The sequence below is a fragment of the Bradyrhizobium japonicum USDA 6 genome, assembly GCF_000284375.1.
GTDB lineage: Bacteria > Pseudomonadota > Alphaproteobacteria > Rhizobiales > Xanthobacteraceae > Bradyrhizobium > Bradyrhizobium japonicum.
The window spans coordinates 509,496-621,199 of the sequence record NC_017249.1; the positions used below are offsets into that span (position 1 = coordinate 509,496).

General features: G+C 65.2%; 108 protein-coding genes, 3 tRNA genes and 1 riboswitch (1 of these 112 only partly in view). Of the genes, 56 read left to right on the forward strand and 55 right to left on the reverse strand.

The genetic code is table 11. From position 1 onward, the window contains the following. The 5 genes from BJ6T_RS02345 to BJ6T_RS43040 form a co-directional block, all read left to right on the forward strand. Nucleotides 1–317, forward strand: the final stretch of a protein-coding gene (locus BJ6T_RS02345) for an ABC transporter ATP-binding protein/permease (RefSeq protein WP_014490685.1). Its footprint begins 1,642 nt before the window's first position; only the last 317 of its 1,959 coding nucleotides appear in the window; its start codon lies beyond the left edge, outside the window; the stop codon is at nt 315–317. A 202-nt stretch (nt 318–519) separates the two neighbouring features. Continuing rightward, a complete protein-coding gene (locus BJ6T_RS02350; RefSeq protein WP_014490686.1) occupies nt 520–1,344 on the forward strand; it encodes an FkbM family methyltransferase in 825 nt (274 codons plus the stop codon). Between the two features lie 24 nt (nt 1,345–1,368). Continuing rightward, complete coding sequence (locus tag BJ6T_RS02355; RefSeq protein ID WP_014490687.1) at nt 1,369–1,755, forward strand: VOC family protein; 387 nt, start codon at nt 1,369–1,371, stop codon at nt 1,753–1,755. A gap of 84 nt (nt 1,756–1,839) precedes the next feature. Further along, a complete protein-coding gene (locus BJ6T_RS02360; RefSeq protein WP_028169681.1) occupies nt 1,840–2,082 on the forward strand; it encodes a hypothetical protein in 243 nt (80 codons plus the stop codon). A 186-nt stretch (nt 2,083–2,268) separates the two neighbouring features. Then, entirely contained in the window at nt 2,269–4,431 is a 2,163-nt protein-coding gene (locus BJ6T_RS43040) for an OmpA family protein (RefSeq protein WP_080593824.1), read from the forward strand. A gap of 54 nt (nt 4,432–4,485) precedes the next feature. On the opposite strand, the gene BJ6T_RS02375 is transcribed toward BJ6T_RS43040, so the two are convergent. The 8 genes from BJ6T_RS02375 to BJ6T_RS02410 all read right to left on the reverse strand — a co-directional run bounded on the left by BJ6T_RS02375 (nt 4,486) and on the right by BJ6T_RS02410 (nt 13,340). Continuing rightward, complete coding sequence (locus tag BJ6T_RS02375) at nt 4,486–5,442, reverse strand: homocysteine S-methyltransferase family protein (RefSeq protein WP_014490691.1); 957 nt, start codon at nt 5,440–5,442, stop codon at nt 4,486–4,488. Between the two features lie 104 nt (nt 5,443–5,546). Beyond that, nucleotides 5,547–7,304: an alkaline phosphatase gene (locus BJ6T_RS02380; protein ID WP_014490692.1), complete on the reverse strand. Its 1,758-nt coding sequence runs from the start codon at nt 7,302–7,304 to the stop codon at nt 5,547–5,549. A 104-nt stretch (nt 7,305–7,408) separates the two neighbouring features. Further along, nucleotides 7,409–8,746 carry an argininosuccinate synthase gene (argG, locus tag BJ6T_RS02385; protein WP_014490693.1) on the reverse strand — a complete coding sequence of 446 codons (1,338 nt, stop codon included), beginning with the start codon at nt 8,744–8,746 and terminating at the stop codon, nt 7,409–7,411. A gap of 95 nt (nt 8,747–8,841) precedes the next feature. Further along, the gene (locus BJ6T_RS02390) at nt 8,842–9,618 is read right to left on the reverse strand and encodes a phosphatase PAP2 family protein (RefSeq protein ID WP_014490694.1); all 777 of its coding nucleotides are present in this window, start codon (nt 9,616–9,618) and stop codon (nt 8,842–8,844) included. Between the two features lie 54 nt (nt 9,619–9,672). After that, entirely contained in the window at nt 9,673–10,167 is a 495-nt protein-coding gene (locus tag BJ6T_RS02395; RefSeq protein WP_014490695.1) for a hypothetical protein, read from the reverse strand. 169 nt (nt 10,168–10,336) lie between these two features. Beyond that, on the reverse strand, nt 10,337–11,539 hold the full coding sequence (gene rlmN, locus BJ6T_RS02400; protein WP_014490696.1) for a dual-specificity RNA methyltransferase RlmN: 1,203 nt from the start codon (nt 11,537–11,539) through the stop codon (nt 10,337–10,339). Nucleotides 11,540–11,747: 208 nt separating this feature from the next. Then, nucleotides 11,748–12,395: an invasion associated locus B family protein gene (locus BJ6T_RS02405; RefSeq protein WP_028169684.1), complete on the reverse strand. Its 648-nt coding sequence runs from the start codon at nt 12,393–12,395 to the stop codon at nt 11,748–11,750. Between the two features lie 105 nt (nt 12,396–12,500). Further along, entirely contained in the window at nt 12,501–13,340 is an 840-nt protein-coding gene (locus BJ6T_RS02410) for an SDR family oxidoreductase (protein WP_014490698.1), read from the reverse strand. A gap of 274 nt (nt 13,341–13,614) precedes the next feature. On the opposite strand from BJ6T_RS02410, the gene BJ6T_RS02415 reads away from it, so the two are divergent. The 3 genes from BJ6T_RS02415 (at nt 13,615) to BJ6T_RS02425 (ending at nt 17,010) form a co-directional block, all read left to right on the forward strand. Then, nucleotides 13,615–14,589: an NADPH:quinone oxidoreductase family protein gene (locus tag BJ6T_RS02415; RefSeq protein WP_014490699.1), complete on the forward strand. Its 975-nt coding sequence runs from the start codon at nt 13,615–13,617 to the stop codon at nt 14,587–14,589. Between the two features lie 393 nt (nt 14,590–14,982). Then, a complete protein-coding gene (locus BJ6T_RS02420) occupies nt 14,983–15,831 on the forward strand; it encodes a hypothetical protein (protein WP_014490700.1) in 849 nt (282 codons plus the stop codon). An 18-nt stretch (nt 15,832–15,849) separates the two neighbouring features. Then, nucleotides 15,850–17,010: a TAXI family TRAP transporter solute-binding subunit gene (locus BJ6T_RS02425; RefSeq protein ID WP_014490701.1), complete on the forward strand. Its 1,161-nt coding sequence runs from the start codon at nt 15,850–15,852 to the stop codon at nt 17,008–17,010. A gap of 250 nt (nt 17,011–17,260) precedes the next feature. Here the strand turns inward: BJ6T_RS02425 and BJ6T_RS02430 are convergent, their stop codons facing one another. Both BJ6T_RS02430 and BJ6T_RS02435 read right to left on the reverse strand, forming a co-directional pair. Further along, entirely contained in the window at nt 17,261–17,644 is a 384-nt protein-coding gene (locus BJ6T_RS02430) for a YkvA family protein (RefSeq protein WP_014490702.1), read from the reverse strand. A gap of 91 nt (nt 17,645–17,735) precedes the next feature. Next, nucleotides 17,736–18,038, reverse strand: a complete 303-nt coding sequence (locus BJ6T_RS02435) for a 4a-hydroxytetrahydrobiopterin dehydratase (protein ID WP_028158617.1) — start codon at nt 18,036–18,038, stop codon at nt 17,736–17,738. Between the two features lie 142 nt (nt 18,039–18,180). Between BJ6T_RS02435 and BJ6T_RS02440 the strand changes: the two genes are divergently transcribed. Next, nucleotides 18,181–19,626, forward strand: coding sequence for a TAXI family TRAP transporter solute-binding subunit (locus BJ6T_RS02440; protein ID WP_028169685.1), 1,446 nt, complete (start codon nt 18,181–18,183; stop codon nt 19,624–19,626). Between the two features lie 187 nt (nt 19,627–19,813). Then, nucleotides 19,814–21,355: an alkaline phosphatase D family protein gene (locus tag BJ6T_RS02445; RefSeq protein WP_028169686.1), complete on the forward strand. Its 1,542-nt coding sequence runs from the start codon at nt 19,814–19,816 to the stop codon at nt 21,353–21,355. A 24-nt stretch (nt 21,356–21,379) separates the two neighbouring features. Here BJ6T_RS02445 and BJ6T_RS02450 read toward each other — a convergent pair whose 3' ends face one another. Then, nucleotides 21,380–21,763, reverse strand: a complete 384-nt coding sequence (locus tag BJ6T_RS02450) for a response regulator (protein ID WP_028169687.1) — start codon at nt 21,761–21,763, stop codon at nt 21,380–21,382. 187 nt (nt 21,764–21,950) lie between these two features. Between BJ6T_RS02450 and BJ6T_RS02455 the strand changes: the two genes are divergently transcribed. From BJ6T_RS02455 to BJ6T_RS02465, 3 genes are all read left to right on the forward strand, one after another. Continuing rightward, nucleotides 21,951–22,727 carry a Crp/Fnr family transcriptional regulator gene (locus tag BJ6T_RS02455; RefSeq protein ID WP_014490707.1) on the forward strand — a complete coding sequence of 259 codons (777 nt, stop codon included), beginning with the start codon at nt 21,951–21,953 and terminating at the stop codon, nt 22,725–22,727. A gap of 290 nt (nt 22,728–23,017) precedes the next feature. Continuing rightward, on the forward strand, nt 23,018–24,844 hold the full coding sequence (gene typA, locus BJ6T_RS02460; RefSeq protein ID WP_014490708.1) for a translational GTPase TypA: 1,827 nt from the start codon (nt 23,018–23,020) through the stop codon (nt 24,842–24,844). Between the two features lie 181 nt (nt 24,845–25,025). Then, nucleotides 25,026–26,270 carry a flavin monoamine oxidase family protein gene (locus tag BJ6T_RS02465; RefSeq protein ID WP_014490709.1) on the forward strand — a complete coding sequence of 415 codons (1,245 nt, stop codon included), beginning with the start codon at nt 25,026–25,028 and terminating at the stop codon, nt 26,268–26,270. 104 nt (nt 26,271–26,374) lie between these two features. On the opposite strand, the gene BJ6T_RS02470 is transcribed toward BJ6T_RS02465, so the two are convergent. Genes BJ6T_RS02470 through BJ6T_RS02485 form a run of 4 tightly spaced genes read right to left on the reverse strand, consistent with a single transcriptional unit; the run spans nt 26,375 to nt 29,534 of the window. Further along, nucleotides 26,375–26,782: a thiol-disulfide oxidoreductase DCC family protein gene (locus BJ6T_RS02470; RefSeq protein ID WP_014490710.1), complete on the reverse strand. Its 408-nt coding sequence runs from the start codon at nt 26,780–26,782 to the stop codon at nt 26,375–26,377. 60 nt (nt 26,783–26,842) lie between these two features. Further along, nucleotides 26,843–28,162 carry an SDR family oxidoreductase gene (locus tag BJ6T_RS02475; RefSeq protein ID WP_014490711.1) on the reverse strand — a complete coding sequence of 440 codons (1,320 nt, stop codon included), beginning with the start codon at nt 28,160–28,162 and terminating at the stop codon, nt 26,843–26,845. A gap of 8 nt (nt 28,163–28,170) precedes the next feature. Beyond that, on the reverse strand, nt 28,171–28,638 hold the full coding sequence (locus BJ6T_RS02480; protein WP_014490712.1) for a DUF2269 family protein: 468 nt from the start codon (nt 28,636–28,638) through the stop codon (nt 28,171–28,173). Continuing rightward, complete coding sequence (locus BJ6T_RS02485) at nt 28,635–29,534, reverse strand: alpha/beta hydrolase family protein (protein WP_014490713.1); 900 nt, start codon at nt 29,532–29,534, stop codon at nt 28,635–28,637. The genes BJ6T_RS02480 and BJ6T_RS02485 overlap by 4 nt, the downstream gene beginning before the upstream one ends. Before the next feature lie 261 nt (nt 29,535–29,795). On the opposite strand from BJ6T_RS02485, the gene BJ6T_RS02490 reads away from it, so the two are divergent. Both BJ6T_RS02490 and ppa read left to right on the forward strand, forming a co-directional pair. Beyond that, the gene (locus tag BJ6T_RS02490) at nt 29,796–30,305 is read left to right on the forward strand and encodes a GNAT family N-acetyltransferase (RefSeq protein ID WP_014490714.1); all 510 of its coding nucleotides are present in this window, start codon (nt 29,796–29,798) and stop codon (nt 30,303–30,305) included. Nucleotides 30,306–30,483: 178 nt separating this feature from the next. After that, nucleotides 30,484–31,020, forward strand: a complete 537-nt coding sequence (gene ppa / locus BJ6T_RS02495; RefSeq protein WP_014490715.1) for an inorganic diphosphatase — start codon at nt 30,484–30,486, stop codon at nt 31,018–31,020. Between the two features lie 145 nt (nt 31,021–31,165). On the opposite strand, the gene BJ6T_RS02500 is transcribed toward ppa, so the two are convergent. The 3 genes from BJ6T_RS02500 to BJ6T_RS02510 are packed head-to-tail and all read right to left on the reverse strand — an operon-like array spanning nt 31,166 to nt 32,726. Continuing rightward, nucleotides 31,166–32,050 (reverse strand): bifunctional methylenetetrahydrofolate dehydrogenase/methenyltetrahydrofolate cyclohydrolase, encoded by an 885-nt coding sequence (locus BJ6T_RS02500; protein WP_014490716.1) that lies wholly within the window; start codon nt 32,048–32,050, stop codon nt 31,166–31,168. A gap of 1 nt (nt 32,051) precedes the next feature. Further along, entirely contained in the window at nt 32,052–32,420 is a 369-nt protein-coding gene (locus BJ6T_RS02505; protein ID WP_014490717.1) for a DUF167 domain-containing protein, read from the reverse strand. 15 nt (nt 32,421–32,435) lie between these two features. Continuing rightward, nucleotides 32,436–32,726 carry a YggT family protein gene (locus BJ6T_RS02510; RefSeq protein ID WP_008539240.1) on the reverse strand — a complete coding sequence of 97 codons (291 nt, stop codon included), beginning with the start codon at nt 32,724–32,726 and terminating at the stop codon, nt 32,436–32,438. A gap of 189 nt (nt 32,727–32,915) precedes the next feature. On the opposite strand from BJ6T_RS02510, the gene BJ6T_RS02515 reads away from it, so the two are divergent. Then, a tRNA-Ala gene (locus BJ6T_RS02515) sits at nt 32,916–32,991 on the forward strand. 113 nt (nt 32,992–33,104) lie between these two features. Here the strand turns inward: BJ6T_RS02515 and BJ6T_RS02520 are convergent. The 7 genes from BJ6T_RS02520 to BJ6T_RS02550 form a co-directional block, all read right to left on the reverse strand. After that, nucleotides 33,105–33,917: an enoyl-CoA hydratase gene (locus tag BJ6T_RS02520; protein ID WP_014490718.1), complete on the reverse strand. Its 813-nt coding sequence runs from the start codon at nt 33,915–33,917 to the stop codon at nt 33,105–33,107. A gap of 126 nt (nt 33,918–34,043) precedes the next feature. Then, nucleotides 34,044–34,838, reverse strand: coding sequence for a glutamine amidotransferase (locus tag BJ6T_RS02525; protein WP_028169688.1), 795 nt, complete (start codon nt 34,836–34,838; stop codon nt 34,044–34,046). A 191-nt stretch (nt 34,839–35,029) separates the two neighbouring features. After that, complete coding sequence (locus BJ6T_RS02530; protein WP_014490720.1) at nt 35,030–35,809, reverse strand: SDR family NAD(P)-dependent oxidoreductase; 780 nt, start codon at nt 35,807–35,809, stop codon at nt 35,030–35,032. 187 nt (nt 35,810–35,996) lie between these two features. Continuing rightward, nucleotides 35,997–36,527, reverse strand: coding sequence for a tellurite resistance TerB family protein (locus BJ6T_RS02535; protein WP_014490721.1), 531 nt, complete (start codon nt 36,525–36,527; stop codon nt 35,997–35,999). Nucleotides 36,528–36,836: 309 nt separating this feature from the next. Beyond that, nucleotides 36,837–38,246 carry an adenylate/guanylate cyclase domain-containing protein gene (locus tag BJ6T_RS02540; protein WP_014490722.1) on the reverse strand — a complete coding sequence of 470 codons (1,410 nt, stop codon included), beginning with the start codon at nt 38,244–38,246 and terminating at the stop codon, nt 36,837–36,839. 51 nt (nt 38,247–38,297) lie between these two features. Next, nucleotides 38,298–39,665 (reverse strand): cytochrome P450, encoded by a 1,368-nt coding sequence (locus BJ6T_RS02545; protein WP_014490723.1) that lies wholly within the window; start codon nt 39,663–39,665, stop codon nt 38,298–38,300. A gap of 34 nt (nt 39,666–39,699) precedes the next feature. Further along, nucleotides 39,700–41,070: a hypothetical protein gene (locus BJ6T_RS02550; protein WP_028169690.1), complete on the reverse strand. Its 1,371-nt coding sequence runs from the start codon at nt 41,068–41,070 to the stop codon at nt 39,700–39,702. A gap of 136 nt (nt 41,071–41,206) precedes the next feature. Between BJ6T_RS02550 and BJ6T_RS02555 the strand changes: the two genes are divergently transcribed. Then, on the forward strand, nt 41,207–42,895 hold the full coding sequence (locus BJ6T_RS02555) for an MFS transporter (protein WP_014490725.1): 1,689 nt from the start codon (nt 41,207–41,209) through the stop codon (nt 42,893–42,895). A gap of 100 nt (nt 42,896–42,995) precedes the next feature. On the opposite strand, the gene BJ6T_RS02560 is transcribed toward BJ6T_RS02555, so the two are convergent. Beyond that, entirely contained in the window at nt 42,996–43,211 is a 216-nt protein-coding gene (locus tag BJ6T_RS02560; protein WP_014490726.1) for a hypothetical protein, read from the reverse strand. A 162-nt stretch (nt 43,212–43,373) separates the two neighbouring features. Beyond that, nucleotides 43,374–43,697 carry a hypothetical protein gene (locus BJ6T_RS02565; protein ID WP_014490727.1) on the reverse strand — a complete coding sequence of 108 codons (324 nt, stop codon included), beginning with the start codon at nt 43,695–43,697 and terminating at the stop codon, nt 43,374–43,376. Nucleotides 43,698–43,951: 254 nt separating this feature from the next. Here BJ6T_RS02565 and BJ6T_RS02570 point away from each other — a divergent pair, with 254 nt between their 5' ends. Then, nucleotides 43,952–45,013, forward strand: coding sequence for a polysaccharide deacetylase family protein (locus BJ6T_RS02570; RefSeq protein WP_014490728.1), 1,062 nt, complete (start codon nt 43,952–43,954; stop codon nt 45,011–45,013). A 73-nt stretch (nt 45,014–45,086) separates the two neighbouring features. Here the strand turns inward: BJ6T_RS02570 and BJ6T_RS02575 are convergent, their stop codons facing one another. The 5 genes from BJ6T_RS02575 to BJ6T_RS02595 form a co-directional block, all read right to left on the reverse strand. Beyond that, the gene (locus BJ6T_RS02575; protein ID WP_014490729.1) at nt 45,087–45,461 is read right to left on the reverse strand and encodes a hypothetical protein; all 375 of its coding nucleotides are present in this window, start codon (nt 45,459–45,461) and stop codon (nt 45,087–45,089) included. A gap of 150 nt (nt 45,462–45,611) precedes the next feature. Continuing rightward, nucleotides 45,612–45,687 (reverse strand) — tRNA-Thr (locus BJ6T_RS02580). Between the two features lie 100 nt (nt 45,688–45,787). Further along, nucleotides 45,788–47,563 carry a heme biosynthesis protein HemY gene (locus BJ6T_RS02585; RefSeq protein WP_014490730.1) on the reverse strand — a complete coding sequence of 592 codons (1,776 nt, stop codon included), beginning with the start codon at nt 47,561–47,563 and terminating at the stop codon, nt 45,788–45,790. A 37-nt stretch (nt 47,564–47,600) separates the two neighbouring features. Continuing rightward, the gene (locus tag BJ6T_RS02590; protein ID WP_014490731.1) at nt 47,601–48,869 is read right to left on the reverse strand and encodes a hypothetical protein; all 1,269 of its coding nucleotides are present in this window, start codon (nt 48,867–48,869) and stop codon (nt 47,601–47,603) included. Nucleotides 48,870–48,934: 65 nt separating this feature from the next. After that, entirely contained in the window at nt 48,935–49,696 is a 762-nt protein-coding gene (locus BJ6T_RS02595) for a uroporphyrinogen-III synthase (RefSeq protein WP_014490732.1), read from the reverse strand. A 151-nt stretch (nt 49,697–49,847) separates the two neighbouring features. Between BJ6T_RS02595 and tsaD the strand changes: the two genes are divergently transcribed. From tsaD to BJ6T_RS02610, 3 genes are read left to right on the forward strand one after another with little or no spacing between them, the layout of a single operon-like run. Then, complete coding sequence (tsaD, locus tag BJ6T_RS02600; RefSeq protein WP_014490733.1) at nt 49,848–50,921, forward strand: tRNA (adenosine(37)-N6)-threonylcarbamoyltransferase complex transferase subunit TsaD; 1,074 nt, start codon at nt 49,848–49,850, stop codon at nt 50,919–50,921. A 2-nt stretch (nt 50,922–50,923) separates the two neighbouring features. Next, nucleotides 50,924–51,904 (forward strand): NAD(P)H-dependent glycerol-3-phosphate dehydrogenase, encoded by a 981-nt coding sequence (locus BJ6T_RS02605; protein WP_014490734.1) that lies wholly within the window; start codon nt 50,924–50,926, stop codon nt 51,902–51,904. 2 nt (nt 51,905–51,906) lie between these two features. Next, nucleotides 51,907–52,329: an EVE domain-containing protein gene (locus tag BJ6T_RS02610; RefSeq protein WP_014490735.1), complete on the forward strand. Its 423-nt coding sequence runs from the start codon at nt 51,907–51,909 to the stop codon at nt 52,327–52,329. Nucleotides 52,330–52,426: 97 nt separating this feature from the next. Here the strand turns inward: BJ6T_RS02610 and BJ6T_RS02615 are convergent, their stop codons facing one another. After that, complete coding sequence (locus tag BJ6T_RS02615) at nt 52,427–53,500, reverse strand: adenylate/guanylate cyclase domain-containing protein (RefSeq protein ID WP_014490736.1); 1,074 nt, start codon at nt 53,498–53,500, stop codon at nt 52,427–52,429. Nucleotides 53,501–53,602: 102 nt separating this feature from the next. On the opposite strand from BJ6T_RS02615, the gene BJ6T_RS02620 reads away from it, so the two are divergent. Further along, nucleotides 53,603–54,058 carry an SRPBCC family protein gene (locus tag BJ6T_RS02620; protein ID WP_014490737.1) on the forward strand — a complete coding sequence of 152 codons (456 nt, stop codon included), beginning with the start codon at nt 53,603–53,605 and terminating at the stop codon, nt 54,056–54,058. A 14-nt stretch (nt 54,059–54,072) separates the two neighbouring features. On the opposite strand, the gene BJ6T_RS02625 is transcribed toward BJ6T_RS02620, so the two are convergent. Further along, a complete protein-coding gene (locus tag BJ6T_RS02625) occupies nt 54,073–55,242 on the reverse strand; it encodes a DNA topoisomerase IB (protein ID WP_028169691.1) in 1,170 nt (389 codons plus the stop codon). A gap of 421 nt (nt 55,243–55,663) precedes the next feature. Here BJ6T_RS02625 and acs point away from each other — a divergent pair, with 421 nt between their 5' ends. Both acs and BJ6T_RS02635 read left to right on the forward strand, forming a co-directional pair. Next, on the forward strand, nt 55,664–57,610 hold the full coding sequence (gene acs / locus BJ6T_RS02630) for an acetate--CoA ligase (protein ID WP_014490739.1): 1,947 nt from the start codon (nt 55,664–55,666) through the stop codon (nt 57,608–57,610). Nucleotides 57,611–58,005: 395 nt separating this feature from the next. Further along, nucleotides 58,006–58,521 (forward strand): L,D-transpeptidase, encoded by a 516-nt coding sequence (locus BJ6T_RS02635; RefSeq protein WP_014490740.1) that lies wholly within the window; start codon nt 58,006–58,008, stop codon nt 58,519–58,521. A gap of 50 nt (nt 58,522–58,571) precedes the next feature. On the opposite strand, the gene BJ6T_RS02640 is transcribed toward BJ6T_RS02635, so the two are convergent. Together BJ6T_RS02640 and BJ6T_RS02645 are read right to left on the reverse strand one after the other, a co-directional pair. Then, the gene (locus BJ6T_RS02640) at nt 58,572–59,159 is read right to left on the reverse strand and encodes a thermonuclease family protein (protein WP_014490741.1); all 588 of its coding nucleotides are present in this window, start codon (nt 59,157–59,159) and stop codon (nt 58,572–58,574) included. Nucleotides 59,160–59,215: 56 nt separating this feature from the next. Further along, on the reverse strand, nt 59,216–59,413 hold the full coding sequence (locus BJ6T_RS02645; RefSeq protein ID WP_014490742.1) for a DUF1674 domain-containing protein: 198 nt from the start codon (nt 59,411–59,413) through the stop codon (nt 59,216–59,218). A gap of 188 nt (nt 59,414–59,601) precedes the next feature. Here BJ6T_RS02645 and BJ6T_RS02650 point away from each other — a divergent pair, with 188 nt between their 5' ends. From BJ6T_RS02650 to purH, 3 genes are all read left to right on the forward strand, one after another. Then, nucleotides 59,602–60,948 carry an RsmB/NOP family class I SAM-dependent RNA methyltransferase gene (locus BJ6T_RS02650; RefSeq protein ID WP_028169692.1) on the forward strand — a complete coding sequence of 449 codons (1,347 nt, stop codon included), beginning with the start codon at nt 59,602–59,604 and terminating at the stop codon, nt 60,946–60,948. Between the two features lie 155 nt (nt 60,949–61,103). Further along, complete coding sequence (locus BJ6T_RS02655) at nt 61,104–62,822, forward strand: heparinase II/III family protein (RefSeq protein WP_014490744.1); 1,719 nt, start codon at nt 61,104–61,106, stop codon at nt 62,820–62,822. Between the two features lie 59 nt (nt 62,823–62,881). Continuing rightward, nucleotides 62,882–62,963, forward strand: a riboswitch (ZMP/ZTP riboswitch). A gap of 25 nt (nt 62,964–62,988) precedes the next feature. Continuing rightward, nucleotides 62,989–64,581, forward strand: coding sequence for a bifunctional phosphoribosylaminoimidazolecarboxamide formyltransferase/IMP cyclohydrolase (purH, locus tag BJ6T_RS02660; protein WP_014490745.1), 1,593 nt, complete (start codon nt 62,989–62,991; stop codon nt 64,579–64,581). Nucleotides 64,582–64,737: 156 nt separating this feature from the next. On the opposite strand, the gene BJ6T_RS02665 is transcribed toward purH, so the two are convergent. Next, complete coding sequence (locus BJ6T_RS02665; RefSeq protein WP_014490746.1) at nt 64,738–66,123, reverse strand: MFS transporter; 1,386 nt, start codon at nt 66,121–66,123, stop codon at nt 64,738–64,740. A gap of 102 nt (nt 66,124–66,225) precedes the next feature. Between BJ6T_RS02665 and ggt the strand changes: the two genes are divergently transcribed. Next, nucleotides 66,226–67,974 (forward strand): gamma-glutamyltransferase, encoded by a 1,749-nt coding sequence (gene ggt / locus BJ6T_RS02670; protein ID WP_014490747.1) that lies wholly within the window; start codon nt 66,226–66,228, stop codon nt 67,972–67,974. A gap of 97 nt (nt 67,975–68,071) precedes the next feature. Then, the gene (locus BJ6T_RS02675) at nt 68,072–69,367 is read left to right on the forward strand and encodes an MFS transporter (protein WP_014490748.1); all 1,296 of its coding nucleotides are present in this window, start codon (nt 68,072–68,074) and stop codon (nt 69,365–69,367) included. 113 nt (nt 69,368–69,480) lie between these two features. Here BJ6T_RS02675 and BJ6T_RS02680 read toward each other — a convergent pair whose 3' ends face one another. Further along, entirely contained in the window at nt 69,481–70,146 is a 666-nt protein-coding gene (locus tag BJ6T_RS02680) for a glutathione S-transferase family protein (protein WP_014490749.1), read from the reverse strand. A gap of 165 nt (nt 70,147–70,311) precedes the next feature. Here BJ6T_RS02680 and BJ6T_RS02685 point away from each other — a divergent pair, with 165 nt between their 5' ends. From BJ6T_RS02685 to panE, 4 genes are all read left to right on the forward strand, one after another. Continuing rightward, the gene (locus BJ6T_RS02685) at nt 70,312–70,893 is read left to right on the forward strand and encodes a DUF2239 family protein (RefSeq protein WP_014490750.1); all 582 of its coding nucleotides are present in this window, start codon (nt 70,312–70,314) and stop codon (nt 70,891–70,893) included. An 89-nt stretch (nt 70,894–70,982) separates the two neighbouring features. Then, entirely contained in the window at nt 70,983–72,332 is a 1,350-nt protein-coding gene (locus BJ6T_RS02690; protein WP_014490751.1) for an MATE family efflux transporter, read from the forward strand. Between the two features lie 107 nt (nt 72,333–72,439). Then, on the forward strand, nt 72,440–73,048 hold the full coding sequence (locus BJ6T_RS02695) for a 2-hydroxychromene-2-carboxylate isomerase (protein WP_014490752.1): 609 nt from the start codon (nt 72,440–72,442) through the stop codon (nt 73,046–73,048). A gap of 113 nt (nt 73,049–73,161) precedes the next feature. After that, nucleotides 73,162–74,085: a 2-dehydropantoate 2-reductase gene (panE, locus tag BJ6T_RS02700; protein WP_014490753.1), complete on the forward strand. Its 924-nt coding sequence runs from the start codon at nt 73,162–73,164 to the stop codon at nt 74,083–74,085. A gap of 78 nt (nt 74,086–74,163) precedes the next feature. Here the strand turns inward: panE and BJ6T_RS02705 are convergent, their stop codons facing one another. From BJ6T_RS02705 to BJ6T_RS02720, 4 genes are all read right to left on the reverse strand, one after another. Further along, nucleotides 74,164–74,757, reverse strand: a complete 594-nt coding sequence (locus BJ6T_RS02705) for a c-type cytochrome (RefSeq protein WP_014490754.1) — start codon at nt 74,755–74,757, stop codon at nt 74,164–74,166. A 202-nt stretch (nt 74,758–74,959) separates the two neighbouring features. Beyond that, on the reverse strand, nt 74,960–76,240 hold the full coding sequence (locus tag BJ6T_RS02710; RefSeq protein ID WP_014490755.1) for a PQQ-dependent sugar dehydrogenase: 1,281 nt from the start codon (nt 76,238–76,240) through the stop codon (nt 74,960–74,962). Nucleotides 76,241–76,619: 379 nt separating this feature from the next. Further along, on the reverse strand, nt 76,620–77,600 hold the full coding sequence (locus BJ6T_RS02715) for an NAD-dependent epimerase/dehydratase family protein (protein WP_028169695.1): 981 nt from the start codon (nt 77,598–77,600) through the stop codon (nt 76,620–76,622). Between the two features lie 76 nt (nt 77,601–77,676). Continuing rightward, nucleotides 77,677–77,751 (reverse strand) — tRNA-Gly (locus tag BJ6T_RS02720). A 275-nt stretch (nt 77,752–78,026) separates the two neighbouring features. Here BJ6T_RS02720 and trxA point away from each other — a divergent pair. Further along, nucleotides 78,027–78,950 carry a thioredoxin gene (trxA, locus tag BJ6T_RS02725; protein WP_014490757.1) on the forward strand — a complete coding sequence of 308 codons (924 nt, stop codon included), beginning with the start codon at nt 78,027–78,029 and terminating at the stop codon, nt 78,948–78,950. Nucleotides 78,951–79,033: 83 nt separating this feature from the next. Then, nucleotides 79,034–79,711, forward strand: coding sequence for an LON peptidase substrate-binding domain-containing protein (locus BJ6T_RS02730; protein WP_014490758.1), 678 nt, complete (start codon nt 79,034–79,036; stop codon nt 79,709–79,711). Between the two features lie 2 nt (nt 79,712–79,713). Here BJ6T_RS02730 and BJ6T_RS02735 read toward each other — a convergent pair whose 3' ends face one another. From BJ6T_RS02735 to BJ6T_RS02760, 6 genes are all read right to left on the reverse strand, one after another. Next, entirely contained in the window at nt 79,714–80,307 is a 594-nt protein-coding gene (locus tag BJ6T_RS02735; RefSeq protein WP_014490759.1) for a cytochrome b/b6 domain-containing protein, read from the reverse strand. 32 nt (nt 80,308–80,339) lie between these two features. Further along, on the reverse strand, nt 80,340–80,618 hold the full coding sequence (locus BJ6T_RS02740) for a PepSY domain-containing protein (RefSeq protein WP_014490760.1): 279 nt from the start codon (nt 80,616–80,618) through the stop codon (nt 80,340–80,342). Between the two features lie 194 nt (nt 80,619–80,812). Beyond that, complete coding sequence (locus BJ6T_RS02745; RefSeq protein ID WP_014490761.1) at nt 80,813–81,625, reverse strand: SDR family oxidoreductase; 813 nt, start codon at nt 81,623–81,625, stop codon at nt 80,813–80,815. 3 nt (nt 81,626–81,628) lie between these two features. Next, nucleotides 81,629–82,072 carry a PaaI family thioesterase gene (locus BJ6T_RS02750; RefSeq protein ID WP_014490762.1) on the reverse strand — a complete coding sequence of 148 codons (444 nt, stop codon included), beginning with the start codon at nt 82,070–82,072 and terminating at the stop codon, nt 81,629–81,631. Continuing rightward, nucleotides 82,069–82,872 carry a crotonase/enoyl-CoA hydratase family protein gene (locus BJ6T_RS02755; protein WP_014490763.1) on the reverse strand — a complete coding sequence of 268 codons (804 nt, stop codon included), beginning with the start codon at nt 82,870–82,872 and terminating at the stop codon, nt 82,069–82,071. Before BJ6T_RS02755 ends, BJ6T_RS02750 begins: the two co-directional genes overlap by 4 nt. A 41-nt stretch (nt 82,873–82,913) precedes the next feature. Continuing rightward, nucleotides 82,914–83,264 carry a hypothetical protein gene (locus BJ6T_RS02760; RefSeq protein ID WP_014490764.1) on the reverse strand — a complete coding sequence of 117 codons (351 nt, stop codon included), beginning with the start codon at nt 83,262–83,264 and terminating at the stop codon, nt 82,914–82,916. Between the two features lie 104 nt (nt 83,265–83,368). On the opposite strand from BJ6T_RS02760, the gene BJ6T_RS02765 reads away from it, so the two are divergent. Both BJ6T_RS02765 and BJ6T_RS02770 read left to right on the forward strand, forming a co-directional pair. Next, nucleotides 83,369–83,899 (forward strand): TetR/AcrR family transcriptional regulator, encoded by a 531-nt coding sequence (locus BJ6T_RS02765; protein WP_028169696.1) that lies wholly within the window; start codon nt 83,369–83,371, stop codon nt 83,897–83,899. Nucleotides 83,900–83,960: 61 nt separating this feature from the next. Further along, entirely contained in the window at nt 83,961–84,158 is a 198-nt protein-coding gene (locus BJ6T_RS02770; RefSeq protein ID WP_011083431.1) for a Trm112 family protein, read from the forward strand. 112 nt (nt 84,159–84,270) lie between these two features. Here BJ6T_RS02770 and BJ6T_RS02775 read toward each other — a convergent pair whose 3' ends face one another. Next, entirely contained in the window at nt 84,271–85,491 is a 1,221-nt protein-coding gene (locus BJ6T_RS02775) for a ubiquinone biosynthesis hydroxylase (protein WP_014490766.1), read from the reverse strand. Nucleotides 85,492–85,622: 131 nt separating this feature from the next. Between BJ6T_RS02775 and tesB the strand changes: the two genes are divergently transcribed. Further along, nucleotides 85,623–86,486, forward strand: coding sequence for an acyl-CoA thioesterase II (tesB, locus tag BJ6T_RS02780; protein WP_014490767.1), 864 nt, complete (start codon nt 85,623–85,625; stop codon nt 86,484–86,486). Nucleotides 86,487–86,523: 37 nt separating this feature from the next. Here tesB and BJ6T_RS02785 read toward each other — a convergent pair whose 3' ends face one another. Next, nucleotides 86,524–87,432, reverse strand: coding sequence for a DUF4339 domain-containing protein (locus BJ6T_RS02785; protein WP_014490768.1), 909 nt, complete (start codon nt 87,430–87,432; stop codon nt 86,524–86,526). Nucleotides 87,433–87,684: 252 nt separating this feature from the next. Between BJ6T_RS02785 and BJ6T_RS02790 the strand changes: the two genes are divergently transcribed. From BJ6T_RS02790 to xth, 12 genes are all read left to right on the forward strand, one after another. Further along, nucleotides 87,685–88,023, forward strand: coding sequence for a P-II family nitrogen regulator (locus BJ6T_RS02790; protein ID WP_008142802.1), 339 nt, complete (start codon nt 87,685–87,687; stop codon nt 88,021–88,023). Between the two features lie 71 nt (nt 88,024–88,094). Beyond that, nucleotides 88,095–89,396, forward strand: coding sequence for an ammonium transporter (locus tag BJ6T_RS02795; protein ID WP_028169697.1), 1,302 nt, complete (start codon nt 88,095–88,097; stop codon nt 89,394–89,396). 42 nt (nt 89,397–89,438) lie between these two features. After that, complete coding sequence (locus BJ6T_RS02800) at nt 89,439–89,753, forward strand: ArsR/SmtB family transcription factor (RefSeq protein WP_014490770.1); 315 nt, start codon at nt 89,439–89,441, stop codon at nt 89,751–89,753. Between the two features lie 12 nt (nt 89,754–89,765). After that, complete coding sequence (locus BJ6T_RS02805) at nt 89,766–90,119, forward strand: SRPBCC family protein (protein ID WP_014490771.1); 354 nt, start codon at nt 89,766–89,768, stop codon at nt 90,117–90,119. Nucleotides 90,120–90,160: 41 nt separating this feature from the next. Continuing rightward, nucleotides 90,161–90,763: an ATP-dependent Clp protease proteolytic subunit gene (locus BJ6T_RS02810; RefSeq protein ID WP_014490772.1), complete on the forward strand. Its 603-nt coding sequence runs from the start codon at nt 90,161–90,163 to the stop codon at nt 90,761–90,763. A gap of 446 nt (nt 90,764–91,209) precedes the next feature. Next, complete coding sequence (locus tag BJ6T_RS02815) at nt 91,210–91,548, forward strand: P-II family nitrogen regulator (protein WP_008142813.1); 339 nt, start codon at nt 91,210–91,212, stop codon at nt 91,546–91,548. A gap of 37 nt (nt 91,549–91,585) precedes the next feature. Continuing rightward, complete coding sequence (locus BJ6T_RS02820) at nt 91,586–93,034, forward strand: ammonium transporter (protein ID WP_014490773.1); 1,449 nt, start codon at nt 91,586–91,588, stop codon at nt 93,032–93,034. 215 nt (nt 93,035–93,249) lie between these two features. Beyond that, entirely contained in the window at nt 93,250–93,654 is a 405-nt protein-coding gene (locus BJ6T_RS02825; RefSeq protein ID WP_014490774.1) for a GFA family protein, read from the forward strand. Nucleotides 93,655–93,953: 299 nt separating this feature from the next. Next, a complete protein-coding gene (locus BJ6T_RS02830; protein WP_014490775.1) occupies nt 93,954–95,168 on the forward strand; it encodes an aminotransferase class I/II-fold pyridoxal phosphate-dependent enzyme in 1,215 nt (404 codons plus the stop codon). A 9-nt stretch (nt 95,169–95,177) separates the two neighbouring features. Next, nucleotides 95,178–97,661: a DNA translocase FtsK gene (locus tag BJ6T_RS02835; RefSeq protein ID WP_014490776.1), complete on the forward strand. Its 2,484-nt coding sequence runs from the start codon at nt 95,178–95,180 to the stop codon at nt 97,659–97,661. A gap of 151 nt (nt 97,662–97,812) precedes the next feature. Beyond that, entirely contained in the window at nt 97,813–98,565 is a 753-nt protein-coding gene (locus tag BJ6T_RS02840; RefSeq protein ID WP_028169698.1) for an outer membrane lipoprotein carrier protein LolA, read from the forward strand. Nucleotides 98,566–98,759: 194 nt separating this feature from the next. Further along, nucleotides 98,760–99,575: an exodeoxyribonuclease III gene (gene xth / locus BJ6T_RS02845; RefSeq protein ID WP_014490778.1), complete on the forward strand. Its 816-nt coding sequence runs from the start codon at nt 98,760–98,762 to the stop codon at nt 99,573–99,575. Nucleotides 99,576–99,602: 27 nt separating this feature from the next. Here xth and BJ6T_RS02850 read toward each other — a convergent pair whose 3' ends face one another. Continuing rightward, on the reverse strand, nt 99,603–100,046 hold the full coding sequence (locus BJ6T_RS02850; RefSeq protein ID WP_028158686.1) for a cyclic nucleotide-binding domain-containing protein: 444 nt from the start codon (nt 100,044–100,046) through the stop codon (nt 99,603–99,605). Nucleotides 100,047–100,105: 59 nt separating this feature from the next. Further along, entirely contained in the window at nt 100,106–100,792 is a 687-nt protein-coding gene (locus BJ6T_RS02855; RefSeq protein ID WP_007598630.1) for a response regulator transcription factor, read from the reverse strand. Between the two features lie 204 nt (nt 100,793–100,996). Here BJ6T_RS02855 and BJ6T_RS02860 point away from each other — a divergent pair, with 204 nt between their 5' ends. Then, nucleotides 100,997–101,566 carry a L,D-transpeptidase family protein gene (locus BJ6T_RS02860; protein ID WP_039228798.1) on the forward strand — a complete coding sequence of 190 codons (570 nt, stop codon included), beginning with the start codon at nt 100,997–100,999 and terminating at the stop codon, nt 101,564–101,566. Between the two features lie 6 nt (nt 101,567–101,572). After that, complete coding sequence (locus BJ6T_RS02865; protein ID WP_014490781.1) at nt 101,573–102,358, forward strand: 2-keto-4-pentenoate hydratase; 786 nt, start codon at nt 101,573–101,575, stop codon at nt 102,356–102,358. 91 nt (nt 102,359–102,449) lie between these two features. Here BJ6T_RS02865 and BJ6T_RS02870 read toward each other — a convergent pair whose 3' ends face one another. Beyond that, nucleotides 102,450–103,139 (reverse strand): YggS family pyridoxal phosphate-dependent enzyme, encoded by a 690-nt coding sequence (locus tag BJ6T_RS02870; RefSeq protein ID WP_014490782.1) that lies wholly within the window; start codon nt 103,137–103,139, stop codon nt 102,450–102,452. A 109-nt stretch (nt 103,140–103,248) separates the two neighbouring features. On the opposite strand from BJ6T_RS02870, the gene BJ6T_RS02875 reads away from it, so the two are divergent. Next, a complete protein-coding gene (locus BJ6T_RS02875) occupies nt 103,249–104,952 on the forward strand; it encodes a diguanylate cyclase domain-containing protein (RefSeq protein WP_014490783.1) in 1,704 nt (567 codons plus the stop codon). On the opposite strand, the gene BJ6T_RS02880 is transcribed toward BJ6T_RS02875, so the two are convergent. After that, nucleotides 104,949–105,995 (reverse strand): GGDEF domain-containing protein, encoded by a 1,047-nt coding sequence (locus BJ6T_RS02880; protein WP_014490784.1) that lies wholly within the window; start codon nt 105,993–105,995, stop codon nt 104,949–104,951. The genes BJ6T_RS02875 and BJ6T_RS02880 overlap by 4 nt on opposite strands. 192 nt (nt 105,996–106,187) lie before the next feature. Between BJ6T_RS02880 and leuS the strand changes: the two genes are divergently transcribed. From leuS to holA, 3 genes are all read left to right on the forward strand, one after another. Continuing rightward, entirely contained in the window at nt 106,188–108,812 is a 2,625-nt protein-coding gene (gene leuS / locus BJ6T_RS02885; protein WP_014490785.1) for a leucine--tRNA ligase, read from the forward strand. Then, nucleotides 108,799–109,350 carry an LPS assembly lipoprotein LptE gene (lptE, locus tag BJ6T_RS02890; protein WP_014490786.1) on the forward strand — a complete coding sequence of 184 codons (552 nt, stop codon included), beginning with the start codon at nt 108,799–108,801 and terminating at the stop codon, nt 109,348–109,350. The genes leuS and lptE overlap by 14 nt, the downstream gene beginning before the upstream one ends. 109 nt (nt 109,351–109,459) lie before the next feature. Continuing rightward, on the forward strand, nt 109,460–110,488 hold the full coding sequence (holA, locus tag BJ6T_RS02895; protein WP_014490787.1) for a DNA polymerase III subunit delta: 1,029 nt from the start codon (nt 109,460–109,462) through the stop codon (nt 110,486–110,488). A 326-nt stretch (nt 110,489–110,814) separates the two neighbouring features. Here holA and BJ6T_RS02900 read toward each other — a convergent pair whose 3' ends face one another. Next, nucleotides 110,815–111,702 (reverse strand): ParB/RepB/Spo0J family partition protein, encoded by an 888-nt coding sequence (locus tag BJ6T_RS02900; RefSeq protein WP_014490788.1) that lies wholly within the window; start codon nt 111,700–111,702, stop codon nt 110,815–110,817. Between the last annotated feature and the right edge of the window lie 2 nt (nt 111,703–111,704).

Genomic DNA, 111,704 nt, shown 5'->3' on the forward strand with positions numbered 1-111,704 from the left:
AGCGCCTCGCCTTCGCGCGGCTGCTGCTGCACAACCCCGACATCGTCGTGCTCGATGAAGCGACATCCGCGCTCGACGAGAAGAGCCAGGACAAGATGATGCAGATGGTCACCGACGAGCTGCCGAAGGCGACCATCGTCAGCGTCGCGCACCGCGTCGAGCTGGAAGCCTTCCACAGCCGCAAGATCGTGCTGGAACGCCGCAAGAGCGGCGCCAAGCTGGTCAGTGATATCGACCTGATCCCGCGCAAGGGCAAGCGCAAGCTGCTCGGGCGATTCCTGAGGCAGCGCAAGGCCGCGCCGAAAAAGGCGGCGTGATGATCTGTCGTCCCGGGGCGCGCAAAGCGCGAACCCGGGACCCATACCCACAGGAAGCAGTTTGACGAAGACTCGGAGTTGGCGTCTTGCGTTACACTCCTCGCTATGGGTATGGGTCCCCGCCTTCGCAGGGACGACACCGAAATTGTAGCTCGCTGCAAAACCGGCTATGCATGCGCCGCCTGCAACGAGGACCGCCTGCTTGACGCCCGACAACGCCCCTTCATCCGCGCCGTTCGGCGCGTTTGCGCCGAATGCGGCTCAGGCTGCGATCATCCGCCTTGCGCAACAGTCGGGGCTGAAACGTGGCGCGTTCCGGCCGTGGATGTCACGGCTGGTCAATCTGCTCGGCGGCGGCCCGCTCGACGTGCAATATCAGGGCGCCTCGTTCCGCTTCTATCACCAGGGCAGCGCGACCGAGCGCGGCGCGCTGTTCAATCCCGACTACAATCTCGACGAGCTCGACTTCCTGCGCCGGCACACGCCCGCAGGCGGCACGTTCGTCGATGTCGGCGCCAATGTCGGGACCTTTGCCCTGGTGATGGCGCAGCAGGTCGGCACCAATGGCAAGGTGGTCGCGATCGAACCGCATCCGATGACGTTTGGACGGCTCTCGTTCAACCACGCCGCGTCGAAGACGACGCAGGTGCGCCTGGTGCAGGCTGCCGCGGGTGACAGCGACGGCGAGCTGATGATCGAGAGCGGCGGCGGTAATCTCGGCGCCACCCACGTCGTCACCGGCACCGCCAGCGCGGAGGCCATCAAGGTGCCGTCGCTGCGGCTGACACGCATTCTGGACGAGGCCGGCGTCGGCCAAGTCGATTCGCTCAAGATCGACGTCGAGGGCTTCGAGGACCGCGTGCTGATCGGCTTCTTCCGCGACGCGCCGCAATCGCTGTGGCCGCGCGCGGTGGTCATCGAGCATCTGTCACAAAACGAATGGCAGCAGGATTGTATCGCGGACATGGTGGCGCGCGGCTTTGCGATCGCGCGCAAGACACGGAGCAATACGTTCCTGTCGCGCTGACAGGGACCAACAACGGAGGTTGCGATGATCGACCATTTGGGTTTCTCCGTTTCCGACTATGAGCGCGCGAAAGCGTTCTATACCAAAGCGCTTGCGCCACTCGATTACAGCCTGATCATGGAGGTCACGGCGGAGCAGACCGGTCACGCTCCGGCCGCAGGGTTCGGCGCCAACGGCAAGCCGGACCTCTGGTTCGGGGCCGAAGGCGCGATGAACAAGCCGGTGCACATCGCGCTTCTCGCCAAGGACCGCGCCACGGTCGATGCCTTCTACAAGGCAGCGATTGCCGCCGGCGGGCGCGACAATGGCGCGCCCGGTATCCGCCCGCATTATCATGCGAACTATTATGGCGCGTTCGTGCTCGACCCTGACGGACACAACATCGAAGCCGTCTGCCACGCGCCGGAATAGCGCGCGTTCAGGCACGACACGACAAGGAACATCGGCGCGGCATCATCGTTGTCATTCTCTAGACAACCGAACTCGATGATGCCGATGCCGATCGACCCGCCCGAGATTCCGCCGGCAACACCGGGCACCCCCACCGAGCCGCCGCCAGGAATTCCGCCGGGCAATCCGCAGCCTGAAATCACGCCGCCGGTGCGCGAACCCGGCGAATCACCGCGGCCCGATGAATTGCCGGGCCACGTGCCAGAAGAGATTCCATCGCGCGGACCGAACGGACCGCTCACGCCGAATCCCGCGACGGATGCAAGTTCGCTGCGCGATCACATATGAGGCGAAGCATCACATGTGAGGCAATTGCAACCAGCGTCTGAATGCGCAATGAACGTCACCATAGTGAGGTGATTTGCGTGCAGAAATAAATCGGGCCGCGACCTCTTCGCCCGCCACATTCCGGCCTAACGCGTAGCTGTTCATCCCGACACTTCGTCAAAGAACCTTCCGGGGAAGTTCACTATCATGACCAACCTTCGTTTCGTGCTGCTTGCAACGACGGCTCTGACCGCGATGCAATTCGCAAGCTCCGCATCGCATGCGCAGAGCGCGCCGCCGCTCGTGGTCGCGCAGGCGCAGACACAACCACCAGAGACCGACAAATCGAAGCAGCCTCCGAAGGAAGCGCCGAAGGGACCGCCGCCCGGCGCACGTCCTGCCGCGCCACCTCCGCCTGCCGCAGCACCGCCCGCAGCTCCTGCGCGCCCGACGGCGCCGCCGCCCGCGGCTGCACCTCCGCATCCTCCCGCGCCGCCGCCGCCGGCTGCCGCGCCATCGCGCCCGACACCACCACCGCCTCCTCCGCCTGCGGCACGTCCGGCACCTCCGCCCCCGCCGCCGCCCCCACCGCCGGCAGCTCCCAAGCAGCCGTCGCCGCCTCCGGCTGCGGCACCTCAGCAGCATGCGCCTGCGCCAACTCCGCCGCCCCCGGCCGCGCAGCAGCACACGCCGACGTCGCCTCCCGCCGCAGCTCCGCCTGCCGCGCGTCCCGCTCCGACTCCGCCGGCAGCAGCAACGCCGCCCGCAGCAGCACCCGCACGTCCGGTGCCGGCACCTGCGGCTACGCCGTCGCCTTCACCGGCCGCGCCTGCGGCCCGCCCTGGCGCGGCTGCACCGACCGCCACGCCTGCACCGGCGACAACACCTGCGCCGACGGCAACGCCGGCACCGGGCGTCACGCCCGGCGCACCGCCGGCCGGTCGCCCGGGTGCACCGCCGCCCGGCGGACGTCCTGGCACGCCTCCGGCTGCAGGATCCCCCTCGCCGGCTCCCGGTGCCACGCCCGCTCCAACGGCCACGCCGGCCCCTGGTGGCGCTACGCCGCCGCCCGGCCGTCCCGGCGCAGGACCGACGCCCGCCCCCGGCACAGCTCCGGCGGCGACGCCGACCCCTGGTCAACAGGGTGGAACACCTCCCGCTGGCGCGCCCGCAGCCGGAACTCCGGCTGCGCCGCCCCAGGCCGGCGGCCTCCCGCCCCGGCCAGCGGCTCCCGCCGGCGCCGCGGCACCGACTGTCGTTCCCGGCTCTGCGGCCGCAGCGCCGCCGCCCGACAGGGCGCAATATAGACCGCCGACGGTTACGCCTGCCTTCCAGGCAAGGCCGACGGTCGTCGCACCGCTGCCACCTCCGCCGCGCCCGCCGCAGCGTGACCTGACACCGCTCGCGATCGGTGCGGGCGTGGTGGCCGGCGCCGTGATCGGAGCCACCATTGCCGACCTGCACAACCAGCGACGCGAGGCCATCGAAGGCGGCCGCACCGTCTACACCGAACCGGATCGCATCATCATCCGCGATCCGGGCGGGCAGGCCTATGTCCGCGGCAACGACCTCTATCGCTTCCGCTATGGCGCCCGCGACATCCGCACCGACACCATCGGCGGCGAAACCCGCACGGTCGTGATCCGTCCTGATGGCAGCGAGGTCATCACCGTGGTCGGTCCCGACGGTTCGTTGCTGCGGCGAATCCGCAGGGACCCCGGCGGGCGCGAGATCATCATCATCGACAACAGCTATCGCGATCCGCGGTCGGTCGGCGGCTTCTATGTCGACGTGCCGCCGCCGGTGGTCAACATGCCCTACGATCGCTACATCGTCGACGCTCAGGAGGCGTCGCCGGACGTGATCTACCAGACCATGGAGGCACCGCCGGTGCAGCGGATCGATCGGCGTTACACGCTCGACGAGATCCGCTACAGCCCCAATGTTCGCATGCAGATGCCGAGCATCGACGTCAACACGATCACCTTCGAGACGGGCTCGTGGACCATCCCGCCGGACCAGGCGGCCCGGCTGCAGGGGATCGCCGACGGTCTCAACCGTGCGATCCAGCGCAACCCGCGCGCGGTGTTCCTGATCGAGGGACACACCGACGCGGTCGGCAACGAGGTCGACAATCTGTCATTGTCGGACCGCCGTGCGCAGTCCGCGGCCGAATTGCTGACCCAGCAGTTCGGGGTGCCCGCGGAGAACCTGACCTCGCAGGGCTATGGCGAGCAGTATCTGAAGGAGCAGACGCAAGGACCTAGCCTGATCAACCGGCGCGTCACCGTCCGCAACATCACGCCGCTGCTCAACGGTGGCCAGGCCTCGCTGCCGCCGCCCCCGCCCGGCACCGCGCCGCCGCGCTGAGGCGAAGCACACATGCAAAATGGCCGGGAGCAATCCCGGCCATTTTTGTTTGGATCAGGCGCCCGCTGCCTGAGGCGGCACGCAGGCAGCGCAGATGGCTGCGGCATGCCTGTGATCAGTGCCGCAGCAGCCGCCGAGCAGTTGCATGCGCGGGAATGCCCGCCTGAGCGCCACATAACGGCGGCCGAGATCGGCGGGATCGCCGCTGTCGAGCACCTCGGACTCATCGAGCTCGGCATGACTCTTGGCCGACGCATTGGCCCTGACGCCATGAATGCGTTCGACCCATGGCTCGCCGGCTTGGAGGGCACTCTCGAAATGGGTCGGATGAGCGCAGTTGATCAGGAAATATTCGCAAGCACGTTCCGTTACATGATCGACGGTTTCGATCGCCTCCCGCAGGGTCTCTCCCCTGACCAGGCAACCGTCAGTTTCGACCGTGAAGGAGATGGCAACCGGGATCGCGTGCATCTTTGCAGCACGCACCACGCCGATGGCTTCATTGACGCTGTTCAGCGTGAACGCGGTGACCATGTCGGCACCGGCCTCGGCGAAGGAGGCGATCTGGGACGAATGATAGTCCATCGCCTCCGTCGCATCCATGTTGCCGGCCTTGTAGCCGTCGCCTCGGGGACCGATCGCACCGTTGATCACACAGGGCAGGCCGGAGGTCTCCCATGGGCCGCGCAATTCCTCGAGAAAACGAATTGCCCGCATGTTGACGGCCGTGAGCGCATCCATGTCGTAGCCGAGCTTGGCACCCCAATCAGGATTGGCGCGCCACGTCGGGCCGTCGAGCACGAAGCCGAGCCCATGCTGACGCGCGATGGCAAGATAGGCCTCGTAATACTGCTTCAGATGCGAGCGGCCGGCCTCGCTGTCGAGCAACACGAACGCAGCGAAGTGAGGAAGTTCCAGACCTTTGTGAAAGATCAGGGTGGTCTCCATGCCGCCGTCGGTCAGGAAGATGCCGCCGTGGCGCTGAGGCAGATTGTCCCTGTACTTCGCCATTGGTCGCTCCGTCGCTGCGAGGCCCCACTCATTCGGTCGTTTCAACCTCCTTCCGGTCTCATGCGAGATGGTGCCGCATAATGTCGCGCGGCACGCGACGGCTCCTACTGCGCTGCGGCGAGCCCAAGCGCATCGACCATCACGCGAAACACCTCGGTGTTGTCCATCGAGCCGTGCACGCGCTCGCTGCCCGGCCCGGTCGCCGTCAGGATGACGTCTTCGCCCGAATGCACGCTGGCGCCGATCATCGCCGACAGGTTGCCCGGGCGCAGTACCGCGCCGGGGACGTCCTTGTATTTGTCGTTGGCCTTGAAGGTCCCGTCGTCACCGGCCTTGACGGTCGGCTCGTTGGGATTGTCGAGCTTCGGCCGGAACGTCTCGTAGTGATCCGGCAGGCTCGCCGAGAAGATGGCGAGCCGGCGGCTCACGTCGACGCGCGACGGATAGCCCTCCGCATCCGGCGCCGGATAATTGGGAAATCCGGCCTGCTCGTAGACGCCGACGCGCTCGCGCAGCGGCACGTTGGGTGTGGTGCCCATGTCGTCATTCACCGTGCCGACAAGGCTGTTGGGATGATTGTGGTCCGCCAAGACCAGGATGAGGGTGTCGTCGCCGCGCGCCCGTGCCCATTCGCGCGTCTGGCGCACCGCATTGTCGAGCATGATCGTGTCGTAGACCGCCCGCTCCATGTCGAGCAGGTGCGCATATTTGTCGATCAGTCCGGATTCGACCATCAGGAAGAAGCCGGTCTCGTTCTTCGAGAGGATGTTCAGCGCCGCCTGCACCTGCTCGGTCAAATCAGGCTGCTCGGGAAATTTCTTCACGCCGCCGCCCTTGAGGAATTTGCGGTCGAGCACGCCGTCCATGTTGCCGGTCGCGAACAGGCCGAGCAGCTTGCTTGTCTCCGGCTTTGCGGCGGAAGCGCCGAGTTCGCTTGCAGTCATCGCGACCTGATAGCCTGCGTCGCGGAACTTCGCGAAGTAGTCGGCTTCGTCCTTGCGTTTGGAGCCGGCCGCGGACTTCGGCAGAAAATTCGCACTGCCGCCGCCCATCAGCACATCCGGCTTCGCCACGAAGAACTGTTCGACGATCTCGTCATAGGCGGCGCGCCGGCGGGTGTGCGCAACCATGGCGGCCGGCGTCGCGTCTTCGATCTCGGTGTTGGTGACGACACCGATCGCCATGCCGTGCCGCCGCCTGGCAAGACTCGTGATGGTCTCGACGCGAGGATCGTCGAACGGGCTTGCGGTGCGGTCCGCATAGACGCCCAGGGCGTTGACGGCGCTCTTGTGACCGGTCGCATAGGCGCTGGCCGAGTTCGCGGAGTCCGTGATGATCGAGTCCGAGCCGGCGGTCGCCACCAGCGCCATATGGGGCATGTCGTCGATCGCGAGCTTGCCGCGGCTCTTGCCTTCCGCAATCCCCTTGGACAGGATTCGCGCCGCGACCCGATGCGCCGGCGACATGCCGTCGCCGATGAACAGGATGACATTCTTCGCCTTGCGCGGACCCGTGTCGTAAACTGTCCATGCGACGCTGCGCTGCTGCGTGCCTTCGCTCACATCCACGGTGACGGTGCCGGGCTTGGTCAGCGTGACGTCGCGCAGAATCAGCGCCGACTGGTCCTTGCCGTCCTCGCGATCGATGAAGGTCCCGCCACGTCCGAACGCGGCAGCATAGTCCGCGCCGTTCACGGTCACCTTCAGCCTGGCCGGATCGACCGGCCCGGGAAACTCGACCTTGAAGTCGAACCGGGCGCCGGCCAGGATCTCGGCACGATCGATCGGATAGATCGTCTGCGCCGACAGCGACGTTGTCCAACAGAGGACGATGAGTGAGGCGAGTGCCGACCCCTTGACCATGCGCGATGCTCCGCAATCCCGTTTCCGACGGAAACGGGTAGCGTAGCGATCGAGAATGACACCGTCATTAAATCGCGCGTCGCCCGGTCGGGCGGCAAAAGGCCTCAGCCCTTGTCGCTCTCGAGCTTGAAGATCTGCGAGCCTTCGCTGCCCGACAACAGACCGGTCTTCGAGTAGAGACCGAGCTTGGTGCGCGTGTCGGCGATGTCGAGATTGCGCATGGTGAGCTGGCCGATACGGTCGGCCGGCGTGAATGCGGCGTCTTCCACCTTCTCCATGCTGAGCCGTTCCGGCGCATAGGTCAGGTTCGGGCTCTCGGTGTTGAGGATCGAATAGTCGTTGCCGCGGCGCAGCTCCAGCGTCACCTCGCCGGTGACGGCGCGCGCGACCCAGCGCTGCGCGGTCTCGCGCAGCATCAGGGCCTGCGAATCGAACCAGCGCCCCTGATACAGCAGGCGTCCCAAGCGCATGCCGCTGATGCGGTACTGCTCGATGGTGTCCTCGTTGTGGATGCCGGTGACGAGGCGCTCATAGGCGATATGCAAGAGCGCCATGCCCGGCGCTTCATAAATGCCGCGGCTCTTGGCTTCGATGATGCGGTTCTCGATCTGGTCGCTCATGCCGAGGCCGTGGCGGCCGCCGATCGCATTGGCTTCGAGGAACAGCGTGACGGGATCGCTGAAGGTCTGGCCGTTCAGCGCGACCGGCTGGCCTTCCTCGAAACGCACCACGACCTTCTCGGCCTTGACGTTGCAGTCGTCACGCCAGAACGGCACGCCCATGATCGGGTTGACGATCTTGATGCCGCTGTCGAGGCTTTCGAGATCCTTCGCCTCGTGCGTGGCGCCGAGCAGGTTGCTGTCGGTCGAATACGCCTTCTCCGCACTCATCTTGTAGGCAAAGCCCTGCGCGGTCATGAACGCCGACATCTCGGCGCGGCCGCCGAGCTCGTCGATGAATTGCTGGTCGAGCCAGGGCTTGTAGATGCGCAAGGATGGATTGGTCAGCAGGCCGTAGCGGTAGAAGCGCTCGATGTCGTTGCCCTTGAAGGTCGAGCCGTCGCCCCAGATGTTGACGCCGTCCTCCTTCATCGCCGCGACCAGCATGGTGCCGGTGACGGCGCGCCCGAGCGGCGTGGTGTTGAAATAGGTGATGCCGCCGGTCGAGATGTGGAAGGCGCCGGACTGGATCGCGGCGATGCCTTCGTGAACGAGCTGCGTGCGGCAATCGACCAGCACGGCCTTCTCGGCGCCGAACGCTTCGGCCTTGCGCGGGATCTCGTTGTAGTCGGCTTCATCGGGCTGGCCGAGATTGGCCGTGTAGGCGTAGCAGCGCGCGCCCTTCTGCTTCATCCAGAGCAGCGCCGCGCTGGTATCGAGACCGCCCGAAAACGCGATGCCGACTTTCTCACCCTTGGGCAGGCTTTTCAGGATCGTGGTCATAGGGCTTCCAATCGGGTCTCAAAGGGGCTGATGAACGGTGCGAACTTGACCGCGCGAATATCAAATTTCGCTGGGGTCGGCACGCATTTAATGGCTCAAACCGAGGGCTCAGGGCCCGTCTTGCGGCCGAACAGGCGCTGGCGGAGCCGGTAGGCGGGCATGTTCAGCCGGGTCAGGGCGGCATCGACCGCCTCGTCCGAGAACCGGGTCCGCGGCCAGCGGTAAATCAGCGCGTAGGCGAACCAGATCACGACGAAGGTGACGAGGCCGGCGATCGAGACATCGGTGAAGAAGTGGCCGCCGAAGGCCATCCGTAGCCCGCTGGTGACCGCGCCGAAGATGACCGCGCCGGCGTAAGCGAGCGGCCGCCATGCCGGCGGCGCCAGCGCAGCCGGCGCCAGCGTCCAGAATGCGGTCGCACCCTCGCCCGAGAAGAACGAGCAGTTGCGCGCGCAGTCGCCGCGCGGATCCCACCACGGCACGAATTGCTGGTCGCCGGCGAACTGCGTCACCACCACCGGCCGCGGCCGGCCCCAATAGGTCTTGAAGGTGAGATTGGTGAGAATGCCGGCGGACAGGATGATGGTGACCAGCAGGAAAACGATCGCGCGCCCCGACACCATCAAGGGACGGTCGGGCCGGATCATCTTGACCACGAGCGCGACCAGCGGCGGCAGCACGAAGGCCCAGGCGACCCACATCGCGGCGTCACGCGCGAAGCCCGCCCATTCGTTCAGCTTGAGTGGAAACGTCTTCGTCTCGGGGTCGAAGAACAGGGCGGCGAGCTTGAGATCGAGCTCGGGATAGAGGCCGAAAACGACGCCGATCACGAGCCACAGCGCCAGGGCAATGAAGAGTCCAGTCCGGTTCATGGCGCGCGGTTTAGCGGAGTGGGGCCGGGATGAAAACCCCGGAATCGGCGCGACCTATCGCGCATCCGGCCTCGAATTCGACGGCAGCGGCGGAGGCGGTTTGCGCGAGGGCGGCGGAATACGCCAGGCGCCGGCATTGCGGCCAGCGATCAGCCAGTAGACCACGCCGGCGACGATCCCCGCACCGGTCATGATCTCCAGATGCCGTCGCACGATGCCTTCGAACTGCAAGGTGTCGGAGTGGAAGGGAACGAGGCCGAGATAGCAGGCGAGCCCGACGAGACCGCCGCCGGCGGCGTAAGCCAGCGCGCTGCGGATATAGAGCGCTTCGGTGATCGCGACGATCACCGCCGCCGGAACCAGTGCAAAGCCCGAGACGAAGATGAAGCCGAAGCCGAGCAGGATATCGATCGCGCCCTGATCGACGGGACCGGCGCCGAGATCGGCGAATTCCGGAAACAGCAGCGCGACGGCAACGATCATCCCGCCGACGAAGCAGGCGGCGAGAAAGCCGATGAAGATGACGATGAGGCGGCCGATCAGGGACATGCCAAAAATGCCAACTCAGCCGTCATTGCGAGGAGCCACCCGGTCCCGCATTCGGCGGGCCGGATGACAGACTCCGCGACGAAGCAATCCAGACCGTCTCCGCGGAGGGAATCTGGATTGCTTCGCTGCGCTCGCAATGACGGGGATGCGAGAGCGCGGGCACGCATCCTCAATCCGTCATCGCCATGGCGCGCAGCGCCTGGCGCTCGCGGGCCGAGAGCTTTTCGGTCTCCGACTTGAGCTGGCCGCAGGCGGCGAGGATGTCGCGACCGCGCGGGGTGCGCACCGGCGAGGAATAGCCGGCATTGAAAATGTATTCGGAGAATTTCTCGATCTGGTCCCAGTCCGAGCATTCATAGGCGGTGCCGGGCCAGGGATTGAACGGGATCAGGTTGATCTTAGCGTGAATGCCCTTGAGCAGCTTCACCAGCAGCTTCGCATCGTCGAGCGAATCGTTGACGCCCTTGAGCATCACATATTCGAAAGTGATGCGACGGGCATTCGAGGCGCCGGGATAGTCGCGGCAGGCCTGGAGCAGCTCCTTGATCGGATATTTGCGATTGAGCGGCACCAGCTCGTTGCGCAGTTCGTCGCGCACCGCGTGCAGCGAGATCGCGAGCATGACGCCGATCTCCTCGCCGGCGCGCACGATGTTCGGCACCACGCCCGAGGTCGACAGCGTGATGCGGCGGCGGGAGATGCCGATGCCTTCGTTGTCGCCGACGATCAGCAGCGCGTCGCGCACCGCGTCGAAATTGTAGAGCGGCTCGCCCATGCCCATCATCACGATGTTGGTGACGCGGCGCGTGCCGTCCTCGCGATCGGCCCAGTCATTGAGGCGGTCGCGCGCGACCATCACCTGTCCGACGATCTCGCCGGCGGTGAGATTGCGCACCAGCCGTTGCGTGCCGGTGTGACAGAAGGAGCAGTTCAGCGTGCAGCCGACCTGGGAGGAGACGCAAAGCGTGCCGCGATCGGTCTCGGGGATGTAGACGCACTCGACTTCATGGGCGCGCTCGACATTGTCGCCGCTCGGCAGCCGCAGCAGCCATTTGCGGGTGCCGTCGTTGGAGATCTGCTCGGCCACGACTTCGGGACGGTCGACCGTAAAATGCTGCGCGAGCTCGGCGCGAATGCCCTTCGAGATCGACGTCATATCGTCGAAGCTTTGGGCGCCGCGGAAATAGAGCCAGTGCCACAGCTGCTGCACGCGCATCTTGCGCTGCGCGGGCGCAACGCCGATCTTGCCGAGGCGGTCGGCAAGCTCGCTGCGCGACAGGCCGATCAGCGAGGGCCTGGCCGGCGGCACATAGGTTTCGAGCGGAGTCTTCTCCACCAGTATTGCGTTGTGCGGCTCGGTCGTCGGTTGCATTGGTTGCCTGATATCTCTCGTCATGCCCGGGCTTGTCCCGGGCATCCACGTTCTGTTCCACCCGTTGCTAGCGCGTGGACGGCCGGGACATCTGGCGCTTCGCGCTTTAGCCCGGCCATGACGGCTACACCTTTGGGATACCCTTATATAGCAACCGGAACCGCCGATTGCGACCGTGATACCGCCCTCAGGCTTAACGCCGGCAGTCCTACCGCCTGCAATCCTGGGCGATCCGGTCGAGCGCCTGGGCGAGGCCCTTCAGCGAAAACGTATCGGTCGTCTCCGTTCCCTTGGCCGAGATACCCTTGACCACGAGATCGGCGGATTTGCGCATGGCCTCGACCATCCGCTCTTCCTCGGCCGCGTTCTTGATCCAGAGGCCGTCACCCTGCGTGTACATCGCGAACGCGGCGCCGCCGACCTCGACCGAGGATTCCGAGCCCGGCTTCAGCGCATAGCCGATCATGACCGAGACTTCGTTGTTCACCCTTTCCGCCGGCCGGGTCGAAACGAAGGCATAGGCGGGATCGCGCGGACGGTTCGGCGGGTTGGTCTTCGACGACGACGGCTTCGCCAGCGCGAAGCAGACCTTCTTGCCGTTGGGGGTAGCCGAATAGGCGCCCCAGGTGCCGAACTGGCCGATCAGGGTCGGCTCCGCGCCGCCCGCAACCGCGGCGGCGGGAGCCACCGACTTGCTCTCTGGCTTTGCTGCTGGCTTTGCAGCCGGATTGGCCGCCGGCGCGGCCGCCTTTGGTGCGGCTTTGGGCGCCGGTTGCGCCGTCTGCGCCCGCGCGGAATCGGTGATTCCCACGGCCGTAACGCCCGTCATCAAGGCTAAAATCAGCACCCGCCACATGCTGGAGTGGTTCCCTCAATATTGTGACTGGAAGATGGCCCGGCCGCGCTTTGTCCCCCGGCAGGGATAACCGGGAAAGTCCAATTTGGGAAGGCAGTTAGCGGCTCAGCCTTTAGATCGCGCAGCGCGCTGCTCGGCCCATTGCGCGTCGGTCCAGCGCAACAAATCCTCGGCGCCGGAACTGCGCAAATGCGCGCCACCGTCGATCACGACCATCTCGCCATTGATGTAACCGGCACGGTCCGAGACCAGGAAGCTGGCGAGGTCGGCAAGCTCACTGTGCTCGCCGGTGCGCCCCATCGGGTTGCGGGCGGTCCAGCCTTCATCGCGGCCCTCGGGACGGAGCTGTCCCGAGGCGCCCGCGGTCGGGAACGGGCCCGGGGCGATCGCGACGGTGCGGATGCCCTTCGGGCCCCACTCGACCGCGAGACTCCTGGTCATCGCCAGCACTGCCGACTTCGCCATCGCCGAGGGAACCGTGAAGGCGCGGCCGGTGATGGTCGAGGTCGAGAGGATCGAGAGCACGACGCCGCGATGCTTGCCGTCGATCCAGCGCTTGCCGGCGGCGAGCGTGCAATACATCGCACCATGCAGCGTCGGCGCGAGGATCGCGTCCGCAGCGCGAAACGACAGATGCTCGCTCTGCGCGATGAAGGTTGCGGCAGCGTTGTTGACGAGAATGTCGAGCGGCGCCTCGCGCCAGATCGCATCCATCATGCCCTCGACGGCCGCACCATCGCGAATATCGCAGGCCATCGTCGCGACCTTACCGCCGGTCTGCGCGCGCATCTCGCTCGCCGTTGCTTCCAGCCGGTCGAGCTTGCGACCACAGATCACGAGCTCGGCGCCGAGCGCGAGGAAGCGGCGTCCCATCGCCGCGCCGAGGCCGGAGCCGCCGCCGGTGACGAGGATGCGCTTATCCCTGAGCAGACCTGTTTCAAACATCGTTTGAATCCTCTTTCCACGTAAGCCGTCATTGCGAGGAGCGAAGCGACGAAGCAATCCAGACTATTTCCGCGGGACGGACTGGATTGCTTCGCGGAGCCTGTCGTCGGGCCGCGCTTCGCGCGGACCCGGTGGCTCGCAACGACGAGGATAAGCCGGCGCGTAGCCTCAGACAAAGAATCTGGATTGTCGCCCGTGCCTAAATCCGGCAAAACCCAATCAACTATAATTCCGCTCGAAACGCCCAGTGCTTACTTCTCAAGAAGGTGCCGCCATGAAAGCCATCCTCTGCTCGCAATATTGCCAGCCCGATGATCTCGTGCTTGCCGACGTGCCGGATCCGGTGGCAGGTCCGGGTGAAGCGGTGATCGCGATCAAGGCGGCGGCGCTGAACTTCTTCGACATCCTGATGATTCAGGGCAAGTACCAGATCAAGCCGCCGTTCCCGTTCTCGCCCGCCGCCGAAGTCGCCGGCGTGATCGAGAGCATCGGTCCCGGCGTGACCGATCTGAAGGTCGGCGATCGCGTCGTCGCGTCCTGCGGCCACAACGGCGCGCGCGAAAAGATCGCGCTGCCGGCGGCATCGATCGTGAAGATTCCCGACAATCTCGACTATGACCGCGCGGCCGGCATCATCATCATCTACGGCACCGCGCTGCATGCGCTGGAAGACCGCGCGAGCCCGAAGCCGGGCGAGACGCTCGCGGTGCTGGGCGCGGCCGGCGGCACCGGCCTGGCTGCCTGCGAGCTCGGCAAGCTGATGGGCCTGAAGGTGATTGCCTGCGCCTCGTCGGACGAGAAGCTCGAATTCGCGAAAGCGCATGGCGCCGAGCTGACGCTCAACTATGGCAAGGAAGATCTGAAGGAAGGCTTGCGAAAACTCACCGGCGGGAAGGGCGTCGACATCATCTTCGATCCCGTTGGTGGCGCCTATGCGGAGCAGGCACTGCGCTCGATTGCCTGGGAAGGCCGCTTCCTGGTCATCGGTTTTGCCGCCGGCGACATTCCGAAGATGCCGCTGAACCTCGCGCTGCTGAAGGGTTGCGACATCCGCGGCGTGTTCTGGGGCGCGTGGACCCGGCTCAACCCGGCCAAGAACCGCGCCAATCTCGAGAAGCTGGTGAAGTGGACCGCGGAAGGAAAGATTTCCTCGCATGTCGACCGCACTTTCCCGCTGGCACAAACCGCCGACGCACTGAAGGTCCTGGCGGGACGCCAGGCCATGGGCAAGGTGATCCTGCATCCGTGATGATGTGGGCGACGGCGTCGCCTGCTACGCACTCGCCACACATGCAACTGTCATCGCCCGCCTTCTGCGCAATTGCGTACTGAGGCGGGCGGTCCAGATTTCAGAGGCGCCAGAGATTTCAGCCGAGACACCGCGGCCCACTGGATGCCCCGAGGGTCAACGCCAGCGGCGTCTAGGAAAAGTTTCCTCAACCATCACCGCCAAAATCGTGGTGCATTCCCCTGGTCCGCCTCAATCAAACCCAAATATTTCCTGATTCGCGCAAACCGTTGTCGTTTTTTGGGCTGATTCCAGCGGCGTTTTACCGGTTCCATTTGCGGGACACTTTGGACAAAAGCAAGAAGACTTAAGCCGAATTGCCCCTGCGTTGCGTTAGTAATGGGGAGCATGACCATGGAGACGACGGCGCATCGCCCGTCGAAGGAGTCGAAGGCGTTCGACTCCGATCGAGCCACATCATCACATCCGCCGACCGCGTCCTTTATCCGTGCGCGCGCCACGCGGGCCGATCTTTCGCAGGACGATCCAATTCCACTCTTCCTGTCCGATCCGCTCGGTGCGCCGGACCCGCGCGAATATGCGCCCGTTGAGGTGCGCTCCAGAATTGTCCCGCGTGTTCTCGCGGCCGTTCTGACGGCATCCACCCTGGCAGTTCTGGTCACACTGTTTCAGTCCGACTTTCGCGGCCTCTTCGCCGCCAATGCCGTTAGCTGGATGGGCATCGCGCCGGAGCAGGCGATGGCGTCGGCCAACACGCCGCCGGCCATGACGCAGAGCTCGCTGAAGGATTCGGACCGCGTGACCAACACGAGGCTGGCGAGCGCCAACACGCAGGATCCCCCTGCGCCGTCAACGCCGAGCCGCGAAGCGATCGCGACCGCCTATCAGACGGCGCTGCAAGCCCAGGCACCCGCGCCCGCACCTGTCGCGGCGCTGCCTGCACCTCCTCCGCCTGCCAGGACGCTCGATGCCGACACGCTGGCTGGGCTGATGACGCGCGCGAAGAACCTGTTGAAGATCGGCGATATTGTTGCAGCCCGCCTGCTGCTCGAGCGCGCGGCCAATGCACAGGATGCAACGGCCGCGTTTCTGCTGGCGCAGACCTATGACCCGGCCGTGCTGGGCACCAGCGACGCGCGGAGCATCGCCGGCGACGCGACCGTCGCGCGCGACTGGTACCAGAAGGCCGCGGCACTCGGATCGGCGGAGGCGCGGCAGCGCCTCGCTCAGCTTCAGAACTAGAACTTTTCAGAGGGTATCATGCGTAACGCTTTGGGAATGGCGGTTGCCGCCATCATGACGATCTGTGCCTTCGCGGCACGCGCCGAGCAGACCGAATACGATCCGGCCAAGGTTTCGGACAGCTTGAGGGCCATCTTCCAGTTCGGCTCGACCTCGACCAAGCAGTCGTTGAACGCCAACACTGTCACGCTGATCACCGGCACGATCGGCGGCACCTATGTGCAGTTCGGCGCCGACCTCGCCTCCGTGCTCGACGACGGCAACAAGATCCGCGTGCTGCCGATCGTAGGCCGCGGCTCGGTGCAGAGCGTCGCCGACATTCTGTTCCTGCAAGGTGTCGATCTCGGCATCGTGCGCGCGGATACGCTCGACTATCTCGAACGCAAGGGCTTTGCCAAGGACATCAAGAAGCAGTTCACCTACGTGACCAAGCTCTACAACGAGGAGATGCAGGTGATCGCGCCGAAGTCGGTCGCGACGCTCAAGGACCTCGAAGGCAAGACTGTCAGCGTGGACCTGCCGAACGGCGGCACCTTCGTCACCGCGCTCACCGTGTTCGAGCGGCTCGGGATCAAGGCGAAATTCGTCTATGTCGAGCAGCGCATCGCGATGGAGAAGCTGAAGGCCGGCGAGATCGACGCCGTCATCGTGGTCGGAGGCAAGCCTTACAAATCGGTCTCGAACTTCGGCAATGACGGGCGCTTCCATCTTGCGGGGGTCGAATATGCAAAGCCGCTCCAGAGCGACTATCTGCCGGCGACGCTGACCGCCAAGGACTATCCGAACCTGATCAAGGAGGGCGAGAGCGTCGACACGATCGCGGTGCCCGCGGTGCTTGCCGCCTATAATTGGGCCCCGAACACCGAGCGCTATCGCAAGCTCGCGCTGTTCGTGGACGCCTTCTTCACCAAATTCCCCGCGCTCCAGAACCCGCCCTTCCATCCGAAGTGGAAGGAGGTCTCGCTGTCGGCCCCCCTGTCCGGCTGGAACAGATTGCCGGTGGCGCAACAATGGCTCGACAAGCATGGCATCGAGCCGGTGACGCGGCAGCGCTTCGAGGCGTTCCTGAAGCAGAACCCCGCGGGAACGAAAGTGTCCGACGCGGACAAGGAGACGCTGTTCAAGCAATTCCAGGCGTGGGACGCGGAGAAGGCGCGGGCGGAGGCGGGGAAGAAGTAACGAGCGGCGGCCGCTGGTGTCGCAAGCGCTGTCCGCACTCTGACTGTCATCGCCCGGCTTGACCGGGCGATCCAGTACTCCGAGACGGTTGTGATGGAATCGATAGGCCGCGGCGTACTGGATGCCCCGGTCCCGGCTCCGCCAAGGCTACGCCGGGCCACAAGCTCGCTCGGCCGCTGAAGCTTCAGCGAAGGCGGCAAGCCGGGGCATGACGGCGATGGGCGTGGCTACGGCGTGTCGCCAACAACGCCTACTGCGCCGTCTCCCCCTCATCCACCCCACGCTTCAACACCGCACGCGCGGCTTCGCGGTGCTCCGTCGTGATGTGGCTGGCGACCATGCGGATGGCGGTGGCGAGCACGGCGGCGTCATCGGTGAAGCCGAGGATCGGCATCACGTCGGGGACGAAATCGAACGGCAGGATGAAATAGGCGATCGCCCCGAGCAGCGACGCCTGGACATGGCGCGGCGTCTGCCGGTCGAACGCACAGTAATAGGCCGCGAGCAGATCTTCCGCGAACGGCAATTGCACGGCGACGCGCTTCAGCTTGCGCCAGAAACGGCGGCGCACGCTCTCATGATCCTCCGCGAGCCGATCGGCCGGCTCGAAGCCGACGCTGTGTTCGGCAGCCATGTTCGACAAACTCCCCGTTCAGCCAGGGGCGGCAGATGGCCGCGTCTCCTGCTGATCACAACATGGGGATGCAGCCGATCCTCGCAAGATCTCAGGTAGCTGTCAGCTTGGCGATCGTGTTCATCGTCCTGGCGAGCTCGATGTCGAGCTTGGTGACGCCGCCGGCGTCATGGGTCGACAGCACCACCTCCACCGTCTTGTAGACGTTGCGCCATTCGGGGTGGTGATCCATTTTCTCGGCAACCAGCGCCGCGCGGGTCATGAACCCGAACGCCTCGTTGAAATCCTTGAAGACAAAGGTCTTCCCGATGGCGTCGCGGCCCTGAACCTCGGTCCAGCCCGGTATGGCGCCCAGTGCCTGCTTGCGTGCATCCGCCGTCAGCCGCTCTGCCATGATCGCCTCCATTTTCAGGGGAACTTTACCCTAACACCATGCATATGCAGACCGGATTTCGTCCATCCGCTAACCATGACGGAGATGTAACCCCGCCGGACAAGAAATTTGCTATGGTTGCGGGTGTAAATTGCCGGCCAAGATGAAACTGAGCCTCAAGCGCCTGTTTGGGAGATCGATGACCGGGGGATTGCACCTGGCCGAAGCGCCCACCCCTCCTTCGCCGCGATCAGCGGCGCGGAAGACGGCGCTGGTGTCTCTGGCGTTGGTGCTTGCGATCATCGGCGCGCTCGTCGGCGGCTACTATTTCGCAATGCGGCCGGTGACGCTGAAGATCGCGGTCGGTCCGGCCAATAGCGATGACCTCAAGGTGGTGCAGGCGCTGACGCAGGCTTTCGCGCAGCACAAGAGCTTTGTGCGGCTACGCCCGATCCAGACCGACGGCGCCACCGCCAGCGCCGATGCGCTCGCGGAGAACAAGGTCGATCTCGCCATCGTGCGCGGCGATGTCGACGTGCCGAAGAACGCGCAAGCCGTCGCGACCCTGCGCAAGAACGTCGTGGTGCTGTGGTCCGTGCCCGGCAAGGGCAAGAGGAAGGACGCGAAGATCACCAAGATCGCGCAGCTCGCCGGCCATCGCGTCGGGGTGATCGGCCGAACCCAGGCCAACGTCAACTTGCTCAAGGTGATCCTCCAGCAATACGGCGTCGATCCCGCCAAGGTCGAGGTCATACAGTTTCCGGCCAATGAGGCCGCCGAGGCGATCAAGGCCCAGAAGGCCGATGCCTATCTCGCAGCCGGCCCCGTCAACAGCAAGATCACGTCGGATGCGATCGCGGCTTCCGCCAAGGACAGCGGCACGCCGACCTTCCTCGCGATCGATTCCGCGGACGCGATCGCGCAAAACCATCCCGTCTACGAAGCATCGGAGATTCCCGCCGGCACCTATGGCGGCTCGCCCGATCGCCCCGATGACGAGGTCAAGACCATCAGCTTCTCGCACCACATCGTGGCGCGCAAAGGTGTGTCCGATACCACCATCGCGGCGTTCACGCGCCAGCTCTTCGCCGTGCGCCAGCAACTGGTGGCGGAATTCCCGATGGCGGCAAAGATCGAGACGCCCGACACCGACAAGGATGCGGTGATCCCCGTGCATCCGGGCGCCGCCGCCTTTGTCGACGGTGAGGAAAAGACCTTCCTCGACAAATACAGCGATTACATCTGGTGGACCCTGATGGCGCTCTCGGCGATGGGCTCGATCGGCGCCTGGTTCGCGGGCTACCTCAAGAAGGACGAGCGCGACAACAACAGCCATTTGCGCGACCGCCTGTTCGACATGATCGCGGCGGCGCGCAAGAGCGAGACGACCGACGAGCTCGACCAGATGCAAACCGAGGCTGACGAAATCCTGCGCGACACGCTGCGCTGCTTCGATCACGGCGCGATCGAGGAGGGCGGGCTCACCGCCATCAACATCGTGCTCGACCAGTTCCACGCGGCCGTCGCCGACCGCAAGGCCGTGCTTTTCGCCATGCCGCAAAGCCTGCAACGCGCAGGCGCGCAATTCAGGGCCGCCGGCAACGCGTAAACGCTTGCCGCGTTATTGCTGCGTCATACTGTCTCAGTATAGCTTTCGTAGTCATTCCGGAGCGCACGCAGCGCGAGTCCGGAATCTCGGGATTCCCCGGTGCGCAATTGCGCATCTGAGGTCCGGTCCTTCGGACCGTCCCGGAATGACGACGCGAGATGCGCACGAGACAAAAAGCGAAGCCACCATGAACATCAAATTCTCCCGCCGCCGCTTCCTCACCACCGGCGCCGGTGCGCTCGGCGCGATCGCGATGCCCCATCTCTCGCGCGCGGCCGACCGGCCGGCGGTTACGCATGGTGTGCAGTCCGGCGACGTCACGGTCGACGGTGGCGTGGTCTGGGCGCGCACGGACCGGCCATCGCAGATGCTGGTCGAGGTGGCCACGACCGAGTCCTTCAAGGATGCCCGCGCGCTGCCGCCGATCGCGGCGCTGCCGGAGAGCGACTTCACCGCGAAGATGCTGATTGAGAACCTGCCGGGCGGACAAGACATCTTCTATCGCGTCCGCTTCCGCGACCTCTCGCACAGCGCGATCGAGGGCGAGCCGGTGGTCGGCCGCTTCCGCACCGCGCCGGCCGACCGTCGCGACGTCAGCTTCGTCTGGGGCGGCGATGTCGCAGGGCAAGGCTGGGGCATCAATCCGGATGATGGCGGTATGTTCACCTTCTCTGCGATGCGCAAGCATCGCCCGGATTTCTTCCTGCATTCCGGCGACACGATCTATGCCGACGGTGCGATCGAATCCGAGGTGAAGCTCGCCGACGGTAAGACCTGGAAGAACGTCACCATCCCCGAGAAGGCCAAGGTCGCGGAGACGCTGGACGAGTACCGCGCCGCGCACAAATACAATCTCACCGACGACAACGTCCGCGCCTTGAATGCCGAAGTGCCGATCTTCGTGCAGTGGGACGATCACGAGGTGACCAACAACTGGTCGCTGTCGAAGGAGTTGCCGGCGTCCTACAAGGTGCGCGACATCTCGCTGCTGGCAGCCCGCGCGGGCCGCGCCTTCCACGAGATGTATCCGATGCGGGAGAGCATCGTTGAGCCGGGCCGGGTCTATCGCCAGATCTCGTACGGCCCGCATCTCGACGTGTTCATGCTCGACGAGCGCAGCTATCGCGGCCCGAACGGCGCCAATCTCGAAACCGCTTACGGGCCCGCCAGCTATTTCCTCGGCCCGGACCAGATCGCCTGGCTCAAGCGCGGCCTCCTCAACTCGCGCGCCACATGGAAAGTGATCGCCTCCGACATGCCGCTCAGCCTCGTCGTCTCGGACACGCCGAAGGGCGGATCGGAAGCCATTGCGCAGGGCGACGGTCCGGTACGCGGCCGCGAGTTCGAGATCGCCGACATCCTGCGCTTCATCAAGATGGCGCCGATCAGCAACACGGTGTGGCTGACCGCGGACGTGCACTACGCCGCCGCGCATTATTACGATCCGAACAAGGCGCAATTCCAGGAGTTCGAGCCGTTCTGGGAATTCGTCTCGGGCCCGCTGCATGCGGGCACCTTTGGTCCAAATGCGCTCGACAACACCTTTGGGCCGGAGGTGCGCTTCGTCAAAGCACCGGGAAAGGACAACCAGAACCTGCCGCCGTCCGCGGGCATGCAATTCTTCGGTCACGTCAAGATCGACGGCGCATCCGGCCAGATGACGGTGACCTTGCGCGACCGCGCCGACGTCGCGCTGTGGTCGACCACGCTCGATCCAAAATCTGCCTGAAGTCGGGAGAACGCCGACGGGCGATCAAGCACCGCGCGAGCGCAGCGCGGCCTCCAGCGCTTCGCTCGAGCAGGGCTTTTGCAACCGCGGCCGTGTCTTGAATTCGGGAGCGATCCGAGCTTCGGCACCGTAGCCGGTCACGAAGACGAAGGGAATCTGCGCCGCCGCCAGCCGGTCGGCGACCGCAAAGCTTTTCTCGCGGCCGAGCTCGACGTCGAGCAGCGCGAAATCCGGCGCGCGCGCTGCGATCGCCGCCAGCGCCTGCGCCACCGACCCCATGGTACGCACGGTCTTCACGCCAAATCCGAGCAGGCGATCCTCGAAATCAATCGCAATGATCGGATCGTCCTCAACGATCAGAACATCGGCGGGCATGCCGGCGGAGTCGTCCGGGGGAGCAGGTATCATGATGCTGGATATCGAGGGCTGCATGTTCTTACCGATCAAGGACAGCCTCATCCCGACGCCTGCGCCCAGCACATCGGAGGGTTCCCGGAACGAAACTCACCACAGAACAGTTTTCACGTCTGTCCACTTGTGCACACAGCCCATGATCGGACCTCGCTAGTGTTGAAAGGAGAGCAGGGGATTTACGATGGACGCGCGTATCAGCAAGACAACCGAAGTCGGCAGCCGGCCGGCCAACAATCTGCTGCGGCGCTTGAGTGCGGCTGACTACGCGCTGCTGGCACCGCACGTCACCCTGGACACCGCCGGGGCCAACGAGCTGCTCTACAGTCCCGGCGACGATGTTCAGGTCGTGCACTTTCCCTGCGGGCCGTCGCTCGCGACATTTCTCGTTCCCAATGAGGACGGCCGCGACGTCGAGACCATCCTGGTCGGACGCGAAGGCGCAGTGGGCGGCATCGTCAGCGAGGGATTCTTGCCGGCCTATACCCGCATCTGCGTGAAATTCGGCGGACCATTCGCGCGCATTCACGTCGCCAAGCTGGAAGCAGCCAAGATGCGCTCGGCCTCGCTGCGTAACATCTTCGCCCGCTATGCCGACTGCATGCTGGCGCAGATGTTCCAGTCCACCGCCTGCAACGCCATCCACTCCATCGAGCAGCGTACGGCAAAGTGGATCATCGCGGCGATGGAGCGGACCGGCGACGAGAGCAGCGTGCCGCTGACGCATGAGCAGCTCGCGACGCTGCTCGGGGTCGGCCGCAGCTATGCGAGCCGCGTGCTCCAGTCGTTCAAGGCCGAGGGCGTGCTCGATACAAGACGCGGCGCGATCCTGGTCCGCAATCTCGACGGCCTGCACCTGCGCGCCTGCCTGTGCAACGACGCGGTGAAGATGCACTTCGAGGAGGTGCTGCGCGGGGTCTATCCGACCGAAAAGGCGGACCTGAGCTCCGCGCAGGGCTGATCGAGGCGGCCGCCGGCCGAACAAGGGCCGGTTTGACACCGGATTGTCACTAAGCCCCGGGGATTCCCGGGCAAAATTCAATCAACCAAGGCCCAAAGAACACATTGTTTTTGGCGGTTTTTGCATATATTGCGCCGCAACGCGTAGGGTGCCTGGTCGAGATGGCCGGGCGGCCCTTTTTGGGCGGAAAGCGCCCGTTTCCAGTCTTCCAGCGTTGTTTCGAGAAGAGGTCCCGGTCCGACCGGCGAGATCGCGCTTAACCCATTGTCCGACCGCAAAGAAGCTCACTCATGAACCTTCGTAACGTCGCCATCATCGCCCACGTCGACCACGGCAAGACGACCCTGGTCGACAAACTCCTCCAGCAATCCGGTACGTTCCGCGAGAACCAGAAGGTGACGGATCGCGCCATGGACTCCAACGATCTGGAGCGTGAGCGCGGCATCACCATCCTGGCCAAGGCGGCCTCGGTGCAGTGGAAGGACACCCGCATCAACATCGTCGACACCCCCGGCCACGCCGATTTCGGCGGCGAGGTCGAGCGCATCCTGAACATGGTGGACGGCGCCTTGGTGCTGGTCGACGCCGCCGAAGGCCCGCTGCCGCAGACCAAATTCGTGGTCTCCAAGGCGCTCAAGGTCGGCCTCAAGCCGATCGTCGTCATCAACAAGGTCGACCGCCCCGACGCGCGCCCGACCGAAGTCATCAACGAGGTGTTCGACCTGTTCGCGGCGCTCGACGCCAGCGAGGAGCAGCTCGACTTCCCGATCCTGTACGGGTCGGCCAAGCAGGGCTGGATGGCCGAAAGCCCCGAAGGTCCGCAGGACAGGGGCATGGAGCCGTTGTTCGACCTGGTCCTGCGCCACGTCGCGCCGCCGACGGTCGAGCAAGGCCCGTTCCGCATGATCGGCACCATCCTCGAGGCCAACCCCTATCTCGGCCGCATCATCACCGGCCGCATCTCGTCCGGCGTGCTCAAGCCGAACCAGCAGGTCAAGGTGCTGCATGCCGACGGCAAGCTGGTTGAGTCCGGCCGCATCACCAAGATCCTGGCCTTCCGGGGTCTCGAGCGCACGCCGCTCGATGAAGCCGAAGCCGGCGACATCGTCGCCATTGCCGGCCTGACCAAGGGCACCGTCGCCGACACCTTCTGTGATCCGACCGTCGAGGTGCCGCTGCCGGCGCAGCCGATCGACCCGCCGACCGTGTCGATGTCGTTCATCGTCAACAACTCCCCGCTCGCCGGCACTGAAGGCGACAAGGTGACGAGCCGCATGATCCGCGACCGTCTGCTGCGCGAGGCCGAAGGCAACGTCGCGCTGCGCGTCGTCGAGGCCGCCGACAAGGACGCGATGGAAGTGTCCGGCCGCGGCGAATTGCAGCTCGCGATCCTGATCGAGACCATGCGCCGCGAAGGCTTTGAGCTCTCGGTGTCGCGCCCGCGCGTCGTGTTCCAGAAGGATGAAGCGACCGGTGCCACCATGGAGCCGATCGAGGAAGTCGTGATCGACGTCGACGAGGAGCATTCCGGCGTCGTCGTGCAGAAGATGAGCGAGCGCAAGTCCGAGCTGATCGAGATGAAGCCCTCGGGCGGTAACCGCCAGCGCCTGGTGTTCTACGCGCCGACCCGCGGCCTGATCGGCTACCAGGGCGAGCTGCTCACCGACACCCGCGGCACCGCGATCATGAACCGCCTGTTCCACGGCTATGCCCCGTACAAGGGCGAGATCCAGGGCCGCCGCAACGGCGTCCTGATCTCCAACGACCAGGGCGACGCGGTGGCCTACGCCATGTTCAAGCTGGAAGACCGCGGCCCGATGATGATCGAGCCGGGCTGGAAGGTCTACAAGGGCATGATCGTCGGCGAGCACACCCGCGACAACGATCTCGAGATCAACGTGCTCAAGGGCAAGCAGCTCACCAACATCCGCACGACGTCGAAGGACGAAGCGGTCCGACTGACCCCGCCGATCCGCATGACGCTGGAAAAGGCGCTCGCCTATATCGAGGACGACGAGCTCGTCGAGGTCACCCCGAAGTCGATCCGCTTGCGCAAGAAGCATCTCGACCCGAACGAGCGCAAGCGCGCGGAAAAGTCCAAGGAAGCGGTGGCGTAAGGCCACCGCTCACTGTCATGCCCCGGCTTGACCGGGGCATCCAGTACGCCGCGGCCCTTCGATTCGATAACAGCCTTCTCTGAAATACTGGATCACCCGCTCCAGTGCGCAATTGCGCACAAGGCGGGTGATGACAGTTCGTTTTGTGGTGGCTCTCCAGCGAACGTGCTAGAGCCCATCCATGTCCCTGCCCTCCTCCGTCAACGTCGCGATCATCGGCGCCGGCGCAGCCGGCCTCGGCGCGGCGCATGCGCTGGCTGGCTCCGGCCTGTCCGTGATCGTGCTGGAGGCGCGCGAGCGGATTGGCGGACGCGCCTGGACCGTGCAGGCCTCGCCTGAGGTGATCTTCGACGTCGGCTGCGGCTGGCTGCACTCGGCCGACAAGAATTCCTTCGTCGGAATCGCAAGGCAGCTCGGCTTCGAGGTCAACAAGGACCTGCCGCCCTGGCGCGAGCGCGCCTTCGGCAACGCGTTTCCGCAGGCCGAGCGCGACGATTTCATGCGCGCGATGGGCGCATTCTACGAACGGCTGTGGCAGGCCGCGCAAAAGGGCAAGGACGAGCCCGCGAGCCTGAGCCTCGATCCCGGCAATCGCTGGAATCCCATGATCGACGCGGTCTCGACCTACATCAACGGCTGCGAACTGAAGGACATGTCGACACTGGATTGGGACGCCTATGAGGACAGCGACCTCAACTGGCGCGTCCGCCGTGGCTATGGCGCGCTGGTCGCGGCCTATGGCGCCCCCTGCCCGGTGGCCCTGGGCTGCAATGTCACGCTGATCGATCATTCCGGCCAGCGCCTCCGCATCGAGACGTCGCAGGGTACGTTGACCGCCGACAAGGCGATCGTCACCGTTCCGACCGATCTCATCGCCGATCAGGCGATCCGCTTCTCACCGCCGCTGCCCGCCAAGGTCGATGCAGCGGCCGGCCTGCCGCTCGGCGTCGACGACAAGGTGACGCTGGCGCTCGACGATGCAGAAGCCTTTCCGAAAGAGGGCAATCTGCGCGGTGCCACCATGCGCACCGAGATGGGCACCTACCACATCCGCCCGTTCGGCCAGCCCTGCATCGAAGGCTTTTTCGGCGGCAGCTTTGCCCGCGAGCTGGAAGACGCCGGCGACGGCGCCATTGCCGCGCACAGCATCGACGAGATCGCAGGCTTCCTCGGCAACGACATCAGGCGCAAGCTGAAGCCGCTGTACGAGTCGCGCTGGGCGCACGACCCCTTCGCGAGAGGATCCTACTCGCACGCGCTTCCGGGTCACGCTGGTGACCGGGCCGTGCTGGCTGCGCCGGTGGATGGGCGGATGTTCTTCGCGGGAGAGGCGACGTCGCCAAGCTTCTTCACGACGGCGCATGGCGCCAGGGACAGCGGGGAGCGGGCAGCGAGGGAGGTGCTGGCGGCTTCAGGCAAGCCGTAAACCGCAAACTCCGTCATTGCGAGCGCAGCGAAGCAATCCAGAATCTTTCCGTGGAGACAGTCTGGATTGCTTCGTCGCTGCGCTCCTCGCAATGACGAGGGAAGCTACTCAATCACCCGCGCCCGCAGATCGGCATCGGGTACAAAGCAGGCGTCATACTTCCCGAAGATGCGATAGCGGTTGCGCGCGATGAGGCTGTACACGGGATCTCGCAGCAGTTTTGGCACGGCGAACAACGCGCGCGCCCAACTCCAGCCCGGCAGATGCGACAGCACGGTCAGCGCGGCGTCGGACTTCATAAAGACCTTTCCGTCATGAACCACGGCATTGGTGTCGGGATCGTCAGGATCGATGCCAAACGTACGCGCAAGCCGCGCCCCGTAGTCCGACTGGATCGGCGTGAAGCGAAACCGCTTCGCCGTGTCGCGCTGGGCGACGAAGCGGACCCACCGCGAGCAGAAGATGCAGACGCCGTCGAAGAGGATCACGTCATCGTCGGGCCATTTGCTCATCAGTCTCTCTATCTTACGCGTTTTCTTCACGCGAACCGGGATCCACTTCGCTCGAAAACGCTATCGATTATCCAGCATCAACAAGGCGACCAGCATCAGCACGATGGCCGGCCCTGTCTTCACCAGCGCGCCGAGCGGCTCGATCCAGAGGTCGGGCGTGAGGATCGCCGCACCGAACATATAGCCGAGCGAGGCGACAATGCCTGCAACCAGACCGATCGCCGCGGTGCGGCGGAAGGCGATCAGCACGCCGATGCTCATGTCCATCAGGCTGGTGCCGATGGTGATGGGATCGACCAGCGCGGGCGGAAAATTGTGCGCACTCAAAATGCCGGCGGCGGCGCGGTAGGAGACGAACAGCGCGATGAAGCCGGAGACGAGCCAGAACGCAACGAGGCTCGCAAAAATCAGCGGCTTGATCAGGAACAGCCGCGCGAACCATTTGTCCTGAATGGTGGCGGGATGGCGCCCGATCGTCTCGGTCAACGTCCGCGGCACGATGCCCGTGGCGGCGATCCACGGCGAGGGATCGCCGGTCACGCCGCGGCGCAGCTCGGCGATGGCGGTGGAGCGCATCGGCGGCATCCAGCCGAGATGATTGGCAAGATCGCCGATCTTGGCGCCGAGATCGAGCATGAAGGATGGCATCACGAGGCGCGGCCAGCCGGCCGTGCCGAAGGCGTGGCGGAACTGTTTGATGACGCCGGCCATGGTGAGCGGCTCGGCCTGCATCAGGTCCCACGTCACGGCTGTGACTGAGGCGTCGTCGATATGGCGCGCGGCGAGCCAGGCGATGGTGGCCGAAATGTCCTCGACGGCGGCGGACTGGAATGGCGTCGACATCTCCTTCTGCGGCAGGTCGAGCGGGAAGGCGGCGAGCGCACGCAGCATGGCGCTGCCACCATAGGCTGAAGGAGCAACGACAAAGCCGGGCCGCAGAATCGCGTGGGGGATGCCGGAGGCTGCAATCAGGCGTTCGGCCTCGCGCTTGGTCGTCGCGAAGGCGGTGCGATCCGCCTCTGCGGTCCCGGGGATCGAGATGTGCACCAGCCGGATCGCGCGGCAGCTGTCGGCGATCGCCTGAAGCAGGCGCGCGACGAAATCGCGATGCACCGCGCCGGTGTCGCTGCCGGGACCATCCTGGAGCACGCCTAGACAGTTCACGACGACGTCGACGGCGTGCTCGCGGAAGAGGCGCATCAGCGCGGCTGCATCGAGTGACAGGATCGGCTGCTCGATCTCCAGCGCGCTCATCTTCTGCGCGGGCGACAGGCTGCGTGCGACGCCAACCACGCGAAATCCGCGCACGCGCAGATCGTCGGTGACGAAGCACCCGATCAGGCCGGAGGCGCCGAGCACCAAAACGGTTCGCTGGGTCATCGCATCTCTCAAAACGGTTTCGCGATCATCAGCCACAGGATCAACATCGTCGCGCCGAAGCCGGGGAAGCCGAACGCGAACCAGCGGCGGTAGAGCTCGAAATAGCGTTCAGGCAGAGCGCTGCGCCGCTCGGCCGCCTTGCGCGCGAGATCGCGCATCTCGATCTGCATGAAGACGACGGGGACCCAGAACAGGCCCGCAAGGACGTAGAGCCCAAGCGAGGCCAGCAGCCAGGGTTCCGTGATCGGCATGGCCGAAAGCATCATCAGCAGGCCGCCCGTCACCGGCTGGAGGATCACGGCCGACAGCGTGAAGATCGCATCCGCAATCACCACCACCGAAGCGGTGCGCGCGATGAATTCGGCGTCGTTCGTTCGATGCGCCATCAGCATGAAGAAGGCGATGCCGGTGCCGGTGCCGAGAATGACGATGGCGCCGAGCACATGGAGATATTTGACCAGGAGATACAGCGTCATGGCTTCTTGGCCGCCGTGGGTTTGGCCTCGTTCAGCGCAAGCCCGAGCTCGCGGCTGGCGGCTTTGACGCCGGCTTCGCTCTCGATCATCCAATGCCCCTCGCTGCCGACGGCCGGCAATGTGCGGAAGTCCACCCTGCCGCCTCCGCCGCGAAACGCATCGGCCAATTGGCGCGAGAACGCCGGCGCAAAGTAGCTGTCATTGGTCGCCACGAGCCATGTCACGGGAATGCGCGCCGCCTTGCCAAACCCGGCCGCCGCGGCGACAAGCGTCTGCGGCGCGCAGATCCGGTTCGGTTCGTCATTGGCGTGGCCACCACGCCCCGGCGCAAGCGCAATGATCGCGGAGATCGCGTTCGGATCGGCATTCGCGAGCGCCAACGCCCCCCAGCCGCCGGCGGAATGGCCGAGCACGACGACCTTGTCTTGACGAACGAAATCCTGCTTTCGCAAAAAATCCAGCGCGAGCGAGATTTCGGCGGCCGTCGCGCGACCCGAACGCGCATAATCCGCCTCGTCGCAGCCGCCCTGGTCCTCGACATAGCGGCCGCCGGTCGCACCATGGCCGAGCCGCTCCGGCACCAGCACGGCGAAGTCGCGTGCGATGAGAAACGCGACCAGCGCGCGGTATTCAGGCTGCGGCATTTGCGCCCGACGCAGCACATTCTGCGTCGAAGCATGTGCGATCACCGCAAGCCGGAACGGACCGGCGCCGACGGGACGAAACAGCAGCGCATGCGCGGCAATTTCGGTATCCGGCGATGGCACGCGCCATTGTTGCCGGCGAAACGGCTCGCCCTCCTCGCCCGATGACCCAAACGTGACCTGTGCGCACAGAGGCGACGCCATCAGCAAGGGAAGCAGAGGCAGGAGGGCGAAGATGTTGAAGAGGCGCATGAATTGCCGCAGGCGAACACAGACAGCGACAGATCTGCAGGAACGAATCATTTTCGGCGGACTTTTTGCGTTGCCATCGCGGTTCATTGGTTGCCGCAGCGCAGTTTTGCACCGGCAATGGCAGGCCGGTGCCGTTCGAAATGGCGTCTTGTCTTCTTTCGGTACAACATGGTTAAAATACTGATGCACAAAATCCACACGTTAACCGATAATTAACGATAGGTCTTGCCGCCGGCGCGGCGACTTGGTTTGATTGCGTCCATGAGCACAACCCTGATCGAGGTCCGGCCGGCCAAAGCTGCAGATGCAACTGCGGTGGCGTCCACCCATGACGAAGCCTGGCGCTCCGCCTATCAGGGCATCATTCCCGGTGGCGAACTGGAAAAGCTGATCAACCGCCGCGGTCCGCAGTGGTGGGACAGCGCGATTCGCAAAGGCAGCCGCGTCAGCGTGCTCGTGTTCGGCGACAAGATCGCCGGCTATGCCAATTACGGCCGCAACCGCGCCCGCAGCCTGCACTTCGACGGCGAGATCTACGAGCTCTATCTGCGTCCGGAATTCCAGGGTCTCGGCTTCGGCCGCCGCCTGTTCACCGCAGCCCGCCGCGACCTGATGCAGAGCGGCCTGAAGAGCATGGTGGTGTGGGCGCTCTCGGACAACGATCCGGCGACCGAGTTCTATCGCGCCTTGGGCGGCCGCATGGTCGCGCGCTCCTCCGAGCGTTTCGGGCCGAAGTCGCTCGACAAGGTTGCCTTCGCTTGGACCAATTGAGCTGCTGAAAGTCTAGCCGGCAGCGTTTCCCATCCGTCGATACCGTTGCCTTTTGAGCCGGTAGTCGCTGGATTCATTTTTTCACAAAAACACGATGGATTGGCGCGCCAAGCCCGCGTATGACAGCGCCAAAATCGCTGCCGGGCGCGATTTAACCTCGGCAACAACGGAGCCTTGAATGCGTATCGATGCGGTCTCGATCGGAAAAAACGTACCCCACGACGTCAACGTCATCATCGAAGTCCCCGTGGGCGGCGAACCGATCAAATACGAAATGGACAAGGAAGCCGGCACGCTAGTTGTCGACCGCTTCCTCTACACGCCGATGCGTTATCCCGGTAACTATGGCTTCATCCCGCACACGCTGTCCGATGATGGCGATCCCTGCGACGTGCTGATCATCAACACCCGCGCCATCATCCCCGGCGCCGTCATGAGCGTGCGCCCGGTCGGCGTGCTGTTCATGGAAGACGAAGCCGGCGGCGACGAGAAGATTCTCGCTGTGCCGTCGTCGAAGCTGACGCAGCGCTACGACAAGGTGAAGTCGTACTCCGACCTGCCCGACATCACGCTGCAACAGATCCAGCACTTCTTCGAGCACTACAAGGATCTCGAGAAGGGCAAGTGGGTGAAGATTCTGCGCTGGGGCGGCCCGGAAGACGCCCAGAAGCTGATCCTCGAAGGCATCGAGCGCGAGAAGAAAAAGAAGGCGTGAGCTCTTGTCCCTCGCCCCGCTTGCGGGGAGAGGGGGAGTCCCCGCAAGGACGGTGAGACTGAGATTCGCGGAGAGTCCTCACCCGGAATTCAAGCTACGCTTGAATTCCGACCTCTCCCCGCAAGCGGGGAGACGTGAAGAAAACCTAGACCGCCGGCTTCGGCAGCCCGGCGATCGCGCAAGCCGCGCGCAGCGTATTCACCAGCAGGCACGCGACCGTCATCTGGCCAACGCCACCCGGCACCGGCGTGATCGCGCCGGCAACGGCGAGTGCTTCCTGATAGGCGACATCGCCGACGAGGCGCGTCTTGCCGTCGTCCTTGGGGATGCGGTTGATGCCGATGTCGATCACGGTCGCGCCCGGCTTGAGCCAGTCGCCGCGCACCATTTCGGGCTTGCCGACCGCAGCATAGACCAGGTCGGCGCGCTTCACGAGCCCGGGCAGATCGCGCGAGCGCGAATGCGCGATGGTCACCGTGGCGTTCTCGTTGAGCAGCAATTGGACCAGCGGACGGCCGACCAGATTGGAGCGGCCGATGACGATGGCATTCATGCCTTCGAGCGAGCCGTGGACGCTCTTGGTCAGGATGATCGAGCCGAGCGGCGTGCAGGGCGACAGCGCTTCAAAGCCGCCGGCGAGCCGGCCGGCATTGTTCGGATGCAGGCCGTCGACATCCTTGGCGGGATCGATGGCGTTGATGACGGCCTCGATGTTCAGGCCCTTCGGCAGCGGCAGCTGCACCAGAATGCCGTGCACGGCCGGATCGCGGTTGAGTTTTGCGACAACGGCCAGCAGATCGGCCTGCGACACGTCGGCCGGCAGCTTGTGCTCGAACGAGGCCATGCCGGCCGCCTGGGTCTGGGTGTGCTTGGAGCGGACATAGACCTCGCTGGCCGGGTCGTTGCCGACCAGAACCACCGCGAGGCCCGGCACCAGATTGTGCTCGCGCTTGACGCGGGCAACCTCGTCAGCGACGCGCGCGCGGAGTTCCGCGGCGATGACTTTTCCATCGATGATCTTGGCCGTCATGTCAGTTCCCTTGGTCTGTCGGTTTGGCGTCTGCCGCTCTGGCTTCGGCGAGCTTGCGCAGGGCTTCGCCGAGCCGCGCCGGATCGCCGTCGACCGCGATCTGCTTCAGCCGCGAGGTGGCACCGGATAGCAGCTTTACACTCGCCTTGGGGACGCCGAGCGATTTCGCCAATAGCACCAGAACGGCCTTGTTGGCCTCGCCGCCATCGGCGATCGCGCGCACCCGCACCTTGAGCACGCTGCGGCCATCGGCCAATTGCTCGATCCCGTCGATGTCGTCGCGGCCGCCGCGCGGCGTCACCCGCAGCGCGATGCTGATTCCTGCGGCCGAATAGCGCCAGGGTTCCTTGAAGGCCTGTTTCGCAACCAAGGCGCTCCCGCCTGCTTAGATCACGTTCGGGTAGATGTAATACAGGATCACCCGCTCGATGAACATGATGAGCAGGATCAGGATGATCGGCGAGATATCGAGGCCGCCGAGGCTGGGCAGGAAATTGCGAATCGGCGCCAGCAACGGCTCGGTGATCCGGTACAGGAACTCCGCCACCGCCGAAACGAACTGGTTGCGGGTGTTCACGACGTTGAAGGCGATAAGCCAGGACAGGATCGCGGAGGCGATCAGCAGCCAGACGTAGAGGTCGAGCACGATGATGACGATGTCGAGAACGGCACGCATGGCTTTTGAAGACTCTGGCTTTCGGTCGGGATTGACGCTTTTTGCTAGATATCGGTTCCCCCCGGCCCAAACAAGGGAAGTCGGTGCCGGGATGGTTAAAACCCGGTCATACCCGTCCTTGACTTGACCTTGCCGGGGACTTAAATGGCGCCCGGTTGTCGGCCGCATTCACCAGAGCGGCCAGCAAACGGGGCCATAGCTCAGCTGGGAGAGCGCGTCGTTCGCAATGACGAGGTCGGCGGTTCGATCCCGCCTGGCTCCACCACGCTTCGCCCTTCGGGCTACGCGTGGCGCAGCCACGAGGAGCCCGAAGGGTGAAGCGTAGTATCCGGCGAAGCCCGCAGGGCGAAGACGGACCGCCCCTGAAAAATCTCCCCCCTACTTCCCCGTAAACCTCGGCGGCCGCTTCTCCATGAAGCTCGCCACCCCCTCCCGGAAATCGCTGCCGTTCAGCGCGACCATCATCTCGCGGTTGGCCTCGATCGTCGCCTCCGCCAGCGTCTGGAACGGCACCTCGTAGAGCTGCCGCTTGATCACGGCCATCGCGCTCGGGGAAACCATGTCCGCGAGATCGCGCGCATAGGCGTAGGTCTCCTCGCGGAGTTTTTCAGGCGCGCAGAGCCGGTTGACCAGACCGATCCGCAACGCCTCCTCGCTCGACACGCGCCGCGCCGAGAGCAGCAAATCCATCGCATTGGCGTGGCCGACGATGCGCGGCAGCATCCAGGACATGCCATGCTCGGCGATCAGTCCGCGCCGCGCGAAGGCCGTGGTGAAGACGGTATTGTCGGCGGCAAAGCGCAGGTCGCAATAGAGCGCGTGGACGAGGCCGATGCCGGCAGTCGCGCCGTTGAGCATGGCGATGACGGGCTTGCCGATCGACGGATAGAAGCCGTAGCGCGTCTGCCAGTCCGGCCGGCGGTTCATGTCGAAGGGCGGCAGGTTCGAGGCACGCCTGACGTCGTTGGGGTCGAGCCCCTTCAGCGCATCCATGTCGGCGCCGGCGCAGAAGGCGCGGCCGGCGCCGGTGAGCACGATGACGCGGACATGGTCATCGGCGCTCGATGCTTCCATCGCGTGACGCACGTCGCGCTCCATCGTCGGCGTCCACGCATTCATGCGATCAGGGCGATTGAGCGTGATGGTCGCGACCTTGTCGCTCACCTCATAGAGAATGTGTTCGTAGGCCATGACGCTCTCCCTGTGTCTGCCGGCACGCGTTCGCGCGCGCTCGTTGGGAACGAGCCTAGCATATCCAGGGATCAGGCAAGGGCTTGTGCCAAGGACCTGCGCCAAAGAACCTGAGCGAAGCCGCGATCACTCGGCGGCTTGTGCCAGCACCTGCCGGCGCGCCAGCCAGCCGTCGATGAAATGATCGAGCCAGGCCCGTTCCGCAACGTCGTAGACCGCACGGTCCGCGAAATGATGATGCCGCTCGCGCGCGCCGGGCGCGCTGAGGCCGTCATAGCCGCGCGTGGTCCAGCAATGCATCATCGCGCAGGTCACGTCAGGATGAAACTGCACCCCAAAAGCGTTGCCGGTGCGGAACGCCTGGATCGGAAAATCATCGCCTTCCGCAAGCAGCTCAGTGCCGACGGGCAGTTCAAATCCTTCGCGATGCCAGTGATAGACCTGCGCCGGCCAATTCGGGCAGAGCGCGTGGCCCGCGGCGGTCGGGCGGATCGGATAGTAGCCGATCTGGGTCAGCGCCTGCGCATGCGGTGCGACGCGGGCTCCCAACTGCATCGCCAGCATCTGCGCGCCGAGGCAGATGCCGAGGAACGGTCGCTGTTCGCGGAGCGGAATTTCGATCCAGTCGATCTCGCGGCGGATGTAGTCGTCGGGATCGTTGGCGCTCATCGGACCGCCGAAGAAAACCGCGCCGGCATGCTGATCGAGCGTATCGGGCAGGGGATCGCCGAAGCGGGGACGGCGAATGTCGAGGCGATGGCCGAGCGCGCGCAGCGCATTGCCGACGCGGCCGGGCGTCGAGGATTCCTGATGCAGGATGATCAGAACCGGCAATCGGGCTTCGGAGGCGGCGGCGCTCGGCGTCCTTCTGGGGAAGGGCACCAATTCTGCGCCACCAAACCTGTCCGTCCGGAACGACATGGCCTCTGCGAGTGCTATCGGTTCAGACCGCCAGCATAGCTAAGCGGTAGTTAACATCGTGTGAGTTCGCGCACACGCGTCCCGATATTGAAGCAAGCTCCGGGCCACTACGGAGCTTTGAGCTTTCTTCAAAGCGTTTTCGAGCGAAGTGGATACCGGCTCGCGTAAAGAAAACGCGTCAAAACAAGAAATCAGTGCCTCTGCCTCTGGAACCGGCTGGTGGCGGACAGGATGAAGCCGCGTGGGAAGAAACGCAGCGCGAACGGCACGATCTTGATGCCGAGACCAGGCAGCACTGCCCGTTTGTTGGCCATCAGGCCACGATAGGCCTGCTGCGCGACATCGGCGGCAGGCACGTTGAGAAGAGCCGTATCATGCCCGGACCCGACGCCGGCGCGCGCCTGGAATTCGGTGGGCACCGGACCCGGGCAAAGTACGGTGACGCGTACGCCGCGCGGCGCAAGCTCCGCCCGCAAGGCTTCGGTGAGGGAAATCACATAGGCCTTGGACGCGTAGTACACGGCCATGCCGGGGCCGGGCAGAAAGCCCGCGACAGATCCGACATTGAGAAGACCGCCCTTGTTCCTGATCAGCTGATCGGCAAAGCGCAGCGACAGATCCGTCAGAGCCCGGACGTTGACATCGACGATGCCGACCTGCTCGACGCGGTCGCGCTCGATCGCATCGCCGAACACGCCGAAGCCGGCATTGTTGACGAGATGGTCGAGCTCGACGTCCTCGGCGGCGAGCGCGGCGGCGATCTTCTCGCCCGCATCCGCCTCCTGCAGGTCGCAGGCGATCACGATCGGCCTCTTGCCGCCCTTGGCGGCGAGCTCGTTCGCAAGCGCCTCCAGCCGGTCCGCGCGTCGCGCCGTCAGCGCGAGGCGATGTCCGTTGGCGGCGAACACACGCGCCAGCTCCGTGCCGATGCCCGCCGACGCACCGGTGATCAACGTTACCCGCTCAGTCACGATCGAAGTCTCTTGAATTCAAGTTTTTTGGCCCCGCAATGGCGGAACGAGAGCATAGGCCGAGCGCGACAGGCAAGCGTCACCGGCAGCATGGCTGCTTGAGCGGGCAACAGGGAAGCGGGAAAGCCACGGATTTTACGGCGAAATCCGGGGTCGCGGTGGTCGACGAGGGTATATTAAAGTTTCGTCATGTAGTCTGCACAACCGGCGATATACCGCGTCGAGACGGCTCACCCCCGACGGCACCGTCCTTGACCTGACCACCCGCGCGATTTGCGACCGCATGCTTGAGGTCGATCCGGTCGCGCTGGGCGATCCCGAGCAGGTCGGAGGCGCGCCAGACGACGTTGTCCTCGAACTCGGAGACCTGGCCATCGGCATAGACCAGCTCCCACATCATCTGGACGATGCGCTTGCGGCCCTCTTCGTCGAGCGAGCGCATGATGACGCTGGTGAAGTGATAGAGGTCGACGGCCTCGCCCTCGACCTGGGTGGCGTCCGCGATCAGGCGATCGGCGGTACCGCGATCCAGCCCGAAATGGCTTTCGATCAGGCTGTGCAGCTTGCGCTGCTCGGTCGCCGTCGGCTGACCGTCCAGCGAGACCACGTGAACCAGCAGCGCGGTGGCCGCAAGCCGGTAATCGCCATCGCCGAATGCGCGATCCCCGGCATGAGGGGCGACAATGTCGGCGATGAATTGGCGCAGGCCGTCGAGCATAGGATCCTACCGAAATCGATGAAGCCGCGGGAGTGCGGCCGCCACCGGCATTATATGAGCGGGAAACTCAACCGCCGCAACGTGCGTCAGCTCCGCGCGGGCATTACCTTTCAGCAATATGTCCGTTTCGTTATGACCGGATTGAGACGCATAATGATTGCTTGGGAATACGCACTGTCCCCACATCGTCGTTGCGAGCGCAGCGAAGCAATCCAGAATCTTTCCACGGAAGGATTCTGGATTGCTTCGTCGCAAGGGCTCCTCGCAATGACGGTGTTGAGAGAGTTACGCTCGCAATGACGGAGGCCCTCACGGTATCTCGTACACCACCATCTTGTCGGCGATGCCGCGCAGCGCCGCCTGCTTCTGGATCGGCTTGATGGCGCGCTGCTCGAGCACCTCGGCGACTGCGGGTGCATCGAGCACGGGGCCCGTGATGTGGATCTCCTGCGCCGTCGACAGGCTCTGGACGCGAGCGGCGATGTTGACGGTCTGGCCGAAATAATCCTGGCGTTCGTTGAGCATCACCGCAAGACACGGGCCTTCATGGATGCCGATCTTGACGATGAGATCGTCGGTGCCGCGCTGCCTGTTGAGCTCGTCCATCGCGGCCCGCATCCGCAGGCCCGCGACGATGGCGTGCTCGGGGCGAACGAAGGTCGCCATCACGGCGTCGCCGATCGTCTTCACCACCGCGCCCTTCTCGGAGGAGATGATCTCGAGCAGCGCATGGAAATGCGCGCGCACGAGATCGAAGGCGGCAAGATCGCCGACGCGCTCGTAGAGTGCGGTCGAGCCCTTCAAATCGGTGAACAGGAATGTCAGCGACGTGATCTGGAGCCGCTGGTCGAGGCTGAGATTGTCCGCCTTGAAGACATCGCGAAACGTCTGGTTCGACAGCATGCGCTTGGCGGTGAGGAACGGCTTGCGCTTGCCGATGAGATGATGGAGCGCCTCGGCCGCGATGAACACCGACGGCAACACGCGCACGCCGGCCTGGTTCTCCAGCGACAGCCGCAACGGCCCCGGCCGCATGGTCGTCGTCCCCGTCGGAGCCTGCACCTTGTTGTACATGATCGCGAACTGCTGGCGCTCCTTGGTCGGCTCGCCCTGGACGTCGATGAAATGGGCGGCGTGCGTCACCGGCTCGAAGATGATGATGAAGTCGCCCGGCAGTTGCAGCGACATGGTCGCCTTCTCGCCGGCCGGCAGCTCCATGGTATCCAGCGTCACCTCGTTGGCGAGCGTCGCGAAGGACTCCTTGTTGAAGTCGACGCCGGAGCTCCAGAACACCTGCTTGAAATATTCCCACACCGGAAGCGTATCGGGATCGTGCGCTGCGATGCGCCGCACGCGCGGATTCACGGTGAAGGAGACCTCGACCTGATCGTCGACCGACGCCTTGTAGCCGCAGGCGCAGAGCGCGCAGTGATAATCGTCCGGCTTGAGCGCCTTCAGCGTCGAATGGGCGCCCAGCACGCCGCCGCAGCCCGGACAGAGCACGTTCCAGCCGAGATCGAACAGTCCGAGCCGCGCCGAGTGCAGGAAGGTGGAGATCGTGTGCTCTTCGTCGAGGCCATGCTGCCTGGAGAAATCGAGGACATTGACGCGGTTGAGCTCGTGATCCTCGCCGTTCTCGATGAGGTGCGCGATCGCGTCGACCACCTTGGCATCGGCGGTCTGCTTCAGAACGGATAACTGGGCCTGGATGTCGCTCATGGCGGAGGCTCTATCTGGGGTGGATCGCGCCATCGGGCAGACGAATGTCTGTCACCGACGCGTGATGCGGAACAAGGGTGAGTGGTCCGGCTGGGTCGTCACGACGCCGAGAGGGATCACCGGAACCCTGTCGGCAAGCTCGATGCGGAACGCGCCGATCAAGCGGGCCAGCGCCAGCACGGATTCGGCTTGCGCGAACGGCGCGCCGATGCAGACGCGCGGACCCGCGCCGAACGGCAGGTAAGCGAAACGGTCAGGCGCCTCCTTCGACATGAAGCGCTTTGGAATGAAGGCGTTCGGCTGATCCCACAGCTTCTCGTGCCGGTGCAGCAGCCAGGGCGCGATCATGATGATGTCGCCCTTGCCGATCTCGACGCCGGCTGCATTGTCCTTCTCGCGCGCGGCACGCGCGACCAGGAAGGCCGGCGGATAGAGCCGCATGGTCTCCTCGATCACCGCGCGGGTGAACTTCTGGCGATCGATGTCGGCCATGCTGTCGAGATGCTCGCCGTGGGTCTCGGAGGCGACTTCCTCCTGCGTCTCCGGATCGAGCGCGAGCAGATAGAGCGCCCAGAACAGCGCCGTCGCCGTGGTCTCGTGACCCGCCAGGATCATGGTCGCGACCTCGTCGACGAGTTGCGCGTCCGAAAAGCCCTTGCCGGTCTCGGGGTCGCGCGCCGCGTCCATGAGATCGAACAGGTCGCGCGGTGGCGCGCCGTCCTTCTTGCCCATCGTGCGGCGCTCGGCGATCAGCATCGCGACGAACTCGGTCCAGCGCTTGCGGAAGCGGGCGCGGGCAAAATCCATCGGGGTCGGCCAGGACACCGGCAGCAGCATGTCGAGGAAATAGGGCCGCCCGAGCCGCGCGCCGTATTCCATGACGAAGTTGCGCAAGGTCGGGCCGTGACGATCCATGCCGAATGAGAACATCGTGCGCCCGGCGATCTCCAGCGTCATGCGCTGCATCGCCTCGCGCAGATCGACCGGCTCGCTCGTTCGCGCATCGAGCTTTGTGATGGTCTCGTCGAGCACCGCAGTCATATGCGGGACGAGATTTGCAGTCGCACGCGGCGTGAAGGCCGGCGCGAGCGTACGGCGCTGATGCGTCCAGGCGTGGCCTTCCGCGATCAGGAGTCCTTCGCCGAGCACCGGACGCAGCATGCGGATCCCCGCCGGCGTGCGCGTGTAGTTTTCGTAGTTGCTGAGCAGGACATGCCGGATTGCGTCCGGCTGATTCAGGATGAAGCTATTGTGGAGGAAAAAGCGGCCCTTGATGACCTCTTCTTCGTAGGCACGCTGCCCCCAGGTCGCGATCATGTTCTGCTTGAGGACCGCGACCCGGCCGAAAAACGACAGATCGTCGGGCGCACGCGGCGGGGTCGGAGGGATGATGGGCCGACGCACACTGGCGATGTTCATGGCTCTCTCCCGCAGATGTGACCCAAGCCAATAGCTAGTAAGTCAGCTCGGCAATCGCAATCCTGTTCTCGGAGGCGGGCCAGGCGCGCGCCACAATTCGTTCTTCGCCGAACTGGGCCACGATGTTACGCCCGGCCTCCGCGGCCGGGAGCCGCAAGGTTGCTGCCGAATCCGTGGGCACACCCGGCTTGACATCGGCCGGCTCCTTGCCGTCGAGCAGCACCACGTCCCGCGGCAGGCCGAAATAGCCGCGCGGGCGTGACATGATCACGACGGCGCCGGCATCCTTGTCGGCCGGCCCGAGCGGGCGCGCGGCACGCAGATGCACGACATCGGACGAGCGCGCGAAGGGCGAGCGGTAGATATGCGTCGTCGGGGCGTCCGGCGATGTCAGGACGAATTCGAGGAACCAGGAAGGCTCGACCTGGGCCGGACCCCAGCGGCCGTCGGCGCCGGTCTTCGCGCTGTGCACCGCGCCGCCTCTGCGCTCCCCGGTATCGGGGTCGACGCGGAAGACATCGACGGTTGCACCTGCGACCGGGCGATTGGTCGACACGCCGCCTGGCGTACCGGTCACGAGGCCGCTCAACCTCACGCTCTGCTCCGGCACAATCGCGATGCGCGCGGGCTCGCGGCCGGCAATGAACTTGTAGATCTCGCGGAAAGCGCGCGGGTGAAACGCCACTTCGCGATGGTCGAGCGCGCCGAGCACGAGATTGGTGGCGCCCTTCAACTCCGGCCCCTCAACGGTGACACCGGTCGGCGTGCCCGGCTTGCCGATGAAGCGGCCGTCCGCTTGCGCGTACTTGTCCATGCCATCGCTGCGCAGGGTGAGGAAGGCCGTGCCCGGCGTCACCTCGCTCTCGCCCTCATTCAGGCTACGCAGAAATGTGCCACGGCCGTTGAACTCGTTGTTCGGCTGGTCATCGGTCGCGAACACGCCGTGATTGGGTGTGCCGCACAGCACGGCATGGCTGACATCGGCGGCACCGCCGTTCCTGATGACGTTGCGAATGGCGTAGCCGCCGCGCGAGCTGCCGACCAACGCCACGCGGGCCGCCCCGGTGCGGCGTTTCAAGTCGGCGATGGCGGCAGCGAGCTCGCGGCGCTGGTCCTCGGTCGAGGAGCGGTTCGCCTGCTCGACCTTGTCGTCGCTGCGCGCCAGGGGATCGGTGAAATTGATCGCCGCCATGCGATCCCGCGCGACGCCGTTGGATTCCATCCGCCAAAGCGTCGTCATCCAGAGCGCGTCGTAGTCGCCATTGCCGTGGACGAACAGGATCGGGGGCACCTCGGCATTCTGAGTCGTGGGCGCGGTCTGGGCCAGCGCGCCTGTCCGCAAGCTCGCAACCGCGAAAGGCAAGCTGCCTGCCCCCAGCAGGATCGACCGTCGCGACAGCTTCATATGTTTCTCCGGCAAAACCAACTCTTTGTACCGCTTATAGCGGCCTAACCACTGGACAGCGAAGGACTTTCGCAGGCATCACTGAACCTGCCGGAATCACCCGAGACCACTTCTGCCAGCCCATATGGAAGGGGATATGACCGAGCAGCCGAACCGTCAGAAATTCGCCGGCGACGGCATCGCCGCACCGCTGCGGTACACCGTGTTCCGGCGCATCTGGCTCGCCAGCCTGCTCTCCAATCTTGGCCTTTTGATCCAGGGCGTGGGCGCGGCCTGGGCGATGACGCAGATGGCGGCCTCGGCCGACAAGGTGGCGCTGGTGCAGACCGCGCTGATGCTGCCGATCATGCTGATCTCGATGCCGGCCGGCGCCATCGCCGACATGTATGACCGGCGCATCGTGACCTTGATTTCGCTCGCGATCGCGCTGATGGGAGCGACTGCGCTGACGGTGCTGGCCTGGCTCAAGCTGATCACCCCGGAAACGCTGCTCGTGTTCTGCTTCGTGGTGGGCAGCGGCAATGCGCTGTTCGGGCCGGCGTGGCAATCCTCGGTCAGCGAGCAGGTGCCGCCCGAAGCCCTGCCGTCAGCCGTCGCGCTGAACGGCATCAGCTACAATATTGCACGCAGCTTCGGTCCCGCGGTCGGCGGCGTCATCGTCGCCTCGCTTGGCGCGGTGGCCGCCTTTGCCTGCAACGCGATCCTCTATCTGCCGCTGCTGGTGGTGCTGCTGCTCTGGCGGCGCAGCACCGAGCCCTCGCGCCTGCCGCGGGAAAAGCTCAACCGCGCCATGGTCTCGGGCTTCCGCTACATCACCAATTCGCCGCCGATCAAGATCGTGCTGTTGCGCACATTGGTGATGGGCCTGATCGGCGGTGCCATCATGGCGTTGATGCCGCTGATTGCGCGCGATTTGCTGCATGGCGGCGCGCAGACCTACGGCATCATGCTGGGTGCCTTCGGCATGGGCGCCGTCGTCGGCGCGCTCAACATCCATGAATTGCGCAAGCGCATGAGCGGCGAGGCCGCGATCCGCGCCTGCACCATCTCGATGGCATTCGCGATGGCCGCGCTTGCCGTGAGCACGGAGCCGGTGCTGACGGCGGCGGCGCTCGTGCTCGCCGGTGCGGTCTGGATGGCCGCTGTCGCGCTGTTCAACATCGGCGTGCAGCTCTCTGCGCCGCGCTGGGTCGCGGGCCGTTCGCTCGCGGCGTTCCAGGCCTCGATATCCGGCGGCATCGCGATCGGCGCCTGGGGCTGGGGCCATCTCACCGATTATGCCGGCGTCGAGGTCGCGCTGCTGACAGCCGCCAGCCTGATGCTGATCTCGCCGGTGCTCGGCATCTGGCTGGCGATGCCGCGCGTCGGCGCCCGCAACGAGAACGCGGACGTGCTCGCCGATCCCGAAGTCAAACTGTCGCTCACGGCGCGCAGCGGGCCGCTGGTGGTCGAGATCGAATACAGGGTGTCCCAGGAAAACGCGCGCGCCTTCCACAATGTGATGCAGGACGTGCAGCTCTCCCGGCAGCGCAACGGCGCCTATGGCTGGTCGATTGCGCGCGACATCGCCGACCCCGAATTGTGGACCGAGCGCTACCACTGTCCGACCTGGCTCGATTATCTGCGCCAGCGCAACCGCTCGACCCAGTCCGAACGCGCATTGCATCAGCAGGCGATCGATTTCCACATCGGCCCCGATCCGGTGCGTATCCGCCGCATGCTGGAGCGTCCGTTCGGCTCGGTGCGCTGGAAGGAGGAGACGCCGGATCGTGCCGGCGCCGAGGTGCTGCCGGTGGTCGCGAGCGCGGCGGGGAGCAGCACGTAGGTCTTGGCCTGTAGCCCGGATAGAGCGAAGCGCAATCCGGGACGGTCTCACCGCGCGGGCAGCCCCCGGATTTTGCTCATCCGGGCTACGACGCCACGTCTTACTGCCCGTGATCCGTCAACACCTTGTCGCAGGCTTTGCTGAGGCGGGTGCGGTTCTGCTTGAGACAAGCGAGCACGACGCCATCGCCATTGTTCATCACTGCACGGCAGAAGCGCGTCACATCGCGCGCGCAGGCATCGTGGCCGGGCTGCTGTTGCGCTGAGGCGCTCGATGCGCACAGAATCAAAGAAACAATGAAAAGAAATCTGGTCATCGCGTAATGCCTCTCGCCTCAAAGATGTGCGGGCGAAGCTAGTGCGACGATCCCGGGGCCGCAACGGCTTTATTGCCGGGCGGGACTGGCGCGCGTGGCCCCGGCTTGACGCCGGGAGCACATCGCGAGGGGAGCCAACAACGATCGCCGTTGCGCGTTTTCCTACTGCTTGTCCTGCGCGTCTGCGACCTTGCGTGAGGCGCCCTTTGCGAGGTCCTTGTCCATCACCGCGCGGCAGCCGGCGCTCAGGTCGGAACGATGCTTCATCATGCACGCCGTGATCTTCGGGATGTTGGGAATTTCCGAGGAGCACAGGCGGAAGGCATCGCCGGTGCACTGCTGCTGCGCCTCGGCCGAGAAGGCGAAGCTCGACGTCGTCGCGACGATCGAGACGATGGCGGCAAAGCCCAGAGCCAGGCTGGTGTCGCGGATCCTACTCGTCAGCGATTTGGCAGAGAAAGACTTCGCAGAAGAAGACTTGGTCATTTGAAGCTCCCATGGGCGCCGCTGGAAGCGAGGCCCGTTGTTGATGGGAACTACGATGCTCCGGCAAAACAGTTTCCACCGTGATGACGGTCACGGGTGGCCCGCCCTCTGTGACTTCCGTCACTTTGGCGCACCTCGCTGAAAATCCGGCGCAAACGCCGTTGTGTTGGTGTCACGTTAACTGTTCCTTCGCATTAATGGCTCGTCGCGCGGGAGATTCCGCCGGGTTGGTTGCGTAATTGGAAAGAATAGCGATGCGTAATGCGTTGGGCCTGATGCTGGCCAGTGTAGTTGCGGCGGTCGTGATCGCCGCCGGCGGTTGGTTTTATTATTCCGCGCGCGCCGATCAGGGCGCCCCCAAAACAACGGCCGCCCGTGCCGCCGATCAATTGCCGGCACAGGCGAAGCTCGCCGCCAGGGATGACGTCGAGACCACCGCGGCGATCGCGGCCAGGCCGACGGCAGTTGCCCAGGCAGCGGCGCCTGCGCCCGCTCCGGCCATGCCCGTGCAGCCGAAACAGGCCTGCGCCAATCCGAACGCGCTGGGCGTTGCCCGCGTGGTCGAGATCGACACCACCGGCGGACCCGGCTTCGGCTTCGACCATTTCAAGCAGTTCGACTTCCTCACCGACAAGGAGGTCGTGCTGACCTTCGACGACGGTCCCTGGCCGGTGAACACGCCCGCGGTGCTGAAGGCGCTCGCGGATGAATGCACCAAGGGTCTGTTCTTCTCGGTCGGCAAGCACGCGACCTATCATCCGGAAATCCTGCGCCAGGTGCTGGCCCAGGGCCACACGGTCGGCACGCACACCTGGTCGCATGTCAACCTGAACGGCAAGAAGATGACGGAGCAGCAGGCCAAGGACGAGGTCGAAAAGGGTATCAGTGCGGTGAAATTCGCGCTCGGTACCAACCCCGCGCCGTTCTTCCGCTTCCCTCAGCTTCAGCACAATCCGGCGATCGTGAGCTATTTCGGCACCCGCAACGTCGCGATGTTCTCGACCGATATCGACTCCTTCGACTTCCGGAAGGGCGCGACGCCGGAGAAGATCATCGAGACGGTGATGACGCGGCTCGACAAGCTCGGCAAGGGCATCATCCTGATGCACGACTTCCAGAAGCACACCGGCGAAGCGATGCCGGCGCTGCTCGCGCGGCTCAAGGCCGGCGGATACAAGGTCGTGCAGATGAAAGCGAAGACGACGCTTCAGACGCTGCCGGAATATGACGAGGCGCTGATGAAGGACATGAAGGTGCCGACCGCGGGCACGAACACGCGTCCGATCTCCAGCGTGGTGCAGACGGTGTCGCAGTAAGCCCGAACCGCTTCCTCAATACGCGCATGGCCGGGCTCTTGCCCGGCCATTTGCTTTTGGAGCGAGCGGCGGCTTACCAGTAGATGCCGTGGCGATGCAGCTCGCTGATGATACGGCCTTCGGTCCAGCCGCGCTTGTGCTTCGGCTTGCCCGCCTTTGCGGTCTTCGTGGCGGGCTTGCTCGTCGCCGCCGGCGCTGAGGCCGTCGTTGTCGCGGTCACGGCAGGAGCCGTCGCCACGGCGGGAGCAGGGGCCGAGACTGCCGGCGGACGATCGACGTATTTCGGGGCTTCCGTGGCCGGCGCGACTTCGCTGATTTGCGTCGTCGGCGCGGTGGTCGTGGTGGCTTGCGGAGCGGCCGTTGCCGTGGCCAGCGACAGGCTGCGGTCGCCGGCATGGGCAGATGCGGAAGCCAGGACCATGGCGGCAACCAGAATGATCTTGCGCATGTGAAATCTCCCCGTGTTTTCCGTGACCGGGAGACTAGGGGAGTCACGGCGGGGATTATGTGACTGGCGTCACTCGAGCCGCCGCGCGAACTCGATCACGCCCGCGGTCGGCATGCTGGATGACAAAGTCAAAACGTTGAGTTTGAGCGCTGGTGCCGCAAGAGGGATTCGAACCCCCGACCCCGTCATTACGAATGACGTGCTCTACCGACTGAGCTATTGCGGCGAACCCTGCCGGGACCCGCGCAATGCCGGTCCCGATACGCGCGCTCCTGATATCGGGCATGGCCCGAATTGGCAAGGTGGAGCGGGCTTCGAAATGTGCCTCACGCGCCCCAGCGGGACCAGAATCCGCGCCAGCCGCCGGCCTGGGCCTTTGCATGGGTTCTGGGCGTGCCGATTTGTTCCGCAAATTCATCGCTCGGACCCTCGTCATCGATCCCGGGATCATCGGGGGCGCGGACGATGGGGATGACGGCCTGGATCGGGGCCGGCGCGGGCTTGCCGAGGTCGGCGCGGGTCCGGAACACCGGCGTTGCCGCCTCCGGAGATGATTCGGCCGTCTCAAGGGCGGGATTGACCGGCTCGGCGGTGGGCGTGACCGCCGGCTCTTCCTTGGCGGCCTCCGCGGTCGTCTCCTTGGCCTCAGGGGGCGAATTGTCCTGTGCGGCGGGGACGGAATCCGGTGCGGCCACGGGCGGTTCCACCGGGGCTTCGCTCGGGGCTGCCGTCACCCGCTTCGGCGGCGGGGCGGCCAGCATGGCTTCCTCGAAGGCCGAGGATTCGATCGTGGCGCCCTTGTCGGAGGGCAGGCTCGCGACCGGCGTTTGCCACTGGAAGGCATCGAGACGGCCGGTGACCGGCGAGACCGGACGCCAGCGGTCGCTGACATAGCCGTCCGCGGTCCAGGCCGGATCGTGGCGGGCGCGCACCGCGCGCAAGGTCCAGGCGCGGGCACGGCCGCCGTCGCCGTGCTCGGTACGCTCGAGCTCGGCCATCAGCAGCGCGACCCGCTGGGTCGGATCATTGACGTAAGGCGCGAGCACCGCACGCGCACGCGCGAACTCGGAGGCGTCGATCGCGGCGCGCGCGATCGCGAGCTGGCCCTCGACATGGCCCGCCTTGTCGGCCGGCGTCTTGGCCGCCAGCGTCTCGACCCGCTGCAAGCGCTGCCGCGCGGAATCGCCGAGCTTCACATGCGCATAGGCGTCGGCGAGATCCGGATGCGGATTGGCGAGCCACGCGGCCTCGACCAGCTTCATGGAGCGTCGCACCTGATGCGCTTCGCTCTCGAACTTGGCCGCGAGCACCGCGGCCGGCACCAGCGTCGGCGCGAGCTTGATCGCCTCCATCACGCTCTCGCGCGCGACGTCGCGGTCCATCGTTTCCAATTCCAGCGCGCGGGCCGTGAGCAGCACGCCGCGCTGGCGGCGATAGGCCGCCTTGTCGATCAGGCCCGCGGACAGATTCGAATCCAGGATCGCGAGCGCGCCGCTCCAATCGCCGCGCGCGCAGCGGAAGCCGAGCACCGCGTGCGAGGCCCAGGTCGAGGACGGCGACAGCTTGATCGCTTCCTCCGCGATCATCACGGCGCCGACCGCATCGTCGGCACGCTGCGCCTCGATGAACAGGCCGCGCAGGCCGAGCAGCCGGGTATCCTCGCGCTCGGCCATGACGCGAAAGACGCGCTGCGCCTCGTCGCGATTGCCTTCGAGCTGGGCCGATTGCGCATGCAGCAGCAGTGCGAGCGGATCGTTCGCGGCCAGCCGCCGCGCGGTATCGGCGTGACGGCGGGCGAGGGCGGTGTCGCCATGACCGATCGCGAGCAGGCCGTGGGTGATGGCATGGCGGCCGCGCGCGTGCCGTTTCTCATGACGGCGGCGGCGCAGGCGTCCCGGCGTGCGCCAGATCATCGTCACGATGCTCCAGACCAGCACGACCGCCGCTGCAAAGACGCCGAGCAGAAACACGAACCTCGGAAGCGTCGTTGACGCGCGGAAGCCGCCCGCGGTCAGGACGAGATCGCCGGGCTGATCGGCAACCCAGGCCGCGCCGGCCGCCGCCAGCGCGATCAGGACGAGGAAGAGGACGATGCGAAGCATGGCGATCCCTATTACGCGCTGATTGTTGCGCGAACCTTTACTGAGCAGGCTTGACCAGATCGGGCTTGGCGAGATCCGCCATGGCATCGTCGGCGAATTTGCGGGAGGCACCGAGCGCGGCGTCGCGCGCATCGGCCTTGTCGAGCCAGGCCTGTGCCGGTGCACGATCGGCCTCGGACAGCGTCTTCAGCTCGCGCCGTGCTTCCGCGAAATCGTTGCGGAGCGCCGCCGCCGTCACCCGTGCGACGATGGCGCCGCGATCATTGCCGACGCCGTCGGTGCGCTCGATACGAACGAGTTTCGAGGCCCCCGCCTGGAGACGCTCGACGATGCCGGCACCGGCGGCCGGGGTTTCCGCCGGCGGCGAGAGCTTGGGCACGATGTTGAGCAGCTCACGGCTCAGCGCAACCGGCGTCGGAATGCCTGACGATGCAAAGGTGTCGAGCGGCTTCAGCATATCGGGCTTGGCCGCGAGCGACCGCGCCGCGACCAATTGCGATTCGTAGGGATCGCCATGCCGAACCGCCACGTCGAGCAGAGCCGCCGCCACGACATGGCGCAGCGGCTTGTCATCCGTCGCCTTGTTGTCGGCAATCTTCTCGCCCTGCTGTGCGAGCTCGGCACGCTCCGTCTTGCTGGCACGCTCAAGCTGCGCAATGCGGTCGCTGAGAGCGGCAAGATCGGGCGCGGCGGTGCGCGGTGCCGACTTCACGTCGTTGGCGGTCTTGTCTGATTGTGCACGCAGATTGGCGATGTCACTGCGCAAGGCATTTGCGGATTTCTCCAGTGCATCGATCCGCGCCACCACGGCCGGATCGGCGGCGGGCTTGCCCGCCTTGGCTTCGACCGCGGCGACACGTCCGCTGAGCGCGTCGATCGTCGCGCTCGTGACCTGCGGTGCGGCCGGCGGCGCCTGCACGGCGGGCCAGCCCAGCATCCAGCCGACGGCAATCACGATCGCGGCTGCGACCGCGCCGGAGAACGGCGCAATGACCCAGGGCGACACCGGTGCCGACGCGGGAGCGGAAGCGACCGCGGCCTCCGCGTGCGCGGGCTCCGGGTCGGGCTTGGCCTCTTCGTCGGGCTTGGCCTCTTCAAACTTGGCCTCTTCGAATTTGGGCTCTTCGACCGCGGCCTGCTCTGGGGTGGCCTGCTCCGGCGTCGGCTGAAACTCCGGTTCGGCGGCCGCCGTCGACTGCGGCTGGGTCGAGATTTCGGTTGCCTCAAGGTCGATGGTGGGCGGGGTGCGCTTGGCACGGCCTGACTCGGGAGCCAGTCCTGCGTCTTCAGGCTTGTCGTCGGCCATCGTGACGGTTCCTCACACTCAAATGCCCTAAACGGACCCGATCGCGTCGGATTCGGCCCGACCTCTTACGCCAAACGGGTCCGCAAAGCACGCTCCAAGGTATCAAATAGGGCATTTTCGTCCGGCGTCGCGGCCCCCAGAACCTGCGACGCACCGGCATCGCGCAGCACGCTGGCGACCGTCTCGGACAGGCAGCATTGCGGGATCGCCAGCGCCGAGATTTCGACGCCTTCGTCTCGTGCCGCATCCAGGAAGGCCCGCGCGCTGCGACGGGAGTAGTGCAGCACCGCCTCGATCCCATGCGCGGCAAAGCCATCGCAGACATCGCGCGGCAGTATCTTGACCGGAGTCATGCGATAGGTGGTCTGCGTCACCACGCTGAAGCCCTCGGCGCCGAGCTCGGCGCCGAGATCGCGCGACAGATCCGCGCCCGCGAGATAGAGCAGCGTGCCTTTCTTCTTCAGCAGCTTGTCGCGTGCGCTCCGCATCACCTTGTCGCGCAAGGCCGCGGCATCGCCGCCGGCGACGATCACCTCGGCGAAGCCGGCGTCGCGCGCCGCGGCAGCCGTGTGCTCGCCGACCGCAAACAGCGGCAGCTCGAAAAGGCCAAGGTTCTTTAAGCCAAGGGCCTGCAATTGCGGCGCGACGGCGCGGATCGCATTGGCCGACGTGACGATGATGGCGCCGTAGTCGGCCTCACTCTCGTCATGGAAGGCGACCGGCTCGAACTTGAGCATCGGGGCGAGCAGCACCGCATGACCCCGCGCCCGCAAATTTTTCGCCGTCGCCTCATTGTCGGGATGCGGCCGTGTGACAAGAATGGACATCGCTTGTGTTCCCGAACCACGTGGCGGTGACGCATTCACGAAGGCGGCTGCGCGTGACGATTGCGCAGGTGGACCCCGGAATGCTACCGGACGTACCAGAACTCTGCTTTACGGATGAGCGCAAGGGCGCAAATTGGATAACAATTCGCCAATGCTGGTACTGGGCATCGAAACCACCTGCGACGAGACCGCCGCGGCCGTGATCGAGCGCGCGCCGGACGGCAGCGGCAAGATCCTGTCCAACATCGTGCGGTCCCAGATCGAGGAGCATGCCCGCTTCGGCGGCGTGGTGCCGGAGATCGCCGCGCGCGCGCATGTCGACGTCCTCGACGGCATCATCGACCGTGCCATGCACGAGGCCGGCATCGACTATGCGCAGCTCAACGGCGTCGCGGCCGCGGCGGGGCCGGGGCTGATCGGCGGCGTCATCGTCGGCCTCACCACCGCGAAGGCGATCGCGATGGTGCATGACACGCCGCTGGTTGCGGTCAACCATCTCGAAGCGCATGCACTGACGCCGCGCCTCACCGACGGAATTGAATTTCCCTACTGCCTGTTCCTCGCGTCGGGCGGCCATACCCAGATCGTCGCCGTCACCGGTGTCGGCCAATATGTGCGGCTCGGCACCACCGTCGACGACGCGATGGGCGAAGCCTTCGACAAGGTCGCGAAGATGCTGGGCCTGCCCTATCCGGGCGGGCCGCAGGTCGAACGCGCCGCGGCAAGCGGCGATGCCACCCGCTTCGCCTTCCCGCGCCCGATGCAGGGACGGCCCGATGCCAATTTCTCGCTGTCGGGATTGAAGACGGCGGTGCGCAACGAGGCGAGCCGGCTAACCGAGATCGCGCCGCAGGATATCAGCGATCTCTGCGCGAGTTTTCAAGCCGCCGTGCTCGACTCGACGGCCGACCGGTTGAGCGTCGGCCTGAGGCTTTTCCGCGAGCGGTTCGGCGCTCCGCATGCCCTCGTCGCCGCCGGCGGCGTCGCGGCCAATCAGGCGATCCGCGGCGCCCTGCATGACGTCGCGCGGCAGGCCGGGACGCGACTGATCATGCCGCCACCCGCGCTCTGCACCGACAACGGCGCGATGATCGCCTGGGCCGGCGCCGAGCGCCTGGCGCTCGGCATGACCGACACGATGGAAGCCCAACCCCGCGCACGCTGGCTGCTCGATGCCAACGCCACGGCGCCGGCCGGTTACGGCAACACGCGGGCGGGATTCTAGCCATGACGGCGTTCCGGTCCGTCGCAGTGATTGGTGCGGGCGCGTGGGGCACGGCACTGGCGACGGTCGCGGCGCGCGCCGGACGCAACGTGACGCTCTGGGCGCGCAACAGCGAACATGCCGCGCGAATCGCCTCGACCCGCGACAATCCACGGCTGCCCGGCGTGCAGCTGGCGCCGGAGATCGTCGTGACGCACGAGCTTGCGGAGGCCGCGCGCGCGGACATGGTGCTGATCGCGACGCCAGCACAGCATTTGCGCGGCGCGGTCAACATGCTGGCCTCGCATCTGACAAGGCCGGTGCCGATCGTCGCCTGCGCCAAAGGCATCGAGCACGGCACCCATAAATTCATGACCGAAATCATCGCGGAAGCGGCACCTCACGCGCAGCCGGCGATCCTGTCAGGCCCGAGCTTTGCCGACGACGTCGCGCGCGGCCTGCCGACCGCGGTGACGCTGGCGGCGAAGGACGAAGCGCTGGCGAGCGCGCTGGTGCAGGCGCTGGGCTCGGCGACCTTCCGGCCCTATCACGCGACAGATGTCCGCGGCGTCGAGATCGGCGGTGCGGCCAAGAACGTGTTGGCGATCGCGGTTGGCATCGCGGTCGGGCGCAAGCTCGGCGCCTCCGCCCAGGCTGCGCTGACGACCCGCGGCTTTGCCGAGCTCACGCGCCTCGGCCGTGCCCTCGGCGCGCGCGGCGAGACGCTCACGGGCCTGTCCGGCCTCGGCGATCTGATCCTGACCTGCTCGAGCCCGCAATCGCGCAATCTCGCGCACGGCCTGGCGCTGGGCCGCGGCGAGCAGCCGCCCGCGGGCAAGCTCGCCGAAGGCGAGTTCACCGCACCTGTGTTGATCGAACTCGCAGCTTCGCACGACATCGAGATGCCGGTATCAGAAGCGGTCGCTTCGATCCTGAGCGGCCGGAGCACGATCGACGCTGCGATCTCGGGGCTGTTGACGCGCCCCTTCAAGGCAGAGGAATAAACATGGCGTATTGGCTGGTGAAATCCGAACCGTCGGTGTGGTCCTGGGACCAGCAGGTGGCGAAGGGTGCCAAGGGCGAGGCCTGGACCGGCGTGCGCAATTACACCGCGCGCCAGAACCTCGTGAACATGAAGAAGGGCGACAAGGCGTTCTTCTATCATTCCAACGAGGGCAAGGAGATCGTCGGCATCGCGGAGATCATCAAGGAGGCCTATCCCGATCCGACCGACAAGACCGAAAAATTCGTCTGCGTCGATATCAAGGCCGACAAGCCCTTGAAGACGCCGGTGACGATGGCCGCGATCAAGGCGGACAAGAAGCTCGCTGATATGGCGCTGGTGAAATATTCGCGTCTGTCGGTGCAGCCGGTGACGGCGGAAGAGTGGAAGCTCGTCTGCAAGATGGGTGGGATGTCATCGACGTGAACGGCAGAGTGGGCGAAGCGTAGCATGCCCGCCAACCGAGACCGGAGCTTGCCGTGAGATGGTGGGCACGGCGCGCAAGAGCGCAGCCTTGCCCACCCTACGGCAGCGTAAACACCTCGCATGGCGACGCGATGCCGCGCAGCGGATGCGATCCGAGCGCGACGAGAGGCGTGTCCGTCTCCGCGGCCAGCGCCCCCGATACCAGCACGGTCCGTTCCAGGGGCTTGCACAATCCCTCCAGCCGGCTGGCGAGATTGACGGCGGGACCGATCGCCGTGAAATCGAGCCTGTTGGCGGCGCCGATATTGCCCCAGAGTATTTCGCCGAGATGAAGGGCCGCGCCGAACGCAAGCGGCGGCAGTCCTTGAGCGCCGCGCTCCCCGTTGAGATACGCCATGCCGGCTTCGGCTGCGCCTGCGGCACGCAGGGCGGCGTCGCAGGCGCGGCGCGGTGAGGCCTCGACCACCGGGAAGATCGCGAGCACGCCGTCGCCGATGAATTTCAGCACCTCGCCGCCGAAGGCATGAACGGCACCGGCGATGCGATCGAACCAGGCGTCGAGCGCAGCGATGACGTCGGCCGGCGGTGTGGTCTCCGACAAGGTCGTGAAGTTGCGCAGATCTGCATAGAGCAGCGCGGCTTGAATGGTCTCGCCGAGATCGCGCCGCAGCGGCGCCGCCAGCACCCGCCCTGCACTGCGCTTGCCGAGATAGGCATCGAGCGTCGCGCGCAACGTGGCGCGCGCAGCGAGCACGGCCAGCGGCGTCGCGGCGAAGCGCGCAGCCTGGCGCAATTGCTCGATCTCGTCTGCGGTGAACGGACGCGGCCCGATCCAGCCGAGCTGCGGCCCATCTGGTCGTCCGACCACCTCTTCGTGCACCTCGCCGCCCGCGATGTCGCGTAGCCAGCGGCGACCGGCATCATCGGGCGGGTCGGGCGCCAGCCCGCTTGGTGCGAAGCCGAGGGCCTCGATGACCCGGCCGTTCTCCGCGCGCCACAGCCAGGTCCGCTTCGCGATCAGCGGATGCGGCACCTCCAACGTCAGGCTGCCTGCCGCAAGCGGCACACCGTCGGCGACCAGATGAGCGCCGAGTTCCGCGAGCAGACGGTCGGCCCCGGGGCAGTCCGAGGCGACATCGACGAGCCAGGCGAGGGTCCGGGAGAGTTGCATGGCCCGATGATGGCGAAGGTCGGCCGTCTTTGTCACGGGCAATCCTTGACGCACCGCTCCACCGCCGCCATGTGGCCAGTGTCAGCCCAGGGATGATCGCCGATGACCGAGCCATTCGTAGTGCGACGCGAAACCCAGATCGCAGCCCCCCGCGCCACCGTCTTCGCCTATTTGACCGACCCCGAGAAAATCCTGAGCTGGATGGGCTCCGACGCGACCACGGAGCCGCATCCCGGCGGTCTCTATCTCCTCAAGGGCATCGGCCCGCGCGGCGGCGTCGGCCGCGGCACCTTCCGCGAGGTCGTGCCGGTGCATCGTCTGGCCTACACATTCGGCTGGGAGGGCGGTCAGGAAGTGCCGCCCGGCTCGAGCCTGATCGAGATCGACCTGATCGAGCGCGACGGCGGCACGCTACTACGCATGACCCATAGTGGGCTCCCGACCGAGGAACAGGCCGCCGCGCACGCGAAAGGATGGGCGCATTATCTGGGCCGGCTCACGAGCGCAGCCGCGGGCAGCGATCCCGGTCCGGACAGGGGTGTATCCGACAAAATGTAGCGACGCCGGGCGGATCACACCGCCGCGGTCGCCACCACCTGCTGCAAGAGTTGCTCGCGCCTGGCCTGCGAACGCTGGCCCTTCATGGTGGCGGCGAAGCGTTCGAGGATACCGTCCTCGAAGGCGGTGACGATGGTGTCGTGGACGTAGCTCTTGCGGCAGATCGCCGGCGTGTTGGAGAGCTTGTCGGCTGCGGCGCGGATGGCGTCCAGCACCTGCTTCTTGCGGCCGCGCTGGCTGCTCGCCGGTGTGATCCGCGACAGCGATTCCACCACGACCGCGGACGCCATCAGCGTGCGAAAATCCTTCAGCGAAATCTTGATGCCGGCGATCTCGCGCAGAAACGCGTTTACCTGCGTGGTGCTGACCGCGCGCACGATGCCGTAGGCGTCGCGATACTGGAACATGCGCTTGCCGGGAACGCCGTTGAGGATCCCGATGGCGCGTACCAGCTTGGCCGCGTCGCACTCCTTGCGCACCGCCTTGCCGCCCTTGGCCTTGAAGGTCAGCACGAAGGAATCGTCATCGAGCGTAACGTTCGACTTCAACATCGTGGTGGCGCCGCGGGTGCCGTTGAGGCGGGCATAGGATTCGTTGCCGGGACGGATCGCGGTGCGTGCGATCAGCTCGATCACGGCCGAGAGTGCGAATTCGCGCGTCGGCTCGTCACCCGACAGGAACGCCGAGACCTTGCGCCGGATCTTTGGCAGCGCGCCGACGAGCTTTTCCAGCCGGTGCGCCTTGCGGTGCTCGCGGACCTTTTCCCAATCGGCGTGATAGCGGTATTGCAGCCGGCCCGCGGCATCGCGTCCCACCGCCTGGAGATGCGAGCTCGGATCGGCCGAGTAACGCACCTCGCGATAGGCCGGCGGCACCGCCATGGCGTGCAGCCTGCGGATGGTGCGGGCGTCGCGAATATGCGCGCCATTGGGGCGGACGAAGGAATAGCCCTTGCCGCGCCTGATGCGGCGGATGGTCAGCTCGTTCTGGTCGCCGAGCCGCAGCCCCAGCTCCTTGGCGAGCGCCTCGACCGTCGCGGCGGGCGCGCTATCGAAGACCTTTTTCGGGCTGAGACGGGCCGAACCGGCGGGTTTCGGCCATTGTCCGAGGGCTTTGGCCAGCGCGACAGCAGCAGGATCGGCCGAAGCGAGCCGCATCGTCCCGAGATTCTGCTGATCCATCATAGTCTTAAGCCTTAGCCCTGTCTGTTATCGGTCAATGCCGCTGTTCTGATTTTTGTTCCAAGGTCTCCTGGAGGGTCTCTTGGACGGTCTTTGGGGACCCGGGTTAGCCACTTAGGGTGTTCCGAACCGCATTGCGAGTCCCGAATCAGTGACATGCGGTTTCTAAATACCTCCTGCGGCGCATGGGCGCCCTGCACGGGCCTATTCCGGCGTCTTGGTAAAGACCTGGAAAGCCGCGCCGGCCTGTTTCAGATCTGCGACAGTCGCGCCAGGCGGCGTTGATCTTCCGCATGGCCGGCCGCTCGCCGAAGGTCCAGCTTGTGCTCCTTGTCGGGTCCGGTTAGGCGGACGCATAATCGGTTCAATGATGACGTCGGCTCGCCAGTCACCTGGGCTCGGCTTGCCGTATCTGGAGGGAAGCATGTCCGAGAAGACCTACGACGTCCCCGCGGAATGGGCCAAGCGCGCCTGGATCGACCAAGCCAAGTACAAGGACATGTACGCCCGCTCGATTTCGGACCCGAACGCCTTCTGGGCGGAGCAGGCCAAGCGCATCGACTGGATGCACGCGCCGACGAAGATCGAGAACGTCTCCTTCGCGCCCGGCAACATCTCGATCAAATGGTTCGAGGACGGCGTCCTCAACGTCGCCTGGAACTGCATCGACCGGCACCTGCACAAGCGCGCCAACCAGACTGCGATCATCTGGGAGGGCGATGATCCCTCGCAGTCCCGCCACATCACCTACAAGGAGCTGCACGACGAGGTCTGCCGGATGGCCAACATCCTGCGCACCCGCAACGTCAAGAAGGGCGACCGCGTCACCATCTACCTGCCGATGATTCCGGAAGCGGCCTACGCGATGCTGGCCTGCGCGCGGATCGGCGCGATCCACTCCGTGGTGTTCGCCGGCTTCTCGCCGGACAGCCTCGCCCAGCGCATCAACGACTGCCAGTCCAAGGTGATCATCACCGCGGACGAAGGTCTGCGCGGCGGCAAGAAGGTGCCGCTGAAGGCCAATGTCGACGCGGCGCTCGCCAAGGCCGACGGCGTCGACTGGGTCGTCGTGGTCAAGCGCACCGGCGGCGCGGTCGAGATGAATCCGTCGCGCGATCTCTGGTATCACGACGCCGCCAAGATGGTGACGACGGAATGCCCGGCCGAGCACATGCACGCCGAGGATCCGCTGTTCATCCTCTACACGTCGGGCTCGACCGGCCAGCCCAAGGGCGTGCTGCACACCTCGGGCGGTTATCTCGTATTCGCCGCGATGACGCATCAATACGTCTTCGACTATCACGACGGCGACATCTACTGGTGCACCGCCGACGTCGGCTGGGTCACCGGACATAGCTACATCCTCTACGGGCCGCTGGCGAACGGTGCGACCACGCTGATGTTCGAAGGCGTGCCGAATTATCCGGACAATTCCCGTTTCTGGAACGTCATCGACAAGCACAAGGTCAACATCTTCTACACCGCGCCGACCGCGATCCGCGCGCTGATGCAGAGCGGCGACGAGCCGGTGAAGAAGACGTCGCGCGCCTCGCTTCGCCTGCTCGGCTCGGTCGGCGAGCCGATCAATCCGGAAGCCTGGGAGTGGTATCATCGCGTCGTCGGCGACGATCGCTGCCCGATCGTCGACACCTGGTGGCAGACCGAGACCGGCGGCATCCTGATCACGCCGCTGCCGGGCGCGACCAAGCTGAAGCCGGGCTCGGCGACGCAGCCGTTCTTCGGCGTCGTGCCTGAGATCGTCGATGCCGACGGCAAGGTGCTGGACGGCGAGACATCAGGCAATCTCTGCCTGACGCGGTCATGGCCGGGTCAGATGCGCACGGTCTATGGCGACCATGCCCGCTTCGAGCAGACCTATTTCTCGACCTACAAGGGCAAGTATTTCACCGGCGACGGCTGCCGGCGCGATGCCGACGGCTATTACTGGATCACCGGCCGCGTCGACGACGTCATCAACGTCTCCGGCCACCGCATGGGCACCGCCGAGGTCGAGAGCGCGCTCGTCGCGCATGAGAAGGTGTCGGAGGCCGCGGTGGTCGGCTTCCCGCACGACATCAAGGGCCAGGGCATCTACGCCTATGTCACCCTGATGGCCGGCGTCGAGCCGACCGAAGATCTGCGCAAGGAGCTCGTCACCTGGGTGCGCAAGGAGATCGGTCCGATCGCCTCGCCCGACCAGATCCAGTTCGCGCCCGGCCTGCCCAAGACCCGCTCCGGCAAGATCATGCGCCGCATCCTGCGCAAGATCGCCGAGGACGAGCCGGGCAGCCTCGGCGATACCTCGACGCTCGCCGATCCGGCCGTGGTCGACGACCTCGTCAAGAACCGGCAGAACAAGAAGTCGGCGTAAGGCACGCCCTCGTGCCCCGGACGCAGCGCAGCGCTTCTTCAGCGGTGCACCGCAGAGCCGGGGCCGATCCAACGGCAGAGCGTGTGGCCCCCTGTGTCCCGGCTCTGCGCTGCAGCGCGTCCGGGACACAGAGTCCCGGCGAAATAACGGCCATTCACACCCTCACGCACTTGTCAGGACGCGATCCGCCGCGCCCGCGTCTTTCCAGCCAAGTGTTGTTTTCTTGTCATTTACTTTATTTCGAACATTTTCTTTGTTCCGCGTGCTGGCGGGCCCTTGGCGGCCGCGCGTGGAAACCATCCGGTTAACAGGCGCGGTTAAGAATATCCGGGCAAGCGGGCAATTGCCGGTGCTGCGTAGTTTTGGACGATCCGTTCGGGGCAGAGGAAAAATTGATGTCGGTAAGAATTGCTGTGGCGCTCGCCGCCACCATTGGGGCCGGGGTCTTGATGTCGACGGCGGCGCAGGCGCGGCCGGAAATGGTGGGAGCGCACCTGGCCGACTATTCGCCGGGCACCATCGTGGTCAAAACCAACGAGCGGCGGCTCTATCTCATCCTCGATAACGGCCACGCCGTGCGCTACCCGGTCGGCGTCGGCAAGTCCGGCAAGCAATGGGCCGGCACCACCCGCATCGACGGCAAATATCTCAACCCGGCCTGGTCGCCGCCTGCGGAAGTGAAGCGCGACAAGCCCAGCATCCCCGACGTCATTCCAGGCGGCTCACCGCGCAACCCGATGGGCGTTGCGGCGATGACGCTGGCCGGCGGCGAATATGCGATCCACGGCACCAATGTGCCGGGCTCGGTCGGCGGCTTCGTCTCCTATGGCTGCATCCGCATGCTCAACGACGACATCACCGACCTCTACAGCCGCGTCTCGGTCGGCACGACGGTGGTCGTGACGCGCTGACCGCGGGGATCAGGCAAGCAAGAGCCGCGTCTTTCGACGCGGCTTTTTTATTACCAGAAGCGCCAGCCGCGCGCGCACCAGCCGTCGCGATGGCCGCCGTTGTAGCTCCGCGCGTAACCGCCCGCGAGCAACGCGGCAGATACGTCCGCAGTTCGCCTTGTCGCAACGTTGGCGAGAACACGGCCGTATTTGTCGGGGCCGAGATTGGTGATCGTCACGCCGCCCTGGCCGAGCAGATCGCGCAGCGCGCCGGTCGCCGCTTGAGCCTTGTCCAATTCATCCTGGCAGGATGCCTTCATCTCCGGCGCATCGATACCGCGCAGGCGAACGCGCGCAACGAGAACGCGTCCGTCGCGCTGGTGCACGCGAGCGAGAAAGGTATCGCCGTCGATCGTGCGAATGACGTCGACCGGCTGACGGAGGTCCGGATTGGCCTGCTGCAAAATGATCTGGGCATCTCGCGATTGACCGTCGATTGCATGCGGGAAGGGCCAGTTCATCCCGTGCCGGAACGTAAGCACGACGGCCACCACGATTGCGACCACGAACATCCACGGCAACAGCCCCGAGAAGTGACGGCCGAACGGCGAACCACTGTATGAGGGCCGGTATGAATGGCTGGGATCGAAACGCGGCATCCGCGCACGCTAGGGCTGAGTCGGGCGATCCGGCAAGATCGCCTCAAAAGCCAGCCTCAAAAGTCCGACGCGATGCCCTTACGCTCCCAATCGCCATAGCGGGTGGGCTCAGGTCCCTTCGGCCCCTGCAATTCCTTCGGCGCCGCCGCGTCGTGGGCGGCAGCAGCCTGCCGGCGCGCCTCGGCCTCGGCCAGCGCGCGCTGGGCGGCCGGAGGGAGCGGCTTGCGATCGGGAACGGGGGGCTGGTCACTCATCTCGGTGGTTCCTAGCGCAGGATCACGGGGTGCGCGACGTCCAATAACGCATTGCTGAGATGGTCATGGCAGGCTGTAAACGCGAGAGGCCATTCTTACATTTGGCATATTCGCGTGCCAGAGATAGCTCTCTCGAGGCATGCGCCCATTGCGGCGGAACTGCCGCTCGCTCAGAACCTTGCGTCCGCATGCCATCTCAACGTTTCGCTCCTCCGTCCGAAGTGCCCGGTCTCGCGGCGCGGCGGATTGCCGCCGACATCGTCGACGGCGTGCTGCACAAGCACCGCACCCTTGACGATCAGCTCGACGGCAGCGGTGCCCATCCCGGATTGAAGACGCTCGCCGACCGCGACCGCGCGCTGATGCGCCGCCTGGTCGCGACCGTGCTGCGCCGGCTCGGCACGCTCGGCCATGTGCTGTCCCGCCTGCTCGACAAGGGCATTCCCTCCGAAGCGCCGCGCGCGCAGAGCGCACTTCTGATCGGCGCCGCCCAGATCCTCTGGATGGACGTGCCCGATCACGCCGCGGTCGATCTCTCCGTCCGCCTCGTGCAATCCGACCGGCGTGCCGCGCGTTATGCCGGCCTCGTCAATGCCGTGCTGCGCCGCTGCGCGCGCGAGGGCAAGGCGCTGGTGGATGAAGTTGCCAATCAATCGCTGGACCTGCCGCCCTGGCTGCTCGCGCGCTGGAGCGCGCATTACGGCGAGGCAACCGCAAGGGACATGGCGCTGGCGCTCGGCCACGAGCCCTCGCTCGACCTCACCGTGAAATCGGACGCCGCGCAATGGGCGAGCCGCCTGCATGGCGAGACGCTGCCGACCGGCACGGTGCGGATGCTGCTGCACGGCTCGGTGACGGTGCTGCCGGGCTTTGCCGAAGGACAATGGTGGGTGCAGGACGCCGCCGCGGCGCTGCCGGCGCGGCTGTTCGGCGACATCAAGGGCAAGGCCGTTGCCGATCTCTGCGCCGCCCCGGGCGGCAAGACCGCGCAACTGGCACAGGCCGGCGCGCATGTCACGGCGATCGACCGCTCACCCGCCCGGGTGGCGCGTCTGCGCGAGAATCTGACGCGGCTGTCGCTCCAGGCCGAGACCGTCGTCGCCGACGCCGTGGAATGGGCCGGCCCTGCCGAGGGTTTTGACGGCATCCTGATCGACGCGCCCTGCACGTCGACCGGCACGATCCGGCGCCATCCCGACGTCGCGTGGCTCCAGCAGGAATCCGACGTCGCCGCCCTGACCGCGCTGCAAGGGCGGCTGCTGAAGAAATCCGTCTCGCTGCTCAAGCCGGGCGGGACGCTGGTCTACTGCACCTGTTCGCTGGAACCCGAAGAGGGCGAGCAGGCGATCGCGGCGCTGCTGGCCACGGAGGGTAGCCTGCGCCGTGTGCCGATCGAAGCTTCCGAGGTCTCTGGACTCAGCGAGATCATCACCGCGGAGGGCGACCTGCGCACGCTGCCCAGCCACCTGCCGAACGCCGATCCCAAGCTCGGCGGGCTCGACGGTTTCTACGCAGCCCGGCTCGTTAAATCCTGATTTTGCACCGGTTTTTGCGCCGGCGCTGATTCGCGACGCTTCAAGATGGTGTCAGAGGTCCGATTTTGGGATTAAGAAGGATTCGTCGTTAATCCTCTCCCCCTTCAAGGCAAGGCGTGTCGGTCGCTCAACGCAGACGTATCTCGACGCTGGTGATGAACCGCTTCGCGCGGAACATGCTCGCGCGCGCGAGCGGCGGTTCCGTTGCGCTGTCGCGGGTCTGGCCCGGCCGTACCGACCGGCTGATCATCGCGCCGCATGACCTGCGCACGGCGGATGCGACCCGCGCCGCTGAGATCTATGCCGGCCGCTTCGTCTTCGCCGGCAAGATCGTCAATTGCCACGGCCGCTCGATCTTCGATCTCGAACCGCCGTCGGAAGACTGGGAGGTCGCGCTGCTCGGCTTCGGCTGGCTGCGCCATCTGCGCGCCGCCGACACCGCGCTGACGCGCGCCAATGCGCGCGCGCTGGTCGAGGACTGGATCGCCAACCCCGCCAACAAGCGCCGCGCCGTCGCGCGGCGTGCCGACGTGCTGGCGCGGCGTGTGATCTCGCTGCTGTCGCAGGCGCCGCTGGTGCTCAACGACACCGACAACAAATTCTACCGCCGCTATCTGCGGGCGCTGGCGCGGGAGATCCGTCTCCTGCGCTACACCATGGTCAACATTCCCGACGGGGTGCCGAAGCTCCAGGTGCTGATCGCGCTGTGCTACGCGGCGCTGTGCCTTGCCAACCAGGCGCGACAGATCCGCAGCGCGTCGAAAAAGCTCTCGGACGAGTTGCAGCGGCAGATCCTGCCCGACGGCGGCCACATCTCGCGCAATCCGGGCGCGCTGATCGAGCTCCTGATCGACCTGTTGCCGCTGCGGCAGACCTTTGCCGCGCGCAACATCGCGCCGCCGCCGGCGCTGCTCAACGCGATCGACCGCATGATGCCGATGCTGCGCTTCTTCCGGCACGGCGACGGCAATTTCGCGCTCTTCAACGGCATGAGCGCGACGCCCTCGGATCTGCTCGCCACGCTGCTCGCCTATGACGACACCCACGGCGCGCCGATGGCGAACATGCCGCATACCGGCTTCCAGCGCCTCGACGCCGGCCAGACCACGCTGATCATCGACACCGGCCCGCCGCCGCCGGCCGGCGTCAGCCACGACGCCCATGCCGGCTGCCTGTCGTTCGAATTGTCTTCCGGCATCAGCCGCATCGTCACCAATTGCGGCATGCCGACCACGGGCCGCGACAATTGGCGGCCGTTCGCACGCGGCACCGCGGCGCATTCGACGCTGACCTATCACGAGACGTCCTCATGCCAGTTCGTCGAGATGTCGGCGATGAAGCGCCTCCTGCACGGCTCGCCCGTCACCAGCGGCCCCGTCGAGGTCGAGAGCTATCGCGAGATCGTTCAGAACGGCACGCTGCTCACGACCTCGCATGACGGCTATCTCGCGAAATTCGGCGCGATCCATCGCCGCGTGCTGATGGTCGCCAATGACGGCGCACGCATCGACGGCGAGGACACGCTGTCGCCGCCGCAGGGCGGACGCTTCAAGGGCGCCGACGCGGATTTCGCACTACGCTTCCATCTGCATCCGGCGGTGAAAGCAAGCCGGCTGTCGGATGCCCGCGGTGTCATGCTGGTGCTGCCCAACCGCGACGTCTGGACCTTCGAGGCGCTCGACGACAAGGTCGATCTCGAGGACAGCGTGTTCCTGGCCGGCAATGACGGCCCGCGCCGAACCGCGCAGATCGTGATCCGGCAGGATGCGCGGCAGGCGCCGTCGATCCGCTGGAGCTTCGTCCGCTCCACCGCTTCGCCGGCGGTCACCAATGCCCGCCGCAACGCCCGGCGCGAGCCGGAACTTCCGCTGTAAACGCGCACGATTCGGCCCCATCTCATCGTTGTGAAAACGGCCGAAAGCTGCTATCGAGCCCTCGCTCGCGCGACTGGCGACCTTGGATGGAGCACCATCGGGAAGCGCGGGATACAGAAGCCGCGCGCCTGGGCATAGACACTCCTTAAGACAGAGGATCTTGCTCATGACTGACCATCCCCGCCGCGTCACCCGTGCTCTTCTCTCCGTCTCCGACAAGACCGGCCTGATCGAGTTCGCAAAGGCGCTTGCCGCGCACGATGTCGAGCTGGTCTCGACCGGCGGCACCGCCAAGGCGATCGCCGCAGCCGGCCTCAAGGTGAAGGACGTTTCCGAACTCACCGGCTTCCCCGAGATGATGGACGGCCGCGTCAAGACGCTGCATCCGAAGGTGCATGGCGGCCTGCTCGCGATCCGCGACAACAAGGAACATGCGGACGCCATGAAGGCGCACGGCATCGCGCCGATCGATCTCCTGGTCGTCAACCTGTATCCGTTCGAGGCCACCGTCGACAAAGGCGCGGGCTTCGAGGATTGCATCGAGAACATCGACATCGGCGGCCCCGCGATGATCCGCGCCGCGGCGAAGAACCATGACGACGTCGCCGTCGTGGTCGAGGCCGAGGACTACAAGGCCGTGCTCGACGAGCTCGCCGCCAACAACGGATCGACGACGTTGAAGCTGCGCCGGCGGCTTGCCGCAAAGGCCTATGCGCGCACCGGCGCTTATGACGCCGCGATCTCGAACTGGTTCAACCGCCAGCTCGAAATCGACGCACCCGACTTCCGCGCCTTCGGCGGCAGACTGATCCAGTCGCTGCGCTATGGCGAGAACCCGCACCAGACCGCGGCGTTCTATGCGACGCCCGACAAGCGGCCGGGCGTCTCGACCGCGCGCCAGCTCCAGGGCAAGGAGCTCTCCTACAACAACATCAACGACACCGATGCGGCCTATGAGTGCATCGGCGAGTTCGACGCCAAGCGCACCGCGGCCTGCGTCATCGTCAAGCACGCCAATCCGTGCGGCGTCGCCGAAGGCTCCGATCTCGTCAGCGCCTATCGCAAGGCGCTCGCCTGCGATTCCACCTCGGCTTTCGGCGGCATCATCGCGATGAATCGCGCGCTCGACGCCGACACCGCGCGCGAGATCACAAAGATCTTCACCGAGGTGATCATCGCGCCCGATGCCAGCGAGGAGGCGATCGCGATCATCGGCGCGCGCAAGAACCTCCGCCTGCTGCTCGCCGGCAGCCTGCCCGATCCGCGCGCGCCTGGCCTCACCGCCAAGACGGTGGCCGGCGGTCTTCTCGTGCAAAGCCGCGACAACGCGGTGGTCGACGACATGACCTTCAAGGTCGTGACCAAGCGTGCGCCCACCGACGCCGAGATGCGCGATCTGAAATTCGCGTTCCGCGTGGCAAAACACGTCAAGTCCAACACCATCATCTACGCCAAGGATCTCGCCACCGTCGGTATCGGCGCGGGCCAGATGAGCCGGGTGGATTCAGCGCGGATCGCGGCGCGCAAGGCGCAGGACGCAGCCAATGAGCTCAAGCTCGCCGAGCCGCTCACCAAGGGCTCGGTGGTGGCGTCGGATGCGTTCTTCCCGTTCGCCGACGGCATGCTCGCCTGCATCGAGGCCGGCGCCACCGCCGTGGTGCAGCCCGGCGGCTCCATGCGCGACGACGAGGTGATTAAGGCCGCCGATGAGCACGGCATCGCCATGGTGTTCACGGGCACGCGGCACTTCAGGCACTGAGTCGAGCGGCGGAGCGCACTGCCAGAGCTACGACGATTCCATCTACTCCGTCATTGCGAGCGCAGCGAAGCAATCCAGAATCTTTCCGCGGAGGAAGTCTGGATTGCTTCGTCGCTTCGCTCCTCGCAATGACGGAGGTGAGATCGCGTAGCGCAGCTAATCCCGCACCCGCATCAACAGCCCCAGCCCGGCGACGAAAAACACCACCAGCACGGCCATGCCGGCCTTCTGGCTCGCCGTCACCGCGGTGATCATGCCGATCAGCAGCGGGCCGATGAAGGACGTTACCTTCCCCGTCAGCGCGAACAGGCCGAAATACTGCGCGATACGATCCTTCGGCGCGAGATGGATCAGCAGCGTGCGCGAGGCGGCCTGAAGCGGTCCGCCGGCAGCGCCGATGAGACAACCCAAAACGAGATAAGCGCGCTCGGCCGCGCTCGAGAACAAGGGCGCGCCCGGAAGAGGCGGCGCGACCTTGACGAACAGGACACTGTCCTTGTCGACCAGAAGAATCGCCGCCACCGCCAGCAACAGAACAAGCAGGCTGCCGGCGATGACGCGCTTCGGCCCGAGACGATCGTCGAGCTTGCCGCCAAGCCATGCGCCAAGGGCGCCGGCAATCGCGAGCATGATGCCGAAGGTGCCGATCTGGATCGTGTGCCAGCCGAAGGTGCCGGCGGCATAGATGCCACCGAACGCGAACAGCGACACCAGGCCGTCGGTGTAGATCATGTTGGCGAGCAGGAATGCCGCGAGCGATTTCCGCTGCGGCAGACCTTTGATCGATTGCCTGAGATCCGACAATCCCTCGCGCAGCGCCTCGCGCACCGGGAGCTTCGCCGGATAATCCGGCGTGAACAGGAACAATGGCGTCACGAAGATGATGAACCACAGCCCGGTCAGCGGTCCCACGATGCGATCGCCCTGATGGCTGACCGGATCGAGCCCGAACAGCGGCCTGAAGCCGAGCAGCGTGCGGCCGGTCTCGGGATTGGCGGCAAGGAAGCCGAGCACGATGACGAGGCTGACGATGCCGCCGATGTAACCCGTGGCCCAGCCGGTGCCGGAGAGCCGGCCGATCCGCTCGGGCGGCACCAGGGTCGGCATCATCGCGTTGTTGAAGACGGTGGCGAATTCCGCGCCGACGCTGGCGAGCGCGACCGCGGTGAGCAGCGGCGGAATGATGGCGGGATCGCCGGGCTTGCCGATCCAGAGCGAGCAGGCCGCCAGCACCAGCAGCGCGCCGAATCCCGCGATCCACGGCTTCCTGCGGCCCGAGGCATCGGCAATGGCGCCGAGCACCGGCGACATCAGCGCGATCGCGAGGCCCGCGGCCGCCATCGCAAAGCCCCACAAGGACTGGCCGGTGGCGGGATCTGGCGCAATGCTGGTGGCGAAATAGGGTGCGAAAACAAAGGTCGTGATCAGTGTGAAATAAGGCTGCGCGGCCCAGTCGAAAAAAATCCAGCTGATGATGGCGGCGCGCGGCGGATAGGTCCGCTGCGCGCCGGCCAAGCGCGCATCCGGGGCGATCGTCGTCATATTCCAGTCCCCATCACGAACAGTTTTGCCTCTGTAAGGGCAAACCGTATAGCATTGAAGCGACGCGTGTGAACCGGCCCGAGGCCACGACGGAAGCTTGGTATGTCGTCATATTCGACACGGCGGACATTTTTCGCCTTCGTTGCCACTCTGGCGTTTGGTCTTGCGCCTGCGGCCGCACAGGATGCGCGGCGGACCTATGTCCCACCCGCGCTCGACACGGTGCACGCCGTTCCGTCCGAGCACGGCATGGTGGTGGCGCAGGAAAGAATATCGGCGCAAGTCGGCGCCGACATCCTGCGCCTCGGCGGCAACGCGGTCGATGCCGCGGTCGCCACCGGCTTTGCGATGGCCGTGACGTATCCGCGCGCCGGCAATATCGGCGGCGGCGGATTCATGGTGATCCATTCGGCCGAGCGCAACGAGGACATCACGATCGACTATCGCGAGACCGCGCCGGCCGCGACCACCCCGCAGATCTTCCTCGGCGCTGACGGCAAGCCCGATGCGGCGAAGTCGCGGGATTCCGCGCTCGGCGTCGGCGTGCCCGGCACCGTCGCAGGTCTTGCGCTGGCCTTGGAAAAATACGGCTCGGGCCGGTTTACGCTAGCACAGCTGCTCGAGCCCGCGATTGCGCTCGCCCGCGACGGTTTTGTCGTCACCGACGACATTGCCGACACGCTGCCGGGTTGGCACCGGCGGCTGGCGCGCTGGCCGTCGTCGGCCAAGATCTTCTCGCGCCCCGACGGCACGGCGCTCGGCGAAGGCGACAGGCTGGTCCAGAGCGATCTCGCCGAAACACTGTCGGCCGTCGCTGCACAGGGGCCACGCGGCTTCTATGAGGGGCCGGTCGCGGACAAGCTCGCCAAGGCCGTGGCTGACGCCGGCGGGATCATGACGCCGGCCGATCTGAAATCCTATTCTGCGGTGATCCGTGCCCCGGTGCGCGGCACCTATCGCGGCTACGACATTGTCTCGATGCCGCTGCCTTCATCCGGCGGCGTGGTGCTGGTGGAGACGCTCAACATCCTCGAGGGCTTTCAACTGGCCGATCTGAAACAGGGGTCGCCCGCTTCGCTGCATCTGCTGATCGAAGCCATGAAGCGCGCCTATGCGGATCGTGCGCGCTATCTCGGCGATCCCGCCTTCGTCAATGCACCGATCGAGACGCTCACTGCGAAGGACTACGCCGCCAAGCTCCGGGCCGGCATCTCCACGGAGCGCGCTACGCCGTCGAAGCAGCTCGTCTCCGCCCCTCCCGCGCCGCGCGAGGGCACCAACACCACGCACTTTTCCGTCGTCGATGCCGGCGGCAATGCCGTCAGCAACACCACCACGCTGAATTTCAGCTATGGCGTCGGCCTCGTTGCCGACGGAACCGGCGTGCTGCTCAACAACGAGCTCGACGATTTCACCGCGGCGGTCGGCGCTTCCAACGCCTACGGCCTCGTCGGTTTCGAGCCCAATCTGCCCGGGCCCGGCAAGCGGCCGTTGTCCTCCATGTCCCCGACCATCGTGCTCAAGGACGGCAAGCCGGTGCTGGTGACGGGTTCGCCCGGCGGCAGCCGCATCATCTCGACCGTGCTCCAGGTCATCGTCAACGTGCTCGACTACAAGATGGATGTGGCCGCCGCCGTCGCTGCGCCACGGCTGCATCACCAATGGCTGCCGGACGAGGTGCGCGTCGAGAGCGGCTTTCCCGGCGATGTGCTGTTCGAGCTGAAGGCGATGGATCACCTCATCGTCGAGCCGATGGGACAGACCTCGGCCAATTCGATTATGATGACGCCGAACGGGCCACTCGGCGCGCCCGATCCGCGTACCCGCGGCGCGGAAGCCGCGGGACAGTAGTCGCGCCGTTGCATGGCACGGGAGCGCGCGGCTGCTTGCGCGGGCTGCCCCGCGTGCTACCACCGCGCAGCTTTAAGGGACCGCCGGGGAAACGCACATGAGCACAGCCGATCCGACCCAGCGCATTGAGCGCGCGGAGATCGAAGACACCAGCCTTCTCGCCTTCTACCGCGACATGAACGCGCCGGAGCGGCGGACATTCTGGGCCTGCGCCGCGGGCTGGGCGCTCGACGGCATGGACTTCATGATCTATCCGCTGGTGATCGGCACCATCATCGCGCTGTGGAAGGTCGATGCGGCCTCGGCCGGCCTCGCCGGCACCGTGACGCTGCTGGCTTCCGCGATCGGCGGCTGGCTCGGCGGCTACCTCTCCGATCATATCGGACGTGTCAGGACGCTCCAGATCACCATCATCTGGTTCTCGTTCTTCTCGCTGGTCTGCGCGGTCGTGCAGAATTTCGACCAGCTCCTGATCGCACGCGCCGTGCTCGGCCTCGGCTTCGGCGGCGAGTGGGCGGCGGGCGCCGTGCTGATGGGCGAGGCGATCCGGCCGCAATATCGCGGACGCGCAGTCGGCTCGGTGCAGTCGGGCTGGGCGGTCGGCTGGGGTCTCGCGGTGCTGTCGCAGGCGATCCTGTTCTCGCTGATACCGGCCGAGACGGCGTGGCGCTGGATGTTCGTGATCGGCGCGCTGCCGGCGTTGCTGGTGTTCTACATCCGCCGCTCCGTCACCGAGCCCGAGATCGCGGCCGAGGCCCGCGCAAAGCAGGCCGCGAGCGGCGATCGTCCGGCGCTCTGGGAAATCTTCTCCGGCCCGATCCTGAAGACCACGATCCTGGCCTCGCTGATGGCGACTGGCTGCCAGGGCGGCTACTACGCCGTCACCTTCTGGGTGCCGCAGTTCCTGACCAAGGAGCGGCACCTGTCGATCGTCGGTTCGACCGGCTATCTCTCGACGCTGATCATCGGCTCTTTCATCGGCTATCTCGTCGGGGCCTGGCTCGCGGATCGCATCGGCCGGCGCAATCTGTTCCTGATCTTCTCGATCGGCGCCATGGCCGTGGTGCTGCTCTACACGCAGCTGCCGCTGACTAACGAGATCCTGTGGGTGCTCGGCTTCCCGCTGGGCTTCTTCGCCTCGGGCTATTTCTCGGGAATCGGCGCGTTCCTGACCGAGCTCTATCCGACGCGGTTGCGTGGCTCCGGCCAGGGCTTCTGCTACAATTTCGGCCGCGGCATCGGCGCGCTGTTTCCGTTCCTGGTCGGCGCGCTCTCGGCGACGACGTCGCTCGCGAATGCGATCGCGATGTTCGCAGTGGTGGCTTACGCGCTGTTCTTCATTGCCGCCTTCGCGCTGCCGGAGACGCGCGGGCGCGTGCTGCACGCGGACTGACTACTCGACGTCATCCCGGGGCGGCTCGAAGAGCCGAACCCGGGATCTCGAGATTGTGGCGCGAGATTCCGGGTTCGGTGCTGCGCACCGCCCCGGAATGACGGAAGAGAGACTTACCGTCCCACCTGATACGGCCCGCCCTTTTCCAGTGCACGCGCATAGGCCGGCCGCGCGTGGATGCGCTCCAGGAATGCCATCGCCTTGGGGTGGCCGAGCTCGAGTCCGCCACGCGCTTGCGCGGCTTCGAGCGGGAAGCTCATCTGGATGTCGGCGGCGGTGAACTCGTTGCCGGCAAACCACTCGCTCTTGCCGAGCTCGCCTTCCCAATAATCCATGTGCTGCTTGAGCTGCGGATTGACCAGCGCGGTGAGCGCCTGGTTCGAGACCTTGCGCACCAGCGGGCGAAGCAGCGCGGGTGCGCGCTTCGGCATCAGCGTGAACAGCAGCTTGAGCAGCAGCGGCTGCATCGCCGAGCCCTCCGCATAGTGCAGCCAATAGGTGAAGCGCAGCCGCTCCGGCGTGTTCGGCGGCGGAATCAGCCGGCCGTTGCCGTAGGTGGCGATGAGATATTCGATGATCGCGCCTGACTCGGCGATGGTGTTGCCGTTGTCGGTGATGACGGGCGACTTGCCGAGCGGATGGATGGCGCGCAGCTCCTTCGGCGCGCGCATGTCCGGCTGGCGCTGATAGCGCACGATCTCGTAGGGCACGCCCAACTCCTCGAGCAGCCACAGCACCCGCTGCGAGCGGGAATTGTTGAGGTGGTGAACGGTCAGCATCGTTGAGGTCCCCAGGCTAGGCGTGGTCGGTCGGTCGCGCCGTTCGTGCCAGCCCGGGAACGCAATGTCGAGCCATCCAGACGGATAATTTCACCCGGGTATATTGACGCCAGGAATTTACCCGGATATTAAGAGGCCAACGTCATCAATATGGCAATGATTTCAATGCAACGGATTTTCACGGCCTTCCAGGGTCATCGCCGCCTGGCGTCCGGGCCAGCAGGAGAGGTCGCGCTGGTCGTCAAGCGGATCACGCAGCCGCCGGACGAGCCCATCATCATCTTCGAGGACCACACGGGCCGATCGATCGACTTCGATCTGCGCGGCGGGGATCGCGAGGTGCTGGCGCGGGTGTCGAAGCTTGTCCCGCCGCCGGTCGAGGAGACCGCGCCACCGAGCGAGCCGCGCGGGCGCGGCCGGCCCAAGCTCGGCGTGGTCGCGCGCGAGGTCACGCTGCTCCCGCGCCACTGGGAATGGCTCAACGCGCAACCGGGCGGCGCTTCGGTCGCGTTGCGGAAGCTCGTCGACGAGGCAAGACGCGTAAGCGGCGACAAGGACCGCGAGCGGCAGGCCCGCGATGCGGCCTATCACTTCATGTCGACCATGGCGGGCAATCTGCCGCAGTTCGAGGAAGCTTCACGCGCCCTGTTCGCGGATGACCGGCGGCGCTTCACTGGACTGATCGCCGACTGGCCGGTCGACGTCCGCGACCACATCGTCAAGCTCGCCTACAGCGACCGCGCGTAGGCGCAGCACTTTCTCCCACCCCATCGACGGCCAAGCCGCGCGTGCATCGCGCGGCAACGGCTTCGCACGCCCTGATGAAAGGCCCATCCATGTCCGCGCCAAAGCCGCTCTGGACGACATTCCTCCGCTTCCTCGCACCGCTGGTGCTGAGCAACGCGCTGCAATCGCTGTTCGGGACCGTCAGCAACGTCTATCTCGGCCAGATGATCGGCGTCGACGCGCTCGCCGCGGTGTCTGCGTTCTTCCCGGTGATGTTCTTCCTGTTCGCCTTCGTCATGGGCCTGAGCACCGGCGCCACCGTGCTGATCGGCCAGGCCTTTGGCGCGGGCGAGCACGGCAGGATCAGAATCGTCGTCGGCACGACGCTCACGATCGGCCTGCTGCTCTCGCTTTCGGTTGCATTGGCCGGCGGCTTCTTCAGCCGGCAATTAATGACGATGCTCGCGACGCCAGCGGACATCCTCGACCAGGCGAGTGCCTATGCACGCATCATGCTGCTCACCATGCCGCTCGGCTTCGTCTTCCTGCTGATGACGGCGATGATCCGCGGCGTCGGCGACGCCGTGACGCCGCTGCTGGCGCTGGCCTTGTCGACCACCATCGGACTGATGCTGACGCCGATGCTGATCCGCGGCACGTTCGGGATACCTGCCGCCGGCATCACCAGTCCGGCCTGGGCGGCCGCGATTGCCAACGCAGTGACTTTGCCCGCGCTGGCCGTCTATCTGCAGCGAAAGAAACATGCGCTGGCACCGGATGCCGCACTGCTGCGTCATCTGCGGCTCAATCGTGCCGTGCTCGGAAAGATCCTCGCCATCGGACTGCCGAGCGCGGTCGGCATGGTGGTGATGGCAATCGCCGAGCTGGTGCTGCTCGGGCTCGTCAACGGCTTTGGATCGGATGCCACCGCCGCATATGGCGCGGTCAACCAGGTGATGGGCTACACGCAGTTCACGGCAATGTCGATTTCGATCGCGGTATCGATCCTCGGCGCACAGGCCATCGGCGGCGGCGACAGGACGCTGCTCGATGGCATCGTGCGCACCGGCCTCATGTTCAACATCGTCCTGACCGGCGGGCTGGTGGGGCTGATCTATCTGGCGCCGCGGCCCGTGCTCGGCCTCTTCATCACCGACAGTGCCGTGCTCGATCTCGCCGGGGGACTGCTTCACATCGCGCTGTGGAGCTCTGTGCCGTTCGGCCTTGCCACCGTGTTTTCCGGAGCCATGCGCGCGGCCGGAGTGGCCTTGACGCCGATGCTGCTCTCGATCTTCGCCATTGTCGCGATCGAGCTGCCGGCCGCGGTGTTCCTGAGCCGCGCGATCGGCCTTGAGGGCGTGTGGGCTGCCTATCCGATCGTGTTCTGCGCCATGTTGGTTTTGCAGATGGGCTATTACCTCGCGGTGTGGCGCAGGCGCGCGATCCGGCGTCTGATCTGACCGGATCATCAAGATATTATGACCATCATTAAACGGTGGACCCGTGGCGCACGCTGCGGCACAATGGGTGAAAAGCCAGATCAAAAGCCAGGTCAGGGAGAACGATTTTGACCCGCACAGCCCCGCAATTCCTGTTCGATTTCGGCAGCCCGAACGCCTATCTCAGTCATCTCGCGATCCCGGCGATCGAGCAGCGCATCGGCGTCAAATTCGAGTACGTGCCGATCCTGCTCGGCGGCATCTTCAAGTCGACCAACAACAAGTCACCGGCCGAGACGCTCGCCGGCATCAAGAACAAGCGCGAATTCCAGGCGGTCGAGACCGAGCGCTTCGTCAAGCGCTTCAAGGTCCAGCCCTATGTCATGAATCCGTTCTTCCCGGTCAACACGCTGAACCTGATGCGTACCGCGATCGCGGCACAGGCCGAGGGCGTGTTCGAAAAATATGTCGAGGCCGCCTTCCACCACATGTGGCGCGAGCCGAAGAAGATGGACGACCCGGAAGTCGCAGCGAAGGCGCTGGCGTCCTCCGGCCTCGATGCCCAAAAACTGTTCGCCCGCGCCCAGGAGCCCGAGGTCAAGGGCAAGCTGATCAAGAACACCGACGACGCCGTTGCCCGCGGTGCGTTCGGCTCACCCACCTTCTTCGTCGGTAACGAGATGTTCTTCGGCAAGGAGCAGCTGCGCGAGGTCGAGGAGATGGTGCTGGAGAAGTAGTCCGTTCGTTCTCCGGCGACAGAATGTGATCGCGGTAGCATTCTGGATTGCTTCGCTTCGCTCGCAATGACGACTATAGATAGGCCGCCAATAGCAACAATTAGGACAATCCCATGCGTATCCTCGTGGTCGGCGCCGGCGCCATCGGCGGCTATTTTGGTGGCAGGCTGTTACAGGCCGGCCGCGACGTCACCTTCCTGGTCCGGCCGCGCCGCGCCAGCGAGCTCGCGAGCGCCGGCCTCGTCATCAAGAGCCCGAACGGCGATGTGACACTGAAGAATCCGCCGACCGTTCAAGCCGACGCGCTCAAGGACAAGTTCGACGTCGTGCTGTTGAGCTGCAAGGCATTCGACCTCGACGACGCCATCAAGTCGTTCGCGGCCGCCGTCGGCCCTGATACGGCGATCATTCCCATGCTCAACGGCATGAAGCATCTCGACACGCTCGATGAAAAGTTCGGCAAGGAGCGCGTGCTCGGCGGCCTCTGCGCCATCGCGGCGACCCTGAACGAGAAGCGCGAAGTGGTGCAGCTCCAGCCGATGCAGTCGCTCAGTTATGGCGAGCGCGACGGCAAGCTCTCGGACCGGGTCAAGGCGATCGACGAGGCCTTCAAGAGCGGCATCAATGGCGCCGCCGCCAGCCAGGACATCATGCAGGACATGTGGGAGAAGTGGGTGTTCCTGTCTTCGCTCGCCGCAAGCACCAGCCTGATGCGTACCTCCGTCGGCAACATCCTCGCGGCCCCCGGCGGCAGGGACTTTTTGCTCGGCATGCTGGACGAGACCAGCGCAATCGCCACCGCGTCGGGCTACACGCCGGGCGGCCCGTTCTTCGAGCGCGTGAAGGGCAACCTCACCACCGAGGGATCGCCGATGACGGCATCCATGTTCCGCGACATCAAGGCGGGCCTGCCGGTCGAGGCCGATCACGTCATCGGCGATCTCATCGCGCGCGCCGACGCCGCCAAGGTGCCGGTGCCGAAGCTGCGCATCGCGTATACCCATCTGAAGGCGTATGAGAAGCAGCGGGCGGGTTAGCTCCAAGCTCCGCTGTCGTCCCGGATCTGCGCTTCGCTTGTCCGGGACGACAGCGGATTTTAGTGATTGCACCTTCCGCTATTTGAAATACGCGAGATAGTGCGAGACGGCAGTGATTTCCTCATCGCTCATGTGATAGGCGACATCGGCCATCGCAGCGCCACCGCCGCCGACGCGCTGGCTGCTCTTGTAGTCGTGCAACGACTTGACCAGATATTCCTCGCGCTGGCCCGCGAGCCGCGCGACGGCCTTGGTGCCGGCGAAGCTATCCGTATGGCACGAGGCGCAGCGGCGGCCGACGGCAACTTGCGCGCCTTTTTTCGACAGATCCGGATCCCCGTCTTCCGCGGCCTTCGGTGGCGTCATCTGCGCAAAATAGGCACCGAAATTGCGGATGTCCTCGTTGGTGATCTCCTCGGCGATCGGCTGCATCTGGTCGTTCTTGCGCGAGCCGGCGCGGAAGAACACGAGCTGCCACTGGATGAATTGATCGGGCTGGCCGGCCAGCGAGGGGATGTTCTCCGTCTGCGAGATGCCGTTTTCGCCGTGACAGCCGGAGCAGACGGCGGCCTTCTCCTGGATCGCGGCGTTATCGGCGGCCTGAGCGCGGACGATTGCAAGTGCTGCGAGCGATAGCGTCACAGACAGAATTCCAAACCGAACGACTCGCATGGCTGATTTCTCCGACTGTCATTGCCGGGCTTGCCCCGCCTGCTTGGCGTAGGCCCGGCAATCCATCCCGTTTGCAAGGAGGTTTCTCGTTTGATGGATGCCCGGATCAAGTCCGGGCACGACGAACGCGTTCCGCTGCAAGCCTGTCACAAACAAAAGAGGCTGCGGCCGTCATCCGGTCGCAGCCTCTTGTCGTCGTACGCTACTTCTTGCTGTAGCTGATGCGATAGATCGCGCCGGCCCAGTCGTCGGCGACGAGGATCGAGCCATCCTTGGCGAGGATGATGTCGTTGGGACGGCCGAGATAGCCCTGGTCGCCCTCGATCCAGCCGGAGGCGAACACCTCCTTCTTGGCGTTCTTGCCGTCGGGGCCGACGATCACGCGCGTGATATTGCCGCCCTGGTACTTGTGGCGATTCCAGGAGCCGTGCTCGGCGATCAGGATGTTGTTCTTGTACTCGGCGGGGAATTGGTCGCCGGTATAGAACTTCATGCCGAGCGGAGCGACATGCGCGCCGAGGTTCAGCACGGGCGGCGTGAACTCGGAGCATTTGTGACCCATCGCGAACTTCGGATCGGGCAGGTCGCCCTGATGGCAATAGGGATAGCCGAAATGCTCGCCGATCTTGTTGATCATGTTCAGCTTGTCGCTGGGCAGATCGTCGCTGATCCAGTCGCGCGCGTTCTCGGTGAACCAGAACTTGCCGGTGCGCGGATCGACGTCGCCGCCGACCGAGTTGCGAACGCCGAGCGCATAGATTTCGGCGTTGCCGGTCTTGGGATCGACGCGGCGGATCTGCGAGACGCTGGTCGGGGGCACGCCGACGTTGAAGGGCGGGCCGAACGGCAGGTAGAACCAGCCTTCCTTGTCGACCGCGATGTACTTCCAGCCATGCGCGGCATAGGAGGGCATGTCGTCATAGACGACCTTGCCGTCGCCGAGCTTGTCGAGATTGGCTTCCGCGTTATCGTAACGGATCAGCTTGTCGACCGCGATGACGTAAAGCGCGCCATCCCTAAAGGCGAGACCGGTGGGCATGTTCAGCCCCTTCAGGATGGTCTTGACCTCTTTCTTTCCGTTGTTGTCCTTGATGGCATAGACGTTGCCGAGGCCGAACGAGCCGACGAACAGCGTGCCCTTGTCACCCCAGGCCATCTGCCGCGCGGCGAGAACGCCGGGCGCATAGACTTCGATCTTGAAGCCGGCCGGCAGCTTGATCTTCTTCATCATCGCGGCGAGCTCGGCCTCCGACGCGCCGGTCGGCGGGCCCGACGGCGGCGCGAGGCCCTTCTGCGCCTCGGTCTCGTCGCCGAGGAACCAGTCATCCGGCGGATGGGTCCAGAACTCCTTGGTGCCGGATTCGTACTTCTTCAGCTGGCGGTTCTTGTCCTGCTGTTGCGCGCTGACTGCGCTTGTCCCCGCGAGAAGGGCAACCGCTGCAAGCGCCAGGACGGATTGAAAGACGGATCGATGGAATTTCATCGCGTCACTCCCCTAAGGCAGCCGTCAGGGCTGCACGTTATTTTGTTTTGCTAGTCGAGAGGCGAAGTTCGGACTCTGTCAGGACGACAGACGCAAAAGGTTAGCACATCTGCGGACGGTGAGAAGCGCGTCGGAAGCACTGCAGTCAGACTCAATAGAAATTGAGACTGAATGCCACGAAGATTTGCACGGCGACGATCACGGTCACGCTGCAACGCGGAATCAAAATGGCGCGTGACTGATTTGCAGGCAGCAGGCGGGGCGGTCGCACAAAAATTGCGAAAACAACCCCATGCACAGTAGAACGGCTCTGCCCGGTCTGCTGCCGGTGAAGCCGGGCAGACATTTGATGCGTCGAGCAAAACGGCAAAGACGGCGATTACGAGGCGACGGGATAGGGTCCGTCGTCGAATACGGTGTCGTGATAGCCTTTCGACCCGATCGCGCGCGCCAGCGTGCTGCGAAAATCCGTGCCCTCGCGCAGGCTGTTCAGGACGTGCGCGAAGTCGAATTCGGGCCGCCAGCCCAGCTCGCGCCGCGCGCGGTCGTTGACATAGACGCGGTCGATCTCGGGGAATAGCCGCCATCCGCGCGCCGCATAGAGCTGCGCGCAATCCGGGTAGAGCTCGCGCACGACACCGGCCGCGTCGCGCGCGAGCGCCGCGAGATGACGGGGCTCGAACGGGCTGGTGGCGGAGATGATGTAACGGGCAAAGCCGATCTTCGGCGCGCGCTCGACGGCGAGCAGATGGGCGCTCACCGCGTCCGCTATATCCAGCCGTCTATAGAGCAGCTCGTTGGCCTGCGCATTGTCCAGCGGGTAGGCCGATCGCATCGCCGGATCGTCATCGTCCTCAGGGAAGAAGCGCGAGGTCCTCAAGATCACGACGGGCAGGCCGCGCTCGCGAAAGAACAGCTCGCACAGAGTCTCCGCCATCAGCTTCGTCGTGCCGTAGATGTTCTTCGGCACCGGCGCCAGGTCCTCGGTGACCCACACCGCGGCCTGTCCGGCCTCGGGTCGAAGCTGCGAGCCGAATGCGCTGGTGGTGCTGGTGAAGACGAAGCTGCTCACGCCGGCCGCCGCCGCGGCCTCGAGCAGATTGAGCGTGCCGGTGACATTGGTGTCGACGAAATCCTGCTTGCCGTGGGTCGCCACATGCGGTTTGTGCAGCGTCGCGGTGTGAATGACGGCGCTGACGCCCTCCATCTGCCGCCGCACGAAGTCGGGATCGACGATCGAGCCGACGGCATCGGTGAAGGGCGATGGCTTGAGATCGATCCCACGCACGGCGGAACCGCGAAACATGCGGAGGATAGCCTCCCCGAGGTGGCCTGCGCTGCCCGTGACCAGTATTGTCATTTGAGACCCAATACAGCCGCCAGCGGCGTGGAAAACCACGGCCCGACCCGGTTTGGCTGGATGCTTTGGGAAAAATTGGAGCGGGCGAAGGGGCTCGAACCCTCGACCCCGACCTTGGCAAGGTCGTGCTCTACCACTGAGCTACACCCGCATCCTGTGTCGGTCGCGTGACGCGCCGGCAACGGCTGTCGTATGCCAAAAGCGGACGGCGAATGCAACAGCTACCGGCAGCATAGATTCGCAATTGAAGGACCCATATGGACCCCGAATGCGGCCAAATCGCCCGAAAACGCTCCGGAACCAGCGAATCGACCCTGATGGATTGAAATTCGGCCCATTCGGCCCAATCTAGGAGCCGACAACGAAGCATATGAATCGGCGACGTGCTAAAGACCCGCCATTCCAGCCATCAGACGAGGGGATCCCGTGACGATCATCGACCAGGGTAACGGAGCGGCGGGCCCGGCTGCGGCCGATCTGATCAAGGACACCACCACCCAGACCTTCGTGAAGGACGTCATCGAGGAATCGAAGCGCCAGCCGGTGCTGATCGACTTCTGGGCGGAGTGGTGCGGCCCCTGCAAGCAGCTCACGCCCGTGCTGGAAAAGGCGGTCAAGGCGGCCAAGGGCAAGGTCAAGCTGGTCAAGATGAACATCGACCAGCATCCGGCGATCCCGGGCCAGATGGGCATCCAGTCGATCCCGGCCGTGATCGCCTTCGTCAACGGCCAGCCGGCCGACGGCTTCATGGGCGCAGTGCCGGAGAGCCAGGTCAACGCCTTCATCGAAAAGGTGACCAAGGGCGTGACGGCGCCGGGCGAGCCCAATATCGCCGAGATCCTGCAAGAGGCCGAGGCGGTGCTCGCCGAGGGAGACGCCGCCGCCGCGGCGCAGATCTATGCCGAGGTGCTGCAGCACGATTCGACCAACATCGCGGCCCTTGCCGGACTCGCGAAATGCTACGCCGTCTCCGGCGCGATGGAGCAGGCCAAGCAGACGCTGGCGATGGTGCCGGAATCCAAGCGCAACGACCCCGCCGTGAAGGCCGTGCAGACCGCGATCGATCTCGCCGAGCAGGCGGAGCAATTGGGGCCGGTGGCCGAGCTCGAACAGAAAGTCGCCGCAAACCCGCTCGATCATCAGGCTCGCTTCGACCTTGCGACTGCGCTGAATGCGCAAGGCAACCGGGCGGCGGCGACCGAGCAGTTGCTGGCGATCATCAAGCGCGACCGCAAGTGGAACGACGACGGCGCCCGCAAGCAGCTCGTGCAATTCTTCGAGGCCTGGGGTGGCACGGATGATGCTACCGTCGAGGGACGAAAGCGCTTGTCGACGATCCTGTTTTCGTAAGGATTATTGTTGGAGCATGATCTTGTCGGAAAACCGCTTCACACTTTTCCGAATCATGCTCCAGCGCGTCTAGCGGGGTCCAGATGCCGATCAATATCGAATATCGCGGCCCCGCCGACCTGCCGGAGATCATTCCGGTATTTCCGCTGCCGGGCGCGCTTTTGCTGCCGCGCGGCCAGATGCCGCTCAACATCTTCGAGCCGCGTTACCTTTCGATGGTCGACGATTCCTTGCGCGACGGCCATCGCCTGATCGGCATGATCCAGCCCGACGTCGCCCACTCGCCGAAGAATTCCGACAGGCCGGCGCTGTTCCGCGTCGGCTGCGTCGGCCGCATCACCCAGCTCGCCGAATCCGGCGACGGCCGCTACCTCCTCGAGCTCACCGGCGTCTCGCGCTTCAAGGTGGTCGAGGAGCTCGAAGTGCTGACCGCCTACCGCCAGTGCAAGGTGGACTTCTTCACCTTCGTCGACGATTTCACCGCGCGCATGGGCGAGGAGGAGGTCGATCGCGAGGCGCTGCTGACCGTGCTGGCGGATTTCTTGAAGGCCAATAATCTCAAGGTCGACTGGGAAGGCGTCGAGAGCGCGCCCAACGAGGCGCTCGTCAACGCGCTGGCGATGATGTCGCCCTATGGCCCCGCGGAAAAGCAGGCCATGCTTGAGGCGCCGGATTTGAAGACCCGCGCCGAAATCCTGATCGCGGTGACCGAGATGGATCTCGCCAAGAAGCGCACCAGCGGCGATCCGCCGCTGCAGTGATCTCAGTTGTGATGCCGGATGCGCTTGCGGCCGGTGAACATCGCGCGGATCAGGTTCTCGCGCTGAAGAAGCCCCATCAGCACCACGCCCAGCACGTGCACCACGACCAGCACGATGACGGCGTCCGACGCGTAGGCATGGGTGTCCTCGATCCACCAGATGCCGAAGAAGGTCACGGTCACCGACAGCGCACCCGTGATGGCCGAGACGGCGATCGACAGCAGCAGCGCCACCAGCATCGACGTGCCGGCCGGATTGAGCCCGATATAGCGGCCGGTGATGCCGCGGCGCAGATTCCAGAGATAGCTTGGCGCGGCCCGCAGCCTGACGCCGACCATGCGGAAGCGCGAATAGCGGCTTCCCCAAAGACCCCACACCAGACGGAAGGCGAGAAGCCCGAGCACCGTATAGCCGACGATGCGGTGAAGGGTGTCGTAGACGGTGGGCGTGAACCACGCGGCCAAAATGCTGGCCGCGAGAGCCCAGTGCCACAGGCGCAACGGAAGGTCCCAGACAGCGACGGTCCGCGATGCAGTTCGATCCGCGGGGGCCCTGTCGGACACCCCGCGCGCTTCTGGCACCGCTTCGTCGATCAAGCCGTGACTATCCTTGAGCCTTACTTGAGACCTTACTTGGCAACCGTCTTCTTCAGGCTGAGATCTTCCGGGCTGTAGAACAGCTCGTAGAGCTTGCCTTCCTTGACGCCATAGACCTCATAGCACGAGCCTTCGATCTTGGAGCGCCGCACCTCGTAACCCAGCGCCTTGGCCTTGGCTTCGGCTTCGCTGGCCGGCTTCCACGACGCCTTGTCGAGCTTGGTGCAATCTTTGAAGCCGTCGGCCATGGCCGCCGAGCTCATTCCCAAGCCGACCGTCAGTGCAATTGCAACAACACGAATGACCTTCACGAACGTCTCCTCCTCTGTCGTGTGCGCGCATGGCGCGAAGCGGGACCGAAGGAAGCAAAGGAGAGGCTGAAGTCAATCCGGTTCGAGCATGACGGGGTTTAGAGTTATTCTAACGATCTAAAAAGATCAGCGTGCTCCGTGCGCAGCATGGATTTGGACAGTCGCTGCGGCCTTACGCCTCACGGCTTGGAGGGTTAGGCCGCACTTCGCGTCTCAGGAGAGTTACGCCGCAGCCAGTCCGCCCAGGTGAGGCGTCCGCGCACGCCCTGACTGACGACGAAGCCCATGCCGCGCGCCCCTGTCTCCGAAAGATCGATCGGCAGGATCTTTCGATGCAGTCGTCTCGCATCCTGATACTGGCGGGCGAAGAGGACCAGATCGAGCGTTTCTGGCCCGCCGATCTCCGCGCGCACGCCGCGCTGTCCGTCGAACGCGCAGGTGACGACGTGGTCGGCCACATCGGACGTGTCGACCGGATTGAATCGCGTCGTCGGCACCGGCCACACCGGAAGCCAGGCGAGGCCCGAAAGCAGCCTGTCGAGCAGATAATAGAACGGCATCGCGCGGACGACGGACCAAGACAGGCTGGATGCACGCACCAGCCGTTCGCCGGCGAGCTTGACCCGCGAATAGGGCAGGGTCGCTTCGTCGAGACCGACGATCGAGACGTGGAGGAAGTGCCGCACCCCGGCTTCCGCACCGAATGCCAGCAGCCGCTCGGTACCCTCGACATCGACCGCCGAAGGCGATCTGAAGAAGTCGATCGGACGGATGCCGCCGCGCCGTGCGATCGGCGACCAGGTCGCCGCATGGATAACAGTGTCGACATCATGCAGCGCGGTCCGCAACCCGACGCCTGTGGCGAGATCACCTGCCGCCCATTCGACGTCCGATCGCGTACCCGGTGCGCGCGCAAGCACTCGGACGCGATGCCCGGCACCAACGACACGATCGACGATATCCCGGCCGAGATGACCTGTGCCTCCGGTGACCAATGTCAGCGCCATGGCTCAGCTCCCGTCAGCCTTGCGCGGCTCACCTGTGGGAACGAGCACAGTTTCACCGGTCGCGACGAGAGCCAGATCATCTCGCTGATCGGCCGCGAAAAGCTCGGCGCGGGCAAACACCTGCCTGTGCCCGGCGCGGAGCGTCGTTCCCTTCGCGACGAAATAAGTGCCGATCGCCGGTCTCAGGCAATTCATCGAGAAATGCGACGCAGTGACCGGACCCACGAGCGTCGCAGCGGCGAAGCCACAGGCGGTGTCGAGCAGGGCCGCAATCAGACCGGCGTGCAGATGTCCGGAATATTGGGTGAGGTCGTCGCGCCAGCTCATGCGGATGGTCACCTCGCCTCTGCCGGCCGCAGCGACTTCGAAGCCCACGGAGCGGTTGAACGCCGCGGAGGCGTTGACCGCGTGGAGCGTTTGCGGGTCGAATCCATGGGTCTCACTCATGCCTGGCTCCATCGCGGTGCGCGGTTCTCAAGGTTGCTTCTGACGGCCTCGATGTGATTGGGCGCGCCGAGCAGTGCCGCCTGTTCGGCGGTTTCCGCGGCGAGACCGGTCGCCGCATTGGAGGTCGCCGACAGGTTCAACAGGCGCTTGGCCGCGCGGACGGCATCGGGGCTGCGACTCGCGATCTCCTGCGCCGTGGCGAGCGCAGTCGACACAGGATCCTCGGTGAGCCGCGTCGCAAAGCCATAGGCAAGCGCTTCTTCCGCTGAAAAGACGCGGCCGGAATAGGTCAGCTCGCGCACGACATCGTCGCGCGCGAGGTGGCGCATCAGCTGGGTGCCGCACATGTCGGGCACGAGGCCCCATTTGGCCTCGATGACTCCTAGCCTTGTTCCGGGCGCGAGATAGCGGAGATCAGCCCCCAGCGCGAGCTGGAAGCCGCCACCGAAGGCAACGCCGTGCACCGCTGCGATCACCGGCACCGGCAGCTCACGCCAGAGCCAGACGAGATGCTGGGCGTAGTTCGCGATACCGTGTGTCCGGCGCGTCAGGTCAATGGACGGGAGCAGCGGATCGCCGTTCGCAGTGGCGAGAAGGCGGTCGAGGTCGAGGCCTGCACAGAACGCACGCCCTTCGCCGGAGAGAACGACGGCGCGGAGGTCCTTGCGCGTGTCAAGCTGCGCGCCTGCTGCGATGATCGCATCGAACATCGCGGAGTCGAGCGCATTCATCTTGTCCGGACGGTTCAGCCGGAGATGAGCCACGCCGTTCTCGATGGTCAGTCGAACCCGATTTTCCATGACGCCGCTCCGCTTGACTGCGTGGCTTGTCGTCTCGAGGCTCAGTAACCGGCCACCGCCATCGCGACGACCACGCTGAGCATCATCCAGCCGAAGTGCCGGCCGCGCGTCGCCCATGCGTTGGCGACAGCCGAGAAACCGAACACACAGGCCATGGTGACGACGATCCAGCGGCGCGCCGGCTCCGATTCCATCCAGGGTGCCGCGATCAGGAGCACGCCGCCGCCGATCCAGGCGACGGTCGAGGCTTGCCAGACCAGGCGAATCAGGGTGCGGAGCCGTTCCGGCTCGATGCGGGCGCGGGCAAAGACCTTGGTCTCGCCGAGAATGCCATGGATGAGGGCCACAATGATGGTCAACCCGCCGGCGCACTGGAGCAAAAGGTCACGCATCGCCACACCTTCCCGGATCTTCCATACATCTGTGTATGGTGAGATAGGCGCTAGCCCGCGACCTGTCAATACACTAGTGTATGGTCAAATTCCGGGACCCCGCCATGACCGAACAGCTTACCGCCGACGACTGGATCAAGGAGGGGCTGAAGGCGCTCGCCAAAAACGGCTTCACGGCCTTGAGGGCCGATCCGCTGGCGAAAGCCATGGGCGTTTCGCGCGGCAGCTTCTACTGGCATTTCGCCGATCTCGGCGCGTTCCACGCAGCCATCCTGAAGCGCTGGCGCGAGATCGCGGCCGAGCAGATCATCGCGGACGTCGAGGCCACCAGTGACGAGCCGCTCAAGGCGCTGCTGCGGCGATCCTTCGGCGCGCGGCTCGACCTGGAGCGCGCCGTGCGCAACTGGGCGGCGTTCGATGCGGCCGCGCAGGGCGCGGTGCGCGCAATCGACCGCCGCAGGATCGACTATATCGAGACGCTGCTTGCGACGCGGGGGCTCGCGCCGGCAACGGCGCAGGCCCGCGCGCAGGTCCTGTACTGGACGTTTCTCGGTTTTGCCTTGTCGGGCGCGCCGGTGCCGGCGGCACGGCTCCAGGGACTGCTGGACGAGATCCTGACGATGGTGTCCGCCTGAACGGCGACGATGGGCGAGCGCAATTTTCTGTGCTAGAGGCTCCGGACTGCCGGAGACCCCAATGAACGCGCCCACCGAACGCCCCGAAACCAGCGTCGATCCCAAATTGCTGGAAATCCTGGTCTGCCCGCTGACCAAGGGTCCGCTGGAGTTCGACTCCGCGAAGCAGGAGCTGATCTCGCGCAGCGCCAAGCTCGCCTACCCGATCCGCGACGGCATCCCGATCATGCTGCCGGAAGAGGCGCGCAAGATCGATTGAGAGCGCGTAGCCCGGATGGAGCGCAGCGCAATCCGGGGATTCCTGCGCTGACGATGCAGCGGCCCCGGATTACGCTTCGCGCAATCCGGGCTACGAAGATCCGAGCCTTTTCCTACAACGCCTCGCCCTTCAGCAACCGCGGGATCTCACCGGTCAAACCGGCGGCCTGGCGGATGAAGAGGTTCTTCAGTGGCGGGGCGCGGTCGACGAGGCCGAGGCCGATGTCGCGCACCGTGCGCAGCAGCGTCGACTGGTTGGAGAACAGGAAGTTCAGCGAGTTGGTGGCAACGCCCATCGCCATGGTGTCGAAGCGGCGCCAGCGCTGGTAGCGTTCGAGCACGTCGGCGCCGCCGAGATCCATGCCGAGCCGCGCGGCATCGACCACGACCTCGGCAAGTGCTGCGACATCCTTCAGCCCCATGTTGAGGCCCTGGCCCGCGATCGGGTGGATGACATGCGCGGAATCGCCGACCAGCGCGAGCCGCTCGGCGATGAAGGAGCGCGCCACGAAATAGGACAGCGGGAACGCGCGCGGCTTGTCGAGCGCCTTGATCTCGCCGAGATGCAGGCCGAACCGGCGCTCGAGCTCGCCGTGGAACTCCTCGTCGCTCAACGCGATGATGCGCGCGGCCTCGCTGCGGCGCTCGGTCCACACCAGCGATGATCGTTTTCCTGAGAGCGGCAGGATGGCGAAGGGACCCGCCGGCAGGAAATGCTCTTCGGCGCGGCCATCGTGATCGCGCTCATGGCCGACGGTGACGACGATGCCGGATTGATCGTACTCCCAGCCATGGGTGACGATGCCGGCTCGCTCGCGCAGTTTCGACCGCGCGCCGTCGGCGGCGACCAGCAGGCTTGCCGCAATCACGCTGCCGTCGCCGAGCGTCACGTCGACGCCTTCCGGGCGCGCGTCATAGGACGCGACCGTCGTGGCGCGGAGATCGACGCCCTCGGCCTCGGCCCGCACCACCAGCGCGTCGATCAGGCGGCGGTTCTCGACCATGTGCGCAAACGGCTCGCCGGGCGCGACATCGCCGGCAAAGTTCAGAAAAACCGGACGGGTGGCGTCTTCCAGCTTTGAATCGGTGACGACCATGTCGAGGATCGGCTGCGCCTCGCCCCTGACGGCGTCCCAGGCGCCGATGGCCTCGAACAGGCGGCGGCAGGCGGCCACGATCGCGGTCGCGCGCGGGTCGCGGCTCGGACGGGTCGCGAGCGCGGGGTCGGCGACGATGACGGGAATCTCGGGCCCGAGCCCCTGGCGCAACGCCAGGGCCAGCGCGAGGCCGGCAAACGCGCCGCCACCAATGACAATGCTACCCTGTACCGGCATACCAAATTCCTGGCTCACACTTCGGCTTTTTCTTGGTCTTGCTAGCAGACTTGAGGTGGGCGAAACAGTGCGGTGAAACAAGGGCGGAACTGCCCAATTGTGCCATTCCGGGGCGATGCGAAAGCACCATCATGTCCAAAAGCCTGATCGACCTGATCTCGATTCTCGACCTCGAACAGCTCGAGGTGAATCTGTTCCGCGGCAACAGCCCGAAGACGAGCTGGCAGCGGGTGTTCGGCGGCCAAGTGATCGGGCAGGCGATGGTTGCGGCCTGCCGCACGGTCGAGGGCCGGCTGCCGCATTCGCTGCATTGCTATTTCATCCTGCCGGGCGATCCGCAGATCCCGATCATCTACCAGGTCGAGCGCCTGCGCGACGGCAAGAGCTATTCGACCCGCCGCGTCACTGCGATCCAGCACGGCAACGCGATCTTCTCGATCATGGTGTCGTTCCACACCGACGAGGAGAGCGCGTTCGATCATCAGGACAAGATGCCCGACGTGCCGCCGCCGGAAAAGCTCACGGCGGAGGAGGTGGCGAAGCAGCCGATGTTCAAGGAGATGCCGGAGTTCATCCGCCGCTACTACGAGTCCGATCGTCCGATCGAGCTGCGCCCGGTCGAGCTCAGCCGTTATTTCGGCGAGAAGATCGACGACGGCCGCATTCACGTCTGGATCAGGACCGCGGCGAAGTTGCCCGACGATCCGGCGCTGCACATGTGCGCGCTCGCCTATGCCTCGGACTTTTCGCTGCTCGACGCGATCATGGCGCGCTACGGCCGCACGCTGTTCGACAAGCGCATGATGCCGGCGAGCCTCGACCACGCGATGTGGTTTCACCGCCCGTTCCGCGCCGACGAATGGCTGCTTTACGCGCAGGATTCGCCGAACGCACGAGGCGGCCGCGGCTTCACCCGCGGCTCGATCTTCAGGCCGGACGGTACGCTGGTGGCCTCCGTCGCGCAGGAAGGTTCTGTGCGCGAGCGCAAGTCCTAGAGCCCAGGCGCGAGTTCTTCGCGCCTGGGATTTGCGATCAAGCTCCGAGCGACCCGCGCGGAGCGAGCTCGGTCTGCGATGCGAACCAGTTCATGATCCAGCGATACACCCACGGGATCGGGATGATGAAGCTGGACAGGATCGCGGCGACGATGCCGCGCCAGAGAATGCCGAGACCGCTGCCCTTGAACACGATCTCGCGGCGCGTGCCTTCGATGCTGCGGCAGAACCAGCGCATCTGAGCCGCGGCGACCCAGGCCCAGCCGATGATCGTGATGATCGAGATCGCGAACAGCAGGTTCCAGCCGATATAGGCCCAGACCGAGCCGGAGAAGCTCAAGCCCAGCGGCTGCCCGTTGGAGGCGAGGTTCGCGACCATCCATTTGATCAGCAGCCAGTAGAGCGCGATCTGCGCGATCAACAGCAGATTGCTGAGCAGCGCACTGCCGATGACGCCGATCGCGATTGCCAGGACGATGAAGCCGAAGAACCAGGGCACCAGCGTCATCGCATTGCCGGTGAAGCTGAGATTGGGCCGGCCGGGCACCTTCACGCAGGACACGATCCATTTCGTGTACCAGACGAACACCCACGGCACCGGAATGATGAAGCACATGCCGATCAGCATCACGATGCTGCGCCAGGTGAACTCGAGGATGCCGAAATCGACCGACAGCGCTCCGCCGCTGCCGCCGCCACCAGCGTAGCCGGCGCCAGCGTAACCACCGGAGCCCATCATCGGCGGACCACCAGCCGGCATCATCGGGGGCGCACCGCCGCCGCCGATCAGGCCTGGGATTTCGGCGGCCTTCTGCCAGCCGGCCATGCCCTCGGACCACACCAGCGTGTCCGGGCGCACAACTCCCTGCGCGACCAGGTCGCGGAATTGCCCTTCCGGATAGGGCCCCTGTTGCTTGCCCTCGGATGCGTAGAACCAACTCGCCATGAAGCGCCCCCCTCAAACATACTTTTGTACCGGCCAGGAAGCTTAGGTTCACCGCTTCGGTTCACCGCATCCATGCCAAAAACGCATTGTGGAGGATGAACGGATGCCCTGTACAGAGGCGGCCGTTCACATGGCCAAACGTTTTTCCGCTTCAGTCTGCAAGTTTTTTATGCCATTTGCCCGGAAAGATGCCAGATTGACGCTGCGCCGGGGACATACGGCGTGGCGCATCCCCGGGGAACAGGCCTGACCATGAAACTCGTCGTCGCGATCATCAAACCCTTCAAGCTCGATGAAGTCCGCCAGGCGCTGACCGCGATCGGCGTCCACGGCATGACCGTGACCGAGGTGAAAGGCTACGGCCGCCAGAAGGGTCATACCGAGATCTATCGTGGCGCGGAATATGTCGTGAACTTCCTGCCGAAGCTGCGGATCGAGATCGCGGTCGCCTCCGACGTCGCCGACAAGGCAGTCGCCGTGATCACCGCGACGGCGCGCACCGGACAGATCGGCGACGGCAAGATCTTCGTCACGCCGATCGACCACGCGCTGCGCATCCGCACCGGCGAAACCGACAGCGACGCGCTTTAAGAAAACTTCTTCGATCGCACCGGGCAACGACGCCACAGCGTGCGACGCCAATTGATGCCGGGGGGAATGACATGGCGGGATTGTTGCGCCGCGCAGCTGTTATGGCTGCGCCGCTGGGATTTGTGACGTTCGTTGCGGCGCCCGCATCCGCCGCGGGCTCCGAGATCAACACCGCCGACACCGCCTGGATGATCGTCGCCACCGCGCTGGTGCTGATGATGACGATCCCCGGCTTGGCGCTGTTCTATTCCGGCATGGTGCGCAAGAAGAACGTGCTCGCCACCATGGCGCAGAGCCTCGCCGCGGTGACGATGATCTCGATCCTCTGGGTGGCGTTCGGCTATTCGCTCTGCTTCGTCGGCGACGGGCCGTGGATCGGAACGCTCGATCGCTGGTTCCTCGCGGGCATGACGATGGACAGCGTCAACCCGGCGGCGAAGACGATCCCGGAAGCGCTGTTCATGCTGTACCAGATGACCTTTGCCATCATCACGGTGGCGCTGGTCGCGGGCTCGGTCGCCGACAGGATGCGATTCTCCGCCTATCTGGTGTTCTCGGTCGCCTGGTTCATCTTCGTCTACATTCCGCTGGCGCATTGGGTGTGGGGCGGCGGCTTCCTCGCCAGCATGGGCGTGCTGGATTTCGCCGGCGGCCTCGTCGTGCATCTGTCGGCCGGCACCGCCGGCCTCGTCGCCGCCAAGGTGATGGGCCGCCGCCACGGCTACGGCACCGAAAATCTCTCGCCGTTCGATCTGTCGCTCGCGGTGATGGGCACCGGCCTGTTGTGGGTCGGCTGGTTCGGCTTCAACGGCGGCTCGGCGGGCGCGGCCAATTCGCGCGCGGTGCTGGCGATCATCGCGACGCATCTCGCGGCCTGCTCCGGCGCGCTGACCTGGGGCGCGATCGAATGGTCGACCCGGCGCAAGCCGTCGGTGCTCGGCATGATCTCCGGCGCGGTCGCCGGGCTCGGCACGATCACGCCGGCCTCGGGCTTCGTTGCGCCATGGCATGGCATCGTCATCGGCATCGTCGCCGGCGCGGTCTGCTACTGGGCCTGCACCTGGCTGAAGCACCGCTTCAACTATGACGATTCCCTCGACGTGTTCGGCGTCCACGGCATCGGCGGCCTGACCGGCACGCTGCTGGCCGGCGTGTTCGCGACCAGCGCGATCGGCGGCACCGCCGGCCTGATCGAGGGGCATCCGCAGCAATTGCTGATCCAGCTCTACGGCGTCGCCGTCACCTTCGTCTGGGCAGCCGGCGTGAGTTTCGTCCTGCTCAAGCTGGTCGCGCTGTTCGTGCCCTTGCGTGTATCCCGTGAGCACGAGCTCGAGGGGCTCGATATCTCGCAGCACGGCGAAGCGCTTCAGTAATAGGGGCTTGCGCAACACATAAGTAAATGCTTATGTGTTGGCATGATCGAAGCCGACATCTTCAAGGCACTGGCCGACCCGACGCGCCGAAAGGTCTTTGAGAAGCTCGCCGGCGGAAGCCTGAATGCCAGCGCCTTGCGCGACGGTTTGGAGATCAGCCAGCCGGCGATGTCGCAGCATCTTTCGGTGCTGCGCGCGGCAGGCCTCGTGCGCGAACAGCGGCAGGGCCGCTTCGTGAACTACGAAGTCGACCCGGACGGAATCGTGGCCATCGGCACATGGCTCGCGCGCTACCGTGCCTACTGGCCGAAGCGCATGGAAGCACTCGCCGATCTCCTCAAGGACATGGATCAATAAGGACTGGGATCAATGAGCGACGCCGCGAAGCCTGATCGTCCCGACGAAGCCCTGGTACTTGAATATGAACTCGATGCGCCCCCGGCAAAGGTCTGGCGCGCCGTGACCATTCCGGCCTTGCGCGAGCGCTGGTTGCCGGATTGCGACCTTGCAGGCGCCGAGCCTGAATCAACGATCGCCGGCGAAGAGGTGCGCTACCGGCTTCGCGATTCAGAGCCGCCGTTTCGCGAGAGCCACGTCATCTTCCGGATCGAGCCGAACGAGGACGGCGGCACCCGCTTCCGCATCATCCAGCAAGCCTGCGAAGAGCGAACAAAGCTGCCGCAGCCGGCCAATACCAATTGCTGCCTAATGCTGGCGGCCTAACACCAAACAGACTTCATCACCTGCAAACGTGGAGGTCGCCAATGCGCGACATGCTTCAGCTCGTCCCTATGGTCGTCGAACAATCCGCCCGCGGCGAGCGATCCTTCGACATCTATTCGCGGCTCCTGCGCGAACGCATCATCTTCCTCAACGGCGAGGTCAATGATGCGATGTCCGGACTGGTCTGCGCGCAATTGTTGTTCCTGGAGGCGGAGAATCCGAACAGGCCGATCAATCTCTACATCAACTCCTATGGCGGCGTGGTTACCTCTGGTCTCGCCATGTACGACACCATGCAGTTCATCAAGGCGCCGGTTCATACGCTGTGCATGGGCACCGCACGCTCGATGGGCTCGTTCCTGCTGATGGCCGGCGAGCCTGGTCACCGCGCCGCGCTGCCCAATGCGAGCCTTCACGTGCATCAGCCGCTCGGCGGCTTCCAGGGCCAGGCGTCCGACATCCTGATCCATGCCAACGAAATGCAGGAGACCAAGCGGCGCATCACCCGGCTCTACGCCCAGCATTGCGGGCGCACCGAGCCGGAGGTGGAACGGACCCTGGACCGCGACCACTTCATGACCGCGCAGCAGGGGGTCGAATGGGGATTGATCGACCGGGTCTTTGCGGAGCGCGAGGCCGCCTGAGGGTCCGACGCGGCCGTCAGCCGGATGGGTATCCGGCTGACTTCGCCTGTTCATCCTGCTCAGGCCGTTCCGCGTATCCCGTGAGCACGAACTCGAAGAGCTTGGTATTTCGCGGCACGGCGAAACCTTTCGGTGAGCGTTTCCTGTACCAAAATACCTTTTAGCTGCCCGACACATGAGCAACATTGTGTCGGCGGCTTGTCGTGCATTCTTTTTGAGCAGGCGTGACCACGTTTTGAGCGCGACGTAATAGCGCACTGCACCGCGATACGCGTCAAACGCGAAAACACCCGTTTTCATAATCCGTTAGGCAACGCGCCCGATCTGGCACGGCATTTGATTCTAGGGGTGCTGGCTGTGCCCGCGTAGTGAATTTCTCCCTCGTGGCGAACCAGTCGAGAAACGCCCGGCCATGTCCGGACCGGGCCCAAGCGGGGATAGGACCCATGAAAATTGTTATGGCGATTATCAAGCCATTCAAGCTGGAAGAAGTCCGTGACGCCCTGACCGCCATCGGCGTTCACGGTCTCACGGTGACGGAAGTCAAGGGATATGGCCGCCAGAAAGGCCATACGGAAATCTACCGCGGCGCTGAATATGCCGTGAGCTTCCTGCCCAAGATCAAGATCGAGGTCGCTGTCGCCTCCGACCAGGTCGACAAGACCATCGACGCCATCACGTCCGCCGCGAAAACCGGGCAGATCGGCGACGGCAAGATCTTCGTCATCAACCTCGACCATGCGGTTCGCATCCGCACCGGCGAGGCCGATGCCGCGGCCCTTTGATTTCGCGCACAACCTTTACCAATCAGGAGTGAATAAAATGACGTTTAAGCGTCCCTATGGCGCGGGATTAGCGGCTCTCGCAGTCGGCATGTTCGCTGCGACCGCAGCCTACGCCGAGCCAACGGTCAACAAGGGAGACAACGCCTGGATGCTGACATCGACAGTGCTCGTGCTGTTGATGACCATCCCCGGCCTCGCGCTGTTCTACGGCGGCCTCGTCCGTTCCAAGAACATGCTCTCGGTGCTGATGCAGGTGTTCTACACCGTCTGCGTCGTCACCGTGATCTGGGCCGTGTACGGCTACAGCCTCGCCTTCACTGGCGGCTCCGACTTCATCGGCGGCTTCTCCAAGGCCTTCATGATGGGCGTCACCACCGACTCGAAGGCCGCGACCTTCTCGGTCGACGCCAACATCTCGGAGCTCATCTATATGTGCTTCCAGATGACCTTCGCGGCGATCACGCCCGCCCTCATCGTCGGCGCCTTCGCCGAGCGCATGAAGTTCGCGGCCATCGCTCTCTTCATCCCGCTCTGGGTCACGCTGATCTACTTCCCGATCGCGCACATGGTCTGGTACTGGCCCGGCCCGGACGCGATCCAGGACGCTGCCAAGGCTCTGGCTGCTGCGGGTGACGCAGCTGCGAAGACCGCGGCGCAGGCCAAGCTCGACGAGATCAACGCCGACGCCGGCTGGATCTTCAAGAAGGGCGCGATCGACTTCGCTGGCGGCACCGTGGTGCACATCAACGCCGGCATCGCAGGTCTCGTCGGCGCTCTGCTGATCGGCAAGCGCGTCGGCTACGGCAAGGAGCTGATGGCTCCGCACTCGCTGACCATGTCGATGATCGGCGCCTCGCTGCTCTGGGTCGGCTGGTTCGGCTTCAACGCCGGCTCCAACCTCGAAGCCAACGGCGGCGCAGCCCTCGCCATGACCAACTCCTTCGTCGCCACCGCAGCCGCCGCGCTGTCGTGGATGTTCGCGGAGTGGATCGTGAAGGGTCACCCGTCGGTGCTCGGCGTCATCTCCGGCGCTGTCGCGGGCCTCGTGGCCGTCACGCCTGCCGCCGGCTTCGCCGGCGTGATGGGTGCGATCGTCCTCGGTCTCGTGGTCGGCGTGGTCTGCCTGTTCTTCTGCACCGTGGTGAAGAATGCGCTCGGCTACGATGACAGCCTCGATGTGTTCGGCGTGCACTGCATCGGCGGCATCGTCGGCGCCCTCGGCACCGGCATCCTCGTCAATCCGGCGCTGGGTGGTGCGGGCATCATCGACTACACCGCGATCCCGCCGAAGGTTGCCGATTACGACTTCGCGGCGCAGATGACCTCCCAGCTCTGGGGCGTCTGCACCACGCTGGTGTGGTCGGGCATCGGTTCGGCGATCCTCTACAAGGTCGTCGATGTGATCGTTGGCCTCCGCGCCAATGTCGAGACCGAGCGTGAAGGCCTCGACATCACCGAGCACACCGAGCGCGCCTACAACATGTAACTCTCCTCCCGGGCGCGGCCTCCTCGGGGGCCGTGTCCACGACTACGGTTTGGGGCACATACCCGGCAATGTCCCGACCGTTGAGGGGCTTCAGCGCAAGCTGAAGCCCCTTTCTTTTGGCCTTCTTTGCCCTGCGCGACAAAGAAAGGGATTGCCATTTCAGATTGCCGGCGCAGAAATATCGACCACAACGAAAAACAAACCGGGAGGTCGTCATGCGTTTGGAAGGCGGATGTTATTGCGGCGAAGTGCGCTACGTGGCCGAAGGCGATCCGATGATGCAGGCCCAGTGTCATTGCCGCGAGTGCCAGTACATCTCGGGCGGCGCGCCCAACACCTTCATCGCGATGCCGGTGGCCGGCTTCAGCTACATCACCGGGCAGCCCAAGCAGTTCACGCGCAAGGACCTCGAACGCGCGGTCACGCGCGAATTCTGCGCCGAATGCGGCACCCATCTGGTGACCAAGGTTCCGGGCCTGCCCGCGGCGATCCTGAAGGTCGGCACGCTGGACGAGCCAAAGCAGTTCCATCCGCAGATGGCGATCTACACCTGCGACAAGCAGGAGTTCCACGCGATCCCCGCAGGGCTGGCGACGTTCGAGAAGCTGCCGGGGCACTGAGCGCGCCCATCCCGAGAGACTCCTCATGCCCGGGCTCGTCCCGGGCATCCACGTTCTTGGGCGTGCCAGGAAGGCCGTCATGGCCGGGACCAGGGCCCACCCCGTATCCGTTGGATCCGACCTCATTATTCCCCCTCTGGACGGGCCAAACCTCGAATCCGGGTCACGGAAATGACTCTTGATGGCGCGGAAAGCCGATGGTTAATCGCGTCTTAACCTCGCCCTATCTATGGTGAAGTGAACCGCTTCCCGCCGGCGCCTTGGTGCGACCGGCTGTTCCAAGAGTGCTGGCGTCCAGAATGGCTATAACCGCTTCATCCCGTGCGCCGCAGGACAGTGGAAGCTCCGATAGCGAACGCTCGCCCTTCGTCCGGCTGAACGAGCTGCTGGCCCCCCATCAGCCGGGTAAGCCCTTGATTACGCTTGCAGTCGGCGAACCCCAGCATCCCGTGCCTGACTTCGTCGGCCCGGTGCTGGCCAAGCACATCGCCGATTTCGGCCGTTACCCCGCGAACAAGGGCACCGACCCGTTCCGCACGGCAGCGGGCGCCTGGCTGTCGTCGCGCTTCAAGCTGCCGCGGCCGCTCGATCCCGAAAGCGAGATTCTCGTCCTCAATGGCAGCCGCGAGGGGCTGTTCCTCGCCGCGATCGCGGCCGCGCGCTATGTCGGCCCGCGCCCCGGCAAGCCCGCAATCCTGATGCCGAACCCGTTCTATCCGGTCTATGGCGCCGGCGCCCGCGCCGCGGCCTGCGAGCCGGTCTACCTGCCGACCACCGTCGAAAACGGCTTTCTGCCCGATCTCGATGCCATCGACGAAGCGACGCTGGCGCGCACGGTGGCGTTCTATCTGGCCTCGCCCGCCAATCCGCAGGGCTCGGTCGCCAAGCCTGACTATTTCAGGCGGTTGAAGCAGCTCGCCGACCGCTACGGCTTCGTGATCCTCAGCGACGAGTGCTATTCCGAGATCTACACCCGCGAGGCCCCGGGCAGCGCGCTCGAATGCGCCGGCCCTGATTTCACCCGCGTGGTTGCGTTCCAGTCGCTGTCGAAGCGCTCCAACCTGCCGGGTTTGCGCGTCGGTTTCGCCGCCGGCGACAAGCGATTCATCGGCATGTTCCTCGAGCTGCGCAACATCGCGGCGCCGCAGGTGCCGGTGCCGCTCCAGCATGTCGCGACCGTTGCTTACGGCGACGAGGCGCATGTCGAGGAGAACCGCAGGCTCTACCGGATCAAGTTCGATCTCGCCGACCAGATCATCGGCGATCGTTACGGCTATCGCCGGCCTGACGCCGGCTTCTGCGTCTGGCTCAACACGTCCGCGCTCGGCGACGACGTGTCGATCACGCTCAAGCTCTTCAAGGAAGCAGGCGTACGCGTGGTGCCCGGCAGCTATCTGGCGCGGCTCCAGCCCGACGGCTTCAATCCGGGCGCAGGTTTCATTCGCCTTGCGCTGGTGCAGGATGGCGAGACCACGGCGCAGGCGCTGCACCGCCTGGTCGAGACTCTGGGTTAGGCGGGGCCCATGAGCATGTCGGCAATCGAACGTGTCATTCCACTGGTCGGCCATCTGCCGCCGTCGATCCGCGAGGGGCTGGCGCGGCGTATGCGCGAGCTCACCGGTCTCGGCCTGATTGCATTGTCAGGCGTCGCCTCGGCCGCGCTGATGACCTGGTCGGTGCAGGATCCAAGCCTCAGCCACGCGACCTCGCGGCCGATCCGCAACATTCTCGGCTATGCCGGCGCGATCGGCGCCGACCTTGCGATGCAGATCCTCGGGCTCGGCGCGATCATGCTGATCCTGACGGTCGCGGTCTGGGGCTGGCGCATGATGACCCATCGCCCGTTCGACCGCGAGGCGCTGCGGCTCGGTTCCTGGATTCTCTGCACCGTGATCGCGGCCGGCTTCGTCAGCTGCTGGCCGCATGGCGGCGCCTGGCCGCTGCCGACCGGCCTCGGCGGCGTGGTCGGCGATGCCTTGGTGCGCGCGCCCGCGGTGATTTTCGGACCGGCGGGCACGATCTATCGCATGGTGCTGGGCACGATCCTGTTCGCCGCGATGGGCGCGACCTTCCTGATCGCCTGCGGCCTCGGCGCGCGCGAGCATGACGACGAGCTCGCGGAGATCGAGGACGACGACAAGCCGCTGGACGAGGACGAGGAGAGCGATCGCGGCTCGGTGTCGTTGGGCTGGCTGTTCCACGCATTGATGAGCACGAAGGCGCGGCTGATCTGGCTGCTCGGCACCGCTTACCGCTCGCTGGTCTCGAGCGGACCGAAGACCAAAGCCGTTGCGTTCAGTCGCCAGGAGCCGAATCTCGGCGGCGGCCGCGCCGCGCCGTCGATCTCGCCGCAGTCCGAAGACGAGATTGACGAGGACGAGCACGAAGAAGAGGAAGACGAGGAGGAGGAGGAAGAGGAGGAGCCGGCCGCGCGCGCCCCGCGCAAGAAGGCTGCACCGAAGGGCGCTTCCAAGAAATCCTCCGACAAGTTCGAGCTTCCGTCCGTGTCCGTTCTGGCCGCGCCCAAGGCGGGCGATCGCCAGCCGCTCAGCAAGGCCGAGCTGGAAGCCAATTCGCGCTCGCTCGAAGGCGTGCTGCAGGATTTCGGCGTGCGCGGCGAGATCGTGAAGGCCAATCCGGGTCCCGTGGTCACGCTGTACGAGCTGGAGCCGGCGCCCGGCATCAAATCGTCGCGCGTGATCGGGCTCGCCGACGATATCGCCCGCTCGATGAGCGCGCTGTCGGCGCGCGTGGCGGTCGTGCCGGGCCGCAACGCCATCGGTATCGAACTGCCGAACGCGCATCGCGAAAAGGTCTATCTGCGCGAACTGCTGATCGCAAAGGAAGCGACCGACACGGTTGCGAAGCTGCCGCTCTGCCTCGGCAAGACCATCGGCGGCGACCCCGTCATCATCGACCTCGCGCGCACGCCGCACATGCTGATCGCCGGCACCACCGGCTCCGGCAAGTCGGTCGCCATCAACACCATGATCCTCAGCCTGGTCTACCGGCTGCGCCCGGACCAGTGCCGCCTGATCATGGTCGATCCGAAGATGCTCGAACTCTCCGTCTATGACGGCATTCCCCATCTGCTCACCCCCGTCGTGACCGACCCGAAGAAGGCGGTGGTCGCGCTGAAATGGGCCGTGCGCGAGATGGAAGAGCGCTACAAGAACATGGCCAAGCTCGGTGTGCGCAACATCGACGGCTACAATACGCGCCTGCTCGAATTGAAAGCCAAGGGCGAGGAACCGACGCGCACGGTGCATACCGGCTTCGACAAGGAAACCGGCAAGGCGATCTACGAGGAAGAGAAGCTCTCGCTCGACCCGCTGCCCTACATCGTCATCATCGTCGACGAAATGGCCGACCTGATGATGGTTGCCGGCAAGGACATCGAAGGCGCGGTGCAGCGCCTCGCGCAGATGGCGCGCGCCGCCGGCCTGCATGTGATCCTCGCGACACAACGCCCGTCGGTCGACGTCATCACCGGCACCATCAAGGCGAACTTCCCGACCCGCATCGCCTTCCAGGTGACGTCCAAGATCGACAGCCGCACCATTTTGGGCGAGATGGGCGCCGAGCAGCTGCTCGGGCAGGGCGACATGCTCTACATGGCGGGCGGCGGCCGCATCAGCCGCGTGCACGGACCTTTCGCGTCGGACGAAGAAGTCGAGAAGGTGGTGCGTCACCTCAAGACGCAGGGCCAGCCCGAATACCTCGAGGCCGTCACGGCCGAAGAGCCGACCGAGGACGAGGACGGTGGCGCCGTGTTCGACGCCAGCGGCATGGGCGCGGATGGCGGCGGCGATCTCTTCCAACAGGCCGTGGCCATCGTCAAACGCGACCGCAAGGCCTCGACCAGCTACATCCAGCGCCGGCTCCAGATCGGCTATAACCGCGCCGCTTCGCTGATGGAGCGCATGGAACTGGAAGGCATCGTCGGACCCGCCAACCACGCCGGAAAGCGCGAGATTCTGGTCGAGGAAGAAGACAGCCATATGTGAGGCAGAGCCGCCTCTGAACATAATTTCACGCAAAATCGATATCTGCATTTGCGAAATCACGCTAAAAAGGCGCCCAGCCACACAGGACGACGCGTTGATCAGACATCCGGACATTCGATTCGCTGCCACCATCGCTGCGCGAAGCGCGCGTATGACCGGCGTGCTTCTCGTCACCGCCGCGATGGTGACTGCGGCGTCGTTCGCGCAGACCGTGCCCGTGCCGAAGCCAGCGCCGAAGGGCCGCGATGGCGGTTCAGCCGGCGGGCCCGCCGTCACTGGCGCAACGCAGACGCCGCCGAACCCGGTCATTCCGGATCCGCGCCGCAACGTGCCGAGCAGCATCTTCCAGACCTTCGATGCCAACCAGAAGGCGCAGGCGGCCAAGGTCAGCGCCTATCTGTCCTCGCTGTCGACGCTGGTTGGAAATTTCGTCCAGGTCGGTCCCGACGGCAGCAAGACGCAGGGCGACTTCTACATCCAGAAGCCCGGCAAGGTGCGCTTCGAATATGACGCGCCGAGCCCGATCGACATCGTCGCCGACGGATCGTCGCTGGTGGTGCGCGACCGCAAGCTCGCGACCCAGGACGTCTATCCGCTGTCGCAGACGCCGCTGCGCTTCCTGCTGTCCGATCGCATCGACCTGATGAGGGACACCAACGTCGTCAACGTCTCCGCTGACGACGTGTTCGTCAGCGTCACCATCGAGGAGAAGCAGGCGCTGGTCGGCACCAGCCGCTTGCTGCTGATGTTCGGCGCCAAGGACGGCCAGTTGAAGCAGTGGACCGTCACCGACCCGCAGGGCTACGACACCACGATCGCGGTCTACAATCTCGACGCGACCAAGAAGCTCGATCCCGGCATGTTCAAGATCGATTTCACCAATTACGGCCCATCGCCGGGATAGGCGCCGTGCTATCGTGGGGTGCAAAGGCGCACTTGCGCCGTGCCCACCATCTTTCCTCCTTACAGCAGGCATGGTGGGCACGCTTCCGCCTTCGCTCTTCGAGCTACGGCGGACAAGTCGCTTTGCCCACCCTACGAGAGCTCGCTGTGGACAAGCATTTTCCCCGCGCCAATCCATGCTAAGACGCATCCCTCATGCGTCTTTCCCTGACAACCTGGAACATCAATTCGGTGCGGCTGCGCATCGACCTGGTCGCGAAGTTTCTCAAGAGCGCGCGGCCGGACGTGCTGTGTCTCCAGGAGACCAAGTGCATCGACGATGCCTTTCCGCTGAAGCGTTTCAAGCGGCTCGGCTACGAGCATGTCGCGCTGAACGGGCAGAAGGGCTATCACGGCGTCGCCATCGTCTCGAAGATTCCGTTCGAATCGAAAGACATCCGCACCTTCTGCGACAAGGTGGATTCGCGCCACATCTCGGTCTCGTTCGGCGAGAAGGCCAGCATCGCAAAGCCGCTGGTGCTGCATAATTTCTACGTCCCCGCCGGCGGCGACATTCCCGATCCCGCGCTGAACGAGAAATTCGACCACAAGCTTCGCTTCCTCGACGAGATGAAGGCCTGCGAGCCGCTGCATCCGCGCGGGGAGGATCGCCACATCCTGGTCGGCGATCTCAACGTCGCGCCGCACGAGAACGACGTGTGGTCGCACAAGCAGCTTCTGAAAGTGGTTTCGCATACGCCTGTGGAGACCGAGAAGCTGCAAGCCGCGCTGGCAGCCGGTGAGTGGGTCGACGTCGCGCGCGAGCGTTTTCCGATGTCGGAGAAGGTCTACACGTGGTGGAGCTATCGCTCCGCCGACTGGACCGTCGGTGATCGCGGCCGCAGGCTCGACCACATCTGGGTCTCGCGCGCATTGAAGGACGCGGTCAGTGATTTCAAGATCCTGCGCGACGCGCGGAGCTGGGAGCGCCCGTCGGACCACGTGCCGGTGACGGTGACGCTGGAGGTGTGACGGCGCCGTCCTGGCTACGACGACGTCTCACGACGTCAGCTTCGCGCCCGCCATCAGGATATCGCTCGCGATCTGGCTGGAGCGCACCGCGAATTCGTCGCGGAGGCGAACGGCCGCGGCCGGGTCGCTCTCGAGCACGCGTTGAAACAGGCTGCGCGCGACGCGGATGACGGAGGCGTGCTCAAGCGCGACCGCGCTCGACGGCCGCTTCATCGGCACCACCAGCGCGAGCTCGCCGATCAGCGCGCCGGGACCTGCGATCATCTCCGCGCCGGCGCCGTCGTCGACCCGAAAGGCGCCGCGTTGAACCACGTATCCGGCATCGGCTTCGTCGCCGAGATTGAACAGGACGTCGCCGCGGACGAAATTACGCTGCTCGGAGCCGATCGCCAGCATGCGCAACGACGCATCTCCCAACAAGCGCAGTGTCGGGACACGCTCGAGAAGCGCTACGTCGTCGTCGATTGACATTCAGGTCCGGGGCTCAAAGGGCATGCGATCTAAAACGATTCGCACGCCCCCAAAGCGTATCACGGCACCAGCTTGTAGCCACCGGCTTCCGTGACCAGGATCTCCGGATTGGCGGCGTCCTTCTCGATCTTCTGGCGGAGGCGGTAGATGTGGGTTTCCAGCGTGTGGGTGGTGACGCCGGAATTATAGCCCCAGACCTCCTGGAGCAGGGTCTCGCGCGAGACCGGCATCTGGCCGGCCCGGTAAAGGAAGCGGAGGATGGCGGTTTCCTTCTCGGTGAGCCGGACCTTGCGGGCATTGGCCGCGGTCAGCATCTTCGAGCCGGGGCGGAAGGAGTAGGGGCCGACCGAGAACACCGCGTCCTCGCTCGCCTCGTGCTGGCGGAGCTGGGCGCGGATGCGGGCCAGCAGCACGGCGAAACGGAAGGGTTTTGCAACGTAGTCGTTGGCGCCGGATTCCAGCCCCAAAATCGTGTCGGAATCGGTGTCATGCCCGGTGAGCATGATGATCGGAGCCTTGAAGCCGCCCTTGCGCAAGGAACGAACCACCTCGCGGCCATCGGTGTCGGGCAGGCCGACATCCATCAGGACCAGATCGGGGGCATTGGCCTTCGCGGCGCTCGCGCCCTTGGCGCCGGTATCGACGGCGGAGGCCTCAAATTCTTCGTGCAGCGATAATTGCTCCACCAACGTATCGCGCAGATCGGTATCGTCATCCACGATGAGGATCTTGCGGGCATTGGCCATAGGGGGTCATCCTTTTGGAGTCCGGCTCGGCGCGCATGCATGCTGCACCCAACCGCGAGGGAAAGTTAGGGGGGTCGCCGTTATTATTGTTGTTCGTGTTGAAGTAGTGGGCTGTTACCGATTCACAAGCCAGAACCACTCTAACTCAAAATCTCAGGCCGTTTTGATGAATGTCCTGTAATGAATTCGACATCGCACGTTCCCATGAAAAACAAAGCGGATTCAGCTAGTTATCCAAGGAATCGAAGCTCCGGACCGCTCCAAGCGATCCGCGTTAAACCTGCTGCCGGGAATCCGCGCCGGGGGTGGCTGACGGCCGGCGCGCTGACGATCCCGGTGGCGCTGGGGCGGGGCGGAATCCTGGCAAACAAGCGGGAGGGCGATGGCGGCACCCCGCGGGGCAGCTTCCGTCCCAGGCAATTATGGTGGCGGGGCGATCGCCACAGCCGTCCGCGGACCTTTCTTCCGGCCCGGACCATCGGCGACACGGACGCCTGGTGCGAGGACGCCGGGGACCGCCACTACAATCAGGCGATCCGGCTCGGGCCGGAGCAGGGCGGTGACCGTCTCAAGCGGACCGACCATCTCTATGACTTCATCATCGAAATCGACCACAACACCAGACCGCGCATCGCCGGCCGCGGTAGCGCGGTGTTCTTGCATCTGGCGCGCGACAATTTCGGACCGACCGCGGGCTGCGTCTCGATGACCAAAGCGGCGATGCTGCAATTGCTGCGGCGACTGGGACCAAGAACAAGAATCATCATCGGGTGAGGGCACATGCTCGACAAGGATCAGATCGCCGCCGCATCGCAGGTCCTGGTCAGACATTGGCGCGACGGCACCAAGTTTGACGCGCTGGAGCCGCGGTTGCGGCCGCAGAGCCGCGCCGATGGCTATGCCATCCAGGCCGTCCTCGAAAACCAATCGCTTGGAAACCTGTTCGGTTGGAAGATCGCGGCGACAAGCGAGGCCGGACAGAAGCACATCAACGTCGCGGGACCGCTGGCCGGCCGCATCATGAGCGACACCGTGATCGCCGACGGTGGCACGGCGTGGATGAAAGGCAACGAGATGCGCGTCGGCGAGCCCGAGTTCGCCTTCGTCATGGGCCGCGATCTGCCGCCGCGCGCGACGCCGTACAGTGTCGACGACGTGCTCGCCGCCGTCGACACCCTGCATCCCGCGATCGAGATTCCCGACTCGCGCTTTGGCGATTTCGCCAGCGCCGGCGAGGCGCAGCTGATCGCCGACAATGCCTGCGCGCATCTGTTCGTGCTGGGCGCAGCGACGAGTGCAAACTGGCGCGCCATGAATCTCGTCGAGGAGCGGCCGCAGATCACGCTGCGCGGCCGGCGCTATCTCGGCCACGGCAAGAACGTGCTCGGCGATCCCCGTGTTGCCCTGGCCTGGCTTGCCAACGAGCTGCGCGGGCTCGGCATCACCTTGCGGGCAGGGGAGGTGGTGACGACAGGCACATGCCATCCGCCGCTGCCGATCCAGGCCGGCGATCATTTCGCGGTGGATTTCGGTGTGCTGGGGCAGGTGTCGGTGGGGTTTGCGTAGAGGCGGCCTCACACACCGCCGTCATTGCGAGCGCAGCGAAGCAATGACGAATTCGAAAGCCGTTGCTGGGCGCGGCCGCCGATGACGACCCTTACCGATGTCCGAAGATCGCACTCCCGACGCGCACATGGGTGGCGCCGAGCATGATCGCGGTGGCGAAGTCCGCGCTCATGCCCATCGAGAGATTCTTCAATCCATTGCGCTCCGCGATCTTGGCGGTCAGCGCGAAATGCGCCGCCGGCGGCTCGTCGACCGGCGGGATGCACATCAGGCCGGAGATCGTCAGCCCATAGCTGTCGCGACAGCTCGCGATGAAGGCGTCGGCCTCGCCGGGAGCGATGCCGGCCTTCTGCGGCTCCTCGCCGATGTTGATCTGGACGAACAGTTCCGGGTGCCTGTTCTGGGATTCGATTTCCTTGGCTAACGCCTGGCAAATGCTCGGGCGGTCGACCGAATGGATGGCATCAAACAGTGCCACCGCCTCCTTCGCCTTGTTGGATTGCAGCGGCCCGATCAGATGCAGCGCGATGCCGGAATAAGCGGACGTTAACGCCGGCCACTTGCCTTTGGCCTCCTGCACGCGATTTTCGCCGAATACGCGCTGTCCGGCGTCGATGACCGGGATAATTGCATCCGCGGCGAACGTCTTGGACACCGCGATCAGCGTCACGGAGGCGCGATCGCGCCGCGCTTCCTTGCAGGCGCGGACAATTTCGGCTTCGACCGCGGCGAGCGCGTTTGGTGAATGGCCGGTTACCGGCGCGGCGTTGGTTTCGGTCATGACGTCGGTTCGGACTGGATTGTTGCGGAGCTAGTTCTAATTTTACCGAGTTCAAGAAAGAGTTTTTGAACCCTTCGCTTTACCTTGGCCGATGGGGTGGGCAGCGAAGATGGCAAACGTCAGTTTCAACCGCAAACGAGTGAAACTCAAGCAGGTTCTCGGAATCCGGGCACGGCTTGCGTTGCTCGCGGTGATTCTGGTGACGCCCTTGATGTTCGAGCGCATCCGTTCGCTCGAGGACACGCGCGCGCGGCAGATCGCGCAGGCCGCGACCGAATTCACCACCATTGCAAGACACAGCGCGGATGCGCAGCGCGAAGTGATCTCGTCGGTCGAAACCATCCTGAAATCGGAGGCCTTCATCCGCGCCTCCGCCGGCGGCATCAGCAAGAGCTGCGACGTGTTGCGCGCGAGCCTGCCGTCGAACCTTCCCTGGATCCGCACGCTGTTGATCGCCGGCCAGGACGGACGCATCCAGTGCGCCACCAACAACATGTATGTCGGCCTCGACCTCAGCGACCGGCCCTACTTCCAGCAGGCGCAGGAAACCGGCCGCTTCGTGCTGAGCGACTTCATCCTGTCGCGGCCCGTGCCGTCGCCGACTGTGATGGCGGTTTATCCGGTGTCGGCCTTCAGCGGCGTGGCGGATGCCGTCGTGCTCGCCACCGTGAACCTCGACTGGATGTCGAAGGTCATGAGCAATCTCGGCGGCCGTGCCGGCATCACCGCGGTGCTGGTAGACAGCGCCGGTACCGTGCTCGCCGCGCCGGCTGACCAGCACAGCGCGATCGGCCGTCCGCTCGACAACATGCCGCTGATGTCGGCGATCGCCGACAGGGCGCTGCGTTCGGACCAGGACGAGGGCTCACTCTCTTTCCTCGCCGCCGACGGCTCCCGCCGCGCGGTGAGCTATATCCGCATCGCCGGCACCAATGCCCGCCTGATTGCGAGCATCGACGAGGACAAGGTGTCCGCGGCGGTCAGCCGCGACATCCGCACCGCCTATCTCCAGCTCGCATTCGTCGTGCTGTTCGTCCTGCTCGGCGCGCTGATCGCCGCCGAGAAGCTCGTGATCAAGCCGATCGAGATGCTGGCCGACATGGCCAAGCGCCTCGGCGAAGGCGATCTCTCGGCCCGCGCCGCGCGGAACCGGCTGCCGGCCGAGTTCGTGCCGCTGGCCCGCGCCTTCAACGCGATGGCCGCGCAGCTCAGCCAGCGCGAGCGCGAGCTGATCGCGAGCAACGACCGCCTGACCGTAATGGCCTCGATCGACATGCTGTCGGGGCTGGCCAATCGCCGCGGCTTCCAGAGCCGGCTCGACTTCGAATGGATGCGCGCGCAGCAATATGGCAGCGAGCTCGCGCTGCTGATGATCGACGTCGATCACTTCAAGCTGTTCAACGACACCTATGGCCATCTCGAAGGCGATTCCTGCCTGACCCGGCTCGGCGAATCCTTGTCCGGCATCGCCGCCGACACGATGGGCTTTGCGGCCCGCTATGGCGGCGAGGAATTCTGCCTGCTGCTGCCGAACACCGACGTGAACCGCGCCGTCGAGATCGGCGAGCAGGTGCGCGCGGCCGTTCTGAAGCTGTGCCTGCCGCACATCACCTCCGCCCACATGATCGTCACCGTCTCGATCGGCGTTGCCGCAACGAAGCCGAACGAGACGCTGCGCCCCGGCGATCTCATCGAAGCCGCCGACGCCGCGCTCTACGCCGCAAAACACCGCGGCCGCAACAATGTTATGGAGCACGGCATCCAGGTGATCGAGAACGGCGCGGCCGACATGATGCTGGCGGCGAGCGCCTAGCGGGCAGCCGTAGCGCGATCGAGCTCGACCTCCGTCACCATGCGATTACGACCGCCGCCCTTGGCGAGATAGAGCGCGCGGTCGCAGCGCTCGATGAGATCGGTGATCGCCTCGCCGGTCCGGTACTGCGCTACGCCGATCGACACGCTGATGTTGGGCAGGGTCTCCCCGGTCGAGCGGCGCGTGATCGTGCATTCGACGATGGCGCGCCTGATGCGCTCGGCGATCTCGGCGCAAGTGGCGAGATCGGCATCCGGCAGCACCGCGATCAGCTCCTCGCCGCCATAGCGGGCCGGCAAATCCTGCTCGCGAACTTTTTCGCGCAGCACTTTCGCAATCAGGCGCAGCATCTGGTCGCCGACACCATGGCCGAAATTGTCGTTGAAGGTCTTGAAGTGGTCGATGTCGAGCATCAGCACGCCGAGCGGCTCGCCCCAATCCGCGGTCGTCTGTGCCTTGCGCAGGAATTCATCGAGCGCCCGCCGGTTTGCCAGCCCCGTCAGCGTATCGGTCCGGGCGCGCTCCTCGGACTTGGAGAGCGAGTCGCGGATCACGTCGAGCTCGCGGGTCTTTTCGGCAAAGCCAGCCTCGAGCCTGGTCGCCCTGGTGGCCGCCCGCGCCAGCTCGTTCATGAGCTGGGCGACCAGCGCCTTCGGATCGACGCCGGCCCTGCCCCGATCGGCGACCTCGCTGATCGCCCGCATCTGGGAATGATTGTCGGCCATGGCCGTCGCCAGAAACTCCTTCGCTGCCCCCATGAGGGCATGCAGCCGATCGGACGTCTCGGAGGCGACGGTGCCCGCCCGGGGCGCGACATAGGTCTCGAACAGATCCTGGTTGGTCCTGGCGTCGAAGGGGCGATTGTGGTCGATCAGGAGTTCGATGGCATTGCGCAAATCGTCATGGCTGCCTGCGAAATAGTGGAACCAGACGGCAAAATTGGTCGGCGTCGGCGGAATCCGCTGCTCGGCCATGCTCCGCACCGCCCGTCCGGCGATGGACGCGGCATAGTCGTAATCGAGATCGTCGAAGCCTGATTCCATCGCCTGGCGGGGTGCTGTTGGCGGCCAACCTCGCACCGACCCCTTAATCCGATCTCAATGGGCTGGTCCGTACTTTAGCGGAGCAGCCTTGCGGGGGGCCGCCGCCAGCGGCAACCCATTGACCCCCTAAGGACTTCTATGGCCTAGTCCGCCGTCTTTAGACGGCCGAATCCACGAAAACCCAACGATTCCATGACCTCCGAACGCTACAACGCCCGCGACGCCGAACCGCGCTGGCAAGCCGCCTGGGACCAGCAGGCGATCTTCGTCTCCAAGAACGACGACTCGCGGCCGAAATACTACGTGCTGGAGATGTTCCCCTACCCTTCCGGGCGCATCCATATCGGCCATGTCCGCAACTACACGCTCGGCGACGTGCTGGCCCGCTTCATGCGCGCCAAGGGGTTCAACGTGCTGCACCCGATGGGCTGGGACGCCTTCGGCCTGCCGGCCGAGAACGCCGCCATCGAGCGCAAGGTCGCGCCGAAGGCCTGGACCTACGACAACATCGCCGCGATGAAGAAACAGCTCCGCTCGATCGGGCTGTCGCTGGACTGGTCGCGCGAATTCGCGACCTGCGACCCCAGCTACTACAAGCATCAGCAGAAGATGTTTCTGGACATGCTCGCCGCCGGCCTCGCCGAGCGTGAGAAGCGCAAGCTCAACTGGGACCCGGTCGACATGACCGTGCTCGCCAACGAGCAGGTGATCGACGGCCGCGGCTGGCGCTCGGGTGCCGTTGTCGAACAACGGGAAATGAGCCAGTGGGTCTTCAAGATCACGAAGTACTCGCAGGAGCTGCTGTCGGCGCTGGATGGGCTGGACCGCTGGCCCGACAAGGTGCGGCTGATGCAGCGCAACTGGATCGGGCGCTCCGAGGGCCTGCTGGTCCGCTTCGCGCTGGATCAGGCGACGACGCCCGCCGGCGAGAGCGAGTTGAAGATCTTTACGACGCGCCCGGACACGCTGTTCGGCGCCAAATTCATGGCGATCTCGTCGGATCATCCGCTGGCTCAAGCAGCCGCCGCGAAGAACCCGAAGCTTGCCCAGTTCATCGCCGACATCAAGAAGATCGGCACCGCGCAAGAGATCATCGACACCGCGGAAAAGCAGGGTTTTGACACCGGCATCCGCGCGGTGCACCCGTTCGATCCGAGCTGGAAGCTGCCGGTCTATGTCGCGAACTTCGTGCTGATGGAATACGGCACCGGCGCGATCTTCGGCTGCCCCGCGCACGACCAGCGCGACCTCGACTTCGTCAACAAGTACAATCTCGGCAACACGCCGGTGGTGTGTCCCGAGGGCCAGGACCCGAAGACATTCGTCATCACCGACACCGCCTATGACGGTGACGGCCGCATGATCAATTCGCGCTTCCTCGACGGCATGACCATCGAGCAGGCCAAGGACGAGGTCGCACAGCGGCTGGAAGGCGAGTTGCGCGGCAACGCGCCGGTTGGCGAGCGTCAGGTCAATTTCCGCCTACGCGACTGGGGTATTTCGCGGCAGCGCTATTGGGGCTGCCCGATTCCCGTCATCCATTGCCCCAGATGCGATGTGGTGCCGGTGCCAGACGCCGATCTGCCGGTGACGCTGCCGGATGACGCGACCTTCGACAGGCCGGGCAACGCGCTCGATCATCACCCGACCTGGAAGCACGTCACCTGCCCGAAATGCGGGGCTAAGGCCCAGCGCGAAACCGACACCATGGACACCTTCGTGGATTCGTCCTGGTATTTTGCGCGCTTCACCGATCCCTGGAACCAGAACGCACCGACGACGCCAGCTGTCGCCAACCGGATGCTGCCGGTCGACCAGTATATCGGCGGCGTCGAGCACGCGATCCTGCATCTGCTCTACAGCCGCTTCTTCACCCGCGCGATGAAGGCGACCGGTCACATTGCGCTGGACGAGCCGTTCGCCGGCATGTTCACCCAGGGCATGGTGGTGCACGAGACCTACCAGAAGGCCGACGGCACCTATGTGCAGCCGGCCGAGGTGAAGATCGAGGTCGGCGGCAACGGCCGGCGCGCGACGCTGTTGACGTCAGGCGAAGACATCCAGATCGGTCCGATCGAGAAGATGTCGAAGTCGAAGAAGAACACCGTCGACCCCGACGATATCATCGAGACCTACGGCGCCGACGTCGCCCGCTGGTTCATGCTGTCGGACTCCCCGCCCGACCGCGACGTGATCTGGAGCGACGAGCGCGTCCAGGGTGCCTCGCGCTTCGTGCAGCGGCTGTGGCGGCTGGTGAACGATGCAGTGGAACTCGGCCAGGCCGCGCCGGCAGATCGTCCGGGCTCGTTCGGCCCGGATGCAACCGCCTTGCGCAAGGCTGCCCATGGCGCGCTGGACAAGGTCACCACCGGCATCGAGCGGCTGCACTTCAATGTCTGCCTTGCCCATATCCGCGAATTCGCCAATGCGTTTTCGGAGGTGCTCCAGCGCCCCGGCCAGCCCACGGCTGACCTCGCCTGGGCGGTCCGGGAGGCCAGCCAGATCCTGGTCCAGCTGTTCTCCCCGATGATGCCGCATCTGGCCGAGGAGTGCTGGCAGGTTCTGGGCCATAGCGGGCTGGTTTCCGAGGCCGATTGGCCCCAAATCGAACGCGATTTGCTGGTTGAAGACAGCGTGACCCTGGTGGTCCAGGTCAATGGCAAGAAGCGGGGTGAGGTCACAGTTGCAACAGCGGCCCAGAATCCGGAAATCGAGGCTGCCGTTTTGGCCCTCGATGCGGTAAAGCTGGCCCTGGACGGCAAGCCCGTCCGCAAGGTGATCATCGTCCCCAAGAGGATCGTGAATGTTGTCGGCTAGGATCCGCATCGCAGCCCGTTTGCTGGCGGTCGCCGCATTGGCGGCGCTGACGGCTGGCTGCTTCCAGCCGATGTATGCCGAGCGTACCGATGGCACCCCCGGCCTGCGCGAGAAGCTGATGGGGGTCGACCTTCCGCCGATCAACAAGGCCAATGCCTCCCGCGAGGCTCGCGTCGGCGTCGAGGTCCGCAACGCCCTGGCCTTCAAGCTCTACGGCAGCGCCACGGGCATGCCGCCGACCCATCGCCTGGAGATTCGCTTCGCGACCAGCAAAACGTCGCTGATCGTCGATCCCAATACTGGCCTGCCGAACAGTGAAAACTACGGCATCGACGCCCAGTACAATCTGATCGAGGTCGTCAGCGGCAAGTCGGTCATGACCGGCACGACGTTCGCGCGCGTGTCCTATGACATGCCCGGCTCCTACCAGCGCTTTGCTCGCAACCGGGCCCTTCGCGATGCCGAGGATCGTGCCGCCAACGAGATCGCCGAGAACATCAACACTCGCCTCGCCTCGTTCTTCACCGCCGGCACTTAAGTCATCCCCGTCATTCCGGAGCGCCCGCACGGCGGATCCGGAATCCAGAGATTATTGATCGAGATTTCCGGGTTCGCGCTTTGCGGGCCCCGAAATGACAGTTGGCCCGATGGTCGCGCTGCGCGGAAAAGAGATCGACGCCTTCCTCGCCCGTCCCGACGGGGGCCGACCGATCATCCTGCTCTACGGTCCCGATGCCGGCCTCGTGCGCGAGCGCGCCGATGCACTGATTGCCTCGGCCGTCGACGACCCCAACGATCCCTTCTCACTCGTCAAGCTCGACGGCGACGAACTCTCCGCCGAGCCGTCGCGGCTCGTCGATGAAGCCATGACGGTGCCGTTGTTCGGCGGTCGCCGCGCCATCCGCGTCCGCGCCGGCTCGCGCAGCTTTGCCAGCGGTATCGATACGCTGGCGGAGATGAGCGTGAAGGATTGCCGCATCGTGATCGAAGCCGGCGAGTTGCGCCCGGAATCGCCACTGCGCAAGGCCTGCGAGAAGGCCAAGACGGCCGTGGCGATCGGCTGCTATCCCGACACCGAGCGCGACCTTGCCAAGCTGATGGACGACGAGCTCCGCATCGCCAATCTGCGCATCGCGCAGGATGCCCGCGCGGCGCTGATGTCATTCCTCGGCGGCGACCGCCAGGCCTCGCGCAATGAGCTGCGCAAGTTGACGCTCTATGCGCATGGCAAAGGCGAGATCACGCTGGATGACGTGATGTCCGTCGTTGCCGATGCGTCCGAGCTGAAACTCGACCCCATCGTCGACGGCGCCTTCGCCGGCCGGCCCGACATCGTCGAGACCGAATTTGCAAAGGCCATGATCGCCGGCACCTATCCCGGCGTGATCATCTCCGCTGCGCAGCGCCAGGCTGCGTGGCTGCACAAATCTGCGCTCGCGATCGCCGACGGCCAGCCTGCCTCCGCCGTGCTCGAGGGCGGCTATCCGCGCCTGCATTTTTCGCGAAAGCCCGCGGTGGAAACGGCGCTGCGCAATTTCAGCGTAGCGCGGCTCGCCGCAATCATCGAGCAGCTCGCGACCGCTGCGCTCGACACCCGCAAGCAATCCACCCTCGCCGCCGCCATCGCCCAGCGCACGCTGATGGCCATCGCCGCGAATGCGAAGCGGCGCGGCTGAGGCACCGCTCTCTCCACGTCATTGCGAGGAGCTCGTGACAAAATTGCGAAGCAATTTTGCACTGAAGCGACGAAGCAATCCAGAGTCCCTCCGTGGGGACACTCTGGATTGCTTCGCTTCGCTCGCAATGGCGTGTGGAGAGAGTTGCGCGTCGCAATGACGGTGCGAAGCGCCAAATCCGTCATCCTGAGGTGCGAGCCGCGCGGCGCAACGCGGCGCGTGGGGAGCCTCGAAGGATGAACGGCCCCGATGCAGCGAAGCCGTCGCCCTTCGAGGGCCGGTGAAGAAGCGGCCACCTCAGGGTGACGGTGATAGAGTCGGTGCGTCTACAGCGCGCCCTTCGCCAGCCGCTTCATCACCTCGTCGAGCTGATCGAGGTTGCGGTAGTTGATCTGGACGGAGCCGCCGGGGTCGCGGTGATTGACCGTGACCTTGAGGCCGAGCGCATCGCTGACGCGCTTTTCGAGATCGATCGTGTCGGGGTCCTTTTCCTTCCCCCCGGTGCTGCGCGCCTTCTGCGGCTTGCGCTCCGGCACACCCTCTTCATGCGCGAGCGCCTCGGCCTGGCGCACGTTGAGGCCTTCCGCGACGATACGCCTGGCTGACGCGACCGGATCGGGCACGCCGATCAGCGCGCGGGCGTGGCCGGCGGTCAGCTCGCCGCTCGTGATCAAGGCCTGCACTTCGGCCGGCAGCTTCGTCAGCCGCATCATGTTGGCGATGTGGCTGCGGCTCTTGCCGACGACCTTTGCGATGTCGTCCTGGCTGCGTTTGAACTCGTTGGCGAGCGCGTGATAGCCGAGCGCCTCTTCCATCGGGTTGAGGTCTTCGCGCTGCACGTTCTCGACGATCGCGAACTCCAGCGCATCGCTGTCGCTGATGTCGACCGGCACGATCGGCACTTCGTGCAGGCCGGCCATCTGCGATGCGCGCCAGCGCCGTTCGCCGGCGATGATCTCGAAGCGATCCTGCGCGCCCTTCACCGGACGCACGACGATCGGCTGGATCACGCCGTGCTGCCTGATCGAATCAGAGAGCTCCTTGAGCTCCGTTTCCGAAAAGGCGCGGCGCGGGTTGCGCGGATTGGGCTTGATGAATTCGATCGGCACCTTGCGCTGCGCGCGCGGACGATCGACATGCTGAGCCTCGCCGCCGACATCACCGATCAGACTCGCAAGACCCCGACCCAGTCGCGAACGCGCTTCGTCGGCCATCG

Excerpts from the sequence above, each read along its gene's own strand:
- BJ6T_RS02355 (WP_014490687.1), top strand. The coding sequence starts at position 1,369 with ATGATCGACCATTTGGGTTTCTCCGTTTCCGACTATGAGCGCGCGAAA.
- BJ6T_RS02360 (WP_028169681.1), top strand. The coding sequence starts at position 1,840 with ATGCCGATCGACCCGCCCGAGATTCCGCCGGCAACACCGGGCACCCCC.
- BJ6T_RS43040 (WP_080593824.1), top strand. The coding sequence starts at position 2,269 with ATGACCAACCTTCGTTTCGTGCTGCTTGCAACGACGGCTCTGACCGCG.
- BJ6T_RS02375 (WP_014490691.1), bottom strand. The coding sequence starts at position 5,442 with ATGGCGAAGTACAGGGACAATCTGCCTCAGCGCCACGGCGGCATCTTC.
- BJ6T_RS02380 (WP_014490692.1), bottom strand. The coding sequence starts at position 7,304 with ATGGTCAAGGGGTCGGCACTCGCCTCACTCATCGTCCTCTGTTGGACA.
- argG (WP_014490693.1), bottom strand. The coding sequence starts at position 8,746 with ATGACCACGATCCTGAAAAGCCTGCCCAAGGGTGAGAAAGTCGGCATC.
- BJ6T_RS02390 (WP_014490694.1), bottom strand. The coding sequence starts at position 9,618 with ATGAACCGGACTGGACTCTTCATTGCCCTGGCGCTGTGGCTCGTGATC.
- BJ6T_RS02395 (WP_014490695.1), bottom strand. The coding sequence starts at position 10,167 with ATGTCCCTGATCGGCCGCCTCATCGTCATCTTCATCGGCTTTCTCGCC.
- rlmN (WP_014490696.1), bottom strand. The coding sequence starts at position 11,539 with ATGCAACCGACGACCGAGCCGCACAACGCAATACTGGTGGAGAAGACT.
- BJ6T_RS02405 (WP_028169684.1), bottom strand. The coding sequence starts at position 12,395 with ATGTGGCGGGTGCTGATTTTAGCCTTGATGACGGGCGTTACGGCCGTG.
- BJ6T_RS02410 (WP_014490698.1), bottom strand. The coding sequence starts at position 13,340 with ATGTTTGAAACAGGTCTGCTCAGGGATAAGCGCATCCTCGTCACCGGC.
- BJ6T_RS02415 (WP_014490699.1), top strand. The coding sequence starts at position 13,615 with ATGAAAGCCATCCTCTGCTCGCAATATTGCCAGCCCGATGATCTCGTG.
- BJ6T_RS02420 (WP_014490700.1), top strand. The coding sequence starts at position 14,983 with ATGGAGACGACGGCGCATCGCCCGTCGAAGGAGTCGAAGGCGTTCGAC.
- BJ6T_RS02425 (WP_014490701.1), top strand. The coding sequence starts at position 15,850 with ATGCGTAACGCTTTGGGAATGGCGGTTGCCGCCATCATGACGATCTGT.
- BJ6T_RS02430 (WP_014490702.1), bottom strand. The coding sequence starts at position 17,644 with ATGGCTGCCGAACACAGCGTCGGCTTCGAGCCGGCCGATCGGCTCGCG.
- BJ6T_RS02435 (WP_028158617.1), bottom strand. The coding sequence starts at position 18,038 with ATGGCAGAGCGGCTGACGGCGGATGCACGCAAGCAGGCACTGGGCGCC.
- BJ6T_RS02440 (WP_028169685.1), top strand. The coding sequence starts at position 18,181 with ATGAAACTGAGCCTCAAGCGCCTGTTTGGGAGATCGATGACCGGGGGA.
- BJ6T_RS02445 (WP_028169686.1), top strand. The coding sequence starts at position 19,814 with ATGAACATCAAATTCTCCCGCCGCCGCTTCCTCACCACCGGCGCCGGT.
- BJ6T_RS02450 (WP_028169687.1), bottom strand. The coding sequence starts at position 21,763 with ATGATACCTGCTCCCCCGGACGACTCCGCCGGCATGCCCGCCGATGTT.
- BJ6T_RS02455 (WP_014490707.1), top strand. The coding sequence starts at position 21,951 with ATGGACGCGCGTATCAGCAAGACAACCGAAGTCGGCAGCCGGCCGGCC.
- typA (WP_014490708.1), top strand. The coding sequence starts at position 23,018 with ATGAACCTTCGTAACGTCGCCATCATCGCCCACGTCGACCACGGCAAG.
- BJ6T_RS02465 (WP_014490709.1), top strand. The coding sequence starts at position 25,026 with ATGTCCCTGCCCTCCTCCGTCAACGTCGCGATCATCGGCGCCGGCGCA.
- BJ6T_RS02470 (WP_014490710.1), bottom strand. The coding sequence starts at position 26,782 with ATGAGCAAATGGCCCGACGATGACGTGATCCTCTTCGACGGCGTCTGC.
- BJ6T_RS02475 (WP_014490711.1), bottom strand. The coding sequence starts at position 28,162 with ATGACCCAGCGAACCGTTTTGGTGCTCGGCGCCTCCGGCCTGATCGGG.
- BJ6T_RS02480 (WP_014490712.1), bottom strand. The coding sequence starts at position 28,638 with ATGACGCTGTATCTCCTGGTCAAATATCTCCATGTGCTCGGCGCCATC.
- BJ6T_RS02485 (WP_014490713.1), bottom strand. The coding sequence starts at position 29,534 with ATGCGCCTCTTCAACATCTTCGCCCTCCTGCCTCTGCTTCCCTTGCTG.
- BJ6T_RS02490 (WP_014490714.1), top strand. The coding sequence starts at position 29,796 with ATGAGCACAACCCTGATCGAGGTCCGGCCGGCCAAAGCTGCAGATGCA.
- ppa (WP_014490715.1), top strand. The coding sequence starts at position 30,484 with ATGCGTATCGATGCGGTCTCGATCGGAAAAAACGTACCCCACGACGTC.
- BJ6T_RS02500 (WP_014490716.1), bottom strand. The coding sequence starts at position 32,050 with ATGACGGCCAAGATCATCGATGGAAAAGTCATCGCCGCGGAACTCCGC.
- BJ6T_RS02510 (WP_008539240.1), bottom strand. The coding sequence starts at position 32,726 with ATGCGTGCCGTTCTCGACATCGTCATCATCGTGCTCGACCTCTACGTC.
- BJ6T_RS02520 (WP_014490718.1), bottom strand. The coding sequence starts at position 33,917 with ATGGCCTACGAACACATTCTCTATGAGGTGAGCGACAAGGTCGCGACC.
- BJ6T_RS02525 (WP_028169688.1), bottom strand. The coding sequence starts at position 34,838 with ATGTCGTTCCGGACGGACAGGTTTGGTGGCGCAGAATTGGTGCCCTTC.
- BJ6T_RS02535 (WP_014490721.1), bottom strand. The coding sequence starts at position 36,527 with ATGCTCGACGGCCTGCGCCAATTCATCGCCGACATTGTCGCCCCTCAT.
- BJ6T_RS02540 (WP_014490722.1), bottom strand. The coding sequence starts at position 38,246 with ATGAGCGACATCCAGGCCCAGTTATCCGTTCTGAAGCAGACCGCCGAT.
- BJ6T_RS02545 (WP_014490723.1), bottom strand. The coding sequence starts at position 39,665 with ATGAACATCGCCAGTGTGCGTCGGCCCATCATCCCTCCGACCCCGCCG.
- BJ6T_RS02550 (WP_028169690.1), bottom strand. The coding sequence starts at position 41,070 with ATGAAGCTGTCGCGACGGTCGATCCTGCTGGGGGCAGGCAGCTTGCCT.
- BJ6T_RS02555 (WP_014490725.1), top strand. The coding sequence starts at position 41,207 with ATGACCGAGCAGCCGAACCGTCAGAAATTCGCCGGCGACGGCATCGCC.
- BJ6T_RS02560 (WP_014490726.1), bottom strand. The coding sequence starts at position 43,211 with ATGACCAGATTTCTTTTCATTGTTTCTTTGATTCTGTGCGCATCGAGC.
- BJ6T_RS02565 (WP_014490727.1), bottom strand. The coding sequence starts at position 43,697 with ATGACCAAGTCTTCTTCTGCGAAGTCTTTCTCTGCCAAATCGCTGACG.
- BJ6T_RS02570 (WP_014490728.1), top strand. The coding sequence starts at position 43,952 with ATGCGTAATGCGTTGGGCCTGATGCTGGCCAGTGTAGTTGCGGCGGTC.
- BJ6T_RS02575 (WP_014490729.1), bottom strand. The coding sequence starts at position 45,461 with ATGCGCAAGATCATTCTGGTTGCCGCCATGGTCCTGGCTTCCGCATCT.
- BJ6T_RS02585 (WP_014490730.1), bottom strand. The coding sequence starts at position 47,563 with ATGCTTCGCATCGTCCTCTTCCTCGTCCTGATCGCGCTGGCGGCGGCC.
- BJ6T_RS02590 (WP_014490731.1), bottom strand. The coding sequence starts at position 48,869 with ATGGCCGACGACAAGCCTGAAGACGCAGGACTGGCTCCCGAGTCAGGC.
- BJ6T_RS02595 (WP_014490732.1), bottom strand. The coding sequence starts at position 49,696 with ATGTCCATTCTTGTCACACGGCCGCATCCCGACAATGAGGCGACGGCG.
- tsaD (WP_014490733.1), top strand. The coding sequence starts at position 49,848 with ATGCTGGTACTGGGCATCGAAACCACCTGCGACGAGACCGCCGCGGCC.
- BJ6T_RS02605 (WP_014490734.1), top strand. The coding sequence starts at position 50,924 with ATGACGGCGTTCCGGTCCGTCGCAGTGATTGGTGCGGGCGCGTGGGGC.
- BJ6T_RS02610 (WP_014490735.1), top strand. The coding sequence starts at position 51,907 with ATGGCGTATTGGCTGGTGAAATCCGAACCGTCGGTGTGGTCCTGGGAC.
- BJ6T_RS02615 (WP_014490736.1), bottom strand. The coding sequence starts at position 53,500 with ATGCAACTCTCCCGGACCCTCGCCTGGCTCGTCGATGTCGCCTCGGAC.
- BJ6T_RS02620 (WP_014490737.1), top strand. The coding sequence starts at position 53,603 with ATGACCGAGCCATTCGTAGTGCGACGCGAAACCCAGATCGCAGCCCCC.
- BJ6T_RS02625 (WP_028169691.1), bottom strand. The coding sequence starts at position 55,242 with ATGATGGATCAGCAGAATCTCGGGACGATGCGGCTCGCTTCGGCCGAT.
- acs (WP_014490739.1), top strand. The coding sequence starts at position 55,664 with ATGTCCGAGAAGACCTACGACGTCCCCGCGGAATGGGCCAAGCGCGCC.
- BJ6T_RS02635 (WP_014490740.1), top strand. The coding sequence starts at position 58,006 with ATGTCGGTAAGAATTGCTGTGGCGCTCGCCGCCACCATTGGGGCCGGG.
- BJ6T_RS02640 (WP_014490741.1), bottom strand. The coding sequence starts at position 59,159 with ATGCCGCGTTTCGATCCCAGCCATTCATACCGGCCCTCATACAGTGGT.
- BJ6T_RS02645 (WP_014490742.1), bottom strand. The coding sequence starts at position 59,413 with ATGAGTGACCAGCCCCCCGTTCCCGATCGCAAGCCGCTCCCTCCGGCC.
- BJ6T_RS02650 (WP_028169692.1), top strand. The coding sequence starts at position 59,602 with ATGCCATCTCAACGTTTCGCTCCTCCGTCCGAAGTGCCCGGTCTCGCG.
- BJ6T_RS02655 (WP_014490744.1), top strand. The coding sequence starts at position 61,104 with ATGAACCGCTTCGCGCGGAACATGCTCGCGCGCGCGAGCGGCGGTTCC.
- purH (WP_014490745.1), top strand. The coding sequence starts at position 62,989 with ATGACTGACCATCCCCGCCGCGTCACCCGTGCTCTTCTCTCCGTCTCC.
- BJ6T_RS02665 (WP_014490746.1), bottom strand. The coding sequence starts at position 66,123 with ATGACGACGATCGCCCCGGATGCGCGCTTGGCCGGCGCGCAGCGGACC.
- ggt (WP_014490747.1), top strand. The coding sequence starts at position 66,226 with ATGTCGTCATATTCGACACGGCGGACATTTTTCGCCTTCGTTGCCACT.
- BJ6T_RS02675 (WP_014490748.1), top strand. The coding sequence starts at position 68,072 with ATGAGCACAGCCGATCCGACCCAGCGCATTGAGCGCGCGGAGATCGAA.
- BJ6T_RS02680 (WP_014490749.1), bottom strand. The coding sequence starts at position 70,146 with ATGCTGACCGTTCACCACCTCAACAATTCCCGCTCGCAGCGGGTGCTG.
- BJ6T_RS02685 (WP_014490750.1), top strand. The coding sequence starts at position 70,312 with ATGCAACGGATTTTCACGGCCTTCCAGGGTCATCGCCGCCTGGCGTCC.
- BJ6T_RS02690 (WP_014490751.1), top strand. The coding sequence starts at position 70,983 with ATGTCCGCGCCAAAGCCGCTCTGGACGACATTCCTCCGCTTCCTCGCA.
- panE (WP_014490753.1), top strand. The coding sequence starts at position 73,162 with ATGCGTATCCTCGTGGTCGGCGCCGGCGCCATCGGCGGCTATTTTGGT.
- BJ6T_RS02705 (WP_014490754.1), bottom strand. The coding sequence starts at position 74,757 with ATGCGAGTCGTTCGGTTTGGAATTCTGTCTGTGACGCTATCGCTCGCA.
- BJ6T_RS02710 (WP_014490755.1), bottom strand. The coding sequence starts at position 76,240 with ATGAAATTCCATCGATCCGTCTTTCAATCCGTCCTGGCGCTTGCAGCG.
- BJ6T_RS02715 (WP_028169695.1), bottom strand. The coding sequence starts at position 77,600 with ATGACAATACTGGTCACGGGCAGCGCAGGCCACCTCGGGGAGGCTATC.
- BJ6T_RS02730 (WP_014490758.1), top strand. The coding sequence starts at position 79,034 with ATGCCGATCAATATCGAATATCGCGGCCCCGCCGACCTGCCGGAGATC.
- BJ6T_RS02745 (WP_014490761.1), bottom strand. The coding sequence starts at position 81,625 with ATGGCGCTGACATTGGTCACCGGAGGCACAGGTCATCTCGGCCGGGAT.
- BJ6T_RS02750 (WP_014490762.1), bottom strand. The coding sequence starts at position 82,072 with ATGAGTGAGACCCATGGATTCGACCCGCAAACGCTCCACGCGGTCAAC.
- BJ6T_RS02755 (WP_014490763.1), bottom strand. The coding sequence starts at position 82,872 with ATGGAAAATCGGGTTCGACTGACCATCGAGAACGGCGTGGCTCATCTC.
- BJ6T_RS02760 (WP_014490764.1), bottom strand. The coding sequence starts at position 83,264 with ATGCGTGACCTTTTGCTCCAGTGCGCCGGCGGGTTGACCATCATTGTG.
- BJ6T_RS02765 (WP_028169696.1), top strand. The coding sequence starts at position 83,369 with ATGACCGAACAGCTTACCGCCGACGACTGGATCAAGGAGGGGCTGAAG.
- BJ6T_RS02770 (WP_011083431.1), top strand. The coding sequence starts at position 83,961 with ATGAACGCGCCCACCGAACGCCCCGAAACCAGCGTCGATCCCAAATTG.
- BJ6T_RS02775 (WP_014490766.1), bottom strand. The coding sequence starts at position 85,491 with ATGCCGGTACAGGGTAGCATTGTCATTGGTGGCGGCGCGTTTGCCGGC.
- tesB (WP_014490767.1), top strand. The coding sequence starts at position 85,623 with ATGTCCAAAAGCCTGATCGACCTGATCTCGATTCTCGACCTCGAACAG.
- BJ6T_RS02785 (WP_014490768.1), bottom strand. The coding sequence starts at position 87,432 with ATGGCGAGTTGGTTCTACGCATCCGAGGGCAAGCAACAGGGGCCCTAT.
- BJ6T_RS02790 (WP_008142802.1), top strand. The coding sequence starts at position 87,685 with ATGAAACTCGTCGTCGCGATCATCAAACCCTTCAAGCTCGATGAAGTC.
- BJ6T_RS02795 (WP_028169697.1), top strand. The coding sequence starts at position 88,095 with ATGGCGGGATTGTTGCGCCGCGCAGCTGTTATGGCTGCGCCGCTGGGA.
- BJ6T_RS02800 (WP_014490770.1), top strand. The coding sequence starts at position 89,439 with ATGATCGAAGCCGACATCTTCAAGGCACTGGCCGACCCGACGCGCCGA.
- BJ6T_RS02805 (WP_014490771.1), top strand. The coding sequence starts at position 89,766 with ATGAGCGACGCCGCGAAGCCTGATCGTCCCGACGAAGCCCTGGTACTT.
- BJ6T_RS02810 (WP_014490772.1), top strand. The coding sequence starts at position 90,161 with ATGCGCGACATGCTTCAGCTCGTCCCTATGGTCGTCGAACAATCCGCC.
- BJ6T_RS02815 (WP_008142813.1), top strand. The coding sequence starts at position 91,210 with ATGAAAATTGTTATGGCGATTATCAAGCCATTCAAGCTGGAAGAAGTC.
- BJ6T_RS02820 (WP_014490773.1), top strand. The coding sequence starts at position 91,586 with ATGACGTTTAAGCGTCCCTATGGCGCGGGATTAGCGGCTCTCGCAGTC.
- BJ6T_RS02825 (WP_014490774.1), top strand. The coding sequence starts at position 93,250 with ATGCGTTTGGAAGGCGGATGTTATTGCGGCGAAGTGCGCTACGTGGCC.
- BJ6T_RS02830 (WP_014490775.1), top strand. The coding sequence starts at position 93,954 with ATGGCTATAACCGCTTCATCCCGTGCGCCGCAGGACAGTGGAAGCTCC.
- BJ6T_RS02835 (WP_014490776.1), top strand. The coding sequence starts at position 95,178 with ATGAGCATGTCGGCAATCGAACGTGTCATTCCACTGGTCGGCCATCTG.
- BJ6T_RS02840 (WP_028169698.1), top strand. The coding sequence starts at position 97,813 with ATGACCGGCGTGCTTCTCGTCACCGCCGCGATGGTGACTGCGGCGTCG.
- xth (WP_014490778.1), top strand. The coding sequence starts at position 98,760 with ATGCGTCTTTCCCTGACAACCTGGAACATCAATTCGGTGCGGCTGCGC.
- BJ6T_RS02850 (WP_028158686.1), bottom strand. The coding sequence starts at position 100,046 with ATGTCAATCGACGACGACGTAGCGCTTCTCGAGCGTGTCCCGACACTG.
- BJ6T_RS02855 (WP_007598630.1), bottom strand. The coding sequence starts at position 100,792 with ATGGCCAATGCCCGCAAGATCCTCATCGTGGATGACGATACCGATCTG.
- BJ6T_RS02860 (WP_039228798.1), top strand. The coding sequence starts at position 100,997 with ATGAAAAACAAAGCGGATTCAGCTAGTTATCCAAGGAATCGAAGCTCC.
- BJ6T_RS02865 (WP_014490781.1), top strand. The coding sequence starts at position 101,573 with ATGCTCGACAAGGATCAGATCGCCGCCGCATCGCAGGTCCTGGTCAGA.
- BJ6T_RS02870 (WP_014490782.1), bottom strand. The coding sequence starts at position 103,139 with ATGACCGAAACCAACGCCGCGCCGGTAACCGGCCATTCACCAAACGCG.
- BJ6T_RS02875 (WP_014490783.1), top strand. The coding sequence starts at position 103,249 with ATGGCAAACGTCAGTTTCAACCGCAAACGAGTGAAACTCAAGCAGGTT.
- BJ6T_RS02880 (WP_014490784.1), bottom strand. The coding sequence starts at position 105,995 with ATGGAATCAGGCTTCGACGATCTCGATTACGACTATGCCGCGTCCATC.
- leuS (WP_014490785.1), top strand. The coding sequence starts at position 106,188 with ATGACCTCCGAACGCTACAACGCCCGCGACGCCGAACCGCGCTGGCAA.
- lptE (WP_014490786.1), top strand. The coding sequence starts at position 108,799 with ATGTTGTCGGCTAGGATCCGCATCGCAGCCCGTTTGCTGGCGGTCGCC.
- holA (WP_014490787.1), top strand. The coding sequence starts at position 109,460 with ATGGTCGCGCTGCGCGGAAAAGAGATCGACGCCTTCCTCGCCCGTCCC.
- BJ6T_RS02900 (WP_014490788.1), bottom strand. The coding sequence starts at position 111,702 with ATGGCCGACGAAGCGCGTTCGCGACTGGGTCGGGGTCTTGCGAGTCTG.